Genomic DNA, 114,564 nt, shown 5'->3' on the forward strand with positions numbered 1-114,564 from the left:
GCGAGAGAACGCCAGATCCCCAAAAGAATCTGATGCATCCCGTCCTGACATCTCCGGAGTGTTTTGGGAAGGACTAACTCAACTCATATCAGCGAAGGATGGCCTCCGGGCCAACAACCAGACCGGTGTGCCCGGCCCACGTTCATAAACAGAGCGTCCACGAACAGGCCGGGCCGGGGCACACCGGCACAGACTGACCCAACCAAGCAGTTCATCCGAAGGACCAACCCGTGCGCCTGGCCAACATCGCGAACCGGCTGACACTCGTCACGCCGAAGAACGAAGCCGTCGATCTCCCGCAGGTGACAGGTGGCGTTTTTGGTCCATCGATCCAAGACTGCTACGAACGCTGGGATGAGCTTCTCGAGCTTGCCCGCCCGTTCGAAACCATGCCGGGAAAGCCATTGGCCGACATCCCGTTCAAAGACTTCGGCAACCCGGCACCCCGGCCGCGGCAGGTGTTCGCGATCGGGCTCAACTATGCCGCCCACGCCGCGGAAGCCTCGCTTGCGGTGCCCCAGGACCTCACCGTTTTCACCAAGTTTTCCAGCTCCCTCGCCGGCCCCTACGGCACCGTCACCCTCCCGCCCGGCACCGTTGACTGGGAGGTCGAGCTGGTGGCAGTCATCGGCCGCGGCGGAGCAAGCATCCCTGCGGAAAGGGCCTGGAGCTACGTCGCCGGGATCACCATCGGGCAGGACCTGTCCGAACGGACCATGCAGTCAGCCGGGCCCGCGCCCCAGTACAGCCTTGCCAAGTCCTTTCCCGGTTTCGGTCCGGCCGGCCCGCTCCTGGTCACCCCGGATGAGTTCGAGGACCCGGACAGCATCGAACTCGGCTGTGCCATCAACGGCGAAGTGGTCCAGAAGGGCAACACCTCGGACATGGTCTTCCCGGTTCCCGAGATCATCGCCCGCCTCTCCAAAGTCACGCAGCTGTTCCCCGGAGATGTCATCTTCACCGGCACGCCTCCCGGGGTGGGAGTGGGCCGCGTGCCCCAGCGCTTCCTCGCCCCCGGCGATGAACTCGTAACGTACATGCGCGGCGTCGGCGAGATGCGCCACAGGATGCAGGCCTCCTCCTAGCTCCCCAACCGGCTTTCGACCAGCTTTCGACCGGGCCCCGCGGGCGGCGAGAGCGTGCGGAAACCGCTGCGGCTCCGGAAACTAACCGGGCGCTAACGGGCAGGAAACGCGTGCGCAACATTGCCCCGCCACACTGGAGGTGCCGGCAATTGCAGGCACCAGCTCCAGCTCAGGAGGCCACGCCATGTTGAAGGAAGCCAAACCACATGTCACCCGGGTCCGTGCCCTGGACCAGCTGCACCGCGGCGACGAGATCGAGGCCCGCCTGTCGGTAGGCCCGAGTTACGACGACGTCATCATCCGCCGCGGCAGTGTCCAGGAGACCGCCCCGGGCATCGGCGTCGTGTGGATCATGGATCGCCATACTGGCATGCGCAAGGCCATCAATACGGACGAATGCAGCGTTTGGCGCGTCGCCTGAGTCAGCTAGCCGCCAGCCACGGACTGAATAATCAGCACCTCCTGGCCGGCAGAAACTTCCGTTTCCAGGCCGCGAAGACGCCGGACCTCCTCACCGTTCACGTAAATATTCACGTAGCGGCGGAGCGCACCCCTTTCGTCCCGCAGCCGCCTGGCGAGCACCGGGTAATCCCCGGTCACGGAATCCAGTAACCAGCCCACAGTCACCGCCCCGTCGGCGGGTGTAGTCAGTATGGACTGCCCGCCGGCCAGCGGCTGGAGGACGCTGGGAAGGACCACGCTGATCTCAGCCACTGCACATCCTCATGCAGGACATCCTCATGCAGGAGCACCCGCCTTTACCGGGGCACCCGCCACAACGGCGGCGCGGACGCACAGCACATCCGGCAGGTGGGACGCCACCTCCGCAAAGGTTTCACCTTCATCGGCGCTGGCGTACACCGAGCCCCCGCGGGTTCCGAAGTAGACCCCGGCGGGTTCTGCGGAATCGACGCTGGCCGCGTCACGGAGCACGGAATTGAATTCTGATTGCGGCAGCCCGGAATCCAGGCGCTTCCACGTCCCGCCGGCATCATCCGTGCGGTGCACGGCGAGCTTTCCGTCCGGCGGGATGCGTTCGCCGTCGGCTTTTAAGGGGACAACCCACGCTGTGCCTGCCCGTCTCGGGTGCGTCAGCATGACGAACCCGAAATCTGCCGGCAGGCCTTCCGCGATCGATTCCCAGTTCTCGGCATTGTCATCAGTGCGGTACACGCCGTGGTGGTTCTGCGCGTAAAGGCGGCCTTCGACGGCGGCATCCGCGGCAATCTTGTGCACGCATTGGCCGAATTCGGGGTTGGGATCGGGCATGAAGTAGGCGGAGATGCCTTTGTTCCGCGGCTCCCATGAGGTCCCGCCGTCGAGCGAGCGGTACACGCCTCCGGTGCTCATGGCCACATGCACGTTGTCCCCTGAGGGGTTGACCACGATTGAGTGGGCGGCGGCGCCGCCGTAGCCGGCACCCCACTCACTGCGGTGCGGGTGATCCCACAGACCGCGGTTCAGCTCGAAGTGCTCACCGCCGTCGGTCGATTTCCACACCGAAATCGGCTCCGCACCGGCCCAGACCACCCCCGGGCGGGAGTCGGCGTCGGGGTAGATCTGCCAGATCCGTTCCACGGCGGCGTCCGTATCCTCAGGGAACTTAATTGCACCCTGTTCGGGCTCGGTCCAGCTGGCACCGAGGTCATCCGAATGGGCAACGGTGGGCCCCCAGTGCTCGGACCGCACCCCCACCATGATGCGTGTGCGGCCGTTCCGAGTGTCGATGCCGATGCTCGGTATCTCGCTCATCAGGAAGTGCGGACCTGACAAGGACCACTGCTTCCGGTCCTGGCTGGTGGCGAGCCAGAGGCCTTTTTTGGTCCCGATTGCTAAGACGAAACTCTCAGGGGCAGTCATGCACCCCATGCAACCACTCCGGCGGAAGGGGTGCAATGGTTTTGGCCGCCACGGGTTGGCCCGTTCCGGATGTGCTGTCCGGACCCGCGTCCCCGGTTGCCGGCGCGGGTACGGCGCGGGTACTAGGACCCGATACCCGCGCCATCCTTGGCGGCGTCATCTTTGGTCGTGCCGGATTTCGCCGTGCCGGATTTCGCCGTGCCGGATTTCGCGCCAATGGATTTGGCCGCACGGCGGTTTCGCCACCAGCGGCGGAGCAGGTCCACGGCGGCCAGGATTCCGGCCAGGGGCGTGAGGACGGCGGCGGCATAGACGAAGAGGAGCCATGTCAGCGTGGCGATCGGTGGCTGGCTCCGGCTCAGCAGAGACAAGCCGCCGAACAGGCCCGCAACCCAGAAGAGCACCACCAGCGTCAGCACGGCCGCTGCCGGAAAGTACTCGTTCCGCACCACCCTCTTCAAGGTTTCCACCACTGATCCTCCTGCGCCTTGCTTCCCCATGAGTCCAGTATGCGACGGAGAGTCATTGCTCCGGGGACGGCACGGCGAACGTGTGATGAATACAACCACTGCCCGTATAACCACTGCCCGGTACTGGCTGCAATCTGTCAGTCCGAGGAGATCAGCCGGAAGTCCGGCAGGGGCACCGTCGGGCTCGGGTTGCGGGCCTGAAGAGCGGCGCGGAATGGAGCATGAAGCGGGGAATGCGCTCACCGCGCTGCACCACGCACCGGGACGGGGTGCCGGTGGTTCGCGCGGAGCCTCAGTCTACAAACTCGGACTGCGTCTCGATGAAATCCCACTCCGCTTCGGTCAGCACTGCCTGCGGGCTGTCCGGGTGCGGACCGCCTGCCCGGGCAATGCCCTCCATCACGAACTGCGGAACATCATCGGCCCGCAGGTGTTCGCGAAGCCACTCCTTGCTTTTCAGGTCCAGATCAAGCCACCACATGTGAATCTGCATGGGACGCCGCCTTTCTACGTCTCCACGCTAAGCTCGCCGCGCCACGGATTCAAGGAAAAATCCACACTCGTCGCCGCCGGGGCACGTGCTGCTCCGCTGGCCTGAAACCGTCCCTGAGCTGGGCGAAGGTCACGGCCGGCTCTGGTCTTTCCCAACTCCGCGGGCACACAATTGAGTATGGATGCAGAGCGCTTCAGCGGCCCGCCTCCCCTCCTCGTGGGCATGGTTCCCGGGCAGCATCCGGAGGTCCTCAAGACCGCCGTCAGTCTCGCCCAAAAGCTGTCCGCCCCGCTGCTATGTGCCTACGTGGATGAGGCAAGCTACCTGGTGGAGTGGGATCCTGCGCGCTCCGCGCACCGCCTCTCCCTCCATCCGGACAGGGACGACGACGATATCCGCTCTGTTACGACTGAACTGAAGTCCGCCATCACATCGGCCGTCCAGACTGGCGGACCTGCATGGACCCTGCGCACGCTGGCCGGGGACCCGGCGAGGGCCCTCGGCAGGCTGGCATCCGAGGTCAATGCCCCGATGATCATTGTGGGCACACCGGAGCGGGGTTTCGGGCACCGCCTGACCGAATTCTTGAACGGTTCCGTGGCCGCGTGGCTCACCCACCACCAAAGCCGGCCCGTTCTGGTGGTTCCGTTCCGAATGGCCGCGCATGAGGACCGGGGCGAATAGCCGGGCGACGGCTTGCTGCCGGCTCAAGACCGGGCGCGGGAAAGTAAAGCGAAAGTAGTTATTCGATGCGGTGGCCAACTTCGCTACCGGCAAGTAAGCTAATTCAGGCAGGCCACCAGAGCCCGCCCAAAGACTGCTCCGGAGTGCGTATCCCCCAATAACGCGCTCCGGAGCTTTTTGTTGCCCGGAAACCCGCACCCAAACATCGCCGCAGCGCCGGGCGCCGCCGTTCCCACATCACTCTTCGCGCGAGTAGTGACCTCCCGCACCCTCCTTGACGGATACCCCCTAGGGGTATAGTTTTGGGGTATGGAGACTTCAGATCGGGCGCCTGGAGCGCCCAACGAAGAAGCGGCCGTTGACTCCGGGCAGCATGGTTACACTGCCGACAAGGACGCCTACCTGCGCCGGCTCCGCCGGATCGAGGGCCAGGTCCGAGGAATCGCCCGGATGGTCGAGGAGGATAAGTACTGCATCGACATCCTGACGCAGGTCGCGGCTGTGACAAAGGCCCTGCATGCCGTCAGTCTGGGCCTCGTGGAGGAGCACATCGGCCACTGCGTCGTCGGGGCGGTCGCCGAGCCCGATCCTGATCTGCGGGCTGAAGCCATCGACCTTAAGGTCAAAGAGGCCGCAGGTGCCATCGGGCGCCTGCTCCGCTAACGGCACACCCCCATCCACCCGGCTGACCAACCCGGTCAGCGCACCAAATAGGAGCCAGCTATGAGCACCATCTCCACCAAAGTCCACGTTTCCGGCATGACCTGCGGGCACTGCGTATCGGCCGTCAGCGAGGAACTTGAGGCACTCGCCGGCGTCGAGGAGATCGACATCGACCTCAATGCGGGCGGAATTTCCACCGTCACCATCACCTCCACCCAGAAGCTCTCGCCGTCGGAAATTGGCGAGGCGGTGGCCGAGGCCGGCTACCTGGTAGTGGCCAACGAGGCGTAACCCCTCCACTTCCACAGAGCACGACCTTTAAACGCAGCACAACCAGACAAGGACCGGCCAATGGTCACCGAACACCCTCCCGCAGGCACCGCCAGCCGGGTGATCGAACTCGACGTCGAGGGCATGACCTGCGCCTCGTGCGTGAACCGGGTGGAAAAGAAGCTCGCCAAGCTCGAAGGCGTCCAGGCCACCGTCAACCTCCCGCTGGAAACGGCCCACGTCACGGTTCCCGACGGCATCACGGACCAGCAGATCACCGACCAGGTAGCCTCGGCCGGCTACAAGGCAAGGATCAGGAAGCCGGCCCACGAGAGCTCCGTGGAGCTAACCCTGCAGAAGGCCGCAGCCACAGAGCACGCGGAGGTCCGCACGCCGGAGGACGCCGCGGCGCAGCACGAAGACCACATGAACCACGGCGGCAAGGCGGCGGACCTGAAGCCGCGCCTGGTTGTCGCCGCGGTCCTGACTGTGCCGGTCTTTCTGATCTCGATGTTCCCGGCCTTCCAGTTCCCGAACTGGGGCTGGGTGGTGGGCGCCCTGGCACTGCCGGTTGTCAGCTGGGCAGCATGGCCGTTCCACCGGGCGGCCGCCATCAACGCGCGCCACTTCGCCTCCACCATGGACACCCTGGTGTCCCTCGGCGTCATCGCCGCCTACCTGTTTTCTGCCTGGCAGCTCCTCACCGACCCCCGCCTGACCGAGCACCCCGGCATGGAACAGATGGGCGCGGATTCCGGCGGCCTGTACTTTGAGGTGGCCAGCGTCGTCACCACTTTCCTCCTGCTGGGCCGGTACCTGGAAGCCAACGCCAAATCGAAGGCCGGCGATGCGCTCAAGGCCCTTCTTGATCTGGGCGCGAAGGATGCCTCCATCCTGAAAAACGGCATGGAGGTGAAGATTCCGGCAGGCCAGCTGGCCGTCGGGGACCTCGTCATTGTCCGCCCCGGTGAGAAGATCGCCACTGACGGCGTTGTGGCTGACGGCGTCTCAGCCGTGGATGCTTCGCTGGTCACCGGAGAATCGATCCCGGTGGACGTTGGTCCGGGCAGCCCTGTCACCGGCGCCACCATCAACACGTCCGGCCGGCTGCTGGTCCGGGCCACGCGGGTCGGGGCGGAAACCACCCTGGCCCAGATGGGCAGGCTCGTGACCCAGGCGCAGACCGGAAAGGCGCCGATCGCCCGGCTGGCCGACCGCATCAGCTCGGTCTTCGTGCCAGTGGTCCTGGTCATCGCCGTCCTCACGTTCGCCGGATGGCTGCTTGCCGCCGGGCCGGCCATCACCGGGCCTGAACTCCGCTCCGCCTTCACGGCAGCCGTGGCCGTGTTGGTCATCGCCTGCCCCTGCGCCCTGGGCCTGGCAACCCCTGTCGGCCTCCTGACCGGGACAGGGCGCGGCGCACAGCTGGGCATTCTGATCAAGGGCCCGCAGGTCCTGGAGGACACACGCACCGTGGACACGATCCTGCTGGACAAGACCGGAACCGTCACCAGCGGGCAACTGTCCGTGGACGCCGTGGCCGCATTTGCCCCGTTCAGCGGGCCGGACGTCCTGCGGCTCGCCGGCGCGGTCGAGTCAGCGTCAGAGCATCCGATCGCGGCGGCGATCGCAGCCGCCGCGAGGGCCGAGGTGCCCGTCACGGGCATGCGCCTGACCGGCAGCCACAGCACCAGCAGCCACAGCCGAAGTGGGACGGACGACGGCGCCGCCCTCCCCGCCGTCGACGGCTTCCGTTCCGCCCCCGGCGGCGGAGTGGTGGGAACCGTTGAAGACCGGCTGGTGGTTGCCGGCCGGAGCGGATGGCTGCTGGAGAACGGCGTGCGGATTACCGCGGAGCAGGGCCAGGTACTCCGCGATGCGGAGGAGTCCGGCGCCACGGCCATCTGGGTGGCGGTGGACGGAGAAGCTGCCGGCATCATCGAGCTGCGGGACTCGGTCAAGCCGGGATCCGAGGCGGCCGTGGCACGCCTCAAGGCCCTGGGCCTGCGGCCGATGCTGCTCACGGGAGACAACGAGGCGGTGGCAACCCAGGTGGCCGCCGCCGTCGGGATCGCCGCGGAGGATGTCTTCGCCGGAATACTGCCCGAGGGCAAGGTGGAAGCCGTCCGGCGGCTGCAGGCGCGCGGTGCAACCGTGGCCATGGCCGGCGACGGCGTGAATGACGCCGCGGCCCTGGCACAGGCCGACCTCGGCATCGCGATGGGTTCCGGCACGGACGTCGCGATCGAAGCTGCCGACCTGACCGTGATGGGCAACGACCTGGGCCAGGTGGCCACCGCGATTGAGCTGTCGCGGCGCACGCTGGCCACCATCAAGACCAACCTGTTCTGGGCGTTCTTCTACAACGCGGTGGGCATTCCGGTGGCGGCACTTGGCCTGCTCAACCCCATGATCGCCGGCGTGGCCATGGCGGCAAGTTCAGTGCTGGTGGTGGCCAACTCCCTCCGGCTGCGACGCTTCGGCAGGTAGCGCGCGGGGCAGTCCGCGGCCTCCTAGGCCGTCCCGAAGCGCACAGCCGCGCGGGCCTTCGCCTTGGCGGCTTCCTCGTCGCGGTCCTTGGCCGGCGCGTGCGTCACCAATGAGTCGAGCAGGTGCTGGGTCACGTGCGCAATCTCGTGCACGGCGCGCTCGAACGCTTCCTCATTGGCCTTCGATGGCTTGGTGCTCCCGCTGATTTTGCGGACGTACTGCAGCGCGGCGGCGTGGATCTCCTCGGACGTCGCATGCGGTTCGTAGTTGTGGAGGGTACGGATATTCCGGCACATACCCTCATGCTAGGCTCTGGAACGCCGAGGATCGACCCTTCCGGCCCCGGGTTTGAGCGAGGCACGTGCCCATGGGGAGGCCTCCATGGGGAGCGCTGCCCATCGACACTCTTTCGGGCGGAAGGATAGTTTTTAGGCAATGGATCTTCCGGACGAGCCGGAGGCCACGGGGGATGCCGACTGGATCGGGTCCGTTGATAAAAAAGGAGATACGTCATGGCTATGTTGGGTGCAGATGTTGAAGCGCTGCGGAACCTGGGCACCAGGCTCACCAATGGTTCGACCGAAATTCAGAACCAGAAGAACCAGCTGAGCCGGGCGCTCGACGGCGTCGAGTGGAGGGGCAACGACGCCGACCAGTTCCGCAACGAGTGGCAGAGCAACCACCTTCCGGCCCTCGAGAGGGTGGCACGGGCCCTGGAAGAGGCGGGCAAGCACGCCAGCCGCAACGCCCAGCAGCAGGAAGACGCTTCCCGCGGCTAGACCCGGGAACGCACCGGAGGGCCGGACGCATCGAGCGTCCGGCCCTCCGGTATTTAACAGTTCATCATCCGCTAAGCGGCCCGCCGCTGGAAACTTAGGGGACGGGCTCGACGTCGTTCGCGTGGTCAAGCGGTCCGGTCACCGCTCCCTTGTCCCCTGCCTTGGCTCCCCGGAGCTCATCCACCCGGACGCAGAGCACCCCGCCCACGATCAGCAGTCCACCCGCCAGCTGGATGGCACCGGGCAGTTCCCCCAGCAGCAGCCAGGCCCAAAGCACGGCGAACAGAACCTCAGTGAGGGACACAAAAGAGGCAACTTTGGTGCCAAGCGCGCGGGCAGCGATGATCCCGGAAACGTACGCCAGCACGGTGGCCAGCACCACAAGACCGGCCAGGGGAACCCACCACGGCGTGGTCCACGGGCCGAGCGTGGTGTCCGCCGTGGTCATGGCCATGGGCAGGATGCCGGTGGCCGCCGTCAGCCACATGACTGCGGCGCCTACCAGGAGCCCGCCCGATGCGAGGACGATGGGCGGCAGCGTGTCGTTTTCCTTGGCGGTGAGGAAGAAGTAGATGGCCAGGCAGACCGCCGCGGCGAGGCCCCAGAGCACGCCCACGGCATCGACCTTCACCGAACCGGTGAGGTCCAGGACGAGCACCAGCCCGCCCAGGGACAGCAGCGTCCCAGCGATGGTAAGGGAGCGCGGCCGTTTACGGCTGGCTGCCCAAAGCCACAGCACGATCAATACCGGGCCGAGGTATTCGAGCAGCAGCGCCACGCCGACGGACAACCGGGCCACGGCGTTGAAGTAGAACAGCTGACAGCCGGCGACGCCGATCAGTCCAAAGAGGACAATCGTCACCCAGTTCGACCGCAGCTGGTGCCAGCGGCCTCGAAGCGCCGGAACAGCGGGAACCGCGAGGATAAGCGCGGCGCCAGTCAGCCGCGCCGTGACGGCGGCCCCCGGCGTCCAGCCGCTTTCCAGCAGCGCCTTGGCGAAGGAGCCGGAAAGCCCGAAGATGGCCGAGGAAAACAGCGCAATACCCAATCCTGACGCCAGGAAGCCCGAGGGCCTGGCAGCTGCCTTGGCGGTGGTCCGCGCCGGGGTGGAGGCCGTTTGCGTCACGGTGGCGCGGGTGTTTGATGCGGGCACGGATGCCTCCCGTCAGGAGTAAAGTGGGGTATTGGTCCTGACACTACTCCCCCGGACTGTAAGGAGTCAAGATGGTCTTTGCCCCTGACACGGAGCTGTCACTGCGCTTTGTGGTGAACCTCATCAACTCGGCCGCCAACGGCGCGGAGAACCTGCCCACGCTGAAGGACCTGGATGAGTTCCTGCAGCAGGAAGGATTCAGCGGCTCCCGCATGCACGACGACGCCGAGCTGGCAAGCATCCACGCGCTGCGCACCGAGCTGGCAAGACTGTGGACCGCCGACGAGGACACGGCCGTGGCCGGCGTGAACCGGCTGCTGCGCGAGGCCCACGCACTCCCCCAGCTGCTCAAACACGACCAGTGGGACTGGCACCTTCACGCCACCACGCACGATGCACCGCTGTCGGACCGGCTGGGCACAGAGGCTGCCATGGCCTTGGTTGACGTGATCCGCAGCAAGGAAATGGACCGCATGCTGGTGTGTGCCGCCGAGGACTGCGATGCGGCAGTCCTTGATCTCAGCCGCAACCGGTCCAAGAGGTACTGCGACACCGGAAACTGCGCCAACCGTGCCCATGTGGCCGCCTACCGGGCGCGCCGCGCGAGCGGAGAATAAGGGCGGCTGCGGAGAGTAAAAGTCGAGCGTTAGGAGGCCCCGCCGTCGGGACCCGTTTCGCCGGGACCCCTGGTGCCCGGGGCACCCGGGGCGTCCGGGGTTTCCGGACCGCCGTGGCTCCCGTGTCCGTGCGATGGCTTGCGGGCGGAGCTCAGGTTCACGCCGGATCCCTTGCCGAGGTGGTCGGCGTTTTCCTTGTAGCTCATCGACAGCATGGCGGCGATGACCAGGGTGACAATGAAGGCGATGCCGGCGCCGGTGAAGGCGAGGTCGAACCGCGGCGACCGCGCGCTGCCACCGGAGGCGAAGATGAGCACCGCGAAGAACGCCACCACAGCCCAAAAGGCGGAGAACATCAGGGGTCCCTTCACCGAGGTCCGCAGGTTGCGCGGTTCTCCTGGTTTCTGGTGTGCCAAGGTGATTCCTCCCGTGCGGGCGGCGCGATGCGGCCTGTCCGCTGTGCTGTGTGCTGGTGTTGAAGGGGTGCCGGTTGTTCTACAACGAGTAGAACCCCTGGTACTAGTTTACGGCCTTTGACGCAGCCGCCCGCGCATCGTGCCGGAGCGAGAGGCCGGCCAGGATCCAGAGCACTCCCGAAATGATGGCCCCGCCGCCGGCCACCCCCAGCAGCGCATGCGGTCCGAGCCCCACAAAGAAGGGCAGGGTGCCGGCCGTCCCCAGTCCGATGACCCCGGAGGCCAGCCAGTCGCGGGCCAGGACGTGCCGTCCGCGGAACCGGATGCCCAGATATAGTTCGGCCACGGCGGCCACGGCCAGGCCCAGGGCGGCAAGCACTGCGAAAACCAGGTTGCCGTGCAGGAACAGCAGGGCCACTCCGGCGCCGGTCAGGGCGGCGCCCGCGGCGGACAGAATGCGGCCGGCCGGGGCGTCCCGAAGGAAACCGGTGAACGGAATGCCCCACAGCAGAATCAGACCGGTGGCCAGCACGTACGCACCGCCCGCCAGCGACATCCCGGCCACGGACGGGGCCGCCCAAAAGACGGTCACGGCACCGAACACCAGCGCGGCGGCAGCCCGCAGCAGGGCAGGCTTCCACAGTTCCGCCGAGGGGGAAGGCACGTCGGATTCAGCAGGGTTCGCGGGGGAAGTCACCGCTCCAGTTTAGTGCGCCCGCCTCTGGCAGCGAATCCTGGCGCGGCAAATCCTGGAACCGGGTGGCTATGAGCCGAGCACCATCCAGCGGTCCGTCCTGGCCCGCAGGCCAAGGGTCACGGCGCGGGCAAACATGTACCCCAGCGAAAAGGCTGCCCACACCCAGACCAGCGCCGCCGCGCCGCCGGCCCCCACCAGCGGTACCGCCAGCAACAGGGGAAGGTACACCGCCAGATTTACGACGCCGGCAATCGCCAGATACTTCGCGTCACCGGCGCCAATCAGCACCCCGTCGAGGACGAACACGTACCCGGCCAGGGGCTGGCCTGCGGCCAGCACCCACAGGGCCGCCGTCAGCACCGACTGGACGCCGGCGTCAGACGTGAAGAGGGCCCCCGCGAACGGGGCCGCCAGGGCGAGCAGGACGCCGGTGACCACGCCGAAGCCGGTGCCCCAGCGGATCATCGTCCGGGTCAGGATCCTCGCCTTGCCGGCATTGGACGCGCCCAGTTCCTTTCCGATCAGCGCCTGCGCCGCAATGGCCAGCGCATCCAGCGCAAAGGCCAGGAAAGTAAAGACCGTCATGGCCAGCTGGTGGGCCGCCAGGTTCACGGCACCCTGGGCCGTGACCACCAGCACGGTGGCCATGACGGCGACGCGCAGGCTGAGTGTCCGCAGCATCAGCCAGGAGCCAACCTTGGTCATGGCGCGGATCCCATGCCAGTCGGGGAGCAGGCTAACGCCGTGTTGACGGGCGTTGCGCTGCACCATCACCAGATACACCGCGGCCATGGCCCACTGCGCGATGCTGGTCCCCACCGCCGATCCGACCACAGACAGCCCGAGCCCGTAAACCAGCACCAGGTTCAGCACGATGTTCAGTGAGAAACCCGCCGTCGCCACCACCAGTGGCGTCCGGGTGTCCTGCAGTCCCCGCAGCACACCCGTGCCGGCGAAGATCAGCAGCATGGCGACGAGCCCAGGCATGGACCAGCGCAAGTAGTCCACGGCGAAGGTGCGCACTTCGGGGCCAGGACCCATGAGCTCAATCAGCGGCTCCGCGGCGAGGAACCCGGCGAGGGCGAGTGCTGCCCCGAGCAGCAGGGCGAGCCAGACGCCGTCGCGCCCCGCGGCCAGCGCCCTCCCCAGCTGTCCGTCCCCCATCGCCCGCGCTACGGCAGGCGTGGTGGAGTAGGCGAGGAAAACCATTAGCCCCACGGCGGTGTGCAGCACCGCAGAAGCCAGCCCGACGCCGGCCAGCTGGGCAACACCCAGGTGGCCCACAATGGCCGAGTCAGCAAGCAGGAAGAGCGGCTCGGCAATCAGCGCCCCAAAGGCGGGAACGGCAAGCCGGAGTATTTCACGTCCATGGCTGTCCGGCTTGGGGGTTGAAACGGCGGCGGAACGCGATTGGGGCACGGGTTCAGCCTAAAGGACAGCCGGCAGCGGACGGAGCCCGAAAGATAACCCACGACACATTAGTTGACACTTCAACAAAACTTCGGGACAGTGGAAGGGAAGCTTCAACCGGCACGCCCCGGACCGCGTGCCCAAAAGAGACAACCCCCAATCAACCTGAACGGTGAGAATCTCCATGAACCAGTCCACCCTTACCACCACAGCCCTGACGGTCCTGCGCGTAATCGCGGGATTCCTCTTCGCCGCGCACGGCTGGCAGAAGTTCAACGAATTCACCATCGCCGGCACGCAGGCATCCTTCGCCAAGATGGGGGTTCCGGCCGCCGAACTCGCCGCCCCGGCCGTCGCCACGCTTGAACTTGTGGGCGGCATCGCCCTCATCCTCGGTGTGCTGACCCGCGTCTTCGCCGCCCTTCTCGCGCTGAACATGCTAGGAGCATTCTTCCTGGTCCACGCCTCGGCCGGCGTCTTCGTTGGCAACGGCGGCTATGAACTGGTCCTCCTCCTGGCCGCCGGCGCGCTTGCCATCGCACTGGCCGGCGCCGGCCGCTTCTCGGCGGACGCAGCCATGTTCGGCCGCGGCAACTCTAAGCTCAGGGTTCTCGCGTAGCCTTTCGAGAAACTGCGGAGTCTTCGGAAAATAGCGACGGCGGCTGCCCAGCCGGCATTTCTGTGCCAGGCGGGCAGCCGCCGTCGTTTTGGCTTTCCCGGCCGTGAAGCGGCCTGCCTGCGGGACTTGTGGCGGCCGGGAACCTGTTTGTGAAGGGGCGGATCGGCCCGAAGGACCGCGGTCAGTAAACTGCGAGCATGAGCGAGACCGCCGCCAATTCAGTGACCCTCCGCTTTCTTGCCGCCCCCATGGACGTGGGCCACAGCGGATCCGTTGACGCCGGCACCGTGCTGGAGTGGGTGGACAAGGCGGCCTACGCTGCAGCCGTCGGTTGGGCCAAGTCATACTGCGTTACCGCTTACGTGGGGAACATCCACTTCGCCGATCCCGTGAACAGCGGCGACATGGTGGAGGTGACGGCAACCATCGTCTACACGGGCCGCTCCTCCATGCATATCCGGACAGTGGTTTCCTCCGGGGACCCGAAGGGCGGTCCGGCCACCATGCGCAGCCAGTGCATGGTGATCTTTGTTGCTGTTGGCGAGGACGGCAAACCCGTACCCGTTACGCAGTTTGAACCGAAGACGGCGGAGGAGCTGGAGCAGCGCGACCACGCCCTGGCTCGGATCAAGATCCGCGAGCAGATTGTCGAAGCCATGAGCGCCCAGGAATATACCGACGCCGGCACGGCAGAGCGCGTCGTCCTCCGGTTCATGGCTGCACCTACCGACGTGAACTGGGGCGGCAAAGTCCACGGCGGGATCGTCATGAAATGGATCGACGAGGCAGCATATGTGTGCGCCTCACGCTACTGTGGCCGCGACACGGTGGCCGTCTTCTCCGGCGGAGTGCGCTTCTACCGGCCGCTGTTGATCGGCCATGTGGTGGAGGTGGAGGCCCGGCTGGTCTACACGGGCACCAAGGGCATGCACATCGCCGTACATGTCCGCTCCGGGGACCCCAAGGGCCGGGAGCTGAACCTCACTACATACTGCCTCACCGTGATGGTTGCCCGCGACGCGGAGGGAACTTCCGTCCCCATTCCGCCATGGACGCCCGCGTCCGAGGAGGACAGGCGCCTTCACGCCCATGCGCGGGAACTCCTGGAAATCAGGGCAGCCGCCCCCGGCAACCGGCTCCCCAACCACCTGCTGCCGGCGCAGCCTCACTAGGACCCGCCTAGAATCCGCCGCCTCCGGCATCACCGGCCATGTTGGCGAACCGCGAGTAGTGGCCCTGGAAGGCCACCACGATGTCCTTGGTGGGGCCGTTACGGTGCTTTGCCACGAGGATGTCCGCCTCACCGGCGCGCGGGGATTCTTTGTCGTACACATCCTCGCGGTGCAGCAGGATCACCATGTCGGCATCCTGCTCGATGGAGCCGGATTCACGAAGGTCGGAGACCATGGGCCGCTTGTCCTGGCGCTGCTCAGAGCCGCGGTTCAGCTGCGACAGCGCAATGACGGGAACCTGCAGCTCCTTGGCAAGCAGCTTCAGCGCACGTGAGAACTCGGAGACTTCCTGCTGGCGGGACTCCACCTTCTTGCCTGAGCTCATGAGCTGCAGGTAGTCAAGGATCACGAGCTTGAGATCGTGCTGCTGCTTGAGGCGGCGGCACTTGGCCCGGATCTCCATGAGGGACATGTTGGGGCTGTCATCAATGAACAGCGGGGCATCATTCATGCGTCCCATGGTGGTGGCGATCTTGGACCACTGCTCATCCTTGATGGTGCCCTTGCGCAGGTCCTGCAGCCCGATGGTGGCCTCTGCCGAGAGCAGACGCATGGCAATCTCGTTGCGTCCCATTTCCAGGGAGAACATGACCGTGCTCAGGTTGTGTTTGATGGCGGCGGAGCGGGCAAAGTCCAGCGCGAAGGTGGACTTACCCACAGCCGGGCGCGCAGCAATAACGATCATCTGGCCGGGATGCAGCCCATGGGTCAGCTCGTCCAGCTCGTAGAAGCCGGTGGGAACGCCCACCATGCCTTCGCCGCGGTGGCCGGAGGCCTCGATCTCATCCACGGTGGACTCCATGACGTCCTTCAGGACGACGTAGTCCTCGGCCGTGCGGCGTTCGGCGACGGCGTAGACCTCCGCCTGGGCCTGGTTGACCAGGTCCTCCACCTCGCCGTCCTGGCCATAGCCAAGCTGCACGATCTTGGTGCCGGCATTGACCAGCCGCCGGAGCACGGCACGCTCGGCCACGATCTCGGCGTAGTAGCCCGCATTCGCGGCAGTGGGCACCGTCTGAATGAGTTCGTGCAGGTACGCCGGACCGCCGATCCGGTTGATTTCGCCACGCTTGGTCAGCTCATCGGATACCGTGACGGCATCTGCGGGTTCTCCGCGTCCGTAGAGGTCGATGACGGCCTCGTAGATGGTCTCGTGGGCCGGGCGGTAGAAGTCCTGTCCGCGCAGGATTTCCACCACATCGGCAATAGCGTCCTTGGACAGCATCATGCCGCCCAGGACGGACTGTTCAGCGGGAATGTCCTGCGGAGGCCTGCGGCTGCTCTCGGATTCGCGGGTACCTTCGATTGGGTCCAGGTGCGTAACTGACAAAGCTGCCGTCCTCCATTGTGTCCGCAGTCCGTGCAGGAGGACTGCGGCGTGTGCCGTGTGCCGTGGGTGCCGCGCGGCAGAATCTGCCGCGCGCGCTGGTGCAACTACACCAGCAGGCCCTGACATTTTCTGGTCCGGACCGCTGAACCCGGCGACGCCTCATCCACAGGTTTTCCACAGGGCAGCACGAATCCCCCGGAGACCGGTTGTCGGCCGGCTCCGGTCTTCAGGCCGGAAGGGAAAACCACCCGAATGGGGTGTCTCCGCTACGTTAGCGCCCCGCCGGTGAAGCACAAAGCCCGCAGTTTCGCACCTCTGTGGATAACGTGTGCACAAGAGACTGCTGCTTGTGCACAGCCTGTGGGGGAACCTGTGGATAGAAATTTTATTTCCGGCATATATAGGGGTTGACCTGCGGAAACACCGCAGTTCTCCTGTGGACAGATTTAATTTTTCCGCCAACCTTCATCCACAGCCTCAAGCGCCCACTGGGGATACCGGCCGGTAATTACACATCCAAAGCGGGTGTTCGGGAGCTGGATTCCTGCTTTGTGATACAGCTCACCGGCATATGCCTGAGTCGGCCCGGAAGGCATGCTCCCGGCATGAATCTGTCCCATCCGGGGCGGCAGAGTGCTCCTCCTGAGGCGGCACCATGCATAGCCGGGCATATGCTGTGGATAACGCGGATGTGGCGTTAAGCTCTAGGTATGGGCGACGTTCTAACGGTTTTGGTTCCTGCCCTTATCCTCGCCGCAGCCCTCTGGGCTTTCGCCACGGCACTGAAGCCGCGCGACGGAGGAATGTCCGACGCGGACCGCTACCAGCTGGAACTGGCACGGCGCTCCCAAGCCCACTACGCAGCCCAGGTCCGGGCTGCCCTGGCCGCACGGGCGCGCATGGAGGCGGCAGCCCTGCCAAGCCAGAACCGGCAGTTCCAACACCACGAGCCGCTCCAGCAGCACGGGCCGCCGGGCCATCCAGGCCACGATCCCGTCCGCAATCCTGACAATCCGCAGCGCTCCGACCTCGCGGCAGTGCTGACCGGGACCACGGTGAACCCGCAGCTGGCCTTGCAGCTGCAGGCTCTGGTGCGCAACGGGCAGAAGCTCCAGGCCATCAGGCTCCTGCGCGAGGCCACCCATTCCAACCTTTTGACCGCCAAGCAATTTGTAGATCGGCTGTAACCATGGAATCGCTCCTGATCCCCTTCCTGATCCTTATCGCCGCGGGCGTCGCCGTGGCCCTCGCGGCGCGCGCGTGGGGTCGGCGCCGGCAGACCGTCAAAGAGCCCGCCCAGCCGCCGGCTGAGTCCGCAGAGCTCGCCAGGGAAGCCGCAGCCAAACTGTCCGAGGATGAACACCGCCGGCTGTACTCCCTGATCGCCCAGGGACAGGCGATGGCGGCGATCAAGCTGTACTACGAGGTGTCAGGGCAGGGCCTGCGCGCGGCGCGGGACGCGGTAGCCGCGCTGGCGGCCCACCCGCAGCCTTTCCGCTCGCCCGCCCAGGAGCCCAGCGAACCCGAGGACGACGACGAGCCGCCGCAGCGGTTTCCGTACCGGTACCGGGCCATTGCGAGCAAGGGCGATGTCACCCGGGAGGTCAGCAGCAACATGCTCAATGACGAGATTTACGGCCGCATCCGCACCCTCGCCAAGAGCGGCAACATCGAGGCGGCCGCCACCGCCCTGACCCGGCACTCGGACATCACCATGAAGCAGGCACGCGAGTTCATCGCCCTGTTGGACGACTAACCGCCTCCGGGAAGCCCGGGCCGCTAGAAGTCGAACAGGTCCCCCAGCCAGCCCTCTTTCTTCTTGTGGTGGCGGCGGTCGGAGTCGCGGTCGTAGCCCTTGCCGTAGCTCCGGTCATCGTAGCGCGGCTGATCCCGCCGCGGTTCAAAGTCACGGTACAGCGGCGGCGGTGCCATGCCGGGCGCGGGGGTAGCCGGCGGAACGGGCGCCGGAGGTGCCGCCGCCCCGGCATTGACGCGGTCGATGATCTTGTCCAGCTCGCCGCGGTCCAGCCACACCCCCCGGCACTGCGGGCAGTAGTCGATTTCCACACCGCTGCGTTCGCTCATGACCAGGTCTGAAGAATCAATGGGACATTTCATGCCCGGCACAACGAGCAGAAGACGCGATTAGTTCGCGCTACTGGCCGCCAGAGATTCCCGCCAGCAACTGCTCGAAAGGCAGCGACTCCAGGGGAGCCGGCTTGCGGCCCGGCTGCTCCCCTTCCAGGAGGCGGCTAAATTCCGCCGCGGCCCGTTCGATGCGCAGCGAAAGGGGAGTCCCGCCGTCGTCCGTGTTTCCCCAGTCCTGCGGGCCGGCAAAGACGGCCGTGGCCGTGGTGCGAGTGCGCAGGTAGCTGAACAGCGGGCGCATGGCGTGATCCAGGACCATCTGGTGGCGGTCCGTTCCCCCGGTGGCGCCCGGGAGCACTGCCTTGCCGTCCAGGGATTTGGGGTCGAGGACGTCAATGAAGGACTTGAACAGGCCGCTGTAGGAGGCACTGAACACGGGGGTGACGGCGATGATCCCGTCGGAGGCTTCGACGCCGGCAATCACCTCGGCCAACCGGGGCGGCGCGAACCCCGTGACAAAGTTGTTGGCGATGTCCACGGCCAGCTCGCGGAGCTCCACAATGTCGATGGTCACTTCGTAACCAGCCGCAGCCAGCTTCCCGGTGACGGCGGCGGCCAGCTGGTCGGCAAGCAGCCGGCTTGACGACGGGACCCCCAGGCCGGCGGACAGGACGGTTATGCGGCGGGTCTCCATGATGCTCTCCTCTGGGTCGCGGTTACATGCATTTGCATCTACTCGCTCAACCCGGGACTGCCGGTCTTTATTCCGACGGCGGCTGCGGGTTCTGAAGACAGGGGGAAAGGGCGCCTCGGCCGGCCAGTACACTGCCTTTCATGGCGGAGAACAAGACACAGGTGACGGGGGCTTCCGCTGATGACTTCATCGCGGCCGTGAAGCACCCGGTACGGCGGCAGGATGGCCAGCGCCTGCGGGACCTCATGGCGGAGCTGACGGGACAGGAGCCGGAGATGTGGGGTCCCACCATCGTCGGGTTCGGCAGAGTGCACTACAGGTACGCCAGCGGGCGGGAAGGGGATACAGCAGCGGTTGGATTTTCGCCGCGCAAGGCCAGCCTGTCGCTGTATGGCCTCACCAATGCGCCCGAGTCGGCTGCGCTGCTGAGCCAGCTGGGCAAGCACAAGACAGGGGCGGGATGCCTCTACATCACCAAGCTGGCCGACGTCGATGAAACCGTGCTGGCCGAGCTGATCAGTCTCGGTTACCGCTACGGCATATCTGTTCTGCACAGCCAGTAGTCCGGAGGGACGCCGTTCCGGGGGGCGAAGTCTTCCCATGGCCGCTGCCGCGAAATAGCGTATGCCTGACAACCGGATTTTGGAGGCCCCGATGCGCAAAGTTACTGCCGGACTGTTCCACTCCGTGGACGGCGTGGTGCAGGACCCGTTCAAGTTCCAGTTCGACAGCTTCGATGAGGACCTGGGCAAGGGGCTGACCAGGATGATCAACACCGTGGACACGGTGGTCCTGGGCCGGGTGAGCTATCAGGAGTGGGCCGGGTACTGGCCCAACGCTTCCCAGGACGAGGACTTCGCGGCCTTCATCAACCCGGTGCAAAAGTTCGTTGCGTCCCGCACCCTGTCCGAGCCTCTGGAATGGCAGAACTCCCGCCTGATCGAGGGACCGCTGGAGGAGTCCATCACCGACCTCAAAACGCGCGAGGGCGGAGAGATCGCTGTATGCGGCAGCATCTCGGTGACCCGGCAGCTGCTGTTCGCCGGCCTCCTCGATGAGCTGACCCTCATGACGTACCCCGTGGTGGCCGGCAGCGGGCGGCGGCTCTTCGAGGAAGGCGACCCACTGACAAGGCTGGTGCTGAAGGACCAGTACCGGACCAGCAAAGGCAACGTCGTGAGCACCTACAGCCTGCGCGGGGACTGAGACCCCCGGCCACGGCGGGATCATTTTTCACAGCAACGACAAAGCCCCCGCCGTCGGCTTCCCGGAGGAAACCGTCGGCGGGGGCCGTCAGCAGTACAGGCTACTTGCCTGCGACTACGTCGAGTTCGATCACAGCGGCAACGTCGTCGTGCAGACGGACGTTGGCCTGGTAGGAACCAACCGACTTGATGTGAGCCGGCAGTTCAACCTTGCGCTTGTCGATGCTGCCCAGGCCTGCGGCCTCAACAGCGTCGGCAACGTCGGCCTGCTTGACCGTGCCGAACAGGCGGCCGCTTTCGCCGGCCTTGACAACCAGCTTGACCGGCTTGGCGGACAGAGCGGCGGCCTGCTTCTGAGCATCTTCCAGGGAAGCGTGCTCGCGGGCGGCGCGGGCAGCCTTGATGGACTCAACCTGCTTCTCGCCACCCTTCGACCAGGTCAGGGCGAAACCGCGGGGCAGCAGGTAGTTACGGGCGTAACCGTCCTTGACCTCGACAACGTCGCCAGCAGCACCGAGACCGGTTACTTCGTGGGTCAGAATGAGCTTTGCCATGTTAGTTAATCCCTTTCCTTAGCCCCGGCCAGCGCCGGAGTAGGGCAGCAGAGCAACTTCGCGGGCGTTCTTGATTGCCTGGGCGATCTTGCGCTGCTCCTGCACCGTGACGCCAGTGACGCGACGGGCGCGGATCTTTCCGCGGTCGGAGATGAACTTGCGCAGCAATGCTACGTCCTTGTAGTCGATGACAGTGATGTCAGCGGCCTTCAAGGGGTTGGACTTTGGTTTGGGCTTACGGAGTTCAGCCTTAGCCATCGTGGAGCTCCTATTCTAGGGAGCCCGTGAATCGTGATCCACGGGATGGTGGTGGTCCGATCGCGGCGTGCACAAAACGTGCCATATGGCACGCCTTCACGCATGCTGCGCCGGACCTTGTGTTTGTTTGTTTAGAAGGGAGGTTCGGAATCCGGGCCGTTGCCCCAGCCGCCGCCCGCATTGCTGACGCCGGGCGTTGCCCAAGGGTCATCCTGCGCTGCGGGCTGGTTGCCGCCCCAGCTTCCTCCGGTGTTGCCGCCCTGGTTTCCACCCTGGCCGCCACCGAATCCACCGCCACCGAATCCGCCGCTGTTGCCGCCGCCGAATCCACCCTGGCCGCCGGAGCGCTGGGTGCGGTTGACTTTGGCATTGGCGTAACGCAGGCTCGGGCCGATTTCATCGACTTCGAGCTCGATAACGGTGCGCTTCTCGCCTTCCTTGGTTTCGTAGGAACGGCTCTTCAGGCGGCCGGAAACAATCACGCGGGTGCCCTTGGTGAGGGACTCGGCAACGTTTTCTGCTGCCTCCCGCCAGACCGAAGCGCGGAGGAACAGGGTTTCCCCGTCCTTCCATTCGTTGGACTGGCGGTCGAAGGTGCGGGGCGTGGATGCGATGGTGAAGTTCGCTACTGCCGAACCTGACGGTGTGAACCTCAGTTCGGGGTCATTGGTGAGATTACCGATGACCGTAATAGTGGTTTCGCCTGCCATCTACTGCCTCCTTGTTCGTTCCTGCGGTGTAAAGAATGAAAGTTGGGAGCTGAAATTACTCAGCAACAACCTTCTGCTCTTCGGGGCGGATGATCTTGGTGCGCATGATGGTCTCGTTGAGACCCAGCTGGCGGTCAAGTTCCTTGGCGGTAGCCGGCGTCGCGGTGAAGTTCACCACGGCGTAGATACCTTCGGACTTCTTCTTGATGTCGTAAGCCAGACGGCGACGGCCCCAGATGTCAACCTTTTCGATGGTTCCACCATCGTTGGTGATGACGTTCAGGAACTTCTGAAGCGACGGCTCTACGGTACGCTCTTCGACCTCGGGGTCGATGATTACCATCAATTCGTAAGGACGCATATGTGAACCCACCTCCTTTGGGCTAAGCGGCTACGGTATTTCCGTAACAGGAGGTTCATTTGCGATGTCGCGCAGGCCCGCATCCAAAACGGATCAGGGCGCAGCACAGACTTCACTATCTTAGTGCATCGGGATGGAATTCCGCGATTCGGACAGATCCCACGCTAGTGGCCCCGGCGAAGGACCGGAAGCAGCGGCCCGGCTATGTGGAAAACCGGCACCCCGGTAACCGTGCCCGCCCGTGGGGGCGCCAGGAACACGGACCGGAATACTGGAACCATGACGATCCTGAAATCCGTGATTCTCTTCGCCCTCGCCGCAGCGGCGGAGATCGGCGGCGCCTGGCTCATCTGGCAGGCTGTCCGGGAGGACAAGGCCTGGTGGTGGGCCGGGCTCGGGATCGCCGCGCTGGGGTTCTACGGCTTCGTGGCAGCCTTCCAGCCGGACGCCCATTTCGGCCGGGTCCTGGCTGCGTACGGCGGGGTGTTCATTGCCGGTTCCCTTGCCTGGGGCATGCTGCTGGACGGCTTCCGCCCGGACCGCTGGGACTTCATCGGTGCCGCCATCTGCCTCGTGGGCGTCGCCGTCATCATGTTCGCCCCGCGGAGCGGCTAGAACAGCAGGGCTGACGGGCAACGCAAAACATCCGCCCGGTCAGGCCGAAACGGCCAACCGGACGGATGTTTTTGGGACAGGTATTGAACGGGATTACGACGCCGGCCCGGACCCCACGCCTGCCTCCTCGGCCTGCGGCGCGGCAGCTTCCCTGGCAGCACCTTCCGGGCCGCCCTTCCGGTAGCGCCAGACGCCCAAGCCAACCACCACGGCGGCCAGTGCAACGGAAAGCAGGAGGGACTCGCGGGTGGAATCCAGGATCACCATGCCGATGATGAGCGCCACGATGCTTCCGATGGCCAGCCAGGTGAGGTAGGGGAAGAACCACATCTTCAGGGACAGGTCCTTGGCGGCGGCCCCCATCCGGCGGCGCAACACCAACTGGGAGGTGGCGATGACCAGCCATACGAACAGCGCGATGGCGCCGGAGGTGTTCACCAGGAACAGGAAGACCGTGTCCGGGGCGATGTAATTCAGGCCCACGGTGATGAAGCCGACCACCGTTGAAGCGAGCACCGGGGCGGTGGGCACGCCGCGCTTGGAGATGCGGGTCCAGGACCTGGGGGCGTCGCCGCGCTGCGAGAGCGAGAACAGCATGCGGCTCGCAGTGTAAAGGCCCGAGTTGAGGCAGGAAAGGACAGAGGTGAGGACCACGACGTCCATGATGGTGCCTGCACCGGGGATGCCGAACAGTTCGATGACCGCGACGTAAGGGCTCTTGGCCACACTGGCGGAGTTCCAGGGCAACAGCGTGACAACGATTGCAATGGAGCCGATGTAGAAAACGAGGATGCGCCAGACGGTGGACTTCACGGCCTTCTTGACCGCGTCCACGGGGTTTTCGGATTCACCGGCGGCGATGGTGGCAATTTCAGCCCCGAAGAAGGAGAACACCACAACGAGGATGCCGGCGAGCACGGCCCCCGGGCCGTTGGGCATGAAGCCGCCGTTGTCCAGGAGGTTGTTCAATCCGGGGGCCGGAACGCCGGGGACCAGGCCAAGGATCGCGGCCGCGCCGAAGAGCAGGAACAGGACAATGGCGGTGACCTTGATGGAGGCGAACCAGAACTCGAACTCCCCGTAGGACTTCACCGAGCCCAGGTTGGTCAGCGTGAGCAGGATCATGAGCGCCAGGGCCCAGACCCACTGGTCGATGCCGGGCACCCAGCGGTGCATGATCGCCGCGCCGGCCGTGGCTTCGATGCCCAGCACGATGATCCAGAACCACGCGTAGAGCCAGCCGATGCTGAATCCGGCCCAGCGGCCCAGCGCCTTGTCCGCGTAGGTGGAGAAGGATCCGGTTTCCGGGTTGGCGGCGGCCATCTCGCCAAGCATCCGCATGACCAGGATCACCACAATGCCTGCGGCCATGTAGGCCAGCAGGATGCCGGGACCGGCCTGCTGGATGGCCGCGCCGGAGCCGACGAACAGTCCGGCGCCAATAACGCCGGCGATGGCGATCATCGACAGATGCCGGGGCTTTAGGGATTTCGACAGTTGTTGGTCAGCGTGCATGGCTGCGCCACCTCGTTTGTTGCAGGTTTTGGAAAGTGGTCGGGCGGGCGAAAGTGCCTGTGCCGCGCACCACATGTGCGTTTCACACTAAATGAGCCGCGGGTTGCTCCGGGCTGTGCAATCAAACAGTTTACGGGAGTGCAAAACAGGCAGGCTGCCAAGTCCGGGCATAAATAGGCAACAAATGTTGCTCCAGAGGTGATTCTGTAACGGCCCCGAAACTTCGGGTGCGACGGCTAGACCGGCGCCGCGGCTCCAAAGAAGCGTTCAGTCACCCGCGCAAGGCGGTGCGGATCCTCCACCCCGCAAAGCTCCCTGGCCGAGTGCATCGACAGCAGCGGAACCCCCACATCCACCGTCCTGATCCCAAGCCGTGTGGCAGTCAGCGGGCCGATGGTGGACCCGCACGGCATCACGTTGTTGGAGACGAACTCCTGGAAGAGGACCTCCGCCTCACCGCACAGCCGCGCCCAGAAGGCTGCTCCGGCGGCGTCGGTGGCGTACCGCTGGTTGGCGTTAATCTTCAGCAGCGGCCCGCCGTTGAGGACAGGGCGGTTGACGGGGTCGTGCCGTTCGGCATAGTTGGGGTGGACGGCGTGGCCGGCATCGGCGGACACACAGAACGACGCCGAAAACGCCTGCCGCCGTTGGCTCACCGATGCGCCCAGTGCGTCCGAAATCCGCACAAGTACGTCTTCAAGTACCGGGCCGGAGGCTCCGGACCGGGAGGCTGACCCGATTTCCTCGTGATCGAAGGCGGCGAGCACGGCGATTGGTGCGGTTCCACCGGATGCAGCGGGACCGCCGTCGGAAGCGTCGGCGTGCGCGATCAGGGCCGTGATTGCGGCATGGGTCGCGGAAAGGTTGTCCAGCCGCCCGGACGCGAAGAACTCACTCCTGGCTCCGAAAACAGCAGGGGCCTGCGTGTCCGCGATGACGACGTCGTACCCGCCGATCCGGGACGGGTCAACTGGCTTTCCGTTGCCGGAAACCCGTCCGGCCAGCAGGGCAAGCAGGTCCTCATCGCCGGGATCACCGAGGCCGAACACCGGGTTCATGTGCTGTTGCTTGTCCAGTGTGAGGCCCTCGTTCACGGCACGGTCCAGGTGGATGGCCAGCTGGGGAAAGCGCAGCAGCGGCCCTGTCGCAGTCAGGTGTTGCGTCCCGTCCAGCATCACCAGCCGACCGGCCAGCTGCAGTTCCCGGTCCAGCCAGGAGTTCAGCAGCGGTCCGCCGTAAACCTCCACGCCGGCCTGGAGCCAGCCCAAACGGCCCGTGGTCGGCTTGGGCTTGAGCTTGAAGGAGGGCGAATCCGTGTGGGTACCCAGAATGTTGAAGCCGGTGGTCGGCCCGGCGCCCGCAGGCGTGACCCAGGCAATGAGCGCGCCGTCCCTGACCACAAAGTATTTGCCCACCGCAGCGTCCCAGGACTGTGCCTCGTCCAGGCCGGTGAACCCCGCCGCCGCCAGGCGCCGGGCACCCTCGTGGGCGGCGTGAAAGCTCGACGGCGAGGCGCTGACGTACTCGCCCAGGTCCCGGACGTGCTCTGCTGCTGCGGAATGGAGAGGCATGGCTCCGAGTCTAGCGGTGCCCTAGATGGTGACGTGGAGCCCTGCCGTGTAGCCGCCGGAGACGGAGCCGGACATGGTGGCCAGCTGGTAGATGCCGCCGTCCCCGCCGAAGACGTTGTCCGAATTCAGCGTGGTGTTGGGGAAGTTCCGGGCACTGGTTTCATAGCCCGTGGAGGCGTACACCTCCCGGCAGGCGGCGTCGGTCAGGGCGATCTGCGAGACCGCCAGGACCTGGCCCGCAGCGGTGGCGTTGTTCATGGACTCGAACACCTCGAAGTGGATGTGCGGCCAGCGGCCGTTGTAGGCGCCCGGGAAGATGGTCTTGAAGGTGACCTGGCCGGTGGCGTCCGCTTCCTGCACGCCGCGCAGGAAGTTCTCGTTCTCCAGGCCTGAATCGTAGAGCGAGTACCGCCCCTCCTTGTCGCAGTGCCAGGCGTACACGGCCGCACCCGCGAGCGGGACGCAGCCGTTGGCGTTGTCGAGCAGGGTCAGGGTGACGGTCAGCGGCACGCCGGCCGCCTTGGTGGTGGACGCGCCGAAGCTTGAGGTGATGTCCTGCCGGACCACGCCGGAGGCTGCCAGGACGTTCGGGCCGTTGGAACCGTCACCCGGGTACGGTCCGGCCGTCTCCTGCGGGATCTCCACGCCGCATTCGGCGATCGCACGGGTCATGGTGGGTGACGCGGAAGCGGTAGCCGGCGGCGCCGTCGTCGTTGTGGTCGCCGAAGCGGTGGCAGCGGGGCTGCCGGAGGCCGACGCCGGCCCGGACGGTGCGGACGACGTCCCGCCGGGCGTGCACGCCGCCAAAGCGGCGGCCGTGCCGGCGCCGAGGAACAGGCCCAGCGAGCGGCGCGACATCAGCGTGGAGAGATCGAATTCGAGCCCGCGGTCGTGGTTGGGGTGCGGCTCGTGCCGGGGCTGCCGCCCGTCGGGGGTTCCGTTAGTCATGGCACCCATCCAACTCCAGCCGGCTATGCCCTGCATAGGCCCATACTGTGCGGATGCTGTGCTCCTGCCGCCGGTGCGATCAGTAAGGTGCGGTCAGTAGTCCGGGTTGCTCGGCGTCACGAGCCCGGTTTCGTACGCGTACACCACGGCCTGGACGCGGTCCCGCAGGTGCAGCTTGGTGAGGATCCGGCGCACATGGGTCTTCACGGTGGCCTCCGACAGGAAATACCGGTGGGCGATCTCCGCGTTGGACAGCCCCTCGGACATGGCTTCCAGCATTTCGGTTTCGCGGGGTGTCAGCTCATCCAGCAGGGGATCGCGGGGAGGGGGAGCCGGCGGTGCGGCCGCCGGCACGGCGCCGCGGACGTACGTTTCAAGGAGCCGCTGGGTAACCCGCGGCGCCACCACGGCGTCCCCGCTCGCCACCACCCGCACGGCCTGGACGAGTTCTGCAGGCGCCACATCCTTCAGGAGGAAGGCCGACGCACCGGCCTGGAGCCCGGCGAAGGCGTACTCGTCCAGGTCAAAGGTGGTCAGGATGATGACGCGGGCACGCGCACCCGAGCCGGTGATGGCACGGGTGGCCTCGATCCCGTCGAGCGTGGGCATCCGGACGTCCATGAGCACGACGTCCGGGTCAAGCTGCTCCACCTGGTGGACGGCGTCGGCCCCGTCGGAGGCTTCACCCACCACCTCGAGGCCGTCCTCGCCCTCCAGGATGAGCCGGAACCCCATCCGCAGCAGCGGCTGGTCATCCGCCAGCAGGACCCGGAGCCGTCCGGACTCGTTCATTCGTTCCCCCAATTGCCGTTCCCTAGGTTGCCGTCCCGCTTGCCGGTGCCAGCATGGTGCTGGTGCCGTCCTGGATGCTGCCGTTGAGTGTCAGGACCGCCCGCACGCGCCAGCCGCCGCCGGCGGCCGGGCCTGCCTCCACCGTACCGCCGTAAATTCCGGCCCGTTCCTTCATCCCGGGAAGGCCCTGTCCCGTGCCGGGACGCCCGCCGGCACCGGGCCCCGGACTGCCCCCGCCGGGGGCGGCGGCCTCCACGGTGCCCCGGCCGTCGTCGAGCACGTCAATGGTGACGGTGGAATCCTCCCGTACCACCAGCACGTCCACCCGGCTCAGGGCGCGGCCGTACCGCAGCACGTTGGTCAGGGACTCCTGCACGATCCTGTACACGGTCAGCTGGAAGGCCACGTCTTCCGGCAATGCGGGCCCGGAATGCGAGTAATGGACCGGCAGGCCTGCGGCCCGGAAACCGTCCAGCAGCTTCCCAAGGCTGGCACTGTCCGCGAAGGGTTCACGGGGAGCCTGGCCTGCGGCCGGATCGGCCGGTGCATCGTCCCGCAGCACCCCAAGGACGCGGCGCATGTCGGCCAGTGCGGTGCGACCGGTCCGGGACAGTTCCGCCAGCACCTCCGCGGCGCGCCCGGGATCCTTCCGGACCACGACGGCGGCCCCATCGGACAGTGCGACCATCACCGTCAGGGAGTGCGCCACGACGTCGTGCATCTCGCGCGCGATCCGGTTGCGTTCGGTGACGGAACCGAGGCGGGCGGCCTGCGCCGCCCAGGCCGCGATCTCCTGCTCGTGTTCCCGACGCTGGCGCACCGAGATGCCGATTCCGGTGGCGATGACGTTGGAGAAAGCGATGCTGGTGCCGGCCGCGATGCTCGTGATCACACGGAACTCCTCGGCCGAGGCAGCCGGGTGGGGCAGCTCCCGCTCCAGCGGGCCCACGGCAGCCAGGAAATACAGCAGCGCAACCGGCACCGTGGCCAGTGCCGCCGTCACCAGGGCGAAGCGCCGGGTGTGCACCACGGCCACCGCGTAGAGCGAGAACCACAGTCCGGCAGACACGTTGGATCCCCACGGGTGGAGCAGGGTCACGCCGACTTCGGCAGCCGCGATGAACGCCACGACGGCCACCGGACGGTAGCGCCGCAGGAACAGGGACAGCGCAACGGCGGCGAGCAGGGCGATGGCACCCCACCGGCCTGCCTGCCCGGCGTCGATGACGGTGGGCAGCACCAGCACCAGATAGCAGGCGACGACCACCGCGTCCATGACCCGCGGGCGCCGGTACAGGTAGCGGCGGAGCCGGCCCCGGCGCCGGGCAGCAAGCTCGGCGAAGGACGCGTCAGCCTGGGTGGCTGGCGCGTCCTTCACGGAAACAGTGTTGACCATCTTGTTTGTCTACACGTCCCGTTTCTTCAGCAGGATCATGGCCAGCACCACCGGCACCACCACCCAGGCGCCCAGCACCAGCGCCGCCTGCCAGACCTCGAGCGTGTCCGGGACGTGCTCCACTGCGGTCAGCGGGTTCACCGTGTTTCCCGGAAGGTACTTGCGCGCCTCTTCGAAGAAGTCGCCGGGGATGAGCTGGAACGCGATCGGTGCCACGAAGAACAGGCCAACGAGTGCCATGATGCCGCCGGCTGAATTCCGCAGCAGCGTCCCGAAGGCCATGCCGATTGCGGCCACCGCGGCCACGTAGGCACTGGTGACGAGCAGCAGCTTGACTGACTGCGAGCTTGCGAGGTCGAGCTTGAGGCCGTAGTTGTCCAGGATCGGCACCGCCACCAGGCCGGCGAGATAGACGGACACCGCAGTCAGGGCAAAGCTGCTGACCACAACCACCACGAGCTTGGCAATGAACGCGGGGAGCCGCTTGGGCACGGCGGCGAAGGTGGAGCGGGCCATGCCGGTGGTGAACTCGGAGCTCATGAGCAGGACGCCCAGCGAGCCAAGGATCAGCTGCGCAAAAGACGCGCCGGAGGTGGGGACGCTGACCGCCAGGTCGCCGCCCTGCGCAGCCATCTGGGCTGCTGCCTCTGGGTCGGCGGCAGCCTGGTCCGCGAACTGTCCTGTTGCCCAGGCGGACAGTGCGCCGAACCCCACCACCACGAGGGCCGTCGAAGCGAGCAGGATCAGCGTGGACAGGAGAGTGCGGAACTTGATGAATTCCGAATTCAGGACCCGGAGGAAACTGGGACCGGGTCCGGGGCTTACTGCATTACGTGTGCCGGTGCGGCGGGAGCCGGGGGCGGGCTGGATGGAAGTCGTTGTGCTCATGGGTCAGTTGCCTCCGGCCTGGGCAGGAACCGGAGTTCCCGTGGTGATCAGTGAGTGGTACTCGACCTCGTCCTTGGTCAGCTCCATGTAGGCCTCTTCAAGACTGGCCTGGAGCGGCGTGAGTTCATACACCAGCACCTGGTTGTCCAGTGCAGCCCGGGCAATCTGGCGGGGATCCAGACCCGTGACCTCCAGGAGTTCGTGGTCCTGCAGCTCCACAGAGACCCCCGTTCCGGCGAGGACGTGCATGAGCCTGTCCGGCTGGTCCGAGCGCACCCGCGTCCGGCTCTGTCCCTTGCCCGCGATGATGTCCCTGATGGCGGCGTCGGCGATGATCTTTCCGCGGCCAATCACGATCAGGTGGTCCGCTGTCATGGCCATCTCGCTCATGAGGTGGCTGGAGAGGAACACCGTGCGTCCCTCGGAAGCGAGGTACTTCACGAGGTTCCGCACCCAGACCACGCCTTCGGGGTCGAGGCCGTTGACGGGTTCGTCCAGGATGATGGTCTGCGGGTCACCGAGGAGGGCGGCGGCGATGCCCAGCCGCTGGCCCATGCCGAGGGAGAAGCCCTTGACCTTTTTCCGGGCCACGTCCGCCAGGCCTGTCATCTCGATGACCTCGTGCACCCGCTTCCGCGGGATGCTGTGGGTGGCGGCCATGGCCAGCAGGTGGTTGTACGCCGAGCGGCCCGTGTGGACCGCCTTGGCGTCCAGCAGGGCACCGATCTCGCGCAGCGGCGCCTTGTGCCGGGCGAACGGTACGCCGTTGACGGTCACCGTTCCCGCCGTCGGAGTATCCAGGCCCATGATCATGCGCATGGTGGTCGACTTGCCGGCCCCGTTGGGTCCCAGGAACCCGGTGACCTGTCCGGCCTGGACGGTGAAACTGACGCCGCCGACGGCGGTCTTGTCGCCGTAGACCTTCGTCAGGCCTTCTGCCTCAATCATGGAAGCGTTCCTTTGCGTAGCTGCGGGCATGCTCTCTGGTGTGCACGTTCCACGCTACCGACGCGGCCCGCCCAATTCGCCGGTCTCAGGGATGATTCAGGGGCAAATCAGGGGTCCGCTCATCATCCGGTGGGATGAGGGGCCGTTCGTCAGCTGTCCTCCTGCGGCGAGTAGTAGCGCAGGGCGGCTCGTTTCAGGGTGAACTCGGCGGCCCGGACCCCCGGTATGGCCTCGCCGTCCACCGCCAGCACCATGGGCGCTGTTCCGCACTCCACCCGGACCCGGGTGGCTTCGCTGAGGTGGGTGATTTTGGACATCCCCACCGTTCCTGTCAGCACGGACCACAGCATGCGCAGCCGGGCGAAGGACTCATCGGCTGTCATCATCCTGACATCCAGCACGCCGTCGTCCAGTACCGGGCGGATGAGCGGGGCGTGGTCCCTCGGGTAGTATCGGCCCCGGCCCAGGTACATGATCCACAGCCTGTGCCGGACGCCGTTGACCATCAGCGTGATCGGTTTCTCCACGGCGAAAGTCCGGAACATCGCCACGACGCCGGCCAGCGGTTTACCCAGGGCAGGCTGAAGCTGTTCACGGCGGCGCACAAGGTTCGGGTACAGCCCGATGCTCGCGGTGTTGAGCATGGTGAGCTCCACCCTCTCGGGGTCATCGGCGAGTCCCCGCTCCACTGCGACGGCACCAACGTCCGCCAGGGCCGCCTCCCCGTTTTCTGCCGCCTTTACGGCTTCAACGATGGATGGCGTCCCCGCGTCCCGGGCAAAGTGGTTGAGGGTACCGCCGGCCAGAACCAGCAGTGGAAGACCATGTTCGACGGCGGCCGCCGCAGCGGTGCCCACGGTGCCGTCGCCTCCCCACACCCCGAGCGCCCGGATACCAGGCACGGTGGCTGCCTCTTCCATGCGCTGGACAACGTCATCCTCGGGTGCCACGAGCGTTATATGAGCGAGTGGGAATACTTCTTTCAGGGCTGCCGCCGTCTCCTCCGTGAAGGATCCGCCCAGCGTATTAACGGCGATGCTGAGGCCGTCGCCCTGCGGGACCTTGGCTACCTCCACCCGCCGTCTGGATGTGGCGGGCGTGGGGGGACGGACGGGCCACCATTTCCTTGTCACCAGTGCAGCGCCCGCCCCGATCGCCGAACCGAACAGCACATCCGAGGGCCAGTGGGCGCCTGTATGCACTCTGGAGTATGCAACTCCGGCCGCGACCGGAGTCACCACCGCTCCGAGTGCCGGCTGCACCATTCCGGTGCCGAGCGCGAAGGCCACGGCGGAGGCCGAGTGGCCCGAGGGCATGGACGAACTCGTGGGCTGGGGATGGACGAAGCGGAACACCGGCAGATGTTCCGGCAGCGGCCGGGCGCGGGGAAGGAGGGTCTTGAAAACTAGGTTGGTCACGGCCGACGCCACCCCTTGGGCCAGTAACCCGTGCAGCGCCGCGCGCCTGGTGCGCCCCGGTATGGCGGCGGCCACGGCTGCCACGCCGAACCACAGCTTTCCCTTGTTCGCCGAGGCCGAAAGGCGGCGGAAAAAGGTGTCATGGTGCCCGCCCGGAAAGCCCGAGATGGCCCGCATCAGCATGCGGTCCATGGCGGCAACCCAGCCCGGTCCCCGGTGCAGCATTCGTCGCATTTCCCCACCCTACCGCCGCCACCGCCGCGTGTTCCGGTTCGGCTTGCGCGGCTCGGGGTTGCTTCCTCCAGATGCTGCCGGCAGGCAGGTTACTTCCTGACGGAAAGCGGCTTGGCGGCACCGGCAAGCACCAGGGCGACCACGATGGGCACACCGATGGCAAGCAGTGCCATGTGGATTCCGGTGACGTCCCCGAGGTAGCCGAGCAGCGGGGGACCGGCCAGGAAGGCGACGTAGCCGATGGTGGACACCACGGACACCCGTGCCGCAGCATGCCGCGGATCGTCCGCCGCCGCCGACATTCCCATCGGAAAGGCCAGGGCAGCACCCACTCCCCAGAGCGCAGCGCCCACGGCCGCCAGCCAGAGGTTTCCGGCGAACACGAACAGGGCCAGGCCGGCTGCGGCCGCCGCCATGCTGCCGCGCAGCACGGCCACCCGGCCGTACCGGTCGATGACGGTGCCGCCGAAGAAACGCATGGCGGTCATGGCCAGCACGAAGAGAGCGAAGAGCAGGGCACCGGTGGCCTCGGAGGTTCCCAGCCCGTCCACCGCCGCCTTGGCAATCCAGTCGTTGCCGGCACCCTCGGTCAGCGTGGCACCCAGGACCACCACGCCGATCAGCAGGGTGCGCAGATCCCGCCAGGCCGACGGTCCCCGCGCCGCCTTGGCCTCGCCGTCGGCGGGCTGTTCAGGAGCGGTGTGGGGAAGGAAGTACCGGGGGACCACGAACGTCAGAACCGCCACCAGCGCGGCGATGACCAGCAGATGCTCCGGCAGGCCCACGCCCAGTCCCGAGAGACCTGCCCCGACCAGCGCACCCAGGAAGGCGCCTCCGCTGAAGGCCGCGTGGAACTTGGGCATCACGGTCTTGCGGAGCCGGTGCTCGACGTCGGCCCCCTCAACGTTCTGGGACACGTCCCACAGCCCGATCCCGATGCCGAAGAAGAAGAGCCCGATTGCTGTTCCGGGCACCGATTCAGCGAGCAGCGACACGGAGATGCCCACACCCGCCAGGGCGGCGAGGAAACCGGCAGCCCGGACGGTGTTGGCGGTGCCGAGGCGGTTGATAACCCGCCCGGCGGTGGGCAGCGCGATCAGCGATCCGACGGCGGTACACAGCAGCAGCGTGCCCATCTGCCCCGACGAGATCCCCAGGATCTCCGTGACAGCCGGGATCCTGGCCGCCCAGCTCGCAAAGACCAGGCCGTTGGCACCGAAGATGATGAACGTGGCGAGGGCGGCGGAGGAGACCTGCCGGTCGGCAAGCTGCTGGGTTGCGGTCATTCGACAACTCTAGCCATGCGGGTGCTTAGCGGGCGCGCTCCACACGCTTCTCGTCCCAGACCGGCTCCCCGGACTCGTACACCTTGCCGTCGGAGCCGAAAACCAGGAACCGGTCGAAGGTGCGGGCGAACCAGCGGTCGTGCGTAACGGCAAGGACCGTGCCCTCGAAGTGGTCGATCGCCCGCTCCAAGGCCTCGGCCGAGTGCAGGTCCAGGTTGTCCGTGGGCTCGTCGAGCAGGAGCAGGGTAGCGCCGGAGAGCTGCAGCAGCAGGATCTGGAACCGTGCCTGCTGGCCGCCGGACAGCGACTCGTACTTCTGTTCCGACTGGCCGGCCAGCCCGTAGCCGTCTAGGGCGCCTGCGGCGGCCTCCCGGCCCAGGCCGGAACGGTGCTCGTCGCCGCGGTGCAGGATGTCCAGCAGCGTGCGGTTCATGAGGTCGGGCCGGACGTGGGTCTGGGCAAAGAAGCCGGGCCGGATCCGGGCGCCGAGTTTCACGGTGCCTTCGTGCGGCACTTCGGCGATTTCGACATCCGACACGGGAAGGTGTTCCCGTTCCGGATCGGTGCCCCCGGTGGCGAGCAGCCGGAGAAAGTGAGACTTGCCGGAACCGTTGGAGCCCAGGACGCCCACTCTGTCCCCGAACCAGATCTCGGTGGAGAAGGGTTTCATCAGGCCGGTCAGCTCCAGCTTTTCGGCCACGATAGCCCGCTTGCCGGTGCGCCCACCCTTGAGCCGCATCTGGACGTTCTGCTCGATCGGCAGCGCTTCCGGCGGGCCGACCTCCAGGAACTTGGCCAGCCGGGTCTGCGCTGCGTGGTAGCGGTTGGCCATGTCGGACCGGAAGGCGGCCTTGTTCTTGTACATGTTGACGAGTTCCTTGAGCTTGGCATGCTCCTCGTCCCAGCGCTTGCGAAGCTCCTCGAAGCGCGCATTCCGGTCTGCCCGCGCCTCGACGTAGGAGCCGAAGCCGCCGCCGTGGATCCACGCGCCGGCGCCGTTGATCCCCGGCTCCAGGGTGACGATGCGGCCGGCAGCGTTGTTGAGCAGCTCCCGGTCGTGGCTGATGAAGAAGACCGTTTTCTTCGATTCGTTGAGCTTGTCCTCGAGCCAGCGCTTGCCCGGAACGTCAAGGTAGTTGTCCGGCTCGTCGAGGAGGAGCAGTTCGTCGGGGCCGGCGAAGAGCGCCTCGAGCACCAGACGCTTCTGCTCGCCGCCGGAAAGGGTCGACGCGCGGCGGTGCTGGGCGCGGTCAAAGGGCAGTCCCAGGGCGGCCATGCAGACCTCGTCCCAGACGGTCTCGACGTCGTATCCGCCGGCGTCTCCCCAGTCGACGATCGCCTGGGCGTAGCGCATCTGCGTGGGCTCGTCGTCGTGCTCCATCATGGCCAGTTCCGCCTCATCCACGGCCCGGGCCGCAGCCGCCAGCGCCGGTGGCGCGGCGGACACCAGCAGGTCGCGGACCGTGGAGTCGTCGCGGACCTGGCCCACGAACTGCCGCATGATGCCCATGTTGCCGGAGCGGCCGATCACGCCTTCGTCCGGCGTGATGTCACCGGAGATGATGCGGAACAGCGTGGTTTTGCCCGTCCCGTTAGGTCCGATGAGCGCCGTTTTGGTGCCGTCCGGGACCTTGAATGTCACCCCGTTGAGCAGCTGGGTGCCGTCGGAGAGGAAGTAGTCGATGCCGGAAACGTCAATATGGGCCACCGGGCAATTCTCCCACGCCCCGCAGGCTGGAGTTTTGTCACCCGGCGGCGGTCAGGAACTTCTTCAGCAGCGGGCCGGAGGTGGTGGCGCCAAGTCCGCCTTCCTCGACGAACACGGCCACGGCGAGATCGCCGTGCACGGCAATGATCCAGGCGTGCGTCTTGGGCGGGTTGGCGTTGCCGAATTCTGCGGTTCCGGTTTTAGCACCCACGGGTTCGCCGGGGACCTCGGCCAGGAATCCGGCGTGGCCGGATGTCACCACCGCCCGCATCATGTCCGCGAGGGACGCTGCTTCCGCTTGGGTCACCGGGGTCTGGGCGGCTTTCGCGGGTGCTTCCGCTGTGACGGTCGACGACGGGGCGGAACCTTCCGCTGTCGCCGCCGGGCTGGCCGACGACGATGCGGGGGCGCTCTCCTGCACCAGGACCGGGGACACGGGGGAGCCCTTGGCCACGGAACCTGCCATTACGGCGGCTGCCAGCGGGGACATCAGCACCCTGCCCTGGCCGATCATGGCGGCCGCGTGCTCGGTGCCTTCAGCCTCGCCGGGAACGGAGCCAAGGAACGCCTCGGCACCCAGCTTCGGGGCCTCCACGGCGACCCCGAGCGAGGTGGCGGCCGATTCCAGCTGGGCCTGGGTGACCTTGTCCCGGGCGGCGATGAAAGCCGTATTGCAGGAGTGGGCGAAGGCATCCCGCAGGGTCACCGATCCAAGCGAGTCCTTGGGGTAGCCCTCGGCGTTCTTGAATTTCCTGCCGTCGACGGTGAGCGTGGGCGTGCATTCGACCGTCGAGTCGGGGGTGAATCCGTTGCGGATCATGGCCAGGGAGTCCACCACCTTGAAGGTGGATCCCGGCGCATACTGGCCGAGCATTGCCGTGTTGTAGCCGTTGCTTCCGGGTCCGGACGCGGCGGCGAGCACCTCTCCCGTGGACGGCCGGAGCGCCACGATGGCCGACGCCGGCTTGACGTCCGCGAGGGTGTCTTCGGCGAGCTGCTGCAGCTTCGTATCGAGGGAGGTCTGCAGCGGTTTGCCGGGAACTGCCTGGACCTCAAAGACGGTGCGCCGCGGGTCCGTTGGTGCGGACTGGATCTCTTCGCGGGTCAGGTCCGCGCGCTGCACGCGGACCACGGTGCCGTCCGTGCCGCGGAGCTGGGCGTCGTACTGCTGCTGGAGCCCGCCCGTGCCGATGACGTCCCCGGCTGTCAGGGCGCCGTTGGAGTTTTCAATCTGCTCTGCACTGGCTTCACCCACCGCGCCCAGGACAGGGCGGGCGAAGGTCCGTGTTGGTGCCAGCGGCAGTTCGCCGGGAATGGCCCTGCCGCCCGGGATGGCCTCGATCTCGGCGTCGGTCACGGCACGGTCGCTGGTGTTGCGCAGGGTGATGGCGGAAACAAACGCTTCCGCCCCTGATGCCTCCACCTGCTGTACATAGGCGTCGGGATCAACGCCAACCAGACTGGCGAGCTTCCTTGCCGAAGCTGCGGCATCGGCACCACCGAGCTGGGGCTTGTCGATGCCCACATTGACCACGGGGCGCAAGGTGACGAGCTTCTGGTTGCCGGCCCCGAGGATGTCGGCGCGGGGTGGCGATTGGGTGGACTTGCTGAGGATCTCCCCTTCGGCCAGGTTCGGGACCAGCATCCCCGGGGACCATACTGTAAGCCACTTATCGCCGGATTTCCGCAGGTCGGCCGAGACGGTGTACTTCCACTCGCCGGTGGAGATCTTCCAGCTGTAATTCAGCGGGAAGCGGGCGGTGTCGCCGTCGAGCGTCAGCTCCCCTGCCTCCACCGACGGCTTGGCCGGCGCCAGCGCCTTGAAGACCTGGTTGAGCTGGTCGTTGGCCACGTTCGAATCGCGCCCGTCGAAGGCCACCGGGCGCAGGTCCAGGCCGGCGACCGCGGATGCCAGCTGCTTCGCTGCAGATTCCGCGCCCCCGCGGCCGTCGTCGCAGGCCACCAGTGAACCGGCAAGGATAAGGCCGGCAAGGACAAGTGAAAGTTTTTTAGTGTTGTTCCCCACCGCGTTATTATCCCCCGGCGGCTCCCCTATATGAGCCAAGACGGCAACATGAAACGGACACGCTCGGGAAGGACTTATCGTGTCCGTTCCGGCCGGGCACAGGACGCAGCGGCTAGAGACCCAGTGCCGGGACGTCCAGCCCGAATATGTCTTTCAAGGCATACTTGGCCGCGTGGAATCCGGGCATGCCGGTGACGCCCGGCCCCGGCGGCGTCGATGAGGAGCACAGATAGACGCCGCGCGCTGGAGTCCGCCAAGGGACGGGCGAGACGACCGGCCGCTGCACCAGCCCCCGGGGATCCAGGAGGCCGGCACTGAAGTCGCCGCCGACGTAGTTCTCGTTGTACTCGGCCAGTTCCGCCGCCGTTGTGACCTTGTGCCGCACGACGACGTCACGGAACCCGGGCGCGAAACGTTCCAGCTGGTCCATGACGGCCTGGCCCATATCCACAGTGGACCCCGTGGGCACATGGCAGTAGGACCAGAGGATGTGCCTGCCCTCCGGAGCCCGGCCGGGATCAACCACGGATGGCTGCGAGACAAGGACATATGGCCGCTCCGGGTGGCGGCCCTCGGACACGGCGTTCTCCGCCTCCGTCATTTCCGCCCGTGTGCCGCCCACATGTACCGTGCCGGCTCCTGCCAGTTCGGAAGCGGTCCACGGGACGGGCCCGGACAGGATGAAGTCCACCTTGCACGCGCCGTTGCCGAACCGGAAGGATTCCAGCGCACGGCGGTAGGAGGCAGGCAGGCGGCCGCCGGCGATGCGGGCAAGGGCCGGAGGCGCAACGTCCAGCAGCACTGCCTTCGCTGGTTCCAGTTCGCCCAGCGACGTGACGCGGAAACCCGTCTGCAGCTCGCCGCCATGGGCTTCGATGTCCTTGACCATGGCATTGGCGATAGCGGAGGATCCGCCCACCGGAATGGGCCAGCCCCCGCTGTGCGCCAAGGCATTTAGCAGGAGGCCGGCCCCCGCCCCGGACAGGGACGGCAGGCGCCCCACCACGTGGGCTGCGACCCCGCTGAGCAGGGCAGGTGCCCTGTCCTGCCGGAAGCGCAGGTTCCAGAGGGGCGAGCCCTGCTCAAGGGTCCGCAGCCCCAGGATGCCGGCAGCCAGCGGGTGGCCCGGTACCCGCAGTAACTGGTCGGACGTGGTCTGCACGACGCCGTCAATGTGCCGCACCAGCGGGGCAAGGAGCCTGCGGTAGGCGTGGCCGTCCCGGCCCAGCTCGTCGGCAGTCCGGTCGAGCGAGCGGTAGGCCACGGCCGAACGGCCGCCGTCCAGCGGTGATCCGAACTGCACGGGCGGAAGCTGCAGGTCCACCCGGCTCGGAAGTTCGAAGGCCCGGAAAAAGGGCGAGGCGAGTGCCATGGGGTGCACGGCGGAGCACACGTCGTGCCAGTGCCCTTCCTCGATGACCTCCGAGGTCCGGGATCCCCCGCCGAGCTGGTCGGCCGCCTCGTATACGTGCACCTTCAGTCCCGCCCGCGCCATGACGACGGCGGCGGCGAGTCCGTTGGGGCCGGAACCAACGACGGCGACGTCAGGCATCGCGGGCAACCGTACGCCAGGGAACCACCGATGCAGAGGGCCGGAGCAGGTCGATCCGTAACCAGTCAGGCGCGTGATTGAAGGGGCCGCCGTGGGGGTCATCCATGGAATGGCGCCGGATGGGATCGTAGCGCGGGTCCCAGATGTCCCAGGCGACCCGCAGCATGAGATAGGCAGTGGCCAGCATGTGTGCCGCTACGGCCAGGACGTAGTACGGCACGTCGATGTTGTGCTGAGAGACGCCGCCGCTGGTCACTTGGCCAAGATACATCCAGACGGCGGCCCAGTGCAGCCCCTCGATGCCCTGCCAGATCAGGAAGTCACGCCACCTGGGCCGGGCCAGGGCGAGCAGCGGCACGAGCCAGAGAACGAACTGGGGCGAGTAGACCTTGTTGGTGAGGATGAAGGCCGCCACGATCAGGAAGGTCAGCTGGGCGATCCGCGGCCGCCGCGGGGCGGTCAGGGCCAGGACCGCTATGAGGACGCAGGCCAGCAGAAACACGTTCAGGGCCAGCGTGTTGATGGCCTCCGGGGTGAGGGGAGTCCAGCGCACCCTTCCGGCCACCAGGTTGTAGGCAAACCATGGCGAGCTGTAGCCGGCGGGACGGTCCTGCGTGAACTCGAAGAAGTGCTTCCAGCCGGCCGGGTCCCGGGCGGCAATGGGCAGGTTGACGGCGAGCCAGGCCAGGGCGGCCGACGCTGCAGGAACCACGAAGGAGCGGATCTTCCCGGTGCGAAGCGCCAACAGGAAGATCGCGCCGAAGACCAGGAGGGGGTATAGCTTGGTGGCGGTCCCCAGTCCGATCAGGACGCCGGCCAGCACGAGCCGCTCACGGGACAGGAAGTACATGCCGAGCGCCAGCATGGCCACCGCCCACATGTCCCAGTTAATCGTGCCGGCCAATACGATGCCGGGGGCCAGCGCCACCATCGCCGCGTCCCAGGGACGCCGGCGCGTCATGCGGGCCGTGGCCAGCACGGTAACTATCCACACGGCTGCGATCAGGGTGGCATTGACATCGAAATAGCCGAGGATCCGGGCGTCCGTGACTCCCTCGCCGGGCACCAGGCGGGCCGTTATCCCCGCGATCAGGCCCATCAGGACCGGATACTCGAAAAGGGCGCCCGGCGTGAAAAATGGAAATACCCCGTCCGCCAGCCCCCTGTTGCGGAAGAGTTCAGGAAAGTCCGAGTAGCAGGTCGCATAGAACTGCGACGGCGTCTCCCACCCGTTCACGCGGCAGTAGTCCTTGACGGCGATGGCGGCCAGGGCGGCGAGCACAGTCAGGATGATCAGCACGCGTTCCACTGTGAAGAAACCCGGCGCGACCACCCCCGGGGCGGACCGCGCGCCCAGGGGCCCGCCGATGAGCTCGGTGAAGTTCCGCAGAAGCCGGTCGCTGCGGCTCGGCACCACCAGGCGCGCGAGCTTTTGATCGGGCGGCGGCTGTGTCTCCTGCATGGTCTCGAGCTTACCGGTGGGGTCAGCGCAGGCTGCTCACCTGCTGATGCATGAGCATGTAGACATCCTCGCGTTTCTGGTCGAGCAACTGACCGTCGAACTGGAGTTGCGAAAGAATCTCCTGGAGTTTGCGGAGCATGGTTTTTCACCTCCCTTCAGAAAGTGCTGAAGCAATTCGGGCATGCCAATTAGAGCCAGTTGGGCATGCGGAGAAATGGCTGTAAAAAGGCAAAGAAATGCCCGGCAAGGAATTGGGTCCGCAAAATCGGCAATTAACCCGCGAAAACGGAAGTGCGGCAAGCCCAACAGGAAGCAGGGTTCCGAATTATGGGAAAGCTGCGCAACCGCCCGTTCCGCTACATCAGAGAGCCCGGGTCAAAGTTCCTGAGCCCGGGCGGAATTGTCCGCCAATATCCCGCCTGTCTCCCATCAAAGACGGGAGGTGGCAGGGGAGTCGGGTTCAGGCTTGGGCGAGTCCGTGAAGAGGGCGCGGGCCAGCAAGGAAGGCCGGGAACGCGGTGATGGTCATCTTCCATCCGCTAGTCAAAGTAATCATTTCCCCAACCTCCTTTTCTGCCTGGACGGTGCCGGGCTGACTGGCCGGACAACGTGCGCGGTGACCCCGGCAGGCCGCTCTGGGGTCAGGAATAAAAGTACACCAGAAATGATCTGGTTGACTATCTATTTTCGGAGAAATCTAAAATAACCTGGAAAAAATCCTTTTACAGGCCCCAGCGGAGAACCACAGGAGTTCTTTTGTCCCAGCCGAGCGTGCAGACCTTGGCTGTTCCGAGCAGGAAATGCCTGCCCTCAGCAGCTTCCAGTTCCAGCCAGCGGGCGGTGAGAATCCGGGAAAAGTGGCCATGTGCCACGATCAGGACGTTGTCCAGCCCGGACTCCAGCACGCGGGCAATGATCTTGTCTGCCCGCGCGGCTACATCCTCCAGCTTTTCGCCGTTGGGAACGCCGTGGGTCCAGATGAGGTAGTCGGGGTTGTCTTTGCGGATCAGGTCGGAGCTGATGCCCTCGTAGTCGCCATAATCCCATTCCACGGCAAGGGGTTCATGGACGGCGTCGGGGAAACCGGCGAGTTCAGCGGTCCGGCGGGCACGGCGCAGCGGGGAGGTCAGGACCAGATCGAAATCGACGGCGTCCAGGATCCTGCGCGCCTCGACTGCCTGCTGCTCGCCCTCCACAGTCAGGGGCAGGTCCGTCAGTCCCGTGTACTGGCCGCTCTTGGACCATTCGGTTTCGCCGTGCCGCAGGATCCACAGCTGGGGGCGGGCGAGGTTGGCGGCGGTCACTTGGACTCCTCAGTTAGGGAAGATTCGACGTCGGCGGCTGGGTTGGCGGAAGCGCCGGAAGTTGAAGCGCTGGAAGCGGGAGCCTCAGGAGAAGGAGCAGCGGATTCGGGCTGCTCGGCCCACCAGGCCCGAAGCCGGGATTCGGCATCGGCAGGATCCAGCGGGCCGTTTTCCATCCGTTCCTCGAGCAGGAACTTGTAGGCCCTGCCGACGACGGGGCCGGGCTTAAGGTCCAGCAGCGCCATGATCTGTGCCCCGTTCAGGTCCGGCCGGACCGCGTCCAGGGACTCCTGCTCGCGAAGGGCCACGATCCTGGCTTCGAGGTCGTCGTAGGCGAAGGACAGCCTGTCGGCTTTGCGCTGGTTGCGGGTGGTGACGTCGGAGCGGGTCAGGCGGTGCAGGCGCTCCAGCAGGGGACCGGCGTCGGTGACGTAGCGCCGCACGGCCGAATCTGTCCACCCTGCGTCCCCGTAGCCGTAGAAGCGCATGTGCAGCTCCACAAGGCGGGCGACGGCCTTGATGGTGTCGTTGTCGAAGCGCAGCGCCTTCATCCGCTTCGTGGTCAGCTTGGCCCCCACCATGTCGTGGTGGCGGAAGCTGACCGCACCGCCCGGTTCGAACCGGCGCGTAGCCGGCTTCCCGACGTCGTGCATCAGTGCCGCAAACCGCAGGACAAAGTCGGGGCCGGGAACGGCGCCGTCGGAATCAGTTTCCATCGCAGCCGCCTGCTCCAGGACCTGCAGGGAGTGCTGGTAGACGTCCTTGTGGCGGTGGTGCTCGTCGGACTCCAGCCGCAGCGCGGACACCTCTGGCAGCACGAATTCGGCCAGGCCGGTATCCACCAGGAGGTCGATGCCCACCCGGGGGTGCCGGCCGCAGACGAGTTTGACCAGCTCATCGCGGACGCGCTCGGCCGAGATGATGCTGATGCGCTCGGCCATCCGCGTCATGGCGGTGCGGACATCGTCCCGCACCGCCACACCCAGCTGGGAGGCGAACCTCGCTGCCCGCATCATCCGCAGGGGATCGTCGGAAAAGGACGCCTCGGGGGCGCCGGGAGTGGCCAGCACGGAACCGTGGAGGTCGCGGATCCCGCCGAAAGGGTCCACCAGTTCCATCGAGGGCAGCCGCAGGGCCATGGCGTTGATGGTGAAGTCGCGGCGCAGAAGGTCGTCCGTGAGCGAGGAGCCGAAGGCCACCACGGGCTTCCGGGACTCGGGATCGTAGGCTTCGGCGCGGTACGTGGTGATTTCGATCTGGAAGCCGGCCTTGCGCATCCCGATCGTTCCGAACGCGCGTCCGATCTCCCAGAAGTTGTCCGCCCACTTCTTGATCAGCGCCACGGTCTGGTCCGGCGTGGCATCGGTCGTGAAATCGAGGTCGGGGGAGGTGCGGCCCAGGAACAGGTCCCGCACCGGACCACCGACAAGCGACAGCTCATGACCGGCATCCACGAACCGCTGCCCGAGTTCCAGGACCACCGGGTCCACCTGGAAGTCGACGGTGTGAAGATCAGTCTTTTGATGTGCGTGCGCCATAGTTACTTAAGCTTGTCAGAAAACCGGGCCCCACCGCACCAAATCCCGTCATTGTGCGACGGCGCCGCCAAGGCCCGTCACGTGCAGTCCACCTGCAAGCCATGTCCCGGTCATCAAGGCGGGGCAAGAGTCGTTAGAGTGGACTCCATGGCCCATCCAGTACCGAGCGCTCCCGGCAGGAGGACGAACCCACCGTTGCCGTCGGCAATCGGTGCCCACGTCGCGCCTGCACCGCACTCGGCCCCGGCCTCGCTCCCCACAGTGGAGGAGATCTCCGCCGGCGGCGTGGTGGTGGACACGTCCGACGACGAACTGAGGGTTGCGATCATCGCCCGCCTTAATAGGGGCGGACGGCTGGAGTGGTGCCTGCCCAAGGGCCACCCGGAGGGCCGGGAAAACAACGAGGAAGCCGCGGTCCGTGAGATCGCCGAGGAAACCGGCATTGACGGTGACATCCTGGCCCCGCTGGGCAGCATCGATTACTGGTTTACGGTCAGCGGGCACCGGGTGCATAAGACGGTGCACCACTACCTGCTGCGCGCCACCGGCGGCGAACTCACCATCGAAAACGATCCTGACAAGGAAGCGGTTGATGTTGCCTGGGTTCCCATCCACGAACTTGCCCGCAAGCTTTCGTTTCCCAACGAACGCCGCATCGCCGACCTGGCACGCGAAGTCCTTCCCGAGCACCTCTGACCGTCCGGCAATGCCTGCCTGGTGCCCCTATGTGTGCCGCAATATCAGCACGCGGGTGAGACGATGAAGACGATGTCAGCAGTCAATCCGCCCTCCGACCAGCCTTCACAGCCGGGTGAAACCCCGCCGGGTGCGACGCCCGCCAGCGAGGCTGCCTCCAGCGCCGCGCAGCCCGGCGAGGCCCGTTCCAGCGCCATCATGGCCGCCGGGACGCTGGTTTCACGCCTGCTGGGCTTCGGCAAGACCTGGATGCTGGGTGCGGCGCTGGGCCTGGGCTCGACAGTTAATGACACGTTCATCAACGCCAACAACCTGCCCAACCTGATCTTCCTGCTCGTGGCCGGCGGCGTCTTCAACGCCGTGCTGGTGCCGCAGATCATCAAGGCCAGCAAAGCCCCGGACAGGGGAGCGGACTACATCAGCAGGCTGCTCACGCTGGCAGTTCTCGTGCTCCTGTCCCTGACCCTGCTGGTCACCTTGTTCGCGCCGGCGGTCATCGAACTCACCACGCAGGGCTACTCGCCGCAACAGCGGGCGCTGGCGGTGGCCTTCGCCTTCTGGTGCCTGCCGCAGATCTTCTTCTATGGCCTGTACGCGCTGCTGACGCAGGTCCTCAACGCCAACGGGGCTTTCGGCCCGGCCATGTGGGCACCCATCCTGAACAACATCGTGGCCATTGCCGGCCTCGGCATGTTCATCTGGATCTTCGGCGCCAACGTGGTGAACCCTCATTCGCTGGACAACTGGGGTGACACGCAGACGTTCTTCGTCGCCGGCTTCTCCACCCTCGGCGTCGTTTCCCAGACAGCCATCCTGCTGATTCCCGTGCTGCGGCTGAAGCTTGGACTGCGCCCCCGCTTTGGCTGGCGCGGGGTGGGGCTGGGCCAGGCTGCAAAGCTGAGCGTCTGGACGCTCCTGACGGCCGCCGTCGGGCAGCTCGCCTTCCTGTACGTCATGCGCATCGCCACCATCCCCGGCGCCGAGCGCCTCCGTCTGCAGGAGGCGGGCGACCCCGCCGCCGCCATGCTCCCCGGTAACGCCGTGCTGGAAGTGGCCAGCCAGCTGTACCTGCTGCCGCACTCGATCATCGCGCTCTCGCTGGCCACTGTGCTGTTCAACCGGATGACCCATGCCTCCCAGGAGGGCAACCGGGCGGCACTCCGGGAAGCCCTGTCGCAGGGGCTGCGGACCATGGCGGTGGCCACGGTGTTCGGCGCGCTGGCACTGTTTGCCCTGGCCGGTCCGCTGGGCATGTTCTTCTCTGGCGGCCTGCGCACCGACGGCGTGATGCTGGCTCAGACCCTCACCATCCTGGCGCTCAGCACGCCGTTCATGAGCGCAAACTTCATGATGTCCCGGGTCTTCTACGCCAACGAAGACGCCCGCACGCCGTTCTACATCCAGCTGGTGCTGGCCCTGGTGAACGTGGTTGCCGCGTTCTTCATCCAGTTCCTGCCAATCGACCAGATTATTTTCGCCATCGCCGTCCTTTACACCGGCGGAAACATCCTCTCGGTAATCGTCTCGGCCATCTTCCTGCGCCGTCTGCTGGGGCACCTTGACGGTCCCCGGATCATCAACTCGTACATCCGCATGGGCTACGCCGCCCTCGGCTCGGCGATTGCCGGTGTGGGTGCCCTGTGGCTCATGGGCAGCTACAGCCCCGTCGGTTTCGCCTGGAGCAGCCGGCCAGCCGCCTTGGTGACCATCGTCGTCGTCGGGCCCGTGATGCTGGCTGCGTACCTGCTGCTGCTAAGGCTGTTCCGCGTCACCGAACTGGCCGACCTCCTCCGCCCGCTGCTGGGGCGGCTCGGCCGCGGTTCCGGTGCTGCCCCCTCTGCCGCGGCGAACGCCGGGGCTTCCGGTGCCCCAGGATCCGCCGGGGCAGCATCCGGGGGACGCACGACGCCGGAGCGCGCCACGGTCTCGTCGGATACCGGCCTGATTCCCAGGATTTCCGGCGAGTTTGATTCCGCCTCCTTCCGTGCCGGGCCTGCGCCCCAGCCGGAGGAGTACGACGGCGTCACTTACCTTCCGGAGGAGGACACCCCAGGCACGGCCCGTCGGAATGTCCTTCGGGGGGAAATCCCGCTTCCGGGCCGCCGGACCTACCAGGGAACCCCCGGTCAGAACCCCCATTTCCCGTCCCGGCGGAGGAAGAAAAAGTAGTCCTCACGGGAGCCGGCCAGCGCCGTCTTCCGCGGCCGTTGCACTGCATCGGCTAGGATCGAGGGGAACAAGGGTAGTTGCAGACCAAGGGTCCGCCGGCATTACCGGAGGCCATCCCTGGCGACGCATCGCCAGGGCCAGAAGCAATTCCCGGACAGGCTAGGAGGAACACGTGTCCCACCCGATCGATGTCGGATCAGTACTTGGCGGCCGCTACAAGGTCACGGCCACAGTGCTGAGCTCGCATGACCAGGATCTGGTGCTGGACGGTGTGGACCAGGTGCTGAACCGCCCGGTCAGCATCCTGGTGGCAGGCCCTTACAACGCCGACCAGGTGGCCCAGAGCGCCCGCGAGGTGGCCATGGGGGAGCGCCCGGGGAACGTGCAGATCCTTGACCTTGGGGTCAGCGACGCCACGACCTACCTGATCACCAACCACACTTCCGCCGCTGATCTGCTGGACCTTGTGGTTGCTTCCAACCCGCCCTATGTGGAGCCGTTCTTCACGGACACCCTGGGCAGCGAAATCTTCGGCCAGGCGCGCTCCCATGAGCCGGAAACCTACGACGAAGACGACGAGGTCGAAGCCGGGTACATCAACTACGGCGAAGCCCAGACCCGGCCGGGCGGGCAGTACCCAGCCGCCGCGCCCAGCCCTGCCGCCAGCCGGTCCACCCCGGGTCCGGCAGTCTCCCAGGGGCGCGGGCCGCAGGCTCCTGCACAGCAGGTACCCGCACCACCGGCGCGGAAGGCTCCCGTCGTCCCGCCGCTTCCGGCCGCCCGGCCCGCCGCTGGTGCTGCAGCCGCCGGTGCTGCAGCTGCCGCCGGCACGGCCGGCGCCGCCGCTTCGCGGGGCAATACACAGGGCATCCCGGAGACCACTGCACCGCAGCCGGTCCAGCCGGGCAAGGGCTACGAGCAGGACGCCAACCGGGAACCCGTCCCGCACGGCAACGTTGAGCAGGCACTCCTGCAGCGCGAGACCAACCGTTCCGGAAACTCGGCACGCGGCGCGGGCGGTGCAGCTGCGGCCGGTGCCGGTGCAGCCGCCGCTTCCGGGGACGGGCACAACTCGTCCAAGGTTTCGCTGTGGTCGGAGAACGACTATGACCACGTCCCCGAGGACGGGTACGACGACGAAGGCAGCGACGCGCACGGGCAGGACCGCGGTGCCGGCACCTTCCCTTCCCATGCACGCACCGGCGCCGCTCCCGCTGCCGACTACTACGACGAGGAAGACGACGAGCCACAGAAGGAACCGCGTTCCATGCGGTGGCTTGTGGGTGGCCTTCTGGCCGCCGTCCTTATCGTCGGACTGATCTTTGCCGTGACCAACCTCGGCAGCCTCTTCAAGCCTGCACCGCAAGCGGAAGCTACCACCGGGACCAGTGCGTCGCCGTCGGCCGCTACCCAGCCGAGCAGCGGCGCGCCCACTAAGACCACCGCCCCGGCGGCAGGGCCGCCCGCGATTGAAGGGATCACCAGGCAGGGCAGCTTTGATTTCGCATCCAACTACGACGACGACCTCGGCAAGGTCTTCGACGGAAACGCGGCCAGCTACTGGTCAGACATGGAGTTCGCCACCGAGGACTGGGGTGGCCTTGCTCCGGAGGGTGTCCCGCTGGTTGTGAAGCTGAAGAGCCCGTCCCAGGTCTCCTCGATAACCCTGAACCAGCTGGGTGCCTCGGGCGGCAACATCACGGTCTACACCAATGACCGGCCTTCACTCGACGGGGCAAAGCAGGTGGGAACCAACAGCTTTACCTCGCCTGACCTCACCATGCCGCTGGCCGAGCCGGTGACCGCCCAGTACGTCATTGTCTCGATCAAGAACCTGCCCAAGCTGGCCGCCCCCAAGACGCGGTTTGGCTATGGCTTGAGGCTCGCGGAGATCAAGGTCCAGTAGGGCACACTGCTCCGCCAAAGGCAGGAAGGCAATCCAGGTTCCTGCCAGGCGTAACCCGCATGCCCTGGGCTGCCGGAGGCGGTACCCTTGTGGAAAGTCCCGTGGCGGTGGTTCCGTGCAGGCACGGGCGTTTTCGCCTGCCTCCAAACACGTTTGGAATATTCCACACTGCCAATCAGTTGTGCCATGTGGCCGGCCGGAAGGCTGGCGCATCGACAAAGGAAGAGGTTCACCGTTCAGTGAGCACCGCAGAAAACAGCGCGTCAGAAGTACGTGATGTCATCATCGTCGGCTCCGGCCCCGCTGGCTACACGGCCGCCGTGTACACGGCCCGCGCCAACCTGAAGCCCCTGCTTCTGGCTGGCTCCGTCACTGCGGGCGGTGAGCTCATGAACACTACGGATGTCGAGAACTACCCGGGCTTCCCGGAGGGCATCATGGGACCGGACCTCATGGAGAACTTCGAAAAGCAGGCCGCCCGCTTCGGCACCGAGATCCAGTTCGAGGACGTCACCGCCTTGGATCTCGACGGCGACATCAAGACTGTCACGATCGCAACGGGGGAGACCTTCCGCGCCCGCGCCGTCATTCTGTCCACCGGCTCGGCGTACCGAGAACTCGGCCTGGCCAACGAAAAGCGCCTCTCCGGCCACGGTGTCAGCTGGTGTGCAACCTGCGACGGTTTCTTCTTCAAGGACCAGGACATCGCAGTGATCGGTGGCGGAGACTCCGCGATGGAGGAGGCGCTCTTCCTGACCAAGTTCGCCAAGTCCGTCACGGTGGTGCACCGCCGCGACACGCTGAAGGCCTCCAAGATCATGGGTGACCGCGCCCTGGCCCACGAGAAGATCAACTTCGTGTGGAACACCACGGTCGAGGATGTCCTCGGCGGAGACAAGGTCACCGGCCTGAAGCTGAAGAACCTGGTCGACGGTACCGAGTCGGAGTTGGCAGTGACCGGCGTCTTCGTGGCCATCGGCAACGATCCCCGCACCGAACTCGTCAAGGACAGCCTCGAGATCACGGCTGAGGGCACCATCGCGGTCGAGGGCCGCAGCTCGCGCACCAGCATCAAGGGCGTCTTCGCGGCCGGCGACGTCGTGGACCCCACCTACCGCCAGGCGATCACTGCATCGGGCTCCGGCTGTGTTGCGGCGATCGACGTCGAGCACTACCTCGCAGACCTTCACGCCTGACCGGCGCTGAATTCCATTCGAAGAGAGAGACAAGGGTTATGAGCAACGCTAAAGATGTAACTGATGCAAGTTTCAGCACTGACGTACTCGCCGCTGAAAAGCCGGTAATCGTTGATTTCTGGGCTGAATGGTGCGGGCCGTGCCGGAAGCTCGGTCCTATTCTGGACGAGATCTCGGTGGAGTACGGCGAGAAGGTCAATGTCGTCAAGGTGAATGTTGATGACAACCCCGCCATCGCTGCTGAGTACGGCATCACCTCCATTCCTGCCGTCTACCTGTTCCAGGGCGGTGAAGTGAAGAACACGGTAATCGGTGCGAAGCCGAAGCAGTTCTTCGAAAAGGAATTCGCGGACGTTCTGTCCTAGTCGAGGCTTGCCTGTGCGAGGAAACTTCACAGGCAACTCTCATCAGAGTTAATCAAGGTGGCCATCACTCCCAGGGGAGTGATGGTCACCTTTTTTGTGTCCCTGTGTCTAGCTACAGGACTGGGGCAAGGCGGTACGGTGTCGATCGTGCATTTGCAGCCCCGCAACGGTTGCGTGTCGAGCGCATTTTCGCTCGCTGGCCCTCGCGTTGCGGATGGTCATCGTCGCGCTCTGGGCTGCCGCCGAAGCCAGGGGTACGGGTCTTCTGGAGCGTTGTAGCGCGGGCTACTAGCCGGTCGTCGGCCGGAGGGATGAACGGCGTGCTGATGTTTCACGTGAAACTCCGCCAGCCGATCCTTTGAGAAATACCGCCACAACTGCGGCAGCCTCTCCAGAGCGATTCTTGGAGGCATGCATGCTCCGGAGCCTGCTCGGCGTGCATGCCTTCAGGCGGCCACACAGGAACTTCGATTACAGCCGCCATTCCAAGGAGGCCTTGGGCTTCGGTTTCATGATTGTCCAGGACACGCCAATCCTCCAGTAGCTAGGAGTGTCTGCTTTCCAGCGGCGCCCGAGCCTGAGAGGCCGAACGCGGCTCGGCTGGGCAAGCCAAGTGAAAGAGGGATGCCAGCCGCTCAGGTCCACCGCTTTGTTTCACGTGAAACGCTGCGGCGCTGACCCATCGACAGCTACTTCACCGCAGACTACCGATTCCTTTCGCCCGCAAATCAGGATGCGTCAGAATGACGCAGTGCGTTAGTTGCCAAATCCACGTGCCGAAGCAGGGCCTGTATGGACGGGGCGGCTTCATACGCAAGCAAGCCGAAGCAGCCAGTAGAGGCGCGCCAGGCATCGGCGGAACTCGGCGAAGATGCTGTTCAAGCCGTAAGGGCACAAACACTTAAGGAGCCGCGGCGCCTGTAGCTCGAGCTGGTCACTTGCTGTCAGACAAAGCAGGGCTCAAAGCCTAAACGGTGCTTGCCGGGGACGAACCGCATGGTGCTCTGAAAAGGGTGCAAATCACCCCACGGCGCTTGCCACCTTCGTCCGCTCCTGGTACAGGTTTCATCGAGCCGAGAATGTCGCCTTCGTTCAGCCTGCTCCGTCCCTAAGCTCAAACGCGCTTGGCGTCCCGGCGTTGGGCAATACCTGTAAAGAAATGCACAACAGGGCAGGCACCAAACAATTGCGTCAGAGGAGCTTTTCGGGCGCTCGGTATTGCAGCCCCGGCCGCACCGATTAGGGGGCGATGCCCACCCCACGCCGGCGGTAGCTCTGCACGGCGCAAATCGTACGGTGCGTAAAATCCATGATGCGCCCACAACCCTTAGTTAGTCACTCGTTCCTTCCTCCACGAGAACTCGTGCGTGTGGCAGCCCTACAGTGCCGACAGTGGAGCGACGCGAAAATGGTGACTCCAGTAGCCACGGTGCCGATCATAAAGCGGATCATAAACAGGCGGATAAAATGCGGCGGGGGACCTTCCGGGGAGGGAACGGGAACATTCTCCCGTGGGCGGAGACGACGTTGTGATCCGTGCTGCCCTGTGGTGATTGCAGGAGTGGGAGGAGGCGCTTGGGGCACAGCTCGGAAATGAACGCACCCACATACCTAGCCATCTCCCCGCATCGATAACGACATCTGAATCGATAATCCTCGGTTCTCATTCTCGGAAGCCCGCGTGTTTGCACCGGAAGTCGACAATTGCCCTGAAGCTGCACAACGAGCCAGTCTGCACAAGCCTGTACTCCTCGTTTCTTGCAGAGAGATACCCCAGCTGTTTCACGTGAAACACCACCCAGCGTGGGGCATACCAATGCGGGGCCGGCCAGTGCGAGTAATCCCAGCAACCCCCAATAGCTCGTGATCGTTCCCAGATGTTTCACATGAATCGTCTGCCTACCGGGGGATCGAGGACCCGCCCATTCTGCGCGTCTGCCCGCGAGCTAGGAGTACCTCTCGCTACTTTGCTGAGCACTTGGAGCTAAGGGGAGCGAAGCACGACTAACTGCACGCGCCCAATACGACTGAAAGCCGCTCTCTGCTGAGGAGGTACTCTCAAAAGATTTGTCCGCTCGATCAGCCGATGCCTGGAGCCTTTGTGCGGACCGACTTGCCCGCTTCCCACGTGCACATGCCTGGATCATCGCGAGAGTCGAATGCAGGAGATCTTCCCTTCGTATCCCGGAGCAGGCAGACGTTTCACGTGAAACCACTGCAATAGGACTTGCATGGCGGTAGCGGTACGGTCCCTCATCTACAGTTACTAAGCGACCTTCCTAGTTCCCATTCGCCTGCGGTCCCCAAATATTGGCCGACACCGGGGACAGGGAAGATCAGTAGACTTGCCATGTGCCAGCTGGAATCCTCGTTCCGCCACCGGGGGAGCATCCCAGGGGTTATCGCTATGACGGGCAGGTACGATTCGATACTGCTGACGTCACCATAACCTGAGAGCGCTCTCGCTCCGGAGCGACAGTCCCCGCCGGCCGGCTGCCCACCCGTCAACGACGAAATCTAGGGGCTTGGCTCCGACCCAACCCGGCGGGGACCGCCGCGAGCAGGGGTCACCCGTTGACACGTGCTAAGTCCCTCCGAACAAGGCAGCCTACCGCGGACGCTGGGAAGGTCATTCAGCGACTGCGGCTACCTTATCTCGCTGTGCACCACGGGGGGGACAGGTAGCAGTTCTCGTGGCCGGCGAGTGCGCTGCTGACATCGAACGCTCGCCCCACAGGCACCCCCGGGACTCATGGGCATTCTGAACAATAGATTGCCGAGCGCCGACGATCGACCCCATCATCCATAAGCGCCGACGCTCCTGCATCTGAATCCCTACACCCTAACGTCCCCTGGACCGCGGGGAGGCAACCGAGGGCCAGCGCAACAACCAGCTGCACTCTCGAGGGCTAATCAGTGAAACACCGAACTGGCCCCCATGCTGCTCATCCGGATGGCGTGCTCGTCCCATGCACCGAGTAGGAAGATTTCTGTGCGACCTGGCTGGCGCTTCGAAAATCACAAACCGCCTTTTCCTTGGGGAGAGGGTGTCACGAACAATGCCGACCGAAGCTACTCTGGACCGCTAATCCACTCCCGCGCACCTCTGCTCGAGGCAAGGTGCGTGGCTGTACCGCGTAGATTGGACCTTCTCGCATTCGACTAAAGCGCCTGTAGAGCGGCTGGTGCTGGCAGACGCCGCCCTCGTTCAGTTTTTTCCCAAGCGTCGGCATGAGATTATTCACACTCTTATCCACAATTGAATCCACAGCGTTATCCACAGGCTAAGCAGGGCCTTGGGGACTCTGTCGACTACGTCTCAGACAGAAATATGTGTGGCATCTTCTATCCTAGCGCCAGGAGCGAAACTGCGCCTCCGACCTTGCACCCGGGGAGGCGCGCCGAGGGGCGCACACTCTGTGCTTAATGTCACCCGTGTTTAACCGCAATCGCTAGATTTTGCGCGCACTTCTCACGTCTTAAAGGCGCAAAAGTCGCGGCTCCCAGTAGGCCGCGTAGTTTCACGTGAAACAGGAAGCTGCTGTCGGCAGCGGCCTCTTCTCGCTCGGGCCGCCACGGTCCCGTCGCGGTCGGACTCACGAGGCAACAAGAGCCGGATACCCCCATGTTTACCCACAGAGTTATCCACAGGGTTATCCACTGCCTTTTCAACATCACCAGCAGGCGAACTTGGGCCCTTTCAACACCCCCAGCAGGCGAGCTTGCAGGTACCAAGGGGTGCACGCACAGCGCTTCCCGATCGATAAAGCGATAGCTTCCCCCTCTCCTACTCCGGGCTAGCAAGGAGTGATCAGTGCAGCCACATCGACAGGGGGAAGAAATGCGACGCATATTTCCTGCGGTTGGGGAAGGAAGCCAGTAATAAATGCAGATCCTCCAACGGGTGCACTGTACGTGCACGTCGATGCGCCTGTATCAGCGAAGACGTGATTGCACTGCCGACTTAGGTGTAATGGGGATACTGCCGGGGACCCTACCGAGGCACGAGTACCGCCGAGAACAGGGGAGCTGCGACGAAGGCGCCGAGACCAGGGGAGCGGCCACTCGGCTGCCTGCGGGGAAAGCTCATGCTATCGACTCCGTGCCCTCGGGCCGGTACGCCCCCGGATACCCAAGGCGGGAAGTCGCTCCGCGTTTCACGTGAAACTAAGAGCCCAGCAGGGGACGAGCGTCGGCTGGGGCGTTCCCTTAGCTGACGCTGGTCAGGGACACGAAAAGCAGCGCAGAGTCAAGAAGGTCCTAAAGGCCGGCAACCTCTACGCTGGAAAACGGATAGCACCGGCAGCGGCCATCCAAAATTGTCCTACCACCGACCATCGTCCACAGGCGCCGGAGTCCGGACACACAACTTCCCGGCGCTCCAGTTGTAGCGGCGATAGAGGGCGAAGGTGGGCTGCACTCCAACGAGGGAGTCGTCTTCCCTAAGCGGCTAGTGCTAGGGGACAAAATAGCCTTGAGCGCCCCGCCATGTTCCGGAAGGGCCCCATAACGTCGGAGCCATCTCGGCTATCGCTGAGCCCAGAACCTTCCGTGAACTTTCCGACTCTTTCCGTTCTTTAGATTAGTACCTCCTAGTCGTTCGCTGTTCCATCGGCCATTGGGAGGGCCGCACAGAGGCTCGTCAGGAGTCGGCGCGAATGACGAGCAGCATAGCGTCGTCACTCGATCGCCCCCGCCGAAGGTCCAGTTGGTGTCGCTGGCGCCTCACCATGGGTAGAGACACGGTTTCCCGTGAAACCGTGTCTCGGGACGCTAGTTACTCCCGCTGGTTCGGTTGTGGTTCTTTTGGGGCTCCGCGCAACAAGGGATCTCTATTCCGCCCCATCGACATCGTCCTAATGTTTCGTCCTAAGTGGCGATGATACACCTGGAGATTTTGAGCAGCCGTACGCACCGTGAGACCTCTACGGGGGCCGTACGGGTAGGGGTGCGAGATTCCGCTATCTAGAAGATTTCACCCCATCGCGCAGCAGGCCGCGTGCTCAACAGGGAGGATCAGAATCATTCCAGAACCGATACGTCGTCTGGGCTCGGAGCGCCTGGCGCACTAGTTCTGTATCTTCAATGGCCCACGCAGCGATAGGCACTGGCGACCACTTTCACGAACGGGGGAATATCCGCGCACCCGCGTAGTGCGACATTGCGCACCCTGCCCCCATACGGCGTCGTCGTGGCACAAACGGGCGCTTTGATCGCATTTGCTCATTGCGTTGATCCGTCAGCTGTGGGGTCCTCCAACAAGATCCAGTAGGTTGACTAGGGCGCAAGACACAGGAACCTTAGATAGCTTCTAGCAGACGGGCGGGTGGCTTTGGACCTGCACCGTCAGCCTAGGCCAGCAGCGTTGGCCACAACCGGTTCGGCCCCTAGGTTTCACGTGAAACTGCGACTGCCCCGACCGCACGTGCTTGCGCCGCGAACCAACAGCAGTCAGCCAAGACGTTTCACGTGAAACGCGCCGGCGCTTCCGCGCGACAACTATATCTGACGAAACCAGGCAGCCTACGCAGAGCCAGAAGGACAGCACCTCATTTGCCCTCCGGTTTGATCCCCAACTATCCCAAGAAGCAGGCGACTAAAACGAGCCAACGGCATATCACCAGCACGAACCTTGGCAACAGGCCACGAAGAAGAGCAGTCATGCCCGCGCGTCCGGTCCCTGATGAGGCAGACGCGCGCACCGCGAACCTGCTTCGACGCTCAGGCACCAACACAGCAAAAACCAAGTCGAATGCTTCAGTGGTTCCGGGTTTGGGACTCCGTTTCTTCCAGCTAACGGGAAAGCAGAGCTTCGCTGATCGTCAAGGCCGCAGCGGGGCTGTAGGCGATCGTTTCACGTGAAACACGCGTTGGGGAAGCCCATTGCCTAGTCGAGCATCACCCAGCACACCGGAAGGACCAGCAATGCTCGTCCCGTATCTCCCATAGGTTCACAAGTAGCCAGAGCATAGAAGCAGGTCGCCGAAGGGCCCCTGACTGCGCGCACAGCGAGGAGAAGTGCAGACCGCAGAGACCTCAACCCAGGACGCGGCCTAAGACCAAAAGGATGTCCCGCCCCCAATACAAGGCCGTTGCAAAGAACCGGCATCACCCGAAATTCTCAGTTCACGGAAAAGATTCGAAAGCAAGACTCCTCATACGCCTGGATGTTCGAGGGGACGCTGCCAGCTCCCGTGCCTTGTCACGGCAGCTGTGGCCAACAGCCGCACGACAAACCCAGTAGGGCGACAGGAGGCTCCGTATGGGCCGAAGCCGGTAATCACTGAAGTCCCATCAGCCCCACACTGGGCACTTCTATCTGTCGCGGGGTAATGGACAGTCCCATCTCTGAAGAAGCGCAGCGACGCGCAAAAGCGGCGGATTCCCATATAAACCGAAAAGAGCCCGTTCGACGGAACGGGCCCTTCTTTAAATTATGGTTTAGTTGTCTGAACCTGGCGCGAGGACATCCATGATGCGGTTCAAGTCCTCGACGCTGGCAAATTCGATGCTTACGCGTCCCTTGCGTGCACCCAGCGAGATCTTCACGTTCGTGTCGAGCCTGTCCGAGAGCGAGGAGGCCAGGTAGTCCAGCCGTTCGTGACGCGCCCCCGGACGGGGAATGTTGTTCTTCGCCGGCGTCGCCGGCTCACGGTGCAACGTGACCGCTTCCTCCGTGGCACGAACAGACATGCCCTCAGCCACAATCTTCTGGGCCAGTCGCTCCATGGACGCCGCATCGGGGAGCGAGAGAAGCGCGCGGGCGTGGCCAGCCGAAAGTACGTTGGCGGCGACCCGGCGCTGCACCAGCGGAGGCAGCTTCAACAGGCGGAGTGTGTTGGACACCTGAGGGCGGGAGCGGCCGATACGATCTGCCAGCTGCTCGTGCGTAGTACCAAAGTCCTCGAGCAGCTGCTGATACGCCGCAGCTTCTTCGAGCGGATTGAGCTGGCTGCGGTGGAGGTTCTCGAGAAGTGCGTCGCGGAGCAGGTCGTCATCGGTGGTGTCACGGACAATCGCCGGGATCGTGGAGAGTCCGGCTGCCTGTACTGCACGCCACCGACGCTCGCCCATCACAAGTTCATATGGTTCTCCACCTTTTTCGGTGGAAGTACGTACCACAATTGGCTGGAGGACGCCTATTTCGCGGACCGAGTGCACGAGCTCTGCCATGTCGTCCTCATCGAAGACGGTACGCGGCTGTTTACGGTTCGGATGGATGTCCGTAACCGGAATCTCAGCAAAACGGACACCCGGGACCTCGACGAGATCGACGTCATTGTCCAAGACAGCAGCTGACCCTGCCTTACGTCCGGCGGCAGCTGAATCGCCAGAAGCACCATCAGTCGTGGGCTCAGCCGGACCGGATGTGTCCGGAAGATCGACGTCGGCGTTCTCCGCATCGTCAGCCGCAGACTTGGCAGGGCCAGCCTTGGAAGCCTGGGACTTGCCGGCCGTGGACTTGGCAGAGGATGACTTCACGCCATCTGACGCGCCGTCTGCCTCCGGACCAGCTTCGGCAGGAACCTCGGCCGAAGCCTTACGGCCGGACCGGGCAGCGGGCACATCGCCGAGAACGGACTTGTCCGGCTCAGCGGCCGGAATGGGTTCAGCTGTCTTCCGCGCCTCCGGGAAGAAGAGATCCACAGGGCGCGACGGAGCTGCTCCGTTACCCGAAGCGCCTGCGGAAGCGGAACTTGGAATGAGTGCGCCAAGACCGCGACCGAGCCCGCGTCGCTTATCGCTCATGGATGATTCCCTCCATCGGAAGAGCCCGGCTATGCCGGGCTCCGGCTGTTGCAGTGTTTGGAAAATTCTAACGCTCAGCGATTTCCGCTGCGGCTTCCAGGTAGGACAACGCGCCGCTGGAGGATGGGTCGTAGGTCATGACCGTCTGCTGGTAGCTCGGCGCTTCGGAGATCCGCACGGAGCGGGGTACGACAGCGTCAAGGACCTGGTTCGGGAAGTGCTGCCGGACTTCAGCTGCGACCTGGGCGGCCAGGTTGGTGCGCCCGTCGTACATGGTCAGGAGAATCGTCGAAACTTCCAGTTCAGCATTGAGGTGTTTCTGGATCATCTCAATGTTCTTCAGCAGCTGGCTCAGTCCCTCGAGGGCGTAGTACTCGCACTGGATGGGAATAAGCACCTCGCCGGCTGCACAGAAGGCATTGACGGTCAGCAGTCCCAGGCTGGGCGGGCAGTCAATGAAGATGTAGTCCAGCCGCTGTTCGCCCTTCTTCGCCCGGGCTTTGGCGTAGACGTCGATGGCACGGCGGAGACGCTGCTCGCGCGCCACGAGCGAAACCAGTTCGATCTCGGCGCCGGCCAGGTGGATGGTGGCCGGGGCGCAAATGAGGTTGCTGATGTCCGGGCACTGTGCCACCACATCCTCGAGGGCCACGTCGTTGATCAGGACGTCATAGATGCTGTCGACGTCGGCGTGGTGTTCGATGCCGAGCGCAGTGGAGGCGTTGCCCTGCGGGTCAATGTCGATGACCAGGACGTTCAGGCCGGCTGCGGCAAGCGCGGCAGCGATGTTGACGGTGGTAGTGGTTTTCCCCACGCCACCCTTTTGGTTTGAAACCGTGAAAATCCGTGTCTTCTCCGGTTTTGGCAGGTTGCGGCCCAGCAGCCGCTCACGCCGACGGTTCTCATGGGCGAGCTCGCGGGCGATGGGGCTGGAGTCATCCAGCGTGTCCAGGACATTGCCGCGACCTGCGGTTTCACGTGAAACTTTCGGAGTGCTGGTTCCAGCAACCGGGTTAAGTTGACTTACCGTCGTAGCGACCGGCGATACGCCGAAGGAACGCGCCGACCCCAGGGACACGAACGGGGGAATCCGCTGCGTGGAGGTTTCGCTACTCGTCACTGGGACACACTCACTCTCGTTCGGCTTTCACTGCCGTTCTCTAGCCTAACCGCTACACCCTAAGGACCCGCGGCACCTTGCGGGGCTAGGCGCTCTTTTGGGTCTTCTTAACTACGATCCGAACCACAGTGGTGGGTTCCTCGAGCAGGTTCTGGCCAGCGGTGACAACCGAGGTCTTCACGCCGCCAAGCTTGCGGATGACCTTGGCGGCCTTCTCGATCTCCTCGGCGGCGCTGCGGCCCTTGATGGCAACAACTTCACCCTCGCCGCCGAGCAGTGGAATGGTCAGGCCGGCAAGATTGCTCAGCGCGGACACGGCCCGGGCGGTCACGACGTCGGCTGTGACCATGCCGACGGCGAGTTCGGCTCGCGTGCGCATGATGGTGACGTTGCTCAGACCGAGATCGTCAACCACTTCCTGCAGCCAGATCACCCGGCGTTCCAGGGGCTCGATGAGGGTCAGTTCGAGGTCGGGGCGTGCAATGGCCAGGCAAAGGCCCGGCAGGCCGGCTCCGCTTCCGACGTCGGCCACGTGGCTGCCCTGCGGGATCTCACTTTCGATGACCGCGCAGTTCAGGACATGCCGTCCCCAGAGCCTCGGGATCTCCCGCGGACCGATGAGTCCGCGCTCGGTCCCGGACGTCGCCAGGTGTTCTACGTACCGTTCAGCAAGGTCCAGGCGGTCGCCGAAAATCTTCTCCGCCGCCTGGCGCTCTGCTGCCGTGATCTCAACCATCAGTAGGTCAGCCAACGGTTCAGTCGGCCGAAACGACGATGTGCCGGCCTGCACCCTCGCCCTCAGACTCGCTGACGAAACCGAGGTCGGCGACGGCGTCGTGAACGATCTTCCGCTCGTAGGCGCTCATGGGCTCCAGTGCGACGGCCTCACCGGTCTCCTTGACGGTAGCGACAGCGTCCTCGGCGATCTTCTGCAGGTGGCCCGCGCGCTCCTTCCGGTAGCCGTTGATGTCGAGCACCAGCCGGGAGCGGTTCTCAGTCGCGGACAGAACGGACAGGCGGGTGAGTTCCTGAAGGGCCTCCAGTACCTCGCCGTCGCGCCCCACGAGGCTCTCAAGCCCGGCGGACTCTTCCTCGGTCACAATAGAGATGTAGGTGCGTCCGTTGCGGACCTCAATGTCAATGTCGCCGTCGATGTCGGCGATGTCGAGCAGTTCCTCAAGGTAGTCGGCGGCTACATCGCCTTCCTCTTCCAGGCGGCTTGCCGACGTGCCCTTGCCCGCATTCACGGTACCGGCAACAGAATCCTGGTCTTCGCCGGGGTCAGCGGAAAGTGCGTGTTCAGAGCTCTCAACAGACATTACTTCTTCTTCCTGTTCTTACGTTGTGGCTGGATGCGCTGCGTCCGGGCCTGCGCAACCGCAGCGGCGGCAGCTGCTTCCGCTTCGGCGTCGGCCTTCTTGCCTCCCAGGACGGGAAGGGCCGGAAGGCCCTTGGCGGCACGGCGCTCGGCGAGGGCCTTGGCGGCCGGCGATCCCGGCGTCGGCATGCGGCGGATGACAAAGAACTGCTGGCCCATGGTCCACAGGTTGGTGGTGGTCCAGTAGATCAGGACACCGATGGGGAAGTTGATGCCGCCCACACCGAAGACGATGGGCAGGATGTACAGCATCATCTTCTGCTGGCGCATGAACGGGCTGGCCATGGCCTCTTCGGACATGTTCTTCGCCATGATCTGCTTCTGCGTGATGAACTGCGAGGCCGTCATGGCCAGGATCATGATGATCGAGAGGATCCATACAGCCGTAAGGTTGCCTTCGCCGCCGTGCAGCAGGGATGCGGACAGCGTGGCCCCGAAGATGGTGGATTCGTCGAACTGGGTCACCTGCTGGTGGCTCAGCGCACCGATGCCCTCACCCTTGTCGCGAGCGGTGCTGATACCGGAAAGAACGGTAAAGAGTGCGAAGAAGAACGGCATCTGAATCAGCATGGGCAGGCAGGCCGAGAACGGGTTGGTGCCGTGCTTCTTGTACATCGCCATCTGTTCCTGCGCCATGGCCTGGCGGGACAGCTGGTCGGTCTTGCCCTTGTACTTGTCCTGGAGCTTCTTCAGGTCAGGCTGCAGCAGCTGCATGCCGCGCTGTGCCTTGATCTGCTTGACGAAGACGGGAATGAGGGCCGCCCGGATGACCAGCACCAGACCAATGATGGACAGCGTCCAGGTCCAGCCGGAGGCCTCAGGCATGCCAATGGCACTCAGGCCCTCATGGAAGCCCACCATGATGATGGACACAAGCCATTTGAACGGAAACATGATTGTTTCAAAGAAGTCCATACGATATCCCTATTCGTCAGGCCGCAGCGCGGCCTTCTCCATCAGTCTGAGCAGCCAGGTACTTGTCCGGGTTATTCAGCACAACAATTCTTGGGGTCTGGTTTTCAGGCCATTCCCGGTGGCCGGCGGGGACATGGTCCACGCCGCCGGCGTTCCACGGGTGGCAGCCCGCCAGGCGCCGGGCCGCCAGCCAGCTGCCCTTGACAGCGCCGTGGACGGTAACTGCTTCAAGCGCATAGGCCGAGCACGAGGGAAAGAAGCGGCAGACCTGGCCGTACAAGGGCGAAACCACCTTGCGATACGCCAGGAGCAGAAGAATAAGGATGTTGCGGGGCAGGTTCCAGATGAAGCTGCCCACGGCCGCTGCTGCGGACTTGAAGGAACGGACGACGGCGGCAGTCGGGTCAAGCACGCTGTGTCCCTTCCTGTGTCGTTGCGTCCGTTTGCGTTCCAGCCGGCCGTTTTCCGGTCACCGCCGGAAGGCGGCCAGCCAGCCGCCTCATGGTGTTTTCCAAGGCGGCGTTGTAGTCCGCCAGGAGTTCATCCCAGCTGGCTGTTGCGGAAGCGGGCAAAGCACGCACCACAATAGCGAATCCGGTGCCGTACTCGCGCAGCGAGACAGCGCCGGCTTCTCTAAGTCTCCTCTTAACGAGGTTCCTCGCAACAGCGTTCCCGACAGCTTTGGAAACGATGAAGCCGATGCGGCTGGGCTCATCGGGTCCAATAGTTGCCGTATATAACACTACGTTCCGGCGTCCATTGCGGACGCCGGAACGTACAGTTGTTGAAAAATCGGTAGAAGTCCTCAGGCGGTTCCGGGTGGCAAGCACCGCTAATCTCGCAGAAGGAAGAAAACCGACAAGTCAGTATTTACGCCGACAGTTCGGTGCGGCCCTTGCCACGGCGGGCGGCCAGGATGGCGCGGCCGGCACGGGTGCGCATACGAAGGCGGAAGCCGTGCTTCTTGGCCCGACGGCGGTTATTCGGCTGAAAAGTCCGCTTGCTCACGTTAGTTACTCCAGTGGATCAAAGGTGCGCCCACCCGATCAGTAAGGGGAAGAACTGGCCGACGCTAAGTTTTGTATGTGCATGCTTCCCCCGGATTTGCCGGGCACACGAAGTGTCCGGAACTCCAAAATGGGGTCAGAAAGCAGGCACAAAGGACTCCACAACGGTAGGGCAAAGCGCCGTCGGTAGTCAAACCAGCAGGCCGCCCGGCGTGTTTCCCCAGCTGTGGCTAACAAGGCGCAGAACCTGTGGATGAAGCGGCTCACAACCGCCGTTTTCGAACCACAACGGTGTAATTATCCACAAGGCACTTCCCAGCTATCTTCTAGGCTTTTCATCCCCTAGAGTGTCTCAGTAGCCGATTATCCACGGACTGTGCATAACCCTGTGGATTAAGCCGGGCCAGCACCCTGGTTCCAGACTTGCGGCTGCATGTAATGCAGGCAGCAAGCTTTGAGGAACCAAATTTGATGACAGTAGACGAAGCCAACCACGCCAACACTGTCGGAAGTTCCTGGCGGCGCGTGGTGAACCTTCTCGAACAGGACGATCGCGTTTCGCCCCGTCAACGCGGCTTTGTCATCCTCGCGCAGGCCCAGGGCCTCATCGGTTCCACCCTTCTGGTAGCTGTCCCCAACGAGCTGACCCGGGAAGTGCTGCAGACCCAGGTAAAGGACGCCCTCGACGATGCGCTCCGCAATGTCTTCTCGGACGACATCCGCTGCGCGATCGACGTCGACACGGATCTGGTGCCCATCCATGAGGAGCCCGAACCCGCCGTCGAGCTTTCCCTCGCCAACGACCCGTCCATCGAGCAGAAGCCGCAGCCCATGCTGCCGAGCACCTCGCATGAATTCGGCCGGCTCAATCCCAAGTACGTTTTCGATACCTTCGTGATCGGCTCATCCAACCGGTTCGCCCATGCCGCAGCCGTCGCTGTGGCAGAAGCCCCCGCGAAGGCCTACAACCCGCTGTTCATCTACGGCGACTCAGGTCTTGGCAAAACCCACCTGCTGCACGCCATCGGCCACTACGCCAGGCGCCTCTACAGCGGCATCCGCGTCCGGTACGTCAACTCCGAGGAATTCACCAACGACTTCATCAACTCGATCCGCGACGACGAAGGCGCCAGCTTCAAAACGACGTACCGCAACGTGGATGTCCTGCTGATCGACGACATCCAGTTCCTGGCCGGCAAGGACCGGACCCTGGAGGAGTTCTTCCACACGTTCAACTCGCTGCACAACAACAACAAGCAGGTGGTCATCACCTCGGACCAGCCGCCCAAGCTGCTGGCAGGCTTCGAGGACCGGATGAAGTCGCGCTTCGAGTGGGGCCTGCTGACGGACATCCAGCCGCCCGAACTGGAAACCCGCATCGCCATCCTCCGGAAGAAGGCCCTCAGCGAAGGGCTCTCCGCCCCGGACGACGCACTGGAGTACATCGCTTCCAAGATCGCCAGCAACATCCGCGAACTCGAAGGCGCGCTCATCCGCGTCACCGCGTTCGCCAGCCTCAACCGCCAGCCGGTGGACGTGGCCCTCGCGGAGATGGTGCTCAAGGACCTCATCACCGACGACGGCGCCCAGGAAATCACGTCGAGCCAGATCCTGCAGCAGACCGCGGACTACTTCAAGCTCAGCATGGAGGAGCTCTGCAGCAAGTCCCGGACCCGCACGCTGGTGACCGCCCGGCAGATCGCCATGTACCTCTGCCGTGAGCTGACGGACATGTCGCTTCCCAAGATCGGCCAGGAACTCGGCGGCCGCGACCACACCACCGTGATCCACGCAGACCGCAAGATCCGTGAACTCATGGCGGAACGTCGTGTGATTTACAACCAGGTCACCGAGCTCACCAACCGGATAAAGCAGCAGCAGCGCGACTCCTGATCCAAGGTTCTTAACCTTATTAACAGGCGCGTGTGGATAACCCTGTGGACAGTTAAGGGGACAACCGCGGTTAATGGGCTTAAAACCCTTAAGCCGTCTGTGGATCACCGAAACAGGCCAAAAATCTTGTCCCCATCCACAGCCTGTTTAAAACAGGCCGAACCCACAGCCCATGAACAGGGCTTAACCGCGGATCCGAGCCGGAAACCGGGGTTATCCACAGTTTCCACAGCAGTTATTAACACTACTAATCCCAAAAAATTGAAATCCCTCAAACAACAACCTCGTTCCCGGACATCCACCGCACCGCTCCAAGCACCGGCAACCTCACCGCCGGCAGAGCCGGCATCACCGGTGGGGATGGGGAAATCCTTGTTGTTCCGGCTAAGCTGTCTGCAGCGCTCCCATCCCTGGGTCTGTTTGCGGTCGGCCATGCGCAGACCATGCAGGTTCCGGGACCCGGGGGACAACGTCCTGTGGGCTCTTGGCGAGCTCCCGTTCAGAAAATGGCAGCAGCAATGAAAGGCGGCACCCTTCCGTGAAGTTCAGAGTCGAACGGGACGTCCTGGCAGAAGCCGTCACATGGACAGCCCGGTCGTTGTCTCCGCGGCCGCCCGTACCGGTGCTCTCCGGCCTCCTTCTCAAGGCCGAATCCGGGACCGTCAGCCTGTCCAGCTTTGACTACGAGACCTCAGCAAGGCTTGAGATCCCCGCCGACATCCGGGACGAAGGCACCATCCTGGTCTCCGGCCGGCTCCTGGCCGACATTTGCCGCAGCCTGCCCTCAGCACCGGTGGACATCGAAACCGACGGCAACAAAGTGACCCTCACCTGCCGCCGAAGCAGCTTCCACCTCGCCACCATGCCCGAGGCCGAGTATCCGCCACTGCCTGCGCTGCCCACCATCACCGGAACTGTCGCCGGCGATGCATTTGCCCAGGCTGTGTCCCAGGTGATCATCGCGGCCAGCAAGGACGACACCCTTCCCATCCTCACCGGTGTACGGATGGAAATCGAGGACGACCTCATCACCCTTCTGGCCACTGACCGATACCGGCTCGCCATGCGGGAAGTTCCGTGGAAGCCGGTCACCCCCGGGATCTCCACCAGTGCCCTGGTCAAGGCCAAGACACTCAACGAAGTTGCCAAAACTTTGGGCGGCAGCGGTGACATCAACCTGGCCATCGCCGACGACGAAAGCCGGCTGATCGGCTTCGAAAGCGGCGGCCGCACCACCACATCACTGCTGGTCGACGGCGACTACCCCAAGATCCGCTCGCTGTTCCCGGATTCCACCCCGATTCACGCCACTGTGCAGACCCAGGACCTTGTGGAGGCCGTCCGCCGTGTCTCCCTGGTGGCGGAACGCAACACCCCGGTCCGGCTCGCGTTCACCCAGGGCCAACTGCACCTCGACGCCGGCACTGGCGAGGACGCCCAGGCCTCCGAAGAGCTCGAGGCCCAGCTCTCCGGCGACGACATCACGGTTGCGTTCAACCCGCACTACCTGGTTGAAGGCCTCAGCGTGATTGAAACCAAGTTTGTGCGCTTCTCCTTCACCACTGCACCGAAGCCTGCCATGATCACCGCGCAGAACGATGTCGACGGCGAAGACCAGGACGACTACCGCTACCTCGTCATGCCGGTGCGCCTGCCCAACTAATCCCCACCGCCACCCTCGCCTCGCAAGCTCGGCCAGGGAACCCTGGCGGCGTGGGCCCAAACCGCCACCCTCGCAGGAAAGAGTTCCACCATGCATATCGGACTGATCGGCCTTGGAAAAATGGGTTTCAACATGCGCGAACGGCTGCGCAACGGCGGGATCGAGGTCACCGGCTTCGACCGCAACCCGGAGGTTACCGATGTGACCTCCACGGATGAGCTCATCGCCGCCCTTCCTGCGCCACGCCTCATCTGGGTCATGGTTCCGGCCGGAGAAATCACCGACGCCGTCATCACCGAGCTCGGTACAAAGCTGCAGCCGGGCGACATGGTGATCGACGGCGGAAACTCCCGCTTCACCGAGGACCAGAAGCACGCCGCAGTTCTGGCCGAAAAGGGAATCCGCTTCGCCGACTGCGGCGTCTCCGGCGGAGTCTGGGGCCTGCAGAACGGCTACGGCCTCATGGCCGGAGGCGACCCCGCGGACATCGAACGCGCGCTTCCCGTCTTTGACGCACTCCGTCCCGAAGGCGACCGCGAGGACAGCTTCGTCCACGTGGGCGGGGTGGGCGCAGGCCACTACGCCAAGATGGTGCACAACGGCATCGAGTACGGCCTCATGCAGGCCTACGCCGAGGGCTACCAGCTCCTCGCTTCCAAGGACATCATCAGCGATCTTCCCGGCACGTTCCGCGCCTGGCAAAAGGGCACGGTGGTCCGGTCCTGGCTGCTCGACCTGCTGGTCAAGGCACTGGAAGAGGATCCGGGACTGCAGAACATCGACGACTACGTCGAGGACTCGGGCGAAGGCAGGTGGACTGTGGAAGAAGCTATTGCCAACGCCATTCCCGCACCGGCGATCACGGCCGCGCTGTTCGCCCGCTTTGAGTCCCGCGAGGACAGCTCCCCGGCGATGAAGATGGTGTCTGCCCTCCGGCACCAGTTCGGCGGGCACGCCACCCGTCCGGCCAAGTGATCCCGCTGGGGGCTTTGAACACCGCGTGTACCTAGAACACCTGTCCCTGACCGATTTCCGCAGCTACGCCCAGGTGGATCTCCGGTTTGAACCGGGCGTCACGGTCCTGGTCGGCTCCAACGGAATCGGCAAGACCAACCTGATGGAGGCCATCGGCTACCTGGCCACGCTCAGCTCGCACCGGGTCAGCACCGACGGCCCTTTGCTCCGCTTCGGAACCGAACGGGCGCTGATCCGGGCAAAGCTGGTACGCGGCGAACAGTCCACCATCCTGGAGCTGGAAATCAACGGCGGCCGGGCCAACCGCGGACGCATCAACCGCAGCAACCCCGTCCGTGCGCGCGACCTGCTGGGCATCTGCCACACCGTCCTGTTCGCTCCGGAGGACCTGGCCCTGGTCAAGGGGGATCCGTCGAACCGCCGCCGGTTCCTTGACGAGCTCCTGGTGAGCCTGGTTCCCCGGCATGCCGCAACCCGCAGCGACTACGACCGCGTGCTCAAACAGCGCAACGCACTGCTGAAGTCGGCACGCGCCGGCAAATTCACCGCCGGCCATGAAGCCACCCTCGATGTCTGGGACCAGCACATGGCGCGCGCCGGTGCTGAGCTGCTCCACGCCAGGCTTGAACTCGTTGAGCGGCTCCGGCCGCACCTGAACAGTGCGTATGCCCAGCTCACTGACGGTTCGAAGGCCGCGGACGCGGTCTACCGCTCAACCCTGCAGAACATGATGGACGACGACGGCGAGCCGGCCAGCGCTTCCACATCACCCTCGGCGCCGGGAAATTCCGCGGAGGACCTCCGCTTGCTGTCCGTTGATGAGCTCGCCGAACGCTATATCCAGGCCTTCGCGGCGTCCCGCCGCAGGGAACTCGAACGGGGGATCTCACTGGTTGGCCCGCACCGGGATGAACTGGACCTCGTGCTTGGGCAGGCCCCGGCCAAGGGCTATGCCTCCCACGGCGAAACCTGGTCCATGTGCCTGTCCCTCCGGCTGGCGTCCTACTACGTCATGCTCGACGACGCCCGCACCGGCGGCTCCGCACCGATCCTTATCCTGGACGACGTTTTCGCCGAACTCGATGTCCAGCGGCGGCGTAAACTGGCCGCAATAGTTGCCGGCGCCGAACAGGTCCTGGTGACAGCCGCCGTCGACGCCGATATTCCTGACGAGCTGGCGGGCCGGCGGGTGAAGGTCATCCCGGGAGGAATCGATGAACAGGGATAAGGACGGCGGCCTGCAGCCGGGCCGGGATCCCGACGAAATCGATGCTGCCCAGGCGGCGCTCAACAGGATGCGGGAGGCGGCGGCCGCCCGCGGTGAAGTCCGCCGCAAAGCAGCGCCGACAGGCGCCAACCAAAAACCCCGCACCGCAGCACAGGGAACGCGTGGCTTCAGCCAGTTCCACTCCACGGGCCGCGACCCCCTTGGGCTGGGCAAAGTCGTCGGCCGGCTGGTCGCCGAGCGTGGCTGGACCTCTCCGGTGGCCGTGGGCTCGGTCATGGCAGAGTGGCCGGCCCTCGTGGGACCGGAAATCGATGCACACTGCACGCCGGAAAGCTTTACCGACACCACCCTCCATGTCCGGTGCGACTCCACGGCCTGGGCCACCCAGCTCCGGCTGCTCAGCATGAGCCTGCTCGAGAAGTTCCGCACCGAACTCGGCGACGGGGTGGTCACCAGCATCCAGGTGCTCGGCCCGGCCGCACCGAACTGGCGCAAGGGCGGCCGTTCCGTCAACGGGCGGGGGCCCCGGGACACGTACGGATAGCACCGCCGGTTGCGCCTTCCGTGAACGAAGCGGAAACGGCGTGCAGGGCGCTCAAACCGCCGTCGGCCGTATAGGAGTCCAAAACGGGGACCGCTGGGGCCTTGCAGGCGGGGCCAATGGCCAGCCAGAGGCACATTGCGCTGCGCCCACGCCCCGCCAATGCGGGAATCAACCACGTTTCACGATAGAATTCCCCTAGATAACTGGGCGCCGGTGAAACGTTGACTGAGTCCGTTTTCCCGCGCTTTTTTCTGCGCGGGAGCGGTTCCGCGGTCAACCGGGTAGCAGGTGCCGCCAGTGACGTGCCTTTTGGCGGATGCCTTTTGCTTCGGCAAAGGGCGGAGGCCGGCCATCATCGAACATAGAGGAGTCGAAAGCGCCTGTGGCTAACGACAATGCAGACATCGAGGCAGTGGAGCCCGCAACGGAGGACGCCCGGAACACCGGCGACCCGGCTGAGACTGCCACACCCCGGGAGTACGGCGCCAGCGACATTACCGTACTTGAGGGCCTCGAGGCGGTACGGAAACGGCCCGGCATGTACATCGGCTCTACCGGACTGCGCGGCCTGCACCACCTGGTGTACGAAGTGGTGGACAACTCCGTTGACGAGGCCCTGGCCGGCTACTGCACCCACATCGAGATTGTGCTGCAGGCCGACGGCGGCGTAAAGGTATCGGACGACGGCCGAGGCATCCCCGTGGACATCCACCCCACCGAGGGCAAGCCCACGGTCGAGGTTGTCATGACCATCCTGCACGCCGGCGGCAAGTTCGGCGGCGGCGGCTACGCCGTGTCCGGTGGCCTCCACGGTGTGGGCATCTCCGTGGTCAACGCGCTCTCCACCCGGGTGAATACCGAGGTCCGCAGGCAGGGCCACGTCTGGCGGATGTCCTTTGCCGACGGCGGCAAGCCCCAGGGCGCGCTGGTCAAGGGCGAGGAAACCGCCGACACGGGAACAACCCAGACCTTCTACCCGGATCCGAGCATCTTCGAATCCGTGGAATTCGACTTCGAGACGCTCCGCGCCCGCTTCCAGCAGATGGCCTTCCTCAACAAGGGCCTGCGCATCACCCTGACCGACGAGCGCCAGGCGGCTGCCGGCACCGACGAAGCCGGCGACCTTGACCTGGACGGCGTGCTGACCGAGGGCGAGGTCCTCGCCGAGCACCGCACCGTGGTCTACCAGTACAACGAGGGCCTGCTCGACTACGTCAAGCACCTGAACTCGAGCAAGAAGGTGGACGTGGTCCACGAGGACGTCATCGCCTTCGAAACCGAGGACACCGAGCGGCACATCGCCGTCGAGATGGCACTGCAGTGGACCACGGCCTACTCCGAAAGCGTCCACACTTACGCGAACACCATCAACACCCACGAAGGCGGCACCCACGAAGAGGGCTTCCGTGCCGCGATGACCTCGCTCATCAACCGCTATGCGCGGGAGAAGAGCATCATCAAGGAAAAGGAAGAGAACCTCACGGGTGACGACATCCGTGAAGGCCTGACAGCCGTTATCTCCGTGAAGCTGTCCGAACCGCAGTTCGAGGGCCAGACCAAGACCAAGCTGGGCAACTCCGAGGTCAAGGGCTTTGTCCAGCGGGTGGTGACCGACCAGCTGGGCGACTGGCTGGAACGCAACCCCGGCCCGGCCAGGGACGTGATCCGCAAGGCGATTTCCGCGGCCCAGGCACGCATGGCTGCCCGCAAGGCCCGCGACAATGCACGCCGGAAGAGCCCCCTGGAGTCCTTCGGCATGCCCGGCAAGCTCTCCGACTGCTCCTCGAAGGATCCCTCGAAGTGCGAGGTCTACCTGGTGGAGGGTGACTCGGCAGGCGGATCGGCCAAGCGCGGACGCAATCCGGAAACGCAGGCCATCCTGCCACTGCGCGGCAAGATCCTCAACGTGGAACGGGCGCGCCTGGACAAGGCACTTGGCAACAACGAGGTCCAGTCCATGATTACCGCGTTCGGCACAGGCATCGGCGAGGACTTCGACCTCAGCAAGCTGCGGTACCACAAGATCGTGCTGATGGCTGATGCCGACGTGGACGGCCAGCACATCACCACGCTGCTGATGACCCTGCTGTTCCGCTACATGCGCCCGCTGATCGAGAACGGCTATGTGTATCTGGCACAGCCTCCGCTGTACCGGATCAAGTGGTCCAACGCTCCGCACGACTACGTGTTCAGCGACCGTGAGCGTGACGCGGTCCTGGTTTCCGGCCAGGCAGCAGGCCGCCGCATTCCGAAGGAAAACGGCATCCAGCGCTACAAGGGCCTGGGCGAGATGGACTACACGGAGCTCTGGGACACCACCATGGACCCGGACCGCCGCACCCTCCTGCAGGTGACCATGGAGGACGCAGCAGCCGCCGACCAGATCTTCGCCGTGCTGATGGGCGAGGACGTCGAATCGCGCCGCAACTTCATCCAGCAGAACGCCAAGGACGTCAGGTTCCTCGATATCTAGCGGTTTTCGCGCGCCTGATATTCCAGAACCGACATATACCTGAAACGGAATTTACAGACTATGAGTGACGAAACACCCGAGGTCCCGGCCGAGTCTCCGGACGCCACGGAGCCGGTACTGGAGGGCGATCTGCTGATCGACCGTGTCGAGCAGGTGGACCTCCAAACGGAGATGCAGCGCTCCTACCTCGACTACGCCATGGCCGTCATCGTCGGCCGTGCCCTCCCGGACGTCCGCGACGGACTCAAGCCCGTCCACCGCCGCGTGCTGTACGCGATGTTCGACGGCGGCTACCGCCCGGACCGTGCTTTCAACAAGTGCGCCCGTGTGGTGGGAGAGGTCATGGGCCAGTACCACCCGCACGGTGACACGGCGATTTACGATGCGCTGGTGCGCCTGATCCAGGACTGGACTATGCGGTACCCGCTGGCGCTGGGCCAGGGCAACTTCGGCTCGCCCGGCAACGACGGCGCCGCCGCCCCGCGGTACACGGAAACCAAGATGGCGCCGCTTGCCATGGAAATGGTCCGTGACATCGACGAGGAGACCGTCGACTTCCAGGACAACTACGACGGCAAGAACCAGGAACCCACCATCCTTCCGGCGCGGTTCCCCAACCTGCTGGTCAACGGGTCCTCCGGCATCGCCGTCGGCATGGCAACCAACATTCCGCCGCACAACCTCCGCGAGGTGGCCGACGGCGTCCAGTGGTATCTGGCCAACCCGGGTGCCAGCCGCGAGCAGCTCCTGGAAGAACTGCTGAAGCGCATCAAGGGACCGGATTTCCCCACCGGCGCCACCATCCTGGGCCACAAGGGCATCGAGGACGCTTACCGCACCGGCCGCGGTTCCATCACCATGCGCGCCGTGGTCAACGTCGAGGAACTGCAGGGCAGGACCTGCCTCGTCGTCACCGAGCTGCCCTACCAGGCGAATCCGGACAACCTGGCCATCAAGATCGCCGAACTGGTCAAAGACGGGAAGGTCCAGGGCATCGCCGACCTTCGCGATGAGACCTCCGGCCGTACCGGCCAGCGCCTGGTCATCGTCCTGAAGCGGGACGCCGTCGCCAAGGTGGTGCTGAACAACCTCTACAAGCACACCCAGCTGCAGGAGAACTTCGGCGCGAACATGCTGGCGATCGTGGACGGAGTGCCGCGTACTCTCAGTCTCGATGCCTTCATCCGGCACTGGGTCACCCACCAGTTGGATGTCATCGCCCGGCGCACCCGGTACCGCCTGCGCAAGGCCGAGGAAGAAGCGCATATCCTGCGTGCGCTCCTGAAGGCCCTGGACATGCTGGACGAGGTCATCGCCCTGATCCGCGCTTCCAGCACCACGGAGGCAGCACGCGACGGGCTGATGGAGCTGCTGGACATCGACGAGATCCAGGCCCGCGCCATCCTGGACATGCAGCTCCGCCGGCTCGCAGCCCTGGAACGCCAGAAGATCCAGGACCGCCACGCCGAGCTCGAGGCCATGATCGCTGAGTACAACGCGATCCTCGGCTCGGAGGAACGCCAGCGTTCGATCATCAGCGAGGAACTCGCCGAGATCGTGGCCAAGCACGGGGACGACCGCCGGACGCAGATCCTGATGGGCTACGACGGCGACATGTCCATGGAAGACCTCATTCCCGAAGAGGAAGTGGTGGTCACCATCACCCGCGGCGGCTACGTCAAGCGCACGCGGAGCGACAACTACCGCTCGCAGCAGCGCGGCGGCAAGGGCATCAAGGGTGCCCAGCTCCGCGGCGACGACGTCGTGGAACACTTCTTCGTCACCACCACGCACCACTGGCTGCTCTTCTTCACCAACTTCGGGCGCGTGTACCGGGCCAAGGCCTACGAACTCGCAGAGGGCGGCCGCGACACCAAGGGCCAGCATGTGGCGAACCTCCTGGCCTTCCAGCCGGATGAGCACATCGCCCAGGTTCTGGACCTGACCGACTACCAGCAGGCGCCGTACCTCGTGCTGGCCACCAAGCGCGGCCTGGTCAAGAAGACCCGGCTGGAGGACTACGACACCAACCGGTCCGCCGGCGTCATTGCCATCAACCTCCGGGACGAGGACGAACTGGTTTCCGCGCAGCTGGTCTCCGAGACGGATGACCTGATGCTGGTGTCCCGCAAGGGCCAGTCGATCCGCTTCACCGCCACCGATGACGCGCTCCGCCCCATGGGCCGGGCCACCTCCGGCGTGACGGGCATGAAGTTCCGTGAAGACGACGAACTGCTCGCCATGAACGTGGTGGCCGAGGGATCCTACGTTTTTGTGGTGACCGAAGGCGGCTACGCCAAGCGCACCGCCGTCGAGGAATACCGGCTCCAGGGCCGCGGCGGCCTGGGCATCAAGGTTGCCAAGCTCGCCGAGGAACGCGGCGACCTCGTGGGTGCCCTCGTGGTCCAGGAAGAAGACGAGGTCCTCGTGGTCATGGGCGGCGGCAAGGTGGTCCGTTCGTCCGTGGCGGGCGTCCCTGCCAAGGGCCGCGACACGATGGGCGTCATCTTTGCGAAGCCCGACAAGAACGACCGCATCATCGAGGTGGCCCGCAACACGGAGCGGGGCCTCGAAGCGGAAGTTGAGGCCAGCGCGGAGCGGGAGTCCGAAGCCGACCACTCCGGTGAACCCACTGCGTCAGAAATCTTGGCTATCGCCGCTGATGACGTAACGTTGGCTGAAGATGCCGGACCAGACGAGGAAGCCGCAGAGGCGGGTTCAGAACTGGCCGATGAAGCAGAAGGAACGTCCGGCGATGCTGGGGCGAACGAAGACAACACCGGAGGTAACGAGTGAGCAATTCCGACTCATATCCCAAGCCGAACAGTAATGCTCCCGGCGGGATGCGTCAGCCGGCAGCCGCTCCCCGGGTGAATGCCCCGGTGCGCCCCCAGCAGAGCCCGGCCGCGCCGTCGGGCCTTCCGGGGCAGCGTCCCGCACCCGCAGGACAGCGCCCGCAGGGTGCGCCGGCAGGCCAGCGTCCTCAGGGCCAGCGGCCGGCGGCACCTGCCCAGCGTCCTGCAGCCCCCGGACAGCGCCCGCAGGGCGCCCAGACTGCACCGGGTGCACCGGGACTGGTCAAGCCGGCCCCCAAGGCCAAGGTGCGCCGCGCCCGGCTCCTGGTCAGCAAGGTTGACCCCTGGTCCGTCCTGAAAATGGCGTTCCTGCTCTCGGTCGCGCTGGGCATCGTCACGGTGGTGGCTGCCATCGTGCTGTGGACGGTTCTGGACCTGACGGGCATCTTTGACCAGGTGGACAGCCTGCTCGGCACGCTCGCCGGCTCCGAGGGCGGCGGCTTCGAACTGAAGAAGGTTGCTTCGCTCGGCCAGGTCGCATCGTTCGCCACCATTATCGCCGTCGTGAATGTGGTACTTCTCACAGCACTGTCCATGCTGTCGGCGGTGCTGTACAACATCTCGGCAACCCTTGTTGGCGGCATCGGCGTGACCCTGACGGACGATTAAACCCTGTAATTCCGCGGAAAAACCCCGCTGGAATGCCTCGATTTGAGATCGGGCCGGGATGTGCTGTAGAGTCATGTCTCGGCCCGATGAGGCATCGGGGCGTATAGCTCAGGCGGTTAGAGCGCTTCGCTGATAACGAAGAGGTCCCAGGTTCAAGTCCTGGTACGCCCACGGAACCTGCACAGGTTCAAGTCGAAGTCAGGCAAGGTTCCCAGGAATCATGCCGGAACGGGGTGCATGTGAAGAAGTTGCTGGTCATTGCAGCGGCGGTCGCAGGCGCTCTCTTCTACAAGAAAAAGGTGCAGGAATCCGAAGCCCGGAAAACAGTCTGGAGCGAATCAACCGACAAGGTTGAATAGCCCGGATCCCCGGTGCGGAGACTGGTCAGACAGCCTCTGCGACTAGGGTATGATGGACGGGTTGCTTCTTATGGGGGCATGGCGCAATTGGTAGCGCACCTGCTTTGCAAGCAGGGGGTTCGGGGTTCGAGTCCCCGTGCCTCCACCATGAGGAAGGTCCCGGTCGGAAACGGCCGGGGCCTTTTGCTTTAACGGGTACCTGGTTCCTTAGCGGGGACGTGGCTCCGACAGGCTGAACCAGCGGGGCCACTACTGTGGAACGCGTGAACCTTTTCATTGCCGCCCTGGGAGTCCTGGGCGTGGCTTCGTCGGGACCGCTCATCGCCGCTACGCTGGGCGCCACCACCGTCACTCCCCTCGCGATCGCCTTCTGGCGCAATGCCATCGCGGCGGCCGTAATGGCCACCCCCACCCTGGTCCGGGAACCGCGCCAGTTCAGCCGCATCGGCCGCCATGAATTCCGCTGGTCGCTCGTTGCGGCCGTGGCCTTGGCGCTGCATTTCGCCTGCTTCATCACTTCCCTGCAGCTGACCTCCGTTGCTGCTGCTACGGCTCTCGTCTGCCTGCAGTCAGCCTGGATTGCCATCATTCAGCTCTTCCGCGGCGTACGGCACCGCTGGCAGGTCCTGGTGGGCCTGGGCATCTCCTTCGGCGGCGTGGTGGCCATTACCGGCTTCGACATGGGCACCTCCCCGGACGCGCTGCTGGGCGACCTCCTGGCCATGGCCGGCGGACTCCTCGCAGGCATCTACACGCTGGCCGGAGGCCGGGCCCGCCAAAGCATGACCACGGGGACCTACACGGCCCTCTGCTACGGCATGTGCGCTGCCCTGGTGGCCGTGCTGGCGGTCTCCACCAACCAGCCGCTGTCCGGCTTCGACGCAGGCGGCTGGCTGGGGATTCTGGCCATCACCGTGTGCGCCCAGCTCGTGGGGCATACGGCGTTCAACCATCTCCTGGCCACCATGAGCCCGCTGCTGGTGTCCATGATCATCCTGCTTGAGATACCTGGTGCCGCGTTGCTGGCTGCAGTGTTCCTGAACGAGGCGCTGCCGGCCGGCACATACGCCGGGCTGGCGCTCATCCTGGTGGGTCTCGCCGTCGTGGTGGCCGGACAGCGCAACGGTAAAGGCGGGAACGGCAGGGCCGGGCGGGGCAAGCCGCCGGAGGAACGCCCGCTGGCGGAGCTGGGGGCAGACTGACGGCGCCGGGCTACTGTCCGCCGCGGCGGACCGGCGGCGCCGGGCTACTGTCCGCCGCGGCGGACCGGCTGGCTGGTGTTGACGGTGTGGATAGCGCGGAGGAGCTTCGCGGGAAAGTAGACCGAGAAGAACACCACCATCGGCGCCTTGAGGGCCATCTTCTTCACATTGTGGGCCTTGTAGGTGCGGTCGAAGCGGGTCACGTAATACCGATAGTCACGGGGTGAGTCCTCGAGCCGCCGGGCAGACATCCCGGAGACCATCTGCGGCCAGTACTGGACTTTGAGGTCGTGGTCGGCCAGATGCAGGGACAGGTCGATGTCCTCGTGCATTTCGTCCTTTTCATCCCGGCAGGTTTCGTCCCGGATGGTCTCCCACGCTGACCGCCGCAGGGCCATGTTGGACCCGAACAGGAAGTGGTACTGGTGCTTGGCCAGCTTCAGCATCAGCTGGCGCATCTTGTCATCCGCCTTAAGCCCAAAGCGCCGCATCGGCATGTCGTAGTAGACCACGGGCCCCGTGGCGGCCGAAGTGGAGAGGTCCTCGAAGGCCTTCTGCACTTGCTCCACCCAGTCCGGCTCAACCACCGAGTCGGCATCAATCCGGCCGAGGATGTCACCGGTGGCGCTGTCCAGGCCGAAGTTGCGGGTGGGGATCAGTCCCTGCTCCTGGTCCTGCCGGAGCAGAATGATGGGGCTTTCCGGATATTCCTGCTGCATCTGCATGACGATCGATGCCGTACGGTCCTTGGACATGTTGTCCACCACGATGATCTCGTGCGCCGGAACTGACTGGTACACCGCCGCGATGAGGCACTGACGGATGACACTTTCCTCGTTGTAGGCCGGGATAACAATCGATACGCGCGGCTCAGTGTCAGTCAAGGCATCCTCTGCGGATCTATCGGGTGACATCACCTCAAACTTAGCACCGATGCTTTCGATCCCGGCGGCACTCGACTGTCACTTAGGGAGGCGGGCAGACACTCCTGCAGAGACAGCAAGAGGGGCCCCGCGGCAGCGGAACCCCTCCTGCTACAGCCCTTTCGGGCCGCTGGGCTAAGCCTTCTTGTCGGCTTCGTTCACCGCGGGCTTGGCGTCGGCGGCAGCTTCACCGGCGTCGGAATCCTCGGCAACGTGCTTCGCCTTGTCAGCGGAAGTTTCGGTTTCCTCCTCGGCAGCCAGGGCGAAGGCTGCATCCAGCGGGGTATCAGCCGGTGCGGAGGCAGAACCGCCGGCCGGGGTGGCCGGAACCGGAGCCGGCGTCTCCGCGGCCGATCCAACGCCGGTGCCGGAGGCAGCCAGAGTGGTCGTTTCCGGAGTCGACGGCGCGGGCGTTACGGGAGCGGGCGTCTTCCAGGGATCCTCGACCGGCTTTGATGCCTTCCATGCCGCGATGCCGGCGGCCACTGCCGCGGTGATCACACCGATGATAAGAAGTCCGCGCTTCTTCGGCTTCTGCGGCTCCACCACGAGCGTCTTGCCCGTCACTGCGCGGCTCGCCTCGTTGGCGGCTGACTTGAGGTGACCGCCGGCCACATGTGCCTGTTCCTGGATGGCGTGGATGATTCCAACATCACCGAGTTTCTGGGCCACGGCATCCACACGGGCGGGAGTGCTCTCGAGTGTCCGGTGGACAACTTCGGAAGCGCTGCCGATCTGGTCGGAGAGCCGGGGGAGGTATTCAACAACTACGCGGTCCCGGGCGTTCGCAATAACCGGCGTGGCCCTGTCCAGTGCTTCGTGCAGCCGGGGCGGTGCTCCCTCCACGGCGTCGTGGATCTTCGGGGCAAGGTGCGCCAGACCGTCCTGGATCCGCGGCGTGACCGTGGCGACTCCATCGGCAAGGTTGTGGGCCGCCACCTTCAGCCCCTCCTGGATCTTGGGGGAAGCGGTGTCGAGACCATGCTGCAGGCGCGGAACTGCCCAATCCACAGCTGCTTCCACGCGGTCTTTTGCGTTCTCCACTGCGGAACTGACCGACAACTCCAGTTCGCGGGCAATACGATCCGATTTCTTCACAACTACCTCCCGATTAATGTGACGGTTCTGTTGTTAGCCTACGTGCACGAATAGCTGGGCTGCTATCGTTCCGGCGGATTCACGGTGGATTTCACCGAGCGCGGAACTGTCTTTCCGGCTCCGGTCCGCGTTGACCCGCCGTGAAAGAATGGCGCTATGACTGCCACAGCAACTGCAAAAGCGACCATCCACACCAGCCTCGGCGACATCGTTGTGAACCTCTTCGGCAACCACGCGCCCAAGACTGTTAAGAACTTCATCGGGCTGGCCACTGGCGAGCAGGCCTGGACTCACCCGGAGACCGGCGAGGACAAGACGGGCACTCCGCTCTACAACGGCACCATCTTCCACCGCATCATCAAGGACTTCATGATCCAGGCCGGCGACCCGCTGGGCCGCGGCACCGGCGGACCGGGGTACCGCTTCGACGACGAGATCCATCCCGAACTGAGCTTCAGCGCCCCCTACAAGCTGGCCATGGCCAACGCCGGCATCCAGATGGGCAAGGGCACCAACGGTTCACAGTTCTTCATCACCACCATCCCCACCGACTGGCTGCAGGGCAAGCACAGCATCTTCGGTGAAGTTGCGGATGAGGAATCCAAGAAGGTTGTGGACGCCATTGAAGGTGTCCGCACCGGCATGGGCGACCGCCCGGTTGAAGATGTGACCATCAACAGCATCGACATCGAGCAGCTCTAGCAACATGAGCTACGGAACTCCGGCGGCGGAGCCGTCCGCGCAGGTCCCGGTGTGCCCCCGGCACCCGGACCGGCCCTCGTATGTCAGCTGCCAGCGTTGCGGGCGGCCGGCATGCCCCGAGTGCCAGCGTGCGGCCGCCGTCGGATTCCAGTGCGTTGACTGCGTCAACGAAGCAAAGCGTACGACGCCGACAGCACGGACCGTCTATGGCGGTGCCGTTGCGTCCGGCAAGCCTGCAGTGACGTTCGCGATCATCGCCGCCTGCGCACTGCTGTTTGTTCTCCAGTGGATCATTCCCGGTGATGCGGTGTACCGGAATCTCGCCTACGCGTCTGTGTTCGCCACGCCTGAGTACGGGGTGTTCCAGCCGTGGCGCATGGTGACGTCGGCTTTTCTGCACTCCCAGGGGTTCCTGCTCCACATCGTGCTTAACATGTACACCCTCTGGATTTTCGGGCAAGCGCTCGAGCCGCTGCTGGGGCGGATCCGATTCCTTGCTGTGTACCTGCTGTCCGCCATCGGCGGCTCAGTGGGATACCTGCTCCTGACACCGATTCTGCCTGAGGGCGGTCCTGTGGGCGTGGTAGGTGCTTCCGGCGCGATCTTCGGGCTCTTCGGCGCCATGCTCGTGGTGCAGCGCCACCGTGGCGGTGAGACGAAGCAGCTCTGGGTCCTCATCGCGATCAATGGCGTCATCGGCTTCATGGTGCCGCAGATCGCCTGGCAGGCCCATCTGGGCGGCTTCATCACCGGAGCCCTGTGTGCTGCCGCCATCGCCTACGTTCCCCGCAGCCCGCGGCGCCATGTCCTCCAGGCCGGAGGCCTGGCGCTCGTTCTGGCACTGCTGGTCGTGGCTTCCTGGTACCGGGTGCTCGTGGCGTCCTAGAAGCTCCTGCCTGCCCTCTCCCCCCGCAATGCCCCTGCTTTCCGAAGCGGGGGCATTTTTGTGCTTGGAGGCGGCGGAACGTCCCGTAGGTTTTCCACAGGGGTTTTCCACACTGTTGGTAACTTACACAGCTGTAAGTCACCGGCAGGGGCGCGCTGGAAACCGCGGTCTGGCGCGGTTTCTGGCCGATATGCACGCCTTAGTCCACACCTGTGGATAACTTTGCCGCCTTTGAGTGTGGGCAAGTGGACAACTTCGCCCACATTCCACAGCTGCTGGGTGTTCTGGGCATAAACGGCGATACGGAGGCTCTCATAGCCGCTTTGCCGGCGCCCTTTCAACAGGGTTATGCACACTGTTAATAACTCGCAGAGGTCTGGTCCCGGCCTTCGACCACCCCACAACGCCTAGATGCAGGCATTCGAGCCGGTAATCCCCACAAGTTTTCCCCACCTGTGGATAACTTGTGGGTAGTTGCCTGTTGCTAAGTGGATAACCCACGGCCGCGCACATGGTCCCCGTGTAATCTCGGACTGACAGCCACGAGGGCATCAGCAAGGAGCAACGACGTGAGTACCCACAGCCACATCTTCCTGGACAAGCACCACCCGGCAGCCTGGCGGGCGCTGAACGGGCTGGGGCTAAAGGCCAAGGAAGCGATGCTTGAGGCTGGCCTGGACTCCAGGCTCATGGAACTGCTCAACGTCCGCATATCCCAGATCAACGGCTGCGCCTATTGCCTTGACATGCACGTTGCCGACGCCGTCAAGGATGGCGAAACCACCCAGCGGCTGGCCGTCCTGCCAGCCTGGCGGGACACAGAGGTTTTTACGGACCAGGAACGTGCCGCCCTGACCCTGGCGGAGAGCATCACCGTTCTTCCGGACGCCCGCACGCGCGACCTGGAAGAGGCCTACGCGCGGGAACACCTCAGCGACGAGCAGTACTCTGCAGTGAGCTGGCTGGCTATCGCCATGAACGCGTTCAACCGCGTTTCCATCACCAGCCAGCACCCTGTGAGGCCGAAAAAAGGCTGACAACAGGGGTTTTCCACAGCCGTTTCCACAACTGTTAATAACTTGGAAAATGCAAGTTTCGGCCGTCCGGTGGCGCCAACCGGGCGCATCGGGCCTTTCCTCCGGACCGGATCGACGCAGTTATCAACACTGTGGATATCTTTACCAACATCTGTGGACCGGCCTCTTTGGGCTGGCAGGCAGAGGGCAGCCGCGTGGCATGCGGTCAGGTCCAGACGCCCGAGGTTCCCCGGCGGTGGCTGTCCACGAGGTGGGTATCCACCATGCCGATGGCTTCCATCAGCGCGAACATGGTGGTGGGCCCCACGAAGGCGAAGCCCTTCTTCCGCAGCGCCTTGGACAGGGCGATGGACTCAGGGGACGTCGTGGGTATGTCGGCGTAGGTGACGGGAGCAGGGGTCGACGCCGGCTGGAAGTTCCAGACAAAGTCAACGAGGCCGCCTTCGTCCCGCAGTGCAATGGTGGCCCGGGCGTTGGTGATGGCGGCACGGATCTTGAGGCGGTTGCGGACGATGCCGGGATCCTGAAGGAGGCGCTCGACGTCGGCCTCGGTGAAGGCGCCCACTGTTTCGGGATGGAAGTTGCCGAAGGCTGTACGGAAGGCCGGGCGTTTGCGCAGGATGGTGGCCCAGGACAGGCCGGCCTGGAAAGCTTCGAGGCTGATGCGCTCGTAGAGGCCCTGCTCGTCCCGGACGGGCAGGCCCCACTCAGTGTCGTAATACTCGCGCAGAAGGGGGTCCGTGGATGCCCACACCGGACGGGCCAGGCCATCCTCACCGATGATGATGCCTTCTGCGGTCATGCGCGTCGGTTCAGGAGCGCCAGCGCGTGGTCATCAGGAACCCGATGATCGCAATGCCGAACCCGGCCAGGATGTTCCAGGACTCCCAAGCCTGCACGGGCAGCTGGCCCTCGCTGATGTAGAAGGTGATGATCCACAGCAGACCAATGATCATCAGGCCAAACATGACGGGCTTGAACCAGACGGGATTTGGCTTGTAGGCCTGGGTGGAAACGGGCTCGGCCGGACGGGAAGTCTTCTTGCGTGGCTTTGACTCGGGCACATGTCCTCCTTGGCGGCTGAATCAAGAGGATGGACCGCGGCTTGATATCCTGCTGGAAGGGGATTGCCGGCGGTCTGCACACTCTTGGTCAGGTCTGAAGTCTTACTAGCAGCCAATTCTAGCTGTAGTTCAGTCCGCGCTGGTGCCCCGCAACCGCCTTGGAGGAGATCGCGTGGTAGTGCAGGAGAAGGTGACGGCCACCGCCAAGCCGTCCGCCGGCGTCGTAATCCTGCGGAAAGCCGTCCAGATCTTCGGCGAGCTTCTGATCACTGCCGGCGTAGTTCTGCTCTTGTTTGTCGCCTGGCAGCTCTGGTGGACCAATGTTGAGTCCGATGCCAAGCAGAGCGCCGCGGTTAAGGACTTCGCGCGCGAACTGGGGGGACCGGTGGGCCCGGCGCCCACGGCGGCTGCGACGGGGGGCGCACCGGCTGCCGGACCGAAGGACTATGGAGCGCCTGTTGTGGGCGAGGCTCCCGGGCACGGCGGCACCATCGGGATCATTTACATCCCCCGGTTCGGGGAGAACTACACGCGGCCAATTGTTGAAGGCACCAGCGGCGACGTCCTGGACACCCTGGGCCTCGGCCATTACGGCAACACCGCCATGCCCGGCGCCGTGGGTAATTTCGCCGTGGCGGGCCACCGGCAGACGCACGGCGCAGTGCTGGACAATATCCACACGCTGGTGCCCGGGGACAAGATCTATGTCCAGACGCGGGACGGTTACTACGTCTACGTCTTCCGCAACAACCGGATTGTCCTGCCGAGCGAAGCCGATGTTCTCCTGCCCGTGCCCAATCAGCCCGGAGTACGCCCCACGGAAAGACTTCTCACCATGACCAGCTGCAATCCCCGCTTCGGCTCGGAGGAACGGATCATCGCCTATTCGGTGCTGGACCACTGGCAGCCGGCCTCGGCAGGCCCGCCCGCCGAGATTGCAGACCAGGTGGCGCGCGCACGGGGGGAAGGCTAGGTATGTACGGCTGGATTTTCCGTCATCTCCCCGGCCCGCTCTGGCTCCGTGTCCTCACCTCGCTGGTGCTGGTTGCCGGCGCCCTGTTCCTGATGGTCGAGTTCCTTTTCCCCTGGATGTCCCAGTTCACCCAATTCACCGACTCAACGATTGGTGCGTCAAGAAACCCATGAGCACAGCAAAGATCCTCGTCGTGGACAACTACGACAGCTTCGTCTACACCCTGGTGGGCTACCTCCAGGAGCTCGGCGCCGAGACAACAGTGGTCCGTAACGACGATGTGACTCTCGCGGAAGCGATCGAAATGGCGGAAACCCGCGACGGCATCCTGATCTCGCCCGGTCCGGGCTCGCCGTCGGAAGCTGGAGTCTGCATCGAGCTGATCCGTTGGTGCGGAGAGCAGACGAAGCCGATGTTCGGCGTCTGCCTGGGGCACCAGGCCCTGGCCGAGGCGTACGGCGGAACAGTGACGCACGCCCCGGAGCTCATGCACGGCAAGACCTCACTGGTCCAGCACGACGGCGCCAGCGTTTTTGCCGGCCTGCCCTCCCCCGTGACGGCCACGCGCTACCACTCCCTGGCCGCCGTCCGCGAAACGATCCCGGAGATCCTCGAGGTGACAGCGGAAACCGCCAGCGGCGTGGTCATGGGGTTGCAGCACCGCTCCGCGCCGCTGTGCGGCGTCCAGTTCCACCCCGAATCCGTGCTGACCGAGGGCGGCTACCAGATGCTGGGCAACTGGCTCGAGTCACTGGGCATGAAGGGTGCGGCCGAGCGCGCAGCCAAGCTGAGCCCTCTCATCCAGCACTAGGCCTGCCTGCTCGCACGGGTGCCTGCTGGGTGCGTTTTCACGGCTGAGCCTACGCTGGCAGCGTGAGGATCTCGGCTCCGTCGTCAGTGATGGCGATCGTGTGCTCGCTGTGTGCCGTCCGGCAGCCGGTGGCGCTTCGGAGCGTCCACCCGTCGGCGTCGGTGATGAGTTCGGCGGTATCGGCCATGACCCACGGCTCGAGTGCCAGCAACAGCCCTGGGCGCAGTTTGTACCCGCGGCCCGGCCGTCCGGTGTTTGGCACGTGCGGGTCCTGGTGCATGGTGGATCCGATGCCGTGACCGCCGAACTGGGTGTTGATCGGGTACCCCGCCTCACTGAGGACGGAGCCGATGGCGTGGGAAATGTCGCCGATGCGGCCCCCGGGACCGGCGGCCGCTATTCCTGCCCTTAAAGCGCGTTCGGTCGCGTCGATCATCGCGACGCTCTCCGGAGCCGCAGAGTCGCCCACGATAAAGCTGATGGCCGAGTCCGCAGCTACTCCGCGCTTGGAGACTGCGAGGTCGAGTGTCAGCAGGTCGCCGTCGGCAAGCGTGTAGTCGTGCGGCAGTCCGTGGAGCACGGCGTCGTTGACGGCCGTGCAGATGTAGTGTCCGAACGGTCCGCGTCCGAAGGAGGGCTCGTAGTCAACGTAGCAGGACTGGGCGCCGGCCTCGCGGATCATGGCCGCGGTCCACCGGTCGATGTCCAGAAGGTTCGTGCCCACGGTGGTGCGGTGCTTCAGCGACTGCAGGATGCCAGCAACCAGGGCGCCTGTCTCTTTTGCCCGGGCCAGCTCGGCGGGGGTCAGGATCTCGATCATGTGGCGCCTCTCTTCCGCAGCCGTCCGGGCCCTACTTGCCCCTGCTGGGGCTCGGTGTCGGTGTCGGTGTCGGCGTGGGCGTCGGCGTGGGTGTGGGCTCCGGAGCCGGCGCCTTGGCCACTGTCACGGTAATCGCCTTGCCCTGTTCGACGAGCGAGTTGAGCGGGTCACTCTGGCCCGTTACCTTGCCGGGCTGCACCTGGGAGTTCTCCACCTCCTGGATCACGGCAACCAGGCCGAGTTCCTTGAGCGCAGCCTCGGCCTCTGCACGGGTCATGCCCCGCAGCTCCGGCATGGCCACCTTGCCGGTGGAAACCACGATCTCGACGGTGCTCCCCACCGCCACCTGCTGGCCGGGTGCAGGCTTGGTGGTGATCACCAGGCCCGCCAGAACAGTGGCGCTGTTGGCCATGGTGGTTGACGGCGCGCCCACCAGTCCCGCCTGGCGCAGGATGTCACGGGCTGCCGCCTCCGTCCGACCCGGCAGCGTCTCGGGGATCTTGACGGCGCTCGGCCCCGCCGAGATGTTCAGGACCACTTCCGAGTTCGGTTCCAGCGACGATCCAGCCGGCGGGGCGGTGCCGATGGCGGTGCCCTTGGCGATCGAGTCGTGCTGCACCCGTTTGATCTGGGGCCGCAGCTTCGCATCGTACAGAGTCTGCAGCGCTTCCGATTCGGAGAGCTCTTCCACTGCGGGAATCGCGACGCGCGCGGGTGCGGCGGGAGGCTGGTTGAGGAAGTTGTAGAACCAGAGGCCGCCGCCGGCCAGCACGAGGAGCGTGAAGATCACGAACGTCGTGATCCAGGCACGACGGCGGGACTTCTGTAGCCCTGACCGCTCCCGTTCCCGGGGAAGCCCCAGCGGAAGCTCATCGTGCTCGGCGGTCTCGTACACGGCCGCTGCCTCAGCCGGCAGCACGGCATCATCACCACCACCGGAGTCCCGGGTGCGGCGCAGACGGCCGGCGGGAGCGTCGTCGAGGAAGCTGGCTCCGGTTACCGAAAACGCCTCTGTCGGAGGTGTGCGGTGCGGCTCAGGGATGTCATTGGGATCCGTCGGCGCTTCGCTGGGCGCCAGAGCCGGAACGGCAATCCCGTTCTTCGCGGCCCGCAGCGCGCGGCGGAAGGCGGCAGCGTCCTGGAAGCGGTCGGCACGGTTCTTCTGCAATGCCTTTTCCAGCACGCTGTCCAGCGCGTGCGAGATGTCCGGATTGAAAGTGCTGGGAGGTTCTGGCTTCTCGCGGACGTGCTGGTACGCCACGGATACGGGGCTTTCACCCACGAAGGGCGGGCGGCCGGTCAGCGTTTCGTACAGCAGGCAGCCTGCCGAGTACAGGTCGCTGCGGGCATCCACGGCTTCGCCGCGCGCCTGCTCAGGTGACAGGTACTGCGCGGTGCCCACCACGGCCTGGGTCTGGGTCATCGTCGCGGCGGAATCGGCAACCGCACGGGCAATGCCGAAGTCCATGACCTTGACCATGTCCGAGTTCTCGCAGTACATGACGTTCGCCGGCTTGATGTCCCGGTGCACGATCCCTGCCTTGTGGCTGTACTCGAGGGCAGACAGGACACCCAGCGTGTACTCCACCGCCTGGTCGATGGTGATGTCACCGGCCCTGAGCAGGTCGCGGAGGGTCTTGCCCGCCACGAACTCCATGACGATGTAGGGAACGCGGACCTGGTCATGCGCGTCGCCCTGCACGATGTGTTCGCCGGTGTCGTAGATGGCCACGATCGACGGATGGTTCAGGGCTGCCACGGCCTGGGCCTCGCGCTTGAACCTGGCCTGGAACTGGGGATCCCGGGCCAGGTCCGGGCGGAGCAGCTTGATGGCGACCGTCCGGCCCAGCCGGGTGTCCACGCCACGGTGCACATCGGCCATGCCCCCGCGGCCGATGAGGTCCCCGAGTTCATAGCGTCCGTTCAGGACGCGCTGACTGGTCACCGGGATGTTGTCTTCCCGGTGTGACGGAGTTCGTGGCGTGGTCACGGCCTATCCCTGACTTGGTGGCGTGCTGAGAGTGACAGTGGGCGTCGGGGAAGGTGTGGTCGTGGGTGTAGCTTCGGGAGCCTTGGCGAGGAAATACGTGACCACAGATCCGGAATTAACTTCGCTGCCGCTACCCGGCTCCGTGCGGACGAGCGTGCCGGGCTCCTCCCCTGAACCGTCCACGTCAGGACCCTTTTGCCAGCGCAGCCCGGCATCCTCAATGGCAGCGCGCACTTCGGCCTCGGTGTCACCACTGTTGAGGTCTGGCACCTGAACCTTTTCCGGGCCCTTGGAGTACGTGACCTTGATGGTTTCTCCTAGCGGGACCGGACCCGTCGGGTTGATTCCGGTCACGGTGCCGGGGGCGGCAGCGTTGAATACCTGCTCACCGTCCACCCGGAAGCCCTGTGTGTTCAGCTCATCCCGGACGTCATTAAAGGGCCGGCCCAGGTACGCTTCGGCGATGATATTGAACGAGTCCGGCGTGCTTTGTGTCGGAGTCGGTGTCGGGGTCGGGGTCGTCTGCGTCGGTGTGGGCGTGGCACTCGTGGTCACGCTGCGGCTCGGCGTGGCCGAGGTGGTGGCAGCCGGGTTCTGGCCCGGGAACAGGAATCCTGCCTGGCTCAGCAGGATGCCGGCGACGGCGAACAGCACCAGCAGGATCAGGGCGATCAGCGGCCAGGTCCAGGGGCTGCGCTTCCGCCGCTCCGGCTCGTCCGCGGGTTCTTCGTCGTACTGCTCCGGTTCCTGGTCCCAGGTGCGCTCGGCGGCCAAGGCGTCGGCCCGCGACAGCGTGCTTCCCGCCCGGGTGGGGGCCCCATCAGAGTCTCCGGTGGCGGCAGCCGCTGCCCCGCCGGCTGCCGCACCAGCGGCAGCGGCGCCCAGAACGGGCAGCGCGGAGGTGGCCGCCGTCGGGTTTTTCTCTGAACCGATCACCCCGGTGGGTGCGGTGACAGTATTTACCGGAGCCGTCATGGCACCGGTGCCCCCCTCGAAGAGGAGCATTCCAGGCACGGCGGCGTGGGCCGCGGCGATGTCGCCGTTGCGGATGGCCTCTGCAGCTTCCGCCAGCTTGATGGCGTTGGCCGGGCGGTTCTTCGGATCCTTGGCCAGCATGGACATCAGGAGGGCACGCACAGGCCTGGGCAGCGACTCGGGCAGGGGCGGCGGCGCGTCGTTGACCTGGGCCAGGGCGATGGCGATCTGGGATTCGCCGGAGAACGGGCGGTGCCCGGTGAGGCACTCGTAGCCGATCACACCCAGCGAGTAGATGTCGGAGGCGCCGGTGGCGGTCTGGCCGGTGGCCTGTTCGGGGGCGAGGTACTGCGCGGTGCCCATGACCTGGCCGGTCTGGGTCAGCGGCACCTGGTCCGCCAGGCGCGCGATACCGAAGTCAGTGACCTTGACCCGGCCCTCCGGGGTGATCAGCAGGTTTCCGGGCTTGACGTCCCGGTGCACCAGGCCCTGGGCGTGGGCCACGGACAGGGCCCGAGCCGTCTGCGCCATGATGGACAGGGTGCGGTCCGGGGACAGGACCTGCTCGTGCTCGATGATGCTGCTCAGCGGCTGGCCCGGAACGAGCTCCATCACCAGGTAGGCGGAGCCTTCCTCCTCGCCGTAGTCGAAGACGTTGGCGATGCCTACGTGGTTCAGAAGGGCGGTGTGGCGGGCTTCGGCGCGGAACCGCTGGAGGAAGCCAGGGTCACCCGTGTACTCCTCTTTGAGTACCTTGATGGCCACGATCCGGCCCAGGATAAGGTCCTTGGCCTTCCAGACTTCACCCATGCCGCCGATCGCAATACGCGTGGTCAACTGGAATCTGCCGCCGAGGGTGATTCCCGATGTAGGCCTCACTTATTCAACACCGCCTCAAAAATCTTCTTTGCGTTCGGACTGGTTAGCTGTGCTCCGGTGGTGATGTCCACGCCCTGCATGACGACGGTGACGGACACTTGCGGATCGTTGGCCGGGGCGAACCCTGTGAACCACGAGTTGTTCAGGCCGTTCCCCAGCTCCGCGGTTCCGGTCTTGCCGGCGACCTGGACACCGGGAATGCCCGCCCCCGAGCCGATGCCCTCGCTGACCACGCTGGTCATCCATTCGGTGATCTGTCCGGCGATCTCCGGCGTGGTCGAGGTCCGCAAAGCCACCGGCTTCGGTTCGTCGATCGCCCTGAGGTCCGGGGAACGTACTGCCTTGACGAGGTTTGGAGCCATCTGCACGCCGCCGTTGGCAATGGCCGAGGTCATCAGTGCGATCTGGAGCGGCGTGGCACGGACGTCGCGCTGGCCGATGGCTGACTGCGCCAGTCCGGCCGCGTCGAGGTCCGTCGGGAAGATGCTCTTGGCGTAGTCCAGCTTGAGCTGGTCGCCGAGCTCCTGGCCGAAGCCGAATTTGCTGGCCTGCTGGGCGATCGCGTTTTCCCCGAGGTCCCGGGCAATGCTGGCGAACGGGGTGTTGCAGGACTGCTGCAGCGCAAACGCGAAGCTGGCCGTGCTCCGGGTATAGCAGTTGCCGCCGGCGTAGTTGGGCAGCTGGTACTGGATGCCCGGGAAGCTCATCTGGGCCGGGTTGGGCAGCACGCTGTCCGCGTTGTACTTGCCGGAGCTCAGGGCTGCTGCCGTATCCACCAGCTTGAAGACCGAGCCCGGTGCCAGCAGGGCGCCCGTGGGGCCGCTGACCGAGGGGTTCAGGTTGATGCCCGGGATCTTGATGGCCTCGTTGTAGGCGGCCTGCTCCTTGGCGATGTCCTGGGTGGCGATGAGGTTGGGATCGTAGGACGGCTTGCTGACCATGGCCAGGATGTTGCCGGTCTTGGGATCCGTCACCACGATCGAGCCCCGCTGGCCGTCCGGAATGAGGTCGTACGCCAGTTTTTGGATTTCCGGGTCAATGGTGAGCTCGACGGATGCGCCCTTGGGCTGGTTGCCGAGGAAGAGCTGCCCGATCCGGTCAAAGAACAGCTGGTCCGAACTGCCGGCAAGCTGGGCATCCATGGCGCCCTCGAGGCCGGTGACGCCGTAGCTCCGGGAGAAGTATCCGGTCAGGCCGGCATACAGCTCGGGCTGGTTGTAACGGCGCTGGAACTTGCAGGATTCATTGCCAGGCACGGATTCGGCGATGGCGGATCCGCCCACGAGGATCGCGCCGCGGTCGTTGCAGTAGTTCTGCAGGATGGCGCGCCGGTTCCACGGGTTGGCCTTCAGCTCGTCCGCGCCGACCACCTGGACATAGCTGATCGCACCGAAAATCAGGGCGAACATCGCGACCGCGGCGATCCATGAATGTCGAATGGCCTGGTTCACAGGTGTTTCACCGCCTCGGTGGGAGCGTCTGGGAGGGTCTGGGTGGCGTTGCGGTCCTGCCGGTTTCCGACGGCGGGCAGCGGCGCCGGCTTTTGCGCCTCCGGGGTCCGGCCCGGCTGCATCGGTGTGGTGTCCACCGGGCCGCGTGCCGTGTGCGAGATCATCAGCAGCAGTCCCACGATGATCCAGTTGGCCAGCAGCGATGAACCACCTGCGGCCAGGAATGGTGTGGTGAGCCCGGTCAGCGGGATCAGCCGCGTGACGCCGCCGATCACCACGAAACACTGCAGCGCAACCGCGAAGGACAGGCCGCAGGCAAGGAGCTTGCCGAAGGCGTCGCGGGTGCCGAGTGCCGCGCGGAAGCCGCGGGTGAAGAGCAGCAGGTACATCATCACGATGGCGAAGAGGCCGATGAGGCCCAGTTCCTCGCCGAAGGAGGCGATGATCATGTCACTGTTGGCGAAGGGCACCAGGTTGGGCCGCCCCTGTCCGAGACCGGTGCCGACGAGCCCGCCGCTGGCCATTCCGAAGAGGCCTTCCACGATCTGGCCGCTGCCGCCGGGGGAGCGTCCGAAGACTTCCTCAGTGAAGGCATTAAGCCAGCTGTCGATGCGCAGGCCAACGTGCGAGAAGACCCGGGAGGCCACGAAGCCGCCGCCGAGGATCAGGGTAAGGCCGATGACCACCCAGCTGATCCGGCTGGTGGCCACATAGATCATCACGATGAACAGGCCGAAGAACAGCACGGAGGATCCGAGGTCGCGCTGGAAGATGAGCACGCCGATGCTCACGAGCCAGGCGGTGATCATGGGCCCCATGTCCTTGAACCGTGGGAACTGCATGGGGCCGATCTTGCGGCCGGCCAGCATGATGAGGTCCCGGTTCGAGGAAAGATACCCGGCAAAGAATATGGCGAGCGTGATCTTGGCGACCTCGCCCGGCTGGAACGTCATCGGGCCGAGCCGGATCCACACCCGGGCGCCCAGGATCTCACCGGCCGAGATGCCGGGCACCAGCGGCAGGATGAGGAGCAGGGCGCTGACGGCCAGGGAAATGTAGGTGAAACGTCGCAGGACACGGTGGTCCTTGAGGAACCAGATCACGGCAATGGCGACCGCCATGGCGATCAGCGTCCACCGCAGCTGGTTGTTACCGGTGTCGTCGCCGGGGGCATCGAGGCGGTGGATCATGGCCAGGCCAAGCCCGTTGAGGGCGACCACCAGCGGAAGTATCACCGGATCGGCATATTTGGCGCGGAGCCGGAGGACCACATGGAACACCAGGGACGCCACGGCGAGCAGGCTGGACTGGAACCAGAAGTCAGTGTCCAGCGCGGTCTGTTCGTCGATGCTGATCAGTGCGTTGGCGCCGATACTGACGGACAGGGCAAGCACGAGCAACAGCAGTTCCACGTTGCGCCGTGGTTTGGGCATGGTGTCGGCGCGGCTCATTGGCCCCCCTCACAGGTTGCGGTTGGGGTGGGTACTGCCGCCGCTCCGGCTGTTGCGGTCGGCGATGCCGTCGGTTTGGCGGTTGAGGTCGCCTTTGGGGTCGCCGAGGCTGTCGGTTTCGGGGTGGCGGTGGCAGTGGCCGTTGCGGTCCCCTTGGCGGTGGACGTGGCCTTTGCGGTGGCGGAAGCCGTTGCCGTCGGGGACGGGGTCAGGCACTCATCCGAAGGAGCGGTGCTTCCCGTGCGCTCGAGGTTTTTGACGATCCGCTGCGCGTCGTAGAGATCCCGGGCCGGGACCGTCTGGCGGACCCGCTGCTGCGAGAACTGTGGCAGCGACTCCATCCGGATGTCCGTGACCGCTTCCAAAGTGGAGAGCTGGATGGGACCCAGGCGCTGCGAGACGCCATTGAAGATGGCCACCCGCTGGTCGAATTCACCGATGTAGTAGCGCGTCTGGGTCCAGGCATAGCCGAGCCACAGCCCGACGGCGAGAACCAGCAGTGCGGCACCGGCGATTCCCAGGGTGAGCCAGCGGCGCGGCCGCCTGGCCGGCGCGAATTCCTCTGCCTCTTCCCGGGCCTGGTCCGACTTGTGCGTGAGGACGGTGGCCGCGCGGCGTGCGACAGTCCGGCCGGCAATGCTGGGGATTGAGCCGGTTTCGGCGGCTGCGACGGCTGCGCCGACAAGGATGTGCGGGCGGGAGGCAAGCTCCTCGCGCAACACCTCGGCGGACAGGTGCTCGCCCAGATGCGGATCAGTGCTGGTTGTCGGTTCGCTCGAGGGCTTGCCGTCGCCCTCACCGGCCCCCTGGGTTCCGGATGAACCTTCGGGTTTGGACGTGGCATCGGGCGCGGAGCCGGGCTTGGGTTCCGCTGGTTCCGAGCCGGCCGGGCTCGAACCGGCTGGCCCGGAAGCCGGCGGCACAGCTGCCGGCCCGGCAGCGGGCACAGCGGGACCGGCGTCGGGGGCAGCGGGACCGGCGTCGGGCGCCGCGGCCTTTGTCCCGGTGATCGCTTCCGGTTGTCCCGCATCAGGGATGATGTCGACGGCGGCAGTGCTGACGTCGTCGGGCGTTTCCTCCGCGATTTCCACCATGACAACGGTGACGTTGTCCGGCGCGCCTGCCTCGAGGGTGAGGTCGACGAGCGTCTCGACGCATTCGCGCAGATCCGGTGTTTCCCGGACGGTGCGCTCCACGACATGGCCGGCGACGTAGTTCAAACCGTCCGAGCAGAGCAGCCAGCGCTCGCCGGGCTGCACATCGATCGTTGCAAGGTCCAGTTCGGGGCTCGCATCGACGTCACCGAGGACGCGCATCAGGACGTTCTTGTGCGGGTGGGTTTCCGCTTCTTCGGGGCGCAGCCGGCCCTCGTCGATGAGGCGCTGGACGAACGTGTGGTCGACGCTGATCTGTTCGAACTCGCCGTCGCGGAGTCGGTACGCACGGGAGTCGCCGATGTGGGCGAAATGCAGCTTGCCCTCGGCCAGCAGCAGGGCAGTCACGGTGGTGCCCATGCCCGCCAGCTTGGGATTGATGTGGACAAGTTCCGAGAGCAGCGAGTTGGCGGTCTGGATCTCGTCAGCCAGCACTGTGACGGCGTCGTCATCGTAGTCGTCGGTGTCCAGGTGGATCATGTCCAGGACAGTGGCGGCGGAAGCGACATCACCGCCCGCGTGGCCGCCCATGCCGTCCGCGACGACGGCCAGGTGCCGGCCGACATAAGCGGAGTCGTCGTTTTTTGCGCGGATACGGCCGACGTCAGAGCGCGCCGCGTAGCGCAGGATGAGGGGCCGAGGTGAGGCTGGAACCTCGCCCACGGGCATGTCCGGAGCGGCCATGGCTACGGCCTCAATTCAATGACCGTCTTGCCGATTCTCACGGGTACACCAAGGTCCACGGGGAGGGCCCGGGTGAGCTGCTGGTCGGCCAGGTAGGTGCCGTTGGTGGAGCCGAGGTCCTCGATGAACCAGCGGCTTCCCTGTGGAAAGAGCCGGGCATGCCTGCCCGAGGCGTAGTCATCCTCGAGCACCAGCGTTGCCTCCTGCGCGCGCCCCAGCAGGATGGGACTGGCAGCCAGGGGGACGGTGCGGCCCTTCAGCGGGCCTTCCGTGACCACAAGCTGGCGGGCCTGTTGCCTGGCCGGAGCCGGTGCCGGTTCGGCCAGTTCCGGGTTCTTCCGCACCTGCCGTGCCGTGGGCGCGCCGGTGGCGGCCTTGCGGCCGATCATAAGGTCACGCCGCATGGCGGAGACGATGCTGAAGATGAGGACCCAGAGAAGAAGCAGGAACCCGAAGCGCAGGGCGGTGATGGTCAGTTCGCTCATGGGCGGCCACCAGTGTTGGCGGGCAGGAGGCGGAAGATGATTTTGGTCCGTCCCATCGTGATGGTGGAGCCGTCGGCGAGCTCCGTGCTGCCGGCCACTTTCTGTCCGTTGACGTAGCTGCCGTTGGTGGAGCCCAGGTCGACGGCGGTGGTGGTGCCTCCGTGGGTCTGGATTTCGAGGTGCCGGCGGGAGACCCCGGTGTCGTCCACCAGGATGTCAGCCTCTGATGAACGGCCCAGGACGACGGAGGGGGCATTGAGTGAATACCGCTGGCCGTCGATGTCCAGAACAGGCTGCAGCCGGACCGGCTGGCGGCTGGGCGCTGCCGGCACGTTGGCCCGCGGGGCGGCCGGTGCCGCGCCGGAGGACTTTTCGGTCTTTGAGGTGATCTCAAAGTCGCCGGCCCGGTGGGATTCGTCCCGGCGGAACGAAATGCGGACCGGGCCCTGGAGGATGTACCCCTGGCTGCGGACATGGTTGATGACGACGTCGCAGAGTTCCTCGGCCAGCGGCGTTCCCCATTCCTGGGCGCGCTGGAAATCTTCGTCACTCAGCAGGACATCGAAGACGTTGGGTACCAGGGTGCGTCCGGCAGCGATGGTGATGGCCTTGTGGTCCACTTCGCGGCGGAGGCGGCTCGCGATTTCCACGGGCTCAACCTGGGCTTTGGAGCCGGTGGAGAAGACGCCGCGGACCGCCTTTTCAATGCCGCGTTCGACCTTGTCCAGCAGACCCATGGTCCTCTCCTTTCCTTGCTGCTGAGGGACAGCACGTCCCGTGGAACTCGTTCTGGCAACGCAGTCACAACAAAATACCGTGCACAACAAAGGCCGTGCACAACTAAAACCGTGCCCGCCGGAAGCGGGCCCTTATACATCCGATACTACTTGCCACGTCTGCGAAAGACCTTAATCCACAACGCGCCGCGGACTCGATTCGTTCACGTTTCCCGCACGAATGTGTGCGCGATCACAGGCGGCAGCCGTCCGTGGGGTGCGCCTTTGAGGGCCCGTGCAGCCGCGGCAGCACGGGCAGAAACCGTGCTGCGAGGTGGTGCAATGGCCCGATTAGGAATTTGCGGCAGGTGTCCGTTATGCTTGATCTCGCTGCTTTTACAAGGCCGCAAGCCGGATCCCGGCTGGGCTGAGTGGAAGAAGTTGCGCGCGAGTGGCGGAACGGCAGACGCGCTGGCTTCAGGTGCCAGTGTCCGAAAGGGCGTGGGGGTTCAAATCCCCCCTCGCGCACGCATCAGGACCCCGGGAAATCCAAGGATTCCCCGGGGTCCTTTCTTGTTTCTGCGGCTAGCTGACCTCACCCTGCCTCAGCCGGCAGCCAGCGCGGCACTGACCAGCCTGGCGAGTTCCGGAGCCGCACTTGCGGTCACAGTCCCCGTGGTGCCGGTCTTCACAGCGGTGGCAGCCAAAGTACCCTTTACGCCCGTAACGGTCAGTACGGCCTGCTTCTGTCCGGTGGGGAGTGTCTGGGTCTGCAGGGCGCTCATCGACCTCTCGGCTTCCACCGGGACTTCCAGGGTCTTCATCGCACTGGTGATCTTCTGCCCCTTCAATTCGACCGTATAAGTGGAGCAGTCGCGGATCGCTGCCTCGCTTTTGTCGAACTGGCTCGTCATGACGGCGGGATCCTTGACGGCGAAAACCGTCACGATCGTTGCTGTCTTGGCTTCCGCCGCCAGGCTTGCCCCTGCCGCGTAGGTGCTGCCCTCGGGAACCTGGGTGTTGTTGTCTGCCAGGACGCCGCACTCCTTCGGCGTGATGACAGCGTTCGTGAGAAGTTCACGGGCCACGATGAGCCCCTGGTCCACCTGGGCGGCGGGCACAACGGTGAGGGCCCGTCCCTGCGCGTCCTTGAGTCCTGTGACGATCGCGGTGAGGTCCTCGTTGGTGTAGGCCTTCGCCGGTGACGTTGGTGCGGGGGACGTCGGTGTGGCAGACGCGGAGGAGGGCTCCGCCGTCGTACTTCCCGTGCCTGACGGTGCGGGTCCGCCGCAGCCGGTGAGGAAAATGGCCGCTGCCGCGGCAAGGGAGATTGGCGCGATGCTCTGGTGCATGAGTGGATCCCCGTTCCGTCTGCCGGCTGGCCTGCGGGTTTTCGCGGGCCTGTCCCGGAAACCGCCCCTGCCGGGGACCGGAGCGCAGGGAGCAGCGTTCGGCTTTCGCCCGGCCGCGTGCGATTGCTCCGAGCGTACGGCGCTTGTCCTTTCAATACCAGAGCACAGAGGGGGTGGACCGGCAGCCCACGCAGGAAAACGCCGCGGGGCGGGCGCCGGAATGCCGGCACCCGCCCCGCTGACTGTCACGTCACTGCTGATGGCCTACTTTGCCGTTGACGGCTCCAGCCGTGTTGCGCCGGGGGCCGATGCCTTCTCCGCAACGCCGGAGCCTGGCTTCCGCTCCTTGAGGAAGTAGACCAGGATGGCCGCAACCGTGGATGCCGCGGCGAGGGCGAACAGGCCGGGGACCACGCTTCCGGTCTGCTCCTTGATGATGCCGAACCCGAACGGTGCCACGAAGCCGCCGAGGTTGCCCAGCGAGTTGATGACGGCGATGGCCGGGGCGAGGACCAGCGGGTGCAGGGCCGACTGCGGGATGGTCCAGAACAGCGGCGACGCGCTCTTGAAGCCCATGGCGGCGATGGCGAGGAACACCAGGGCCAGGACCGGGGTGGCGACGGCTGCCGCGAGCGTGCCGACGGCGGCCACGAGGAGCGCAGCGACCAGCAGCGGGCGCTTGGACTTTGCCTTGTCCTGCCACTTCGCTGCGAAGTACATGGCGAACACAGCGCACACCCAGGGGATGGAGGAGAGGAAGCCGACGGACAGGTCCGTGGTGCCCGGGATCTGCTTGACGATGGTCGGCAGCCAGAACGTGTTTGCGTAGATGGAGAGCTGGACCGAGAAGTAGATGCCGCACAGCAGGAGAATCTGCGGGTTCAGGAGCATCTTCCAGCGGTTGACCTTGCCGGTGCCGGCCTTGGTGTGCTGCGCGTCCTCCTGCTCGATCGTTGCGGTGAGGGCCGACTTTTCGGCTGCCGTGAGCCACTTGGCATCCTGGATTTTGGCGTCGAGGAAGAAGAACACGGTGATGCCGACGACGACGGAGAGCGCTCCTTCGAAGCCGAACAGCCACTGCCAGCCGCGCAGGCCCAGGACGTCGTGCAGGCTCAGGAGCAGGCCGGCGATGGGGCCGGAAAGGGCCGCTGCCACCGAGGAGCCGGCGATGAAGATGGCGGTTGCCTTGCCGCGCTGCCCGGCGGGCACCCAGCGGGCGAAGTAGAAGATGACGGCCGGGAAGAAGCCGGCCTCCGCAGCGCCCAGCAGGAACCGCAGAACGTAGAACATGACCTCGTTCTGGACGAACGCCATGAGGAAGGACACGATGCCCCAGCTGACCATGATCCGGGTCAGCCAGACCTTGGCACCGTACTTCTCCATCATCACGTTGCTCGGGAGCTCGAAAATTGCGTAGGCGATGAAGAACAGGCCGGCGCCGAAGCCGTAGGCGGCGGCGCCGATGCCAACGTCAGTCTGCAGGTGGTCCTGGGCGTACCCGATGTTGGACCGGTTCAGCTGGTTGCATACGAGCATTACCAGCATGATGGGCAGCACGCGCCGGAAAAACTTCTTCATGGCCGAAGCCACGTCCGTGACAGCAGTGTCTACAGACTGCATTGGGGGAATCCTCTTTGATAGAGCAGCAAGATCACGCGGTGGGGGACTACGGGGTGGCCGTTGTGGTCCTCGCCACAGCACTTTGTTAACTGTAAGCAGGAGGTTTCATGCCCGTCCAACACACATATTGCATGGCGTGATACCCACAAGGAACCACTGCCGCATCCTGGCAGCTCAAGCCCGTGATTCAGCGGGGCGTAGCCCGGGGACTCTACTCGCGTCCGGCCCGCAGCCTGCGGCGGGAGTTTGCCAGATGATTCCGCATTGCTGCAGATGCTGTGGCTCCGTCACTGTCCGCGATGGCGGCAAAAATGGACGCGTGTTCGTGGACCACCTGCTCAAAGTGGTCCCGTGCGTAATGCTCGACGCCGGTCATCAGCCGGGTGCGCGGCATGGCGATCATGGTCTGGCCGAGGGACGCCAGGCAGTCGGTGTAGAAAGGGTTTCCGGAGGCAGCGGCGATGGCTTTGTGGAACTCAAAGTCCGCCTTCATTGCGTGGGCGGGATGCTCGACGCTGTCCGTGAACTCTGCCAGTGCCTGCCGCATGGCGCCCAGTTGCCGCTCCGTGCGGTTTCCTGCGGCCAGGGCTGCCGCTTCGGATTCGACGCCGATCCGGAATTCCAGCAGGTGCTGCCGGTCTTCGGCGGTGACCACGGCCCTGGCGGGCTGGCCCGACGTCGGACCCGCCGTGGGCGGGGTCAGCGCAAAACTGCCCCGCCCGCGTTCGGTTTCCACCAAGCCTTCTGCCTGAAGCCGCGTGAGTGCAGACCGGACGACTGTCCGGCTGACGCCGAACTCTCCGATAAGGGTGTTTTCGCTCGGAAGCTTTTCACCGGGCTGGATGACGCCGTCGACTATGCGGGTGCGAAGGTCGGCGGTGAGGTCCGCGGTCAGGTTCCGGCTCATGCATTCAAGGTTACGCGCCGAATTCCACGGTCTCGGTGGTCCACGCACGGGCCTGGTCGCTGAGGCTGACGCCGAGGCCCGGGCGGTCCGGAACGATCATGCGGCCGTCCTTGGTCTCAAGACGCTCGTTGAACAGCGGGTCCAGCCAGTCGAAGTGCTCCACCCACGGCTCGCGCGGGTAGGCGGCGGCCAGGTGCAGGTGGATTTCCATCGCGAAGTGCGGGGCCAGGCCCAGGCCGCGTTCGTCGGCCAGAGCGGCGAGGCGGAGGAACTGGGTGATGCCTCCCACGCGCGGGGCGTCGGGCTGGATGATGTCGCAGCCGCCGGCTGCGATGAGGCCCTTGTGCTCGGCTACGGAGGCGAGCATTTCGCCGGTGGCGATGGGGGTGTCCAGGACCTGGGCGAGGTGGGCGTGGCCGTCGAAGTCGTAGGCGTCCAGCGGTTCCTCGATCCAGATCAGGTTGAACTCCTCGAGCCGGCGGCCCATGCGCAATGCTGTGGCGCGGTCCCACTGCTGGTTGGCGTCCACCATAAGGGGCACGTCCCAGCCGATGTGTTCGCGGATGCCGGCGACGCGGCGCAGGTCCTCCTTGGTGTCCGGAAGCCCCACCTTGATCTTGATGCCGCCGATGCCCTCTTCGATGGACTGCGTGGCACGGGCCTTGACCTCGTCGAGGGTGGCGTTCAGGAAGCCGCCTGAGGTGTTGTACGTCTGGACGGAGTCGCGGTAGGAACCCAGCAGCTTGGCGAGGGGCAGCCCGGCACGCTTGGCCTTGAGGTCGTACAGCGCGATGTCGATGGCGGCGAGGGCCTGGGTGGCAACGCCCGAGCGGCCCACCGACGCGCCGGCCCAGAGCAGCTTGGTGTAGAGCTTGCCGATGTCGTTGGGATCCTCGCCGATGATTCCTTCGGCGACTTCCTTGGCATGGGCGTACTGGGCCGGACCACCGGCGCGCTTGGAGTAGCTGAAGCCCAGGCCGGTGTGGCCCTGCTCCGTGGTGATTTCCGCAAAGAGGAAGACGACCTCCGTCATGGGCTTCTGCCGGCCTGTAAACACCTTGGCGTCGCTGATCGGGACGGCCAGCGGAAGGCGTGCGGTGGAAAGTTTGACGTGCCGGATCAGATCGACGGTGCTCATGGGGTTCTCCTTGGAAGTAGGGGCAACATCGCCCGCCTTCTTAGGATACAAGCTAATAACTTGTACTACAAGTATGCGGCGGGAAAGGAGCACCGACCAAGGCGCCGGGGGGTGGAATGCGCAATCCACGCCCAGCGTTATAGCTGTTGAAAGGGCAGAAGAAGGGAGGATGTTCAGTCAGAGTGACCAAGCATGAAAAGGCACGCCTGAGGTTCTGCGACTACTACTCGTTCATGTCGTACGCGGACTTCATGGCCTGGGTGGCGGCCGCGGATGGGGCCGCCCCTGATATGTCGTTTTCCGAGACCACCGACCAGGACTGAATCCCCGCATCTGGCAGCGGCAGTGTGGCCGGGTCCAGCACCTGAGGAAGCCGGACCCGGCAGTCCTGCGCGAAGGAGCCGAAGCTGCCTCCCTTCAAGGACATATCCAATATTCGCCCCTGCACCTTGTGAAAACCCTGCTCTCCAGAAGGACCGGCACGGGTGCATGGCCCGTCACCTACCCGACGGCCCAAGCAACCACCAGCAAGGCGCCCACGCACAGGATGGTGGTGCAGAGGATCACGTCCCGGGCCACGGTCATGCCGCGGCCGTAGGGGGAGGCGAACAGGAAGACGTTCTGTGCAGTGGGGAGGGCCGCCATGATCACGCTGGCCAGCAGATGCTGCCCCTCGAGGCCAAAGACAAAACGCCCCAGCAGCCAGACGATCACGGGCATGCCGGCAATCTTCAGGAACGTGGCCACGAGGGTTTCGGTGCGGCCGTCATCCTTCTGCAGCGGCGCGCGGCCGGCCAGCGAGAGGCCAAAGGCGAGCAGCACCATCGGAACCGCCCCGCCGGCCAGCATGTCGATCGGCTTCCGCAGCAGCTCCGGCTCCTGCCAGCCGGTCAGCGCAATGAGTACGCCGAGGGCCGAGGCGATGATCATGGGGTTGGACAGCGGCTGGAGCAGTACCTTCTTCCACGAGATCCGCGCGCCGGAGAACACTCCGAGCAGCGTGAGGTAGAAGGGGGCCAGGACCAGGAGCTGCACCAGCAGCACCGGGGCCACGTGCTGCGCGGTGCCGACGGCGTACAGCGAGACGGGAATGCCGATGTTGTTGGCGTTGGCGTAGCTGCTGGCCATCGCACCGACGGCGGTTTCCGCAGCCGGGCGGCGGAAGAACAGGAAGCTCAGCAGCCAGTAAAGAAGCCCCACTGCCGCTGCTGAAAGCAGCGCCAGCGGGGCGTCAGTTCCGAGGGCGGCGCGGACGTCCGAGCCGGCCACGACGGTGTAAAGCAGGGCAGGGTTGGTGATGTAAAACGCGCTGCGGGTCAGCGCGCCCTGGACCTCGGGCCCCAGAATGCGGAACCTGGCAGCGAGGTAACCGACGGCGATGACTGCAGAAACGATGAGGATTCCGGAGACGACGCCGCCCACACTCTGCCCTTCTATTTATCTGTATGTACGGGAGTTGCGCTCAACGGACGAGGCAGGGCCGCTTCGGGTCGAAGGACCAGCCGTCGATGTAGTACTGCATGCCGATGCTGTCGTCGCGGGCGTCCAGTCCGTGCTCCAGGTACAGCTGGTGCGCCTTGTCCAGGGCCGCGCGGTCCAGCTCGATGCCAAGGCCGGGTGCGTCCGGAACCTCGATGGCGCCGCCCTTGATCTGCAGCGGGTTCTTGGTCAGGCCCTGCCCGTCCTGCCAGATCCAGTGCGTATCCAGGGCGGTGATCTCGCCGGGAGCCGCCGCACCGGTATGCGTGAACATGGCGAGCGAGATGTCGAAGTGGTTGTTCGAGTGCGAGCCCCAGGTCAGGCCGAACTCGTTGCACAGCTGCGCCACCCGGACCGAACCGTGCATGGTCCAGAAGTGCGGGTCCGCCAGCGGGATGTCCACGGCGTTGCTGCGGATGGCATGGGACATTTCCCGCCAGTCCGTGGCAATCATGTTGGTGGCGGTCTTCAGCCCGGTGGCCCGGCGGAATTCGGCCATGACCTCGCGTCCGGAGAAGCGGCCTTCAGCGCCGCACGGGTCTTCGGCATAGGCAACGACGCCCTGCATGCGCTTGCCCAGCCGGATGGCCTCCTCGAGGAGCCAGCCGCCGTTCGGGTCCAGGGTGACACGGGCATCGGGGAAGCGTTTGGCCAGCGCCGTCACCACGTCCACTTCGTCGTCGCCGGACAGCACGCCGCCCTTGAGCTTGAAGTCGCTGAAGCCGTAGCGCTCCTGCGCCGCCTCGGCCAGCGCCACAACTGCCTCGGGAGTCATCGCCTCCTGGCGGCGCAGTTCTTCCCACCGGTCCGACGGCGATTCCTCCACCAGGTACGGCAGGTCAGTCCGCTTGTGGTCACCGATGAAGAACAGGTATCCGAGCATCGGCACAGAGGTCCGCTGCTGGCCGTCGCCCAGCAGTTCGGCCACCGGGACGCCAAGGAACTGGCCGTGCAGGTCCAGCAGTGCGGACTCGACGGCGGTGACGGCGTGGACGGTGGTGCGCAGGTCGAAGGTCTGCAGGCCGCGGCCGCCGGCGTCACGGTCGGCGAACTCAGCGGTGATTTCGCGCAGCAGCGAGCGGTAGCGGGCCACCGGCTTGCCGGCGATCAGCGCACCGGCTTCCTCGATGGTGGTGCGGATCTTCTCGCCGCCGGGGACCTCGCCGAGGCCGGTCCGGCCGTCGGAGTCGGTCACGATGACCACGTTCCGGGTGAAGAACGGCCCGTGGGCACCGCTGAGGTTCATCAGCATGCTGTCGTAACCCGCAACCGGGACAACCTCTACGCGCGCAATTGTCGGCTGGGCGGTCATGCGTTGACCTCCTCTTTCTCTTCAGCGGCCACAACGGTGCCGTCAATCCGGCGGTTCAGGTGCCACGGGTTGGCGTCCTGGAGGGCTGCCGGGAGGAGTTCCTGCGGCAGGTTCTGATAGGCCACGGGCCGGAGGAACCGGTTAATGGCCAGCGTACCCACGGAGGTGGTGCGTGTGTCAGAGGTGGCCGGGAAGGGGCCGCCATGGACCATGGCGTGGCCGACTTCGACGCCGGTGGGCCAGCCGTTGACGATGATGCGCCCCACCTTCTGCTCCAGCGCCGGGATCAGTTGTGCCGCCGTCGGGTAGTCCTCTTCGGTGAGCTGCAGGGACGCGGTGAGCTGCCCCTCGAGCCGGTTGGCGGCCTCGACGAGTTCCTCGGCGGAGGAGTAGCGGATCACCAGGGATGCGGCGCCGAAAATTTCAGTGTGCAGGACCTCGTTGGTGATGAAGTCGCGGATTTCGGTGCCGTAGATGGCCGGTGCCGGTGCATTCTCGGTGGGGCCGGGGGTTCCGGTCCCGACGACGGTCACGTTCTCAGCGGCGCCGAGCGCCTGGGTGCCGGAGTTCCAGGAATCGGCGATCCCTGCAGTAAGCATTGTCTGGCCGGCGCAGGCGGCAACAGCGCGGCCGACGGCGGCAGCCAGTTTGTCGCCCGCCTCACCGGCGGGGGCGAACAGCAGGCCGGGGGAGGTGCACAGCTGACCCGAGCTGCCGGTCACGGCGGTGATGTACTGCTGTGCCAGTGCATCGATCTGTTCGGCCGGGCCGTCCAGGGCGCCGGGGAAGACAAACACTGGGTTGAGCGAGGACATCTCCGCGTAGACAGGGATCGGTTCCGGGCGTGCAGCGGCGGTGCGCATCAGCGCGATGCCTGCGCTTTGGGAGCCGGTGAAGCCGACGGCCTTGATCGCCGGGTCGGCGACGAGGGCCTGGCCGATGCTGGAACCGGGGCCATAGATGAGGGAGAAGACGCCCGGGTGCAGGCCGGCGTCGCGGACGGCCTTGGCGATGGCCTGGCCCACCAGCTCACTGGTGCCGGGGTGGGCGTTGTGGGCCTTGAAAACCACGGGGCAGCCCGCGGCGAGGGCAGACGCGGTGTCGCCGCCCGCCGTCGAGAAGGCCAGCGGGAAGTTGCTGGCACCGAACACGGCGACCGGGCCCAGCGGGATCTGGCGCTGGCGGATGTCAGCGCGCGGCAGGGGCGTGCGGTCCGGCAGGGCCGGGTCGATGCGCACGCCGCGGAAGTCGCCCTGGCGGACCACGTTGGCGAAGAGCCGCAGCTGGCCGGTGGTGCGGGCGCGTTCGCCGGTCAGGCGGGCGGCGGGCAGGCCGGTTTCCTGGCCGGCGCGGACGATCAGTTCATCGCCGATCGCTTCGATGTTGTCCGCGATCGCGTCCAGGAACGCGGCGTGGGTTTCGGGGTCCAGCGTGCTGAAGGACGCGAAGGCCTCGGCGGCCGCGGCGGTGGCGGCCCTGAGTTGCTCCTCGGTGAGCAGGGTGTAAGCGGGCTCGAGCTGTTCGTTGCTGGCCGGGTTGAAGGCGAAGGTTGTCTTGCCTTCGCCGGCAACGGTCTGTCCGGCGATCAGGGAGTGTCCGGTAAGGGTCACGGTTGTTCCTCCTAAATACAGGTGGTGTGGGCCGTCAGGAGACGGTCGACTAGGAAACCCTGGCGATGAGTTCCTTGAGGTCGGCCAGGTCCTTTTCCGCCATGTTCTGCAGCGGGGGACGGACGCCGCCGGCGGAACGGCCGATCGCGTCGAGGCCGCCCTTGACGATGGAGACGGCGTAACCCTTCACGCGGTCGCGGATGTCCAGGTAGGGGATGACGAAGTCGTTGAGCTTCTGGTTGACGGCCACGCGGTCGTTGTTGCGGACGTCCCGGTAGAAGTCGAGTGCGAACTGCGGAACGAAGTTGTACATCGCGCTGGAGTACGTGCTCATGCCCAGCTGCAGCAGCGGCAGTGCGAAGGTCTCCGCCGTGGGCAGGCCGCCGAGGTAGAACAGGCGGTCGCCGAGCTTGGCGTAGACGCGGGCGTCGTGCTCGAGGTCCCCCACGCCGTCCTTGAAGCCGATCAGGTTTTCGTGCCGGTCGGCCAGCGTAGCCACCGTGGTGTCCTTGTAGATGGCGTTGGCGCGGTTGTAGATGATCACGCCCAGGGAAGTGGCGCTGCAGACGGCGCTGACGTGGTCGATCAGGCCACCCTGGTCGGCCTCGGTCAGATACGGCGGCAGGAGCAGGATGCCCTCGGCGCCGGCGGCCTCCGCAGCCTTGGCGTTCTCGATGGCCTGGGCGGTGGAGCCGCCGGCGGAAGCCAGGACGGGGACCGTGTTGCCGACTTCCTCGACGGCGGCACGGACCACGCGGGCCGACTCGGCCGGGGTGAGGGAGAAGCCCTCGCCCGTGCCGCCGGCGGCGAAAAGGCCGGCGACCGGGAAGCTGGCCTGCCACGCCAGGTGTTTGCGGTAGTTCTCCTCGTCGAACTGCAGCTCTGCATCGAACGAAGTCACGGGGAAGGACAGCAGCCCGTCCTTGAGGGTGTTGGCCAGTTCCTGGGGTGAAAGTTTTGCCACGGGATGTCCTTGGAGTCGGTGCCGGAGGCGGCGGAGGTGGGGTGGTTCCTTTTCAGAGTAGGGACCGCCGTCCATGCCTGTCTAAGTGCATTTTTGAATCTATTGATACCCTCCGCGCATTGAGTCCATGGACGTTCGCAGCCTATCCGCCGGCAAACTCCAGGTCTCGCAGCAGCCGCACCAGGGCGGGGTTCTTGGCGTCCCGGTTCCAGATGGCATGGAGCTCCACGGGCTCTTCCTCGCTGCTGGCCAGCCGGAGAAAGGAAACACCGCGGATGCCCAGCGCCGTTGCCGAGTGCGGCACAAAGGCCACGCCCCGCTTGGCGGCCACAAGAGAAACCATGGTGAGGATCTGGCTGACGGTGTGCACCACGTTCTCGTGCCGGATATCGTGCAGGCGGACCACGAGGTCGTAGAAGTACCGGGCCTCCGTGGGCGAGTGCATGATGAGGGGTTCGTCCTTGAAGTCCTCGTTCCGGATGTCCCGCTTCAGGCCCGCCAGCGGATGCGAGGCGGGAACGGCCAGCACCATGGATTCGCGGTAGAGCAGGTGGGAGTCGAAGACTTCGGTGTCGAAGGGCGGCCGTGCCAGGCCGAGGTCCAGCTCGCCGGTGAGGAGCCCCTGAATCTGTTCACCTGTCACGAGTTCCTGGAGGTCGATGTCCACCTCGGGAACGATGGCGCCGATCTCCTCGAGCAGGGGCCCGAGGATGCTGAAGCCGCTCGCGGCGGTGAATCCGATGCGCAGGTGGCCCTGGCGGCCGGAGGCGATCCGCCGTGCCGTCACGGGTGCCCTGCTGGCCAGCGCCATCAGCCTGCGTGCCTCGTCAAGAAACGCGCGTCCGGCAGCCGTCAGCTCCACCCGGCGGTTGTCCCGCTCGAGCAGTTCGGCCCCCACGGTCTTCTCCAGCTTCTGGATCTGGCGGCTGAGCGGCGGCTGGGTCATGTTGAGCCGCTCGGCAGCCCGGCCGAAGTGCAGTTCCTCGGCGACGGCGATGAACCCGGTCAGCTGGTCGAAGGTAAACATGATGCCCTCCCGGTATTACTTGATGCATATTTGGGCTTAGACATGCATCATAGCGCCTCCCTAAACTCGTCCTAGCGAACCGGCAGTGACCGGGTTCACATCCCCCCTGCGGGCTGAGGCAGCCCGCGGTGCAAATGAGGAGTTTCAATGATGCACTTCCCCACCCGCCGTGCTGTTCTTGGCGCGGCGTCCGCCATCACCCTGTTGGCCCTGACCGCATGCGGCAACGTTTCCGGCGGCAGCGCTGACTCATCCAAGTACCCCAACGGCCCGGTGACGCTGACCGTGGGCCAGGCGCCGGGCGGAAGCACGGACCTCATCGCCCGGGCAATTTCGGAAGGTGCGGCCAAGCCGCTCGGCGCCCCGATGCCGGTGGTGAACAAGCCCGGTGCCAACGGCGCGCTGGCCAGCAAGGAGGTGGCAGGCAAGCCCGCCGACGGCCAGAACCTGCTGCTGCTGACCGCTTCCCTGATCACCATCACCCCGCTGGCCGTGACCCAGGACGAGGCCGTCAACATCGATGACTTCGACATCATCACCGGCCTGTCGCAGGACGACTACGTGCTGGTCGCCAGCGAAAAGTCCGGCTTCAAGTCCATCAAGGATGTAACCTCCGCCGGGCGCAACGTCACCTACGGCACCACCGGCGTCGGCACCGGCAGCCAGTTGGCCCAGACTGTCCTGTTCAAGCAGGCCAACGTGAAGGGCACCGACGTTCCCTTCGACAGCGGCAAGCCCGCCCTGACCGCCGTCCTGGGCAACCAGGTTGAACTGGCCACCATCCAGCTCGGCGAGGCCATGCCGCAGATCGAGGCCGGCAAGGTGTCCCCGCTGCTCGTCTTCTCGGAGGAGCGCAACTCCTTCCTCCCGGACACTCCCACCGCCAAGGAATCCGGCTATGACGTCCCGGTCGCGCAGTACCGCGCCGTCGCCGCTCCGAAGGGAACCCCGCAGGAAGTCAAGGACAAGCTCCTCGCCGCCATCCAGGAAACCCTGAAGTCTGACTCCTACAAGGAGTTCAACAAGAAGAACATGCTGACGCCGAAGGAGATCTCCGGTGAGGAAGTAGTCACCCAGTGGAAGGACTACGCAGCCAAGTACAAGGCCCTGGTGGAGAAGTACGACATCAGCCTCGCCGGGAACAAGTGAGTCCAGTGCAGGCAGCAACACCGGTACCCGGCGGGGGGAGCAGCCCGAACGCTGTTTCCCCTGCCGGGAACGGCAGCAACCTTCCCGCCGAAGAGCTTGACGATCTGACCCCCGAACAGCTGGCAGCCCAGTGGGAGGAAGAAAAGCCCCCTGCCGCCGGCGCGCTGGCCAACGTGGCGTCCTCCCTGGTGGTCATCGGCGTTGGCGTCGGAGCCGTTGTCCTGTCCATCGCCATGGGCCTGGGCACACCGTCCGCACCCCAGCCGGGCCTGTGGCCCTTCATGATCAGCTGCGTCTTGGCGGCCCTCGGGCTGTTCCAGCTGGTCATGGGCCGGCGCAACCGGGACGCGGAGAAGTTCACCCGCATGTCCGTGGCCGCGCTGACGGGCCTGATCACCCTGGCCGCGATGGTGGCACTCATGCCGCTGATCGGCTTCGAACTGCCGGCCCTGGTGCTGTGCATCATCTGGATGCGGTTCCTCGGCGGCGAAACCTGGCGCTCCACGCTCCTGGTCAGCGCCCTCGTGGTGGCAACCTTCTACGGCATCTTCGTGTTGGCGCTCAACACTTCCATTCCCCACCTCTTCTAGGAGACCACCGTGGATTTCCTGAATCCCGTGATCAACGGATTTGCAGTCGTCCTGGAGCCGACCAATCTGCTGTACTGCCTGATCGGCGTCGTCATCGGCATGCTGATCGGCGTGTTGCCCGGTCTGGGGCCCGCGGCAACCATCGCCATCCTCCTTCCGCTCACCTACAACGTGGAGCCCGTCACCGCCATCATCATGCTGGCCGGCATCTTCTACGGCGCCCAGTACGGCGGCACGATCACCTCGGTGCTCCTGCGCCTGCCCGGCGAGGCGTCCTCGGTGGTCACGGTCTTTGACGGCTACCAGATGGCCAAACACGGAAAAGCCGGCACGGCCCTCGGCCTGGCGTCCATCGGCTCGTTCGTCGGCGGCACCGCTGCCATCGTTGGACTCACCTTCCTGGCTCCGATCGTGGCCAGCTTCGCCCTGGACTTCGGGGCACCCGAATACACCGCCCTGGCGCTGCTGGGCATCCTGCTGGTGGCCACCATCAGCAGCGGAGCAAAGGCCAAGGCACTCATTGCGGCCGCCATCGGGCTCCTGCTCGCCACGGTTGGCCGGGATGTCTTCACCGGTGCAAACCGGTTCACCTTCGGCAGCCTGCAGCTGGCCGACGGCATCGGCTTCGTCCCGATCGCCATGGGCATTTTCGGCCTCGGCGAGATCCTCTACAACCTCGAGGAGCGCCACCGCGCCGCCAAGGCCCCCTCCGCCGTCGCAAACGTATGGCCCAGCAGGGGCGACCTCAAGCAGGCGTCCGGTGCGATCGGCCGCGGGTCAGTGCTCGGCTTCTTCCTGGGCATCCTGCCCGGCGGAGGTGCCACCATCGCCTCGATGGCCTCCTACGCCATGGAGAAGAAGCGGGCCAAAAAGCCGGAGCGTTTCGGCAAGGGCGCGCCGGAAGGTGTTGCGGGACCGGAAACTGCCAACAACGCAGCCGCGACGTCTTCCTTCATTCCGCTGCTCACCCTTGGCATCCCTGCCAACGCCACCATGGCGCTGATGTTCGGCGCGCTGCTGATCCAGGGCGTCACCCCCGGTCCGCAGCTCGTGGACGAGAACCCTGATCTGTTCTGGGGCGTGGTGAACTCCATGTACATCGGCAACATCCTGCTGCTGATCATGAGCCTGCCGCTCGTGGGCATCTTCGTTAAGATCCTCCGGGTCCGTGCCGCCATCCTGGCACCCATCACGGCGCTGATTACGCTGCTCGGCGCTTACACCATCAACAACAGCATGTTCGACGTCACCCTCGTGGTGGTCTTCGGCATCGTGGGCTACCTGATGAAGAAGTTCGGCTTCGAGCCCGGCCCGCTGGTGCTGGCCTTCGTCCTGGGCGAACTGCTCGAAAGCTCGCTGCGGCGTTCGCTGCTGGTGTTCGGCGGTGATCCGCTGGGCTTCTTCGGCCGGCCCATCTCCGCCACGCTCCTCATCGTGTTCGTCGTCGTGGCCGCCCTCCCGGCCATCCGCTCCGCGCTGGCCAAGCGCAAGGCGTCCGCAGTTACTCCCGCCGCAAAGATCAAGGAAAAGGTATGAGCATCATCGTTGGATTTGTCCCCACCCCGGCGGGGGAGGCTGCCCTCGCGGCCGGCATCGCCGAGGCCCGGCTCCGGAACCAGGAGCTGGTGATCGTCAACTCCGCCCGGGAAGGCGCCCTGGTGGACAAGTCGGTGGCACCGGACGATGTCCTGGCCAAGGCCTCCAGGCGGGCCGAGGAAGCAGGAGTCACGGCCAGGGTGATCCAGCCGCCCTACCAGCATGACCTGGCTGATGAGTTCCTCGACGTCGCCCGGGAGGAAAATGCCTCCCTGATCGTCATCGGGCTGCGCCACCGCACGCAGGTGGGCAAGTTCATCCTGGGCAGCCACGCCCAGCGCATCCTCATGCAGGCCGACCGTCCCGTTCTGGCCGTGAAGGCCGACGGCGGCCAGTTTTAGTACCCGAAGCACCACGCGGCAGGAGGCGGGCCGGTATCCGAACAGGATCCCGGCCCGCCTCAGCCGTATCCTCCACCTTGTTACCCGGTGGGACGGAGCCACGGAGGACAGTGTGCGTCACCGCCCGTGTGGGAGCTGTTGATTCCGGCCCCAGTCAGCATAGGGTGGGCGGAGCGGACAAGCGTGAATACTCTCAGGACGCCGGGGTACGGAAGGACTTGAAGAACACCCCTGGGGGAGGTGCCACGCAGGAACCACCGACAAAGGAGAAGTCTGTGCGGGAAGCAAGCTTCAGCAAGAGCGGTTCAGCAGCCGACGAGTTCGACGGCGAGACCAACGGTTTCGGGGCCGGCACAGGAGCGGTGCCGCCCGGGGAAGCGGCTCCGGCTGATCCGGGAGCCGGAGGTCCGCAGACGGAAGTGCCCGAAGTGCCCGGGGCAACTGAAGCGCCGGAAGTAACCGAGGCCGCTGACATCACCTACGACGAGCAGTTCTATCCGGCCCGTCCCAAGGCGCTGCGGCCAATTGCCCGCCGCCGGCAGTTCTTTGCCGACCGTCCGTCGCTCGAGTTCGACGGACGGAATGCGGCCTATGTCGAGTGGCTGCGGAACCAGGCCATGCTGGGGGACGCCAATGTGATGGCGCGCCAGCTGTCCGGCCAGGCCAGCATGTGGCAGCACTCGTACGCCCATCCGAACCCGCGGGCGGCCGTGGAACGCGCACCCGTCTGGTTTACCGCGTACCCGCTGTCCTTCATCACCCGGCCGGGCCAGTCCTTCCTCTCAGCCCTGGGAGATCCTGAACTGTGGGATGCTTTCCGCGAGATCGGGATCAGGGGCCTGCACACCGGCCCGGTCAAGCTCGCCGGCGGCATCAGTGGCTGGACCCAAACGCCCAGTGTGGACGGGCACTTTGACCGCATCAGCATGGCGATCGACCCCGTGTTTGGCACCGAGGATGAATTCCGCCGGATGTGCGAGGTTGCCGTCGAGCATGACGGCACCGTCATCGACGACATTGTCCCCGGCCACACCGGCAAAGGGGCCGACTTCCGCCTGGCCGAGATGAACTTCCGGGACTACCCCGGCATCTACCACATGATCGACATCCCGGAAGAGGACTGGCACCTGCTGCCCGACGTCCCCGAAGGCGAAGACTCGGTCAACATCAGCCCGGATGCCGAGCAGGCACTGCAAAAGGCCGGGTACATCATTGGCCGGCTGCAACGCGTGATCTTCTATGAACCAGGGGTCAAGGAGACCAACTGGAGCGCCACGCGGCCCATTGTGGACACGGCCGGGAAGACCCGCCGCTGGGTGTACCTGCACTACTTCAAGGCCGGCCAGCCCTCCATCAACTGGCTGGATCCCACCTTTGCGGGCATGCGACTGGTGGTGGGGGACGCCCTGCACTCGCTCCTCGACCTGGGCACGGGTGCGCTCCGGCTGGATGCCAACGGGTTCCTGGGCGTGGAGAAAAGCGCCGAGGAACAGCCGGGCTGGTCCGAAGGGCACCCGCTCTCCGAGGCGGCAAACCAGCTGATCGGATCCATGATCCGCAAGGTCGGCGGGTTCTCCTTCCAAGAACTCAACCTGACCATCGACGACATCAAGGCCACCTCGGAGTCGGGCCCGGACCTTTCCTACGACTTCGTGACCAGGCCGGCCTACCACTATGCGCTGGTGACCGCGGACACCGAGTTCCTGCGCCTGACGCTGCGGCTTGCCATGGAGATCGGCGTGGATCAGGCGTCCCTGGTGCACGCCCTGCAGAACCACGACGAACTGACCTACGAGCTGGTCCATTTCGCCGCCGGCCACAAGGACGACGTCTTCGAACTCAACGGCCAGGAACTCACCGGCGCCGAAGTTGCCGAGCATGTCCAGCAAACCCTGCGGGAACGGCTGACGGGCCCGGAGACCCCCTATAACGCCCTGTTCACCACGAACGGCATCGCCTGCACCACGGCGAGCTTCATCATGGCGGCCCTGGGCATTGAGGACCCGGAGAACCTCACCGAAGAACAGCAGGCCCAAATCCTGGACGCCCACATCCTGCTGTCCATGTACAACGCCCTCCAGCCCGGCGTCTTCGCCCTGTCAGGCTGGGACCTCACCGGCGTCACGGCCCTGGACCGCCAGAGGGTGCGGGAGCTCACCGCCCAGGGGGACACGCGCTGGATCAACCGCGGTGCGCACGACATCATGGGCACCAGCCCCGAGGCGGAGGCTTCCTCCGCGGGCATGCCGCGGGCCCGCAGCCTCTACGGTCCGCTGCCGGAACAGCTCAAGGACCCGGCCTCCTTCGCCCGGCGGCTGCAGAAAATCCTTGAGGTGCGGGAGCAGAACGGGATCGCCACCAGCACCCTGCTGGATGTGCCGGAGGTGTCCCAGCGTGGGTTGCTCGTGATGGTCAACCGGCTGGGGGACGGAAACCTGCAGGTCACTGTCCTCAACTTCTCCGGCCAGGACATCTCAGGCAGTATCCAGTCCACCCACCTGGTTCCCGGCAGCAGCGTCCACGACCTCTTCAGCGGCGAGACCGTGGGCCAGGTCGATGACCTGCACAGCTTCTTCCTCGAACTGGGCGCCTACCAGGGCACGGCACTGCTCCTGAAGGAAGGCAAGACGGAGGACGACGGCGACGCTGAATGAGGCGCTGATTCCGGCACCGTCCCCACCGAGCCTCGGTGGACCAGGGCGGCATTGAACTCCGGTGCCGGCACCAGCGGCGGGCGGCCCTCGATCTGCCGGATCAGGGCGGCCGCCGCCGCGGCTCCCATCTCGTAAACGGGCTGGGACACGACGGTCAGCGGAGGTGTGGTCAGGCGGGTCCACGCGAAGTCGTCATACATCAGGAATGACACGTCCTCCGGGATGCGCAGTCCCATTTCCTGGATGGCTTCCACCACGCTGAGAGCGATCAGGCCATCGGAAGCCACGACGGCGGTGGCCGGATCTGCGCCCAGCAGCACCTCACGCGTGAGCTTCCGGATGGAGCCGGCGTCACCGGCATTGAGCCGCACGAGATCCTCCGGAAAGTTGTGCCCCGAGTCAGCAAACGCGCGCCGCATCCCTTCCAAGCGGTCAGAGATCTGGGACGAACCCAGCCGCATTCCGGCGGAAAAAACGGTATCGGAGCGCAGCGTCGAGATGAAGGCCACCCTTCGGTGTCCGGCGTCGAGCAGGTAATTGGTGGATTCGTAGGAGATCGCGGCCATGTCGACGGCGACGGTTTCCACTGTGAGTCCCTCAGCCGAGCGATCCAGGAGCACCAGCGGCCGGCCCGCTTCGTGGACCCGCCGCAGGTGCTGGGTCTCCACCGACGACGCCGGTGCGACGATCAGGCCGTCGACCCTCTTGTCCAGCAGGACGCGAACAGCATCGACTTCCGCGGCAGTGTTCTCATCGGTGTTGATCAGGATGACGTTGTAGCCGCTCTTCTTCGCGATATCCGTGATTCCCCGGGTGGCGAGGCCAAAATGGGGGTTTTCGATGTCGCCCACCACAACGCCGATGGTGTGCGATTTCCCGGTGTTCATGCTGCGCGCCAGCTCGTTCGGCCGGTAGTCCAGCTCTTCGGCGGCGGCAAGCACCCGCTCGCGGACGTCATCACTGACTGCGCCGTAATTGCCGAGCGCGCGGGCGGCCTGGGCCTTGGACACCTGGGCAGCTTTTGCGACGTCGGCAACTGTTACGTCCCGCCGCCTTGCTCCGTCACTGCTCATGTTCACCTTTCAGAGGGGCTGTTGACGCCGGTTGTGAGTTCCGCTACATTTCTAGCAATCGATGTGAGTCCGGTCTCAATCGTAGGGACTGAGACCGGACTCAGCAAGAGCTTTCATCGACCAAATCCTTCGGCGGCCCTGACAGCACCGCCCTCCCTCCCACGATTGGACAACGCTGTGATCAAACTGAACTTCCGTCCGGCAGCAGTGGCTGCGGCAGCCCTGGCGGCCATCCTCGCCCTCTCCGGCTGCGGCGGATCATCCTCCGCCACCTCGAGCCCGGCCGACAACCCGTACGGACTGATCGAACCGGGCACCATCCGGGTGGCCAGCCTGGGTGACTCCAAGCCGTACACCTTCACCGACGCGCAGGGTAACTTCACCGGCTTCGACGTCGAACTGTTCAAGGACGTGGCCCACCGTGCCGGCGTAGACAAAGTGGTCTTCACCGGACAGGACTTCTCCGGACTCCTCGCCGCCGTAGCCAACGGGCAGTTCGACGTCGGGGTCGCTGCTATCGGCATCACGGACAAGCGCAAGGAAACCGTCGACTTCTCCAACGGCTACCTCGCCGGTTACCTGACGGTCATCACCACGAAGACCTCCGGAGTCAAGGACGCGGAGGGCCTAAACGGAAAGCGCCTGGGCGTGGTGCAGGGAACGCTCCAGGAAGCGTACGCCGTCAAGAACTTCACGTCCGCCAACCTGGTCCGTTTCCCTGACAACAACACCGCCATCGCCGCCGTCAACAGCGGCTCCGTGGACGCCCACTTCCTCGACTACGAGGCGGCCAAGGCCTACCAGGAGCAGTACGGACTGGTCAGCGCTGCGGACATTCCGTCCTTTGACGCCCCCGCGGGCTTCGCTATCGCCAAGGACAAGCCCGCTTTCAAGGAAGCGCTGAACAAGGGCCTCGCCGAAGCAATGGAAGACGGCACGTGGAAGAAGCTCTACCAGAAGTGGTTCCCGGGCTCCCCCATGCCGGAGCAATACCTGCCCAAGGCCGAGCAGACCGCCACGCCGGCTCCCACCGCAAGCAAGTAAGCGAAGTCCGGTCCGGCAACGGATCTCCGCCGGGCGGGCCGCGCACAGGCCGCCCGCCCGGCAGACAACACATCCAACCCGGCTCACGAATTCAACAACTAACGTCTGAGAGCAATCAATGGACTGGCTCAACATCATCGGCCGCACCTTCTTCGACTTTGAAGCAATGCTCGAGGTGCTGCCCCAACTCCTCGGGGTTGGCCTTCTCAACACGCTGATCATCTCCGTCGCCGCCACCATCCTTGGCGTCGTGCTGGGCATGGTGGTTGCGGTCATGGGTATCTCCCGTTCCCGCTGGCTGCGTATTCCGGCCCGTATCTACACCGACCTCTTCCGCGGCCTGCCCGCCATCCTGACCATCCTCTTGATCGGCCAGGGCTTCGCCCGGTTCAGCCAGTCGGTCTTCGGGCCCTCGCCCTACCCCCTGGGCATCATCGCGCTGAGCCTGATCGCCAGCGCCTACATCGGCGAAATCTTCCGTGCCGGCATCCTCAGCGTGGACAAGGGCCAGGGTGAGGCCTGCCGCGCCCTGGGCATGAGCTACGCCAAATCCATGGCCCTGGTCGTGGTTCCCCAGGGCGTCCGCCGGGTCCTGCCGGCCCTGGTCAACCAGTTCATCGCCATCGTCAAGGACTCCTCCCTGGTGTACTTCCTGGGCCTGCTGGTCAGCGAACGGGAACTATTCCGCGTCGGCCAGGACGCCGCCGTGCTGTCGGGAAACCTCTCGCCCCTGGTAATGGCCGGCATCTTCTACCTTGTGATCACCGTGCCCCTGACCCACCTGGTCAACTACTTCGACAACAGGTTCCGCACCGGCCGCCGCCGGCCCACCGCGCCCACATCCGGCCTGAAGGAAGTCAAGGAACTCGACGCGGCCTCGCCGCTCACCACCGGGAGCAACACATGAACCTCACCAGCCCAAGCACCAGCAAGAGCGGGAGCCAGGCCGCCCCTGATACCGAAACGTT

The 114,564-nt window shown here is 65.2% G+C and carries 106 protein-coding genes and 3 tRNA genes (1 of these 109 only partly in view); 47 read left to right on the plus strand and 62 right to left on the minus strand.

All coding sequences use genetic code 11. The features are described from left to right. The first annotated feature begins 230 nt into the window (after window positions 1–230). Window positions 231–1,085 (plus strand): fumarylacetoacetate hydrolase family protein, encoded by an 855-nt coding sequence (locus tag ACFTR6_RS10130; protein WP_377957833.1) that lies wholly within the window; start codon window positions 231–233, stop codon window positions 1,083–1,085. Between the two features lie 184 nt (window positions 1,086–1,269). Continuing rightward, window positions 1,270–1,506, plus strand: a complete 237-nt coding sequence (locus tag ACFTR6_RS10135; RefSeq protein ID WP_076799487.1) for a hypothetical protein — start codon at window positions 1,270–1,272, stop codon at window positions 1,504–1,506. Window positions 1,507–1,511: 5 nt separating this feature from the next. Here ACFTR6_RS10135 and ACFTR6_RS10140 read toward each other — a convergent pair whose 3' ends face one another. The 4 genes from ACFTR6_RS10140 to ACFTR6_RS10155 all read right to left on the minus strand — a co-directional run bounded on the left by ACFTR6_RS10140 (window position 1,512) and on the right by ACFTR6_RS10155 (window position 3,908). Next, on the minus strand, window positions 1,512–1,799 hold the full coding sequence (locus tag ACFTR6_RS10140; protein WP_076799486.1) for a MoaD/ThiS family protein: 288 nt from the start codon (window positions 1,797–1,799) through the stop codon (window positions 1,512–1,514). A gap of 24 nt (window positions 1,800–1,823) precedes the next feature. Beyond that, window positions 1,824–2,954: a WD40/YVTN/BNR-like repeat-containing protein gene (locus tag ACFTR6_RS10145; RefSeq protein ID WP_377957835.1), complete on the minus strand. Its 1,131-nt coding sequence runs from the start codon at window positions 2,952–2,954 to the stop codon at window positions 1,824–1,826. A 113-nt stretch (window positions 2,955–3,067) separates the two neighbouring features. Beyond that, on the minus strand, window positions 3,068–3,415 hold the full coding sequence (locus ACFTR6_RS10150; RefSeq protein WP_377957836.1) for a hypothetical protein: 348 nt from the start codon (window positions 3,413–3,415) through the stop codon (window positions 3,068–3,070). 292 nt (window positions 3,416–3,707) lie between these two features. Continuing rightward, complete coding sequence (locus tag ACFTR6_RS10155; protein WP_076799484.1) at window positions 3,708–3,908, minus strand: hypothetical protein; 201 nt, start codon at window positions 3,906–3,908, stop codon at window positions 3,708–3,710. 177 nt (window positions 3,909–4,085) lie between these two features. On the opposite strand from ACFTR6_RS10155, the gene ACFTR6_RS10160 reads away from it, so the two are divergent. From ACFTR6_RS10160 to ACFTR6_RS10175, 4 genes are all read left to right on the plus strand, one after another. Further along, entirely contained in the window at window positions 4,086–4,592 is a 507-nt protein-coding gene (locus tag ACFTR6_RS10160) for a universal stress protein (protein ID WP_087872311.1), read from the plus strand. Between the two features lie 309 nt (window positions 4,593–4,901). Then, window positions 4,902–5,255 (plus strand): metal-sensitive transcriptional regulator, encoded by a 354-nt coding sequence (locus ACFTR6_RS10165; RefSeq protein ID WP_087872312.1) that lies wholly within the window; start codon window positions 4,902–4,904, stop codon window positions 5,253–5,255. Between the two features lie 60 nt (window positions 5,256–5,315). Continuing rightward, complete coding sequence (locus ACFTR6_RS10170) at window positions 5,316–5,546, plus strand: heavy-metal-associated domain-containing protein (protein ID WP_076799481.1); 231 nt, start codon at window positions 5,316–5,318, stop codon at window positions 5,544–5,546. Window positions 5,547–5,606: 60 nt separating this feature from the next. After that, window positions 5,607–8,015, plus strand: a complete 2,409-nt coding sequence (locus ACFTR6_RS10175) for a heavy metal translocating P-type ATPase (RefSeq protein ID WP_377957839.1) — start codon at window positions 5,607–5,609, stop codon at window positions 8,013–8,015. Between the two features lie 23 nt (window positions 8,016–8,038). On the opposite strand, the gene ACFTR6_RS10180 is transcribed toward ACFTR6_RS10175, so the two are convergent. Next, window positions 8,039–8,311, minus strand: a complete 273-nt coding sequence (locus tag ACFTR6_RS10180; protein ID WP_076799479.1) for a DUF2277 domain-containing protein — start codon at window positions 8,309–8,311, stop codon at window positions 8,039–8,041. Window positions 8,312–8,527: 216 nt separating this feature from the next. Here ACFTR6_RS10180 and ACFTR6_RS10185 point away from each other — a divergent pair, with 216 nt between their 5' ends. Continuing rightward, window positions 8,528–8,794, plus strand: coding sequence for a WXG100 family type VII secretion target (locus ACFTR6_RS10185; protein WP_076799478.1), 267 nt, complete (start codon window positions 8,528–8,530; stop codon window positions 8,792–8,794). Between the two features lie 94 nt (window positions 8,795–8,888). Here the strand turns inward: ACFTR6_RS10185 and ACFTR6_RS10190 are convergent, their stop codons facing one another. After that, window positions 8,889–9,920 carry a DMT family transporter gene (locus tag ACFTR6_RS10190; protein ID WP_076803652.1) on the minus strand — a complete coding sequence of 344 codons (1,032 nt, stop codon included), beginning with the start codon at window positions 9,918–9,920 and terminating at the stop codon, window positions 8,889–8,891. 98 nt (window positions 9,921–10,018) lie between these two features. Between ACFTR6_RS10190 and ACFTR6_RS10195 the strand changes: the two genes are divergently transcribed. After that, a complete protein-coding gene (locus tag ACFTR6_RS10195; protein WP_377957840.1) occupies window positions 10,019–10,564 on the plus strand; it encodes a CGNR zinc finger domain-containing protein in 546 nt (181 codons plus the stop codon). A gap of 29 nt (window positions 10,565–10,593) precedes the next feature. Here ACFTR6_RS10195 and ACFTR6_RS10200 read toward each other — a convergent pair whose 3' ends face one another. The 3 genes from ACFTR6_RS10200 to ACFTR6_RS10210 all read right to left on the minus strand — a co-directional run bounded on the left by ACFTR6_RS10200 (window position 10,594) and on the right by ACFTR6_RS10210 (window position 13,096). Beyond that, the gene (locus ACFTR6_RS10200) at window positions 10,594–10,980 is read right to left on the minus strand and encodes a hypothetical protein (protein ID WP_377957841.1); all 387 of its coding nucleotides are present in this window, start codon (window positions 10,978–10,980) and stop codon (window positions 10,594–10,596) included. 103 nt (window positions 10,981–11,083) lie between these two features. Next, entirely contained in the window at window positions 11,084–11,677 is a 594-nt protein-coding gene (locus tag ACFTR6_RS10205; protein WP_076799475.1) for a hypothetical protein, read from the minus strand. Between the two features lie 66 nt (window positions 11,678–11,743). Beyond that, complete coding sequence (locus ACFTR6_RS10210; RefSeq protein ID WP_377957842.1) at window positions 11,744–13,096, minus strand: MATE family efflux transporter; 1,353 nt, start codon at window positions 13,094–13,096, stop codon at window positions 11,744–11,746. 175 nt (window positions 13,097–13,271) lie between these two features. Between ACFTR6_RS10210 and ACFTR6_RS10215 the strand changes: the two genes are divergently transcribed. Together ACFTR6_RS10215 and ACFTR6_RS10220 are read left to right on the plus strand one after the other, a co-directional pair. Next, window positions 13,272–13,706: a DoxX family protein gene (locus tag ACFTR6_RS10215; protein WP_087872319.1), complete on the plus strand. Its 435-nt coding sequence runs from the start codon at window positions 13,272–13,274 to the stop codon at window positions 13,704–13,706. 197 nt (window positions 13,707–13,903) lie between these two features. Beyond that, on the plus strand, window positions 13,904–14,878 hold the full coding sequence (locus ACFTR6_RS10220) for an acyl-CoA thioesterase (RefSeq protein WP_377957843.1): 975 nt from the start codon (window positions 13,904–13,906) through the stop codon (window positions 14,876–14,878). A 7-nt stretch (window positions 14,879–14,885) separates the two neighbouring features. Here the strand turns inward: ACFTR6_RS10220 and dnaB are convergent, their stop codons facing one another. Then, window positions 14,886–16,268 carry a replicative DNA helicase gene (dnaB, locus tag ACFTR6_RS10225; RefSeq protein WP_076799471.1) on the minus strand — a complete coding sequence of 461 codons (1,383 nt, stop codon included), beginning with the start codon at window positions 16,266–16,268 and terminating at the stop codon, window positions 14,886–14,888. 710 nt (window positions 16,269–16,978) lie between these two features. Between dnaB and ACFTR6_RS10230 the strand changes: the two genes are divergently transcribed. After that, complete coding sequence (locus ACFTR6_RS10230; RefSeq protein WP_076799470.1) at window positions 16,979–17,455, plus strand: hypothetical protein; 477 nt, start codon at window positions 16,979–16,981, stop codon at window positions 17,453–17,455. Window positions 17,456–17,457: 2 nt separating this feature from the next. Continuing rightward, a complete protein-coding gene (locus ACFTR6_RS10235) occupies window positions 17,458–18,024 on the plus strand; it encodes a hypothetical protein (protein ID WP_076799469.1) in 567 nt (188 codons plus the stop codon). A gap of 23 nt (window positions 18,025–18,047) precedes the next feature. Here the strand turns inward: ACFTR6_RS10235 and ACFTR6_RS10240 are convergent, their stop codons facing one another. Together ACFTR6_RS10240 and ACFTR6_RS10245 are read right to left on the minus strand one after the other, a co-directional pair. Continuing rightward, complete coding sequence (locus tag ACFTR6_RS10240; protein ID WP_087872321.1) at window positions 18,048–18,386, minus strand: zf-TFIIB domain-containing protein; 339 nt, start codon at window positions 18,384–18,386, stop codon at window positions 18,048–18,050. 37 nt (window positions 18,387–18,423) lie between these two features. Continuing rightward, window positions 18,424–19,050, minus strand: a complete 627-nt coding sequence (locus ACFTR6_RS10245) for an FMN reductase (protein ID WP_377957844.1) — start codon at window positions 19,048–19,050, stop codon at window positions 18,424–18,426. A 140-nt stretch (window positions 19,051–19,190) separates the two neighbouring features. Here ACFTR6_RS10245 and ACFTR6_RS10250 point away from each other — a divergent pair, with 140 nt between their 5' ends. After that, window positions 19,191–19,613: a DUF1801 domain-containing protein gene (locus tag ACFTR6_RS10250; RefSeq protein WP_076799466.1), complete on the plus strand. Its 423-nt coding sequence runs from the start codon at window positions 19,191–19,193 to the stop codon at window positions 19,611–19,613. Between the two features lie 91 nt (window positions 19,614–19,704). Then, window positions 19,705–20,256, plus strand: a complete 552-nt coding sequence (locus ACFTR6_RS10255; protein WP_377957845.1) for a dihydrofolate reductase family protein — start codon at window positions 19,705–19,707, stop codon at window positions 20,254–20,256. Window positions 20,257–20,356: 100 nt separating this feature from the next. Here the strand turns inward: ACFTR6_RS10255 and rplI are convergent, their stop codons facing one another. The 4 genes from rplI to rpsF all read right to left on the minus strand — a co-directional run bounded on the left by rplI (window position 20,357) and on the right by rpsF (window position 22,138). Beyond that, window positions 20,357–20,809, minus strand: a complete 453-nt coding sequence (gene rplI, locus ACFTR6_RS10260) for a 50S ribosomal protein L9 (protein ID WP_076799464.1) — start codon at window positions 20,807–20,809, stop codon at window positions 20,357–20,359. A gap of 18 nt (window positions 20,810–20,827) precedes the next feature. After that, on the minus strand, window positions 20,828–21,067 hold the full coding sequence (rpsR, locus tag ACFTR6_RS10265; protein ID WP_003800144.1) for a 30S ribosomal protein S18: 240 nt from the start codon (window positions 21,065–21,067) through the stop codon (window positions 20,828–20,830). Window positions 21,068–21,198: 131 nt separating this feature from the next. Then, on the minus strand, window positions 21,199–21,777 hold the full coding sequence (locus ACFTR6_RS10270; RefSeq protein WP_076799463.1) for a single-stranded DNA-binding protein: 579 nt from the start codon (window positions 21,775–21,777) through the stop codon (window positions 21,199–21,201). A 55-nt stretch (window positions 21,778–21,832) separates the two neighbouring features. Then, entirely contained in the window at window positions 21,833–22,138 is a 306-nt protein-coding gene (gene rpsF, locus ACFTR6_RS10275; protein ID WP_003800148.1) for a 30S ribosomal protein S6, read from the minus strand. Window positions 22,139–22,417: 279 nt separating this feature from the next. Here rpsF and ACFTR6_RS10280 point away from each other — a divergent pair, with 279 nt between their 5' ends. Next, entirely contained in the window at window positions 22,418–22,753 is a 336-nt protein-coding gene (locus tag ACFTR6_RS10280) for a YnfA family protein (protein WP_076799461.1), read from the plus strand. A gap of 93 nt (window positions 22,754–22,846) precedes the next feature. Here the strand turns inward: ACFTR6_RS10280 and ACFTR6_RS10285 are convergent, their stop codons facing one another. The 15 genes from ACFTR6_RS10285 to ACFTR6_RS10355 form a co-directional block, all read right to left on the minus strand. Further along, window positions 22,847–24,268 (minus strand): amino acid permease, encoded by a 1,422-nt coding sequence (locus ACFTR6_RS10285; RefSeq protein ID WP_377957846.1) that lies wholly within the window; start codon window positions 24,266–24,268, stop codon window positions 22,847–22,849. Window positions 24,269–24,504: 236 nt separating this feature from the next. After that, complete coding sequence (locus tag ACFTR6_RS10290; RefSeq protein WP_377957847.1) at window positions 24,505–25,839, minus strand: M18 family aminopeptidase; 1,335 nt, start codon at window positions 25,837–25,839, stop codon at window positions 24,505–24,507. 21 nt (window positions 25,840–25,860) lie between these two features. Beyond that, window positions 25,861–26,787 (minus strand): intradiol ring-cleavage dioxygenase, encoded by a 927-nt coding sequence (locus tag ACFTR6_RS10295; RefSeq protein WP_377957848.1) that lies wholly within the window; start codon window positions 26,785–26,787, stop codon window positions 25,861–25,863. 93 nt (window positions 26,788–26,880) lie between these two features. Then, the gene (locus ACFTR6_RS10300; protein WP_377957849.1) at window positions 26,881–27,579 is read right to left on the minus strand and encodes a response regulator; all 699 of its coding nucleotides are present in this window, start codon (window positions 27,577–27,579) and stop codon (window positions 26,881–26,883) included. 22 nt (window positions 27,580–27,601) lie between these two features. Then, a complete protein-coding gene (locus ACFTR6_RS10305; RefSeq protein ID WP_377957850.1) occupies window positions 27,602–28,975 on the minus strand; it encodes a sensor histidine kinase in 1,374 nt (457 codons plus the stop codon). 9 nt (window positions 28,976–28,984) lie between these two features. Next, window positions 28,985–29,863 carry an ABC transporter permease gene (locus tag ACFTR6_RS10310; protein ID WP_377957851.1) on the minus strand — a complete coding sequence of 293 codons (879 nt, stop codon included), beginning with the start codon at window positions 29,861–29,863 and terminating at the stop codon, window positions 28,985–28,987. A 3-nt stretch (window positions 29,864–29,866) separates the two neighbouring features. Further along, window positions 29,867–30,811 carry an ABC transporter ATP-binding protein gene (locus ACFTR6_RS10315; protein ID WP_076799456.1) on the minus strand — a complete coding sequence of 315 codons (945 nt, stop codon included), beginning with the start codon at window positions 30,809–30,811 and terminating at the stop codon, window positions 29,867–29,869. A gap of 149 nt (window positions 30,812–30,960) precedes the next feature. Next, window positions 30,961–32,463 carry a bifunctional phosphatase PAP2/diacylglycerol kinase family protein gene (locus ACFTR6_RS10320; protein ID WP_377957852.1) on the minus strand — a complete coding sequence of 501 codons (1,503 nt, stop codon included), beginning with the start codon at window positions 32,461–32,463 and terminating at the stop codon, window positions 30,961–30,963. A gap of 89 nt (window positions 32,464–32,552) precedes the next feature. Next, window positions 32,553–33,749, minus strand: coding sequence for an MFS transporter (locus ACFTR6_RS10325; protein WP_377957853.1), 1,197 nt, complete (start codon window positions 33,747–33,749; stop codon window positions 32,553–32,555). A gap of 25 nt (window positions 33,750–33,774) precedes the next feature. Next, window positions 33,775–35,457 (minus strand): ABC-F family ATP-binding cassette domain-containing protein, encoded by a 1,683-nt coding sequence (locus ACFTR6_RS10330; RefSeq protein ID WP_377957854.1) that lies wholly within the window; start codon window positions 35,455–35,457, stop codon window positions 33,775–33,777. Window positions 35,458–35,494: 37 nt separating this feature from the next. Next, entirely contained in the window at window positions 35,495–37,483 is a 1,989-nt protein-coding gene (locus tag ACFTR6_RS10335; RefSeq protein WP_377957855.1) for a penicillin-binding transpeptidase domain-containing protein, read from the minus strand. Window positions 37,484–37,595: 112 nt separating this feature from the next. Further along, window positions 37,596–39,035, minus strand: a complete 1,440-nt coding sequence (locus ACFTR6_RS10340; RefSeq protein ID WP_377957856.1) for a phytoene desaturase family protein — start codon at window positions 39,033–39,035, stop codon at window positions 37,596–37,598. After that, window positions 39,028–40,497: a glycosyltransferase family 87 protein gene (locus tag ACFTR6_RS10345; protein WP_377957857.1), complete on the minus strand. Its 1,470-nt coding sequence runs from the start codon at window positions 40,495–40,497 to the stop codon at window positions 39,028–39,030. Before ACFTR6_RS10345 ends, ACFTR6_RS10340 begins: the two co-directional genes overlap by 8 nt. A gap of 722 nt (window positions 40,498–41,219) precedes the next feature. Continuing rightward, window positions 41,220–41,801, minus strand: coding sequence for a histidine phosphatase family protein (locus ACFTR6_RS10350; RefSeq protein WP_076799450.1), 582 nt, complete (start codon window positions 41,799–41,801; stop codon window positions 41,220–41,222). Continuing rightward, entirely contained in the window at window positions 41,798–43,339 is a 1,542-nt protein-coding gene (locus ACFTR6_RS10355) for a CCA tRNA nucleotidyltransferase (RefSeq protein ID WP_076799449.1), read from the minus strand. Before ACFTR6_RS10355 ends, ACFTR6_RS10350 begins: the two co-directional genes overlap by 4 nt. Window positions 43,340–43,534: 195 nt before the next feature. On the opposite strand from ACFTR6_RS10355, the gene ACFTR6_RS10360 reads away from it, so the two are divergent. The 5 genes from ACFTR6_RS10360 to trxA all read left to right on the plus strand — a co-directional run bounded on the left by ACFTR6_RS10360 (window position 43,535) and on the right by trxA (window position 49,671). Further along, window positions 43,535–44,035 carry an NUDIX hydrolase gene (locus ACFTR6_RS10360; protein WP_076799448.1) on the plus strand — a complete coding sequence of 167 codons (501 nt, stop codon included), beginning with the start codon at window positions 43,535–43,537 and terminating at the stop codon, window positions 44,033–44,035. A 72-nt stretch (window positions 44,036–44,107) separates the two neighbouring features. Further along, window positions 44,108–46,204 carry a murein biosynthesis integral membrane protein MurJ gene (murJ, locus tag ACFTR6_RS10365; RefSeq protein WP_377957858.1) on the plus strand — a complete coding sequence of 699 codons (2,097 nt, stop codon included), beginning with the start codon at window positions 44,108–44,110 and terminating at the stop codon, window positions 46,202–46,204. A gap of 172 nt (window positions 46,205–46,376) precedes the next feature. Then, entirely contained in the window at window positions 46,377–48,110 is a 1,734-nt protein-coding gene (locus ACFTR6_RS10370) for an ABC transporter substrate-binding protein (protein WP_377957859.1), read from the plus strand. Between the two features lie 239 nt (window positions 48,111–48,349). Beyond that, on the plus strand, window positions 48,350–49,306 hold the full coding sequence (trxB, locus tag ACFTR6_RS10375) for a thioredoxin-disulfide reductase (protein ID WP_076799445.1): 957 nt from the start codon (window positions 48,350–48,352) through the stop codon (window positions 49,304–49,306). A 38-nt stretch (window positions 49,307–49,344) separates the two neighbouring features. Next, window positions 49,345–49,671, plus strand: a complete 327-nt coding sequence (trxA, locus tag ACFTR6_RS10380) for a thioredoxin (protein ID WP_377957860.1) — start codon at window positions 49,345–49,347, stop codon at window positions 49,669–49,671. Window positions 49,672–56,112: 6,441 nt separating this feature from the next. Here trxA and ACFTR6_RS10385 read toward each other — a convergent pair. The 8 genes from ACFTR6_RS10385 to rpmH form a co-directional block, all read right to left on the minus strand. Further along, on the minus strand, window positions 56,113–57,420 hold the full coding sequence (locus ACFTR6_RS10385; protein ID WP_377957861.1) for a ParB/RepB/Spo0J family partition protein: 1,308 nt from the start codon (window positions 57,418–57,420) through the stop codon (window positions 56,113–56,115). 67 nt (window positions 57,421–57,487) lie between these two features. After that, entirely contained in the window at window positions 57,488–58,540 is a 1,053-nt protein-coding gene (locus tag ACFTR6_RS10390) for a ParA family protein (protein WP_076799442.1), read from the minus strand. Window positions 58,541–58,625: 85 nt separating this feature from the next. Next, window positions 58,626–59,276 (minus strand): 16S rRNA (guanine(527)-N(7))-methyltransferase RsmG, encoded by a 651-nt coding sequence (rsmG, locus tag ACFTR6_RS10395; RefSeq protein ID WP_377957959.1) that lies wholly within the window; start codon window positions 59,274–59,276, stop codon window positions 58,626–58,628. A gap of 19 nt (window positions 59,277–59,295) precedes the next feature. Continuing rightward, window positions 59,296–59,859: a R3H domain-containing nucleic acid-binding protein gene (locus ACFTR6_RS10400; RefSeq protein ID WP_076799440.1), complete on the minus strand. Its 564-nt coding sequence runs from the start codon at window positions 59,857–59,859 to the stop codon at window positions 59,296–59,298. Then, window positions 59,859–60,833 carry a membrane protein insertase YidC gene (gene yidC, locus ACFTR6_RS10405; protein WP_076799439.1) on the minus strand — a complete coding sequence of 325 codons (975 nt, stop codon included), beginning with the start codon at window positions 60,831–60,833 and terminating at the stop codon, window positions 59,859–59,861. Before yidC ends, ACFTR6_RS10400 begins: the two co-directional genes overlap by 1 nt. 16 nt (window positions 60,834–60,849) lie before the next feature. Continuing rightward, a complete protein-coding gene (gene yidD / locus ACFTR6_RS10410) occupies window positions 60,850–61,245 on the minus strand; it encodes a membrane protein insertion efficiency factor YidD (RefSeq protein WP_377957862.1) in 396 nt (131 codons plus the stop codon). Further along, entirely contained in the window at window positions 61,238–61,663 is a 426-nt protein-coding gene (gene rnpA, locus ACFTR6_RS10415) for a ribonuclease P protein component (protein ID WP_076799437.1), read from the minus strand. Before rnpA ends, yidD begins: the two co-directional genes overlap by 8 nt. A 40-nt stretch (window positions 61,664–61,703) precedes the next feature. Continuing rightward, window positions 61,704–61,841, minus strand: coding sequence for a 50S ribosomal protein L34 (rpmH, locus tag ACFTR6_RS10420; protein ID WP_003800212.1), 138 nt, complete (start codon window positions 61,839–61,841; stop codon window positions 61,704–61,706). A 470-nt stretch (window positions 61,842–62,311) separates the two neighbouring features. Between rpmH and dnaA the strand changes: the two genes are divergently transcribed. Beyond that, a complete protein-coding gene (gene dnaA / locus ACFTR6_RS10425) occupies window positions 62,312–63,733 on the plus strand; it encodes a chromosomal replication initiator protein DnaA (protein ID WP_076799436.1) in 1,422 nt (473 codons plus the stop codon). Between the two features lie 104 nt (window positions 63,734–63,837). Here dnaA and ACFTR6_RS10430 read toward each other — a convergent pair whose 3' ends face one another. After that, the gene (locus tag ACFTR6_RS10430; protein WP_377957863.1) at window positions 63,838–64,167 is read right to left on the minus strand and encodes a hypothetical protein; all 330 of its coding nucleotides are present in this window, start codon (window positions 64,165–64,167) and stop codon (window positions 63,838–63,840) included. A 104-nt stretch (window positions 64,168–64,271) separates the two neighbouring features. Between ACFTR6_RS10430 and dnaN the strand changes: the two genes are divergently transcribed. From dnaN to ACFTR6_RS10485, 11 genes are all read left to right on the plus strand, one after another. Further along, complete coding sequence (dnaN, locus tag ACFTR6_RS10435; RefSeq protein ID WP_377957864.1) at window positions 64,272–65,396, plus strand: DNA polymerase III subunit beta; 1,125 nt, start codon at window positions 64,272–64,274, stop codon at window positions 65,394–65,396. A 90-nt stretch (window positions 65,397–65,486) separates the two neighbouring features. After that, complete coding sequence (gene gnd, locus ACFTR6_RS10440; RefSeq protein ID WP_377957865.1) at window positions 65,487–66,371, plus strand: phosphogluconate dehydrogenase (NAD(+)-dependent, decarboxylating); 885 nt, start codon at window positions 65,487–65,489, stop codon at window positions 66,369–66,371. A 25-nt stretch (window positions 66,372–66,396) separates the two neighbouring features. Beyond that, complete coding sequence (gene recF, locus ACFTR6_RS10445; RefSeq protein WP_377957866.1) at window positions 66,397–67,599, plus strand: DNA replication/repair protein RecF; 1,203 nt, start codon at window positions 66,397–66,399, stop codon at window positions 67,597–67,599. Further along, window positions 67,586–68,143, plus strand: coding sequence for a DUF721 domain-containing protein (locus ACFTR6_RS10450; RefSeq protein ID WP_377957867.1), 558 nt, complete (start codon window positions 67,586–67,588; stop codon window positions 68,141–68,143). Before recF ends, ACFTR6_RS10450 begins: the two co-directional genes overlap by 14 nt. Window positions 68,144–68,525: 382 nt before the next feature. Continuing rightward, window positions 68,526–70,616 carry a DNA topoisomerase (ATP-hydrolyzing) subunit B gene (gene gyrB / locus ACFTR6_RS10455; RefSeq protein ID WP_377957868.1) on the plus strand — a complete coding sequence of 697 codons (2,091 nt, stop codon included), beginning with the start codon at window positions 68,526–68,528 and terminating at the stop codon, window positions 70,614–70,616. Between the two features lie 60 nt (window positions 70,617–70,676). Continuing rightward, entirely contained in the window at window positions 70,677–73,412 is a 2,736-nt protein-coding gene (gyrA, locus tag ACFTR6_RS10460; protein WP_140416402.1) for a DNA gyrase subunit A, read from the plus strand. Beyond that, entirely contained in the window at window positions 73,409–74,080 is a 672-nt protein-coding gene (locus ACFTR6_RS10465) for a DUF3566 domain-containing protein (protein ID WP_087872341.1), read from the plus strand. The genes gyrA and ACFTR6_RS10465 overlap by 4 nt, the downstream gene beginning before the upstream one ends. A 97-nt stretch (window positions 74,081–74,177) precedes the next feature. Next, window positions 74,178–74,251: transfer RNA gene (locus ACFTR6_RS10470), tRNA-Ile, on the plus strand. 68 nt (window positions 74,252–74,319) lie between these two features. Then, a complete protein-coding gene (locus tag ACFTR6_RS10475) occupies window positions 74,320–74,439 on the plus strand; it encodes a DLW-39 family protein (RefSeq protein WP_216359080.1) in 120 nt (39 codons plus the stop codon). A gap of 72 nt (window positions 74,440–74,511) precedes the next feature. Next, a tRNA-Ala gene (locus ACFTR6_RS10480) sits at window positions 74,512–74,587 on the plus strand. A gap of 115 nt (window positions 74,588–74,702) precedes the next feature. Then, the gene (locus tag ACFTR6_RS10485) at window positions 74,703–75,641 is read left to right on the plus strand and encodes a DMT family transporter (protein ID WP_377957869.1); all 939 of its coding nucleotides are present in this window, start codon (window positions 74,703–74,705) and stop codon (window positions 75,639–75,641) included. Between the two features lie 44 nt (window positions 75,642–75,685). Here the strand turns inward: ACFTR6_RS10485 and ACFTR6_RS10490 are convergent, their stop codons facing one another. Both ACFTR6_RS10490 and ACFTR6_RS10495 read right to left on the minus strand, forming a co-directional pair. After that, the gene (locus tag ACFTR6_RS10490) at window positions 75,686–76,555 is read right to left on the minus strand and encodes a glycosyltransferase family 2 protein (protein WP_076799428.1); all 870 of its coding nucleotides are present in this window, start codon (window positions 76,553–76,555) and stop codon (window positions 75,686–75,688) included. Window positions 76,556–76,699: 144 nt separating this feature from the next. Beyond that, entirely contained in the window at window positions 76,700–77,662 is a 963-nt protein-coding gene (locus ACFTR6_RS10495; protein WP_377957870.1) for a hypothetical protein, read from the minus strand. A gap of 156 nt (window positions 77,663–77,818) precedes the next feature. On the opposite strand from ACFTR6_RS10495, the gene ACFTR6_RS10500 reads away from it, so the two are divergent. The 3 genes from ACFTR6_RS10500 (at window position 77,819) to ACFTR6_RS10510 (ending at window position 80,287) form a co-directional block, all read left to right on the plus strand. After that, complete coding sequence (locus ACFTR6_RS10500) at window positions 77,819–78,364, plus strand: peptidylprolyl isomerase (RefSeq protein ID WP_087872344.1); 546 nt, start codon at window positions 77,819–77,821, stop codon at window positions 78,362–78,364. Window positions 78,365–78,368: 4 nt separating this feature from the next. Next, window positions 78,369–79,250 carry a rhomboid family intramembrane serine protease gene (locus tag ACFTR6_RS10505; RefSeq protein ID WP_377957871.1) on the plus strand — a complete coding sequence of 294 codons (882 nt, stop codon included), beginning with the start codon at window positions 78,369–78,371 and terminating at the stop codon, window positions 79,248–79,250. A 569-nt stretch (window positions 79,251–79,819) separates the two neighbouring features. After that, a complete protein-coding gene (locus ACFTR6_RS10510) occupies window positions 79,820–80,287 on the plus strand; it encodes a carboxymuconolactone decarboxylase family protein (protein ID WP_377957872.1) in 468 nt (155 codons plus the stop codon). A 205-nt stretch (window positions 80,288–80,492) separates the two neighbouring features. On the opposite strand, the gene ACFTR6_RS10515 is transcribed toward ACFTR6_RS10510, so the two are convergent. Together ACFTR6_RS10515 and ACFTR6_RS10520 are read right to left on the minus strand one after the other, a co-directional pair. Then, the gene (locus ACFTR6_RS10515; RefSeq protein ID WP_377957873.1) at window positions 80,493–81,089 is read right to left on the minus strand and encodes a DNA-3-methyladenine glycosylase I; all 597 of its coding nucleotides are present in this window, start codon (window positions 81,087–81,089) and stop codon (window positions 80,493–80,495) included. A 10-nt stretch (window positions 81,090–81,099) separates the two neighbouring features. Further along, complete coding sequence (locus tag ACFTR6_RS10520; RefSeq protein WP_076799422.1) at window positions 81,100–81,351, minus strand: cell division protein CrgA; 252 nt, start codon at window positions 81,349–81,351, stop codon at window positions 81,100–81,102. A 172-nt stretch (window positions 81,352–81,523) separates the two neighbouring features. Here ACFTR6_RS10520 and ACFTR6_RS10525 point away from each other — a divergent pair, with 172 nt between their 5' ends. Continuing rightward, complete coding sequence (locus tag ACFTR6_RS10525; protein ID WP_377957874.1) at window positions 81,524–82,324, plus strand: class E sortase; 801 nt, start codon at window positions 81,524–81,526, stop codon at window positions 82,322–82,324. Between the two features lie 169 nt (window positions 82,325–82,493). Continuing rightward, window positions 82,494–83,135 (plus strand): aminodeoxychorismate/anthranilate synthase component II, encoded by a 642-nt coding sequence (locus ACFTR6_RS10530; RefSeq protein ID WP_076799420.1) that lies wholly within the window; start codon window positions 82,494–82,496, stop codon window positions 83,133–83,135. 49 nt (window positions 83,136–83,184) lie between these two features. Here the strand turns inward: ACFTR6_RS10530 and map are convergent, their stop codons facing one another. The 8 genes from map to ACFTR6_RS10570 are packed head-to-tail and all read right to left on the minus strand — an operon-like array spanning window position 83,185 to window position 93,761. Next, window positions 83,185–83,955, minus strand: coding sequence for a type I methionyl aminopeptidase (map, locus tag ACFTR6_RS10535; RefSeq protein WP_377957875.1), 771 nt, complete (start codon window positions 83,953–83,955; stop codon window positions 83,185–83,187). Between the two features lie 31 nt (window positions 83,956–83,986). Beyond that, a complete protein-coding gene (pknB, locus tag ACFTR6_RS10540) occupies window positions 83,987–85,945 on the minus strand; it encodes a Stk1 family PASTA domain-containing Ser/Thr kinase (RefSeq protein ID WP_377957876.1) in 1,959 nt (652 codons plus the stop codon). A 3-nt stretch (window positions 85,946–85,948) separates the two neighbouring features. Next, on the minus strand, window positions 85,949–87,799 hold the full coding sequence (locus ACFTR6_RS10545) for a protein kinase (protein WP_377957877.1): 1,851 nt from the start codon (window positions 87,797–87,799) through the stop codon (window positions 85,949–85,951). Next, window positions 87,796–89,250 (minus strand): penicillin-binding protein 2, encoded by a 1,455-nt coding sequence (locus ACFTR6_RS10550; RefSeq protein WP_076799416.1) that lies wholly within the window; start codon window positions 89,248–89,250, stop codon window positions 87,796–87,798. The genes ACFTR6_RS10545 and ACFTR6_RS10550 overlap by 4 nt, the downstream gene beginning before the upstream one ends. Continuing rightward, window positions 89,247–90,701 carry an FtsW/RodA/SpoVE family cell cycle protein gene (locus tag ACFTR6_RS10555; RefSeq protein ID WP_377957878.1) on the minus strand — a complete coding sequence of 485 codons (1,455 nt, stop codon included), beginning with the start codon at window positions 90,699–90,701 and terminating at the stop codon, window positions 89,247–89,249. The genes ACFTR6_RS10550 and ACFTR6_RS10555 overlap by 4 nt, the downstream gene beginning before the upstream one ends. Continuing rightward, window positions 90,698–92,539, minus strand: coding sequence for a protein phosphatase 2C domain-containing protein (locus ACFTR6_RS10560; protein WP_377957879.1), 1,842 nt, complete (start codon window positions 92,537–92,539; stop codon window positions 90,698–90,700). Before ACFTR6_RS10560 ends, ACFTR6_RS10555 begins: the two co-directional genes overlap by 4 nt. Window positions 92,540–92,541: 2 nt before the next feature. Beyond that, window positions 92,542–93,024 carry an FHA domain-containing protein gene (locus tag ACFTR6_RS10565; RefSeq protein WP_087872353.1) on the minus strand — a complete coding sequence of 161 codons (483 nt, stop codon included), beginning with the start codon at window positions 93,022–93,024 and terminating at the stop codon, window positions 92,542–92,544. Then, entirely contained in the window at window positions 93,021–93,761 is a 741-nt protein-coding gene (locus ACFTR6_RS10570) for an FhaA domain-containing protein (RefSeq protein ID WP_377957880.1), read from the minus strand. The genes ACFTR6_RS10565 and ACFTR6_RS10570 overlap by 4 nt, the downstream gene beginning before the upstream one ends. 424 nt (window positions 93,762–94,185) lie before the next feature. Here ACFTR6_RS10570 and ACFTR6_RS10575 point away from each other — a divergent pair. Further along, window positions 94,186–94,268 (plus strand) — tRNA-Leu (locus ACFTR6_RS10575). A gap of 77 nt (window positions 94,269–94,345) precedes the next feature. Here the strand turns inward: ACFTR6_RS10575 and ACFTR6_RS10580 are convergent. The 4 genes from ACFTR6_RS10580 to ACFTR6_RS10595 all read right to left on the minus strand — a co-directional run bounded on the left by ACFTR6_RS10580 (window position 94,346) and on the right by ACFTR6_RS10595 (window position 98,757). Further along, window positions 94,346–95,092: a hypothetical protein gene (locus ACFTR6_RS10580; RefSeq protein ID WP_377957881.1), complete on the minus strand. Its 747-nt coding sequence runs from the start codon at window positions 95,090–95,092 to the stop codon at window positions 94,346–94,348. 264 nt (window positions 95,093–95,356) lie between these two features. Then, window positions 95,357–96,712, minus strand: a complete 1,356-nt coding sequence (locus ACFTR6_RS10585) for an MFS transporter (RefSeq protein WP_377957882.1) — start codon at window positions 96,710–96,712, stop codon at window positions 95,357–95,359. Window positions 96,713–96,923: 211 nt separating this feature from the next. Then, entirely contained in the window at window positions 96,924–97,619 is a 696-nt protein-coding gene (locus ACFTR6_RS10590) for a FadR/GntR family transcriptional regulator (protein ID WP_087871849.1), read from the minus strand. A gap of 10 nt (window positions 97,620–97,629) precedes the next feature. Then, entirely contained in the window at window positions 97,630–98,757 is a 1,128-nt protein-coding gene (locus ACFTR6_RS10595) for a mandelate racemase/muconate lactonizing enzyme family protein (protein ID WP_377957883.1), read from the minus strand. 182 nt (window positions 98,758–98,939) lie between these two features. Here ACFTR6_RS10595 and ACFTR6_RS10600 point away from each other — a divergent pair, with 182 nt between their 5' ends. Then, entirely contained in the window at window positions 98,940–99,080 is a 141-nt protein-coding gene (locus tag ACFTR6_RS10600; protein WP_172411563.1) for a hypothetical protein, read from the plus strand. 178 nt (window positions 99,081–99,258) lie between these two features. Here ACFTR6_RS10600 and ACFTR6_RS10605 read toward each other — a convergent pair whose 3' ends face one another. The 5 genes from ACFTR6_RS10605 to ACFTR6_RS10625 form a co-directional block, all read right to left on the minus strand. Continuing rightward, on the minus strand, window positions 99,259–100,179 hold the full coding sequence (locus ACFTR6_RS10605) for an AEC family transporter (protein ID WP_377957884.1): 921 nt from the start codon (window positions 100,177–100,179) through the stop codon (window positions 99,259–99,261). A 40-nt stretch (window positions 100,180–100,219) separates the two neighbouring features. Next, entirely contained in the window at window positions 100,220–101,548 is a 1,329-nt protein-coding gene (locus ACFTR6_RS10610; protein WP_076799406.1) for an enolase C-terminal domain-like protein, read from the minus strand. Beyond that, window positions 101,545–103,158 carry an aldehyde dehydrogenase (NADP(+)) gene (locus tag ACFTR6_RS10615; RefSeq protein ID WP_377957885.1) on the minus strand — a complete coding sequence of 538 codons (1,614 nt, stop codon included), beginning with the start codon at window positions 103,156–103,158 and terminating at the stop codon, window positions 101,545–101,547. The genes ACFTR6_RS10610 and ACFTR6_RS10615 overlap by 4 nt, the downstream gene beginning before the upstream one ends. A gap of 49 nt (window positions 103,159–103,207) precedes the next feature. Beyond that, a complete protein-coding gene (kdgD, locus tag ACFTR6_RS10620; protein WP_377957886.1) occupies window positions 103,208–104,122 on the minus strand; it encodes a 5-dehydro-4-deoxyglucarate dehydratase in 915 nt (304 codons plus the stop codon). A gap of 142 nt (window positions 104,123–104,264) precedes the next feature. After that, a complete protein-coding gene (locus ACFTR6_RS10625) occupies window positions 104,265–105,149 on the minus strand; it encodes a LysR family transcriptional regulator (protein ID WP_087871853.1) in 885 nt (294 codons plus the stop codon). A 147-nt stretch (window positions 105,150–105,296) separates the two neighbouring features. Between ACFTR6_RS10625 and ACFTR6_RS10630 the strand changes: the two genes are divergently transcribed. The 5 genes from ACFTR6_RS10630 to treS all read left to right on the plus strand — a co-directional run bounded on the left by ACFTR6_RS10630 (window position 105,297) and on the right by treS (window position 111,479). Then, complete coding sequence (locus ACFTR6_RS10630; protein ID WP_377957887.1) at window positions 105,297–106,298, plus strand: Bug family tripartite tricarboxylate transporter substrate binding protein; 1,002 nt, start codon at window positions 105,297–105,299, stop codon at window positions 106,296–106,298. A gap of 5 nt (window positions 106,299–106,303) precedes the next feature. Further along, window positions 106,304–106,888 (plus strand): tripartite tricarboxylate transporter TctB family protein, encoded by a 585-nt coding sequence (locus tag ACFTR6_RS10635; RefSeq protein WP_377957888.1) that lies wholly within the window; start codon window positions 106,304–106,306, stop codon window positions 106,886–106,888. A 9-nt stretch (window positions 106,889–106,897) separates the two neighbouring features. After that, a complete protein-coding gene (locus ACFTR6_RS10640; RefSeq protein ID WP_377957889.1) occupies window positions 106,898–108,424 on the plus strand; it encodes a tripartite tricarboxylate transporter permease in 1,527 nt (508 codons plus the stop codon). After that, complete coding sequence (locus ACFTR6_RS10645; protein ID WP_076799400.1) at window positions 108,421–108,825, plus strand: universal stress protein; 405 nt, start codon at window positions 108,421–108,423, stop codon at window positions 108,823–108,825. The genes ACFTR6_RS10640 and ACFTR6_RS10645 overlap by 4 nt, the downstream gene beginning before the upstream one ends. 419 nt (window positions 108,826–109,244) lie before the next feature. Then, window positions 109,245–111,479, plus strand: a complete 2,235-nt coding sequence (gene treS, locus ACFTR6_RS10650; RefSeq protein ID WP_377957960.1) for a maltose alpha-D-glucosyltransferase — start codon at window positions 109,245–109,247, stop codon at window positions 111,477–111,479. Here the strand turns inward: treS and ACFTR6_RS10655 are convergent. After that, complete coding sequence (locus tag ACFTR6_RS10655) at window positions 111,416–112,552, minus strand: LacI family DNA-binding transcriptional regulator (protein ID WP_377957890.1); 1,137 nt, start codon at window positions 112,550–112,552, stop codon at window positions 111,416–111,418. The two genes, treS and ACFTR6_RS10655, sit on opposite strands and share 64 nt — an antisense overlap. A 177-nt stretch (window positions 112,553–112,729) precedes the next feature. On the opposite strand from ACFTR6_RS10655, the gene ACFTR6_RS10660 reads away from it, so the two are divergent. From ACFTR6_RS10660 to ACFTR6_RS10670, 3 genes are all read left to right on the plus strand, one after another. Continuing rightward, window positions 112,730–113,596, plus strand: coding sequence for an ABC transporter substrate-binding protein (locus ACFTR6_RS10660; protein ID WP_377957891.1), 867 nt, complete (start codon window positions 112,730–112,732; stop codon window positions 113,594–113,596). 118 nt (window positions 113,597–113,714) lie between these two features. Then, the gene (locus tag ACFTR6_RS10665; protein ID WP_076799398.1) at window positions 113,715–114,503 is read left to right on the plus strand and encodes an amino acid ABC transporter permease; all 789 of its coding nucleotides are present in this window, start codon (window positions 113,715–113,717) and stop codon (window positions 114,501–114,503) included. After that, window positions 114,500–114,564, plus strand: the 5' end (the start) of a protein-coding gene (locus tag ACFTR6_RS10670) for an amino acid ABC transporter ATP-binding protein (protein WP_377957892.1). Its footprint extends 727 nt past the window's final position; the window shows 65 of its 792 coding nt (coding positions 1–65); it begins with the start codon at window positions 114,500–114,502; the stop codon falls past the right edge of the window. Before ACFTR6_RS10665 ends, ACFTR6_RS10670 begins: the two co-directional genes overlap by 4 nt.

It is taken from the genome of Arthrobacter sp. NPDC057009 (genome assembly GCF_042673905.1).
Classification (GTDB): Bacteria; Actinomycetota; Actinomycetes; order Actinomycetales; family Micrococcaceae; genus Arthrobacter.

Bases quoted from the DNA above. Each gene is read 5' to 3' on its own strand.
- ACFTR6_RS10430 (WP_377957863.1), bottom strand. From the start codon at position 64,167: ATGGCCGACCGCAAACAGACCCAGGGATGGGAGCGCTGCAGACAGCTT.
- ACFTR6_RS10280 (WP_076799461.1), top strand. From the start codon at position 22,418: ATGACGATCCTGAAATCCGTGATTCTCTTCGCCCTCGCCGCAGCGGCG.
- ACFTR6_RS10630 (WP_377957887.1), top strand. From the start codon at position 105,297: ATGATGCACTTCCCCACCCGCCGTGCTGTTCTTGGCGCGGCGTCCGCC.
- ACFTR6_RS10560 (WP_377957879.1), bottom strand. From the start codon at position 92,539: ATGGCCGCTCCGGACATGCCCGTGGGCGAGGTTCCAGCCTCACCTCGG.
- ACFTR6_RS10135 (WP_076799487.1), top strand. From the start codon at position 1,270: ATGTTGAAGGAAGCCAAACCACATGTCACCCGGGTCCGTGCCCTGGAC.
- ACFTR6_RS10340 (WP_377957856.1), bottom strand. From the start codon at position 39,035: ATGCCTGACGTCGCCGTCGTTGGTTCCGGCCCCAACGGACTCGCCGCC.
- ACFTR6_RS10515 (WP_377957873.1), bottom strand. From the start codon at position 81,089: ATGACCGCAGAAGGCATCATCATCGGTGAGGATGGCCTGGCCCGTCCG.
- ACFTR6_RS10235 (WP_076799469.1), top strand. From the start codon at position 17,458: ATGGAATCGCTCCTGATCCCCTTCCTGATCCTTATCGCCGCGGGCGTC.
- ACFTR6_RS10310 (WP_377957851.1), bottom strand. From the start codon at position 29,863: ATGAGCACAACGACTTCCATCCAGCCCGCCCCCGGCTCCCGCCGCACC.
- ACFTR6_RS10595 (WP_377957883.1), bottom strand. From the start codon at position 98,757: ATGAGCACCGTCGATCTGATCCGGCACGTCAAACTTTCCACCGCACGC.
- ACFTR6_RS10325 (WP_377957853.1), bottom strand. From the start codon at position 33,749: ATGACCGCAACCCAGCAGCTTGCCGACCGGCAGGTCTCCTCCGCCGCC.
- ACFTR6_RS10490 (WP_076799428.1), bottom strand. From the start codon at position 76,555: ATGTCACCCGATAGATCCGCAGAGGATGCCTTGACTGACACTGAGCCG.
- ACFTR6_RS10195 (WP_377957840.1), top strand. From the start codon at position 10,019: ATGGTCTTTGCCCCTGACACGGAGCTGTCACTGCGCTTTGTGGTGAAC.
- gyrA (WP_140416402.1), top strand. From the start codon at position 70,677: ATGAGTGACGAAACACCCGAGGTCCCGGCCGAGTCTCCGGACGCCACG.
- rplI (WP_076799464.1), bottom strand. From the start codon at position 20,809: ATGGCAAAGCTCATTCTGACCCACGAAGTAACCGGTCTCGGTGCTGCT.
- ACFTR6_RS10565 (WP_087872353.1), bottom strand. From the start codon at position 93,024: ATGAGCGAACTGACCATCACCGCCCTGCGCTTCGGGTTCCTGCTTCTT.
- map (WP_377957875.1), bottom strand. From the start codon at position 83,955: ATGATCGAGATCCTGACCCCCGCCGAGCTGGCCCGGGCAAAAGAGACA.
- rsmG (WP_377957959.1), bottom strand. From the start codon at position 59,276: ATGGTTGAGATCACGGCAGCAGAGCGCCAGGCGGCGGAGAAGATTTTC.
- gnd (WP_377957865.1), top strand. From the start codon at position 65,487: ATGCATATCGGACTGATCGGCCTTGGAAAAATGGGTTTCAACATGCGC.
- ACFTR6_RS10555 (WP_377957878.1), bottom strand. From the start codon at position 90,701: ATGAGCCGCGCCGACACCATGCCCAAACCACGGCGCAACGTGGAACTG.
- ACFTR6_RS10240 (WP_087872321.1), bottom strand. From the start codon at position 18,386: ATGAAATGTCCCATTGATTCTTCAGACCTGGTCATGAGCGAACGCAGC.
- rpsR (WP_003800144.1), bottom strand. From the start codon at position 21,067: ATGGCTAAGGCTGAACTCCGTAAGCCCAAACCAAAGTCCAACCCCTTG.
- ACFTR6_RS10170 (WP_076799481.1), top strand. From the start codon at position 5,316: ATGAGCACCATCTCCACCAAAGTCCACGTTTCCGGCATGACCTGCGGG.
- ACFTR6_RS10180 (WP_076799479.1), bottom strand. From the start codon at position 8,311: ATGTGCCGGAATATCCGTACCCTCCACAACTACGAACCGCATGCGACG.
- ACFTR6_RS10610 (WP_076799406.1), bottom strand. From the start codon at position 101,548: ATGACCGCCCAGCCGACAATTGCGCGCGTAGAGGTTGTCCCGGTTGCG.
- ACFTR6_RS10530 (WP_076799420.1), top strand. From the start codon at position 82,494: ATGAGCACAGCAAAGATCCTCGTCGTGGACAACTACGACAGCTTCGTC.
- ACFTR6_RS10665 (WP_076799398.1), top strand. From the start codon at position 113,715: ATGGACTGGCTCAACATCATCGGCCGCACCTTCTTCGACTTTGAAGCA.
- ACFTR6_RS10355 (WP_076799449.1), bottom strand. From the start codon at position 43,339: ATGGCGCACGCACATCAAAAGACTGATCTTCACACCGTCGACTTCCAG.
- ACFTR6_RS10400 (WP_076799440.1), bottom strand. From the start codon at position 59,859: ATGTCTGTTGAGAGCTCTGAACACGCACTTTCCGCTGACCCCGGCGAA.
- rpsF (WP_003800148.1), bottom strand. From the start codon at position 22,138: ATGCGTCCTTACGAATTGATGGTAATCATCGACCCCGAGGTCGAAGAG.
- ACFTR6_RS10255 (WP_377957845.1), top strand. From the start codon at position 19,705: ATGCGCAAAGTTACTGCCGGACTGTTCCACTCCGTGGACGGCGTGGTG.
- ACFTR6_RS10290 (WP_377957847.1), bottom strand. From the start codon at position 25,839: ATGCCTCTCCATTCCGCAGCAGCAGAGCACGTCCGGGACCTGGGCGAG.
- ACFTR6_RS10570 (WP_377957880.1), bottom strand. From the start codon at position 93,761: ATGGGTCTGCTGGACAAGGTCGAACGCGGCATTGAAAAGGCGGTCCGC.
- ACFTR6_RS10230 (WP_076799470.1), top strand. From the start codon at position 16,979: ATGGGCGACGTTCTAACGGTTTTGGTTCCTGCCCTTATCCTCGCCGCA.
- ACFTR6_RS10505 (WP_377957871.1), top strand. From the start codon at position 78,369: ATGAGCTACGGAACTCCGGCGGCGGAGCCGTCCGCGCAGGTCCCGGTG.
- ACFTR6_RS10305 (WP_377957850.1), bottom strand. From the start codon at position 28,975: ATGGTCAACACTGTTTCCGTGAAGGACGCGCCAGCCACCCAGGCTGAC.
- ACFTR6_RS10625 (WP_087871853.1), bottom strand. From the start codon at position 105,149: ATGTTTACCTTCGACCAGCTGACCGGGTTCATCGCCGTCGCCGAGGAA.
- ACFTR6_RS10220 (WP_377957843.1), top strand. From the start codon at position 13,904: ATGAGCGAGACCGCCGCCAATTCAGTGACCCTCCGCTTTCTTGCCGCC.
- ACFTR6_RS10295 (WP_377957848.1), bottom strand. From the start codon at position 26,787: ATGACTAACGGAACCCCCGACGGGCGGCAGCCCCGGCACGAGCCGCAC.
- ACFTR6_RS10145 (WP_377957835.1), bottom strand. From the start codon at position 2,954: ATGGGGTGCATGACTGCCCCTGAGAGTTTCGTCTTAGCAATCGGGACC.
- ACFTR6_RS10450 (WP_377957867.1), top strand. From the start codon at position 67,586: ATGAACAGGGATAAGGACGGCGGCCTGCAGCCGGGCCGGGATCCCGAC.
- ACFTR6_RS10500 (WP_087872344.1), top strand. From the start codon at position 77,819: ATGACTGCCACAGCAACTGCAAAAGCGACCATCCACACCAGCCTCGGC.
- ACFTR6_RS10655 (WP_377957890.1), bottom strand. From the start codon at position 112,552: ATGAGCAGTGACGGAGCAAGGCGGCGGGACGTAACAGTTGCCGACGTC.
- ACFTR6_RS10385 (WP_377957861.1), bottom strand. From the start codon at position 57,420: ATGAGCGATAAGCGACGCGGGCTCGGTCGCGGTCTTGGCGCACTCATT.
- ACFTR6_RS10175 (WP_377957839.1), top strand. From the start codon at position 5,607: ATGGTCACCGAACACCCTCCCGCAGGCACCGCCAGCCGGGTGATCGAA.
- ACFTR6_RS10585 (WP_377957882.1), bottom strand. From the start codon at position 96,712: ATGCAGTCTGTAGACACTGCTGTCACGGACGTGGCTTCGGCCATGAAG.
- ACFTR6_RS10320 (WP_377957852.1), bottom strand. From the start codon at position 32,463: ATGCGACGAATGCTGCACCGGGGACCGGGCTGGGTTGCCGCCATGGAC.
- ACFTR6_RS10250 (WP_076799466.1), top strand. From the start codon at position 19,191: ATGGCGGAGAACAAGACACAGGTGACGGGGGCTTCCGCTGATGACTTC.
- ACFTR6_RS10270 (WP_076799463.1), bottom strand. From the start codon at position 21,777: ATGGCAGGCGAAACCACTATTACGGTCATCGGTAATCTCACCAATGAC.
- trxA (WP_377957860.1), top strand. From the start codon at position 49,345: ATGAGCAACGCTAAAGATGTAACTGATGCAAGTTTCAGCACTGACGTA.
- ACFTR6_RS10300 (WP_377957849.1), bottom strand. From the start codon at position 27,579: ATGAACGAGTCCGGACGGCTCCGGGTCCTGCTGGCGGATGACCAGCCG.
- ACFTR6_RS10245 (WP_377957844.1), bottom strand. From the start codon at position 19,050: ATGGAGACCCGCCGCATAACCGTCCTGTCCGCCGGCCTGGGGGTCCCG.
- ACFTR6_RS10285 (WP_377957846.1), bottom strand. From the start codon at position 24,268: ATGCACGCTGACCAACAACTGTCGAAATCCCTAAAGCCCCGGCATCTG.
- yidC (WP_076799439.1), bottom strand. From the start codon at position 60,833: ATGGACTTCTTTGAAACAATCATGTTTCCGTTCAAATGGCTTGTGTCC.
- ACFTR6_RS10590 (WP_087871849.1), bottom strand. From the start codon at position 97,619: ATGAGCCGGAACCTGACCGCGGACCTCACCGCCGACCTTCGCACCCGC.
- ACFTR6_RS10155 (WP_076799484.1), bottom strand. From the start codon at position 3,908: ATGCAGATTCACATGTGGTGGCTTGATCTGGACCTGAAAAGCAAGGAG.
- ACFTR6_RS10165 (WP_087872312.1), top strand. From the start codon at position 4,902: ATGGAGACTTCAGATCGGGCGCCTGGAGCGCCCAACGAAGAAGCGGCC.
- ACFTR6_RS10345 (WP_377957857.1), bottom strand. From the start codon at position 40,497: ATGCAGGAGACACAGCCGCCGCCCGATCAAAAGCTCGCGCGCCTGGTG.
- ACFTR6_RS10645 (WP_076799400.1), top strand. From the start codon at position 108,421: ATGAGCATCATCGTTGGATTTGTCCCCACCCCGGCGGGGGAGGCTGCC.
- ACFTR6_RS10580 (WP_377957881.1), bottom strand. From the start codon at position 95,092: ATGCACCAGAGCATCGCGCCAATCTCCCTTGCCGCGGCAGCGGCCATT.
- ACFTR6_RS10315 (WP_076799456.1), bottom strand. From the start codon at position 30,811: ATGATTGAGGCAGAAGGCCTGACGAAGGTCTACGGCGACAAGACCGCC.
- ACFTR6_RS10215 (WP_087872319.1), top strand. From the start codon at position 13,272: ATGAACCAGTCCACCCTTACCACCACAGCCCTGACGGTCCTGCGCGTA.
- dnaA (WP_076799436.1), top strand. From the start codon at position 62,312: ATGACAGTAGACGAAGCCAACCACGCCAACACTGTCGGAAGTTCCTGG.
- ACFTR6_RS10160 (WP_087872311.1), top strand. From the start codon at position 4,086: ATGGATGCAGAGCGCTTCAGCGGCCCGCCTCCCCTCCTCGTGGGCATG.
- murJ (WP_377957858.1), top strand. From the start codon at position 44,108: ATGTCAGCAGTCAATCCGCCCTCCGACCAGCCTTCACAGCCGGGTGAA.
- ACFTR6_RS10185 (WP_076799478.1), top strand. From the start codon at position 8,528: ATGGCTATGTTGGGTGCAGATGTTGAAGCGCTGCGGAACCTGGGCACC.